Genomic DNA, 115,343 nt, shown 5'->3' with positions numbered 1-115,343 from the left:
AACGCCAACATTAAATTTTACCCAATCCCAGCCACCTCGCTTAACATCCTCACTGCTTCATCAACGCTATCGATACCCTCAATACCTAACCGAAGTGTGTTTTTAACTTCCTTCAAATTAGTACGCCTTGGGTTGGCCTGCACAAAGCCCAGTACATTACGGAAAGCCTCCGTTTCAAAATAGGTAGATTGCTGGTTGGTGATAAAATAGCCCCTCAAAACATTTTTCTTGAGCGAGATCTTTTCAAAACCAATTGCTTTGCCCAGCCATTGCAGCCGCAGGGTGTTAAGCAGCCCGTTAACCTGTTCGGGTATGGGGCCAAAACGGTCATGCAGTTTTTGTTGAAATGCCTGCAATTCCACCTCGTTTTCCAGCTTGGAGAGTTCGGTATACAAGTTATACCGCTCGGAGAGATTGGTTACATATTCATCGGGGATCAGGATCTCCTGGTCGGTATCAATTTGGGTGAAGGAGATGTATGGGCGGGGCTTATCCTCGGGGAATACGCCTTTAAATTCATCGTCTTTAAGTTCCTGTATGGCTTCGTCCAGGATCTTATGGTACATTTCAAAGCCTATCTCTGCAATGAAGCCGCTTTGCTCGGCACCAAGCAGGTTACCGCTGCCGCGGATGTCCAGATCGCGCATGGCAACATTAAAGCCGCTACCCAGATCGCTGAATTCTTCAATAGCGCTCAGGCGCTTGCGGGCTTCACTGGTTAGCGTTGATAGCGGAGGACTCAATAAATAGCAATACGCCTTTTTATTGCTCCTCCCCACACGGCCGCGCATCTGGTGCAGGTCGCTCAGGCCAAACATGTGAGCGTAGTTGATGATGATGGTGTTGGCGTTAGGAATATCCAGGCCCGCCTCAATAATAGTTGTGGCCACCAGTACATCATACTCGTGGTTCACAAATTTAAGCATCACATCTTCCAGGTCATCACCTTCCAATTGGCCGTGAGCTATACCAATACGGGCTTTAGGAACCAGTTTATGGATCATGCCGCCCAGTTGGGGCAAATCGGCAACGCGGTTATGGATAAAGAAGATCTGCCCGCCGCGGTCTATTTCAAACTCAACAGCTTCCTTAATCAACTTATCATTAAATACGTGCAGCTCGGTAACAACCGGCTGACGGTTTGGGGGAGGCGTTGATATGATAGAAAGATCGCGTGCACCCATCAATGAAAAATGCAGGGTACGCGGGATTGGCGTTGCCGTTAAGGTAAGCGTATCCACATTGGCGCGCATCTGTTTCAGCTTCTCTTTGGTTGATACGCCAAACTTCTGCTCCTCGTCAATGATCATCAGGCCAAGGTCTTTGAATTTCACATCCTTGCTCACCAAACGATGCGTGCCTATGATGATATCTACTTTGCCTTCTTTTAGTTTCTCCAGTGTATCCTTGATTTGCCGGGTTGATTTAAAGCGGTTAACATAATCAATGTTGGCAGGGAAACCCTTGAGCCTGTCGGTAAAAGTTTTATAGTGTTGTGCTGCCAGGATAGTTGTTGGTACCAGTATGGCCACCTGTTTGCTGTCGGCAACGGCTTTGAAGGCTGCGCGAACTGCAACTTCGGTTTTACCAAAGCCTACGTCGCCGCAAATGAGGCGGTCCATAGGGTGGGGCGATTCCATGTCTTTTTTGAAATCGGCAGTAGCTTTTTCCTGGTCGGGGGTATCCTCGTACAGGAATGATGCTTCCAGTTCGGTTTGCAGGTAACTATCGGGCGAAAAGGCATTGCCATGCTGGGCTTTACGAAGGGCGTAAAGCTTGATCAGGTCTCGGGCAATGTCTTTAACTTTTTTTTTTGTTGTTTTTTTGAGGCGTTCCCAGGTGTCGGTACCCAGCTTGTTCATTTTGGGAACGGAGCCTTCTTTACCGCTGAATTTGGAGATGCGGTTAAGCGAGTTGATGTTCACATACAACAGGTCGTTATCAGCATAAATCAGGCGGATCATTTCCTGTTGTTTGCCGTTAACGTCAACCTTTTCCAAACCCGCATATTTGCCTATGCCGTGATCAATATGGGTAACATAATCGCCAGGTTTCAGGTCGCGGAGCTCTTTAAGCGTAATGGCCTGCGAACGCTGGTAGCCCTTGCGGGTTTTGTATTTATAGTAACGGTCAAAGATCTGGTGATCGGTATAGCAGGCTATTTTCTGCTCGTGATCAATAAAACCTTCGCGTATGGAGATGCTTACGGGGGTAAATTTTACCGTTTTGTCCAGATCGTCCAAAATGGCATATAAACGCTCAACCTGTTTGGCCGAATCGGTGAAGATGAAATTTTCAATCTTATCGGCCTCGTTGTTTTTAAAATTATGGATGAGCAGCGTAAAGTCTTTATTGAACGATGGCTGCGGGCGCATATCAAAATTGATGGCAGTGGCATCATGATAAAAGAACTGCTTGCCAAACTCCACCACCGGAAAATCATGCAGCTGATCGCCGATCAGTTTTTCGTCGGTAAAGCCAAATTTAGGGTCTATCCAGTCGGGGTTTTGCGCTTTTTCATCTGCAGAAAGAGCTTTCCAAAGGTTTACCGCCTTTTTGTAGCCGGTTTGGATAATATCAAGCGTAAACTGAACATCTTTGATCCATACCTGCGTCCCTGCCTCCACGTATTCAAGCAGGGAGATATTGTTTTCGGTTAAAAATTTGGATTGTACATTGGGTACAATGGTAATGCTTTTAACATGCTCAACCGAAAGCTGGCTCTCGATTTCAAACGTACGGATAGACTCGATAAAATCGCCGAAGAACTCCACCCGGTAAGGGAGCACGTGTGAAAAGGAGAAAATATCAACAATGCCGCCGCGGATAGAGAACTGGCCCGGTTCGTACACAAAATCAACCCGTTCAAAGTCATATTCTATCAAAAATTCGTTGATAAAATCAATACTCAGCTTGTTGCCAACAGCTATCTCAAGGGTGTTTTTTTCAAGCGATGACCGGTCGATCACCTTTTCGGCCAAAGCCTCGGGATAGGTAACAATGAGCTGGCCATATTCCGTACTGTGGTTAAGCTCATTTAAAACCTCGGCACGGGCAAGCACATTGCTGCTGTCGGGCTGGGTAAATTCAAAAGGCTTGCGGTACGATGAGGGGAACAGCAGGGCTTCTTTGCCGGTAAGGTTTTCCAGGTCGGCCTGGAAATAGCCTGCTTCTTCGCGGTCGGGCAGTACAAACACCATGTGTGTATGCTGCAAAAAATACAATGCTACCGCCATGGCCGAATCGCTCGATCCCACCAAACCACGTAGCTGTACCCTTGGATTTTTTGATGCGTTAAGCGCGGTAGCCAACGCTTTTATCCGGTCATCAGCCTTATATCTGTCTAATATATCACGGATGTTCAAATCGCGGCAAAGATAAACAAAAAAGAAAGCCAAAATAAAAAAGCTTCCGGCTAAAAATTAATGCAAACAATATGAGGGCTTATTTACTTTTAAATGATAAATTTATGTATGTAAACGCGCATACCGATTTATAAATCAACCTTAATTATATAATTATGAAGAATGCAGTGTTATCAGGGGGAATCATCGGCATATTAAGTATTCTGTGGATATTTGCCATGCCGCGGTTTGGTGTTATGCCGCAAAAAGATATAGTTGCCCCGGCCGAATACTTTTCATTTATAATACCGGCTATCGGGCTTTTTTTCGGTATCATGAGCTATCGGAAAAACGAATGTAATGGCCAGATGGGCTTTTTGGAAGCCCTTTTTCAAAGCTTTAAAATATTAATTGTAGGCGGCATCATAGCCGTTTTTGGTTCAATACTTTATATTAGCTACGTATCGTCAGCGGGTGCTAACATAAAGGATTTTTCTGAACGGATATTTGGTGCATTAATAGTTGGGGTACTGCTCGCCTTCGCGGTATCATTGTTATTCACCAACAAAGCAAACAAACTTGATTAAGCGTTTTTTTTCAAAATATTTTGAACTTTTGTTCTGGACAGCCGCGATGCTTTCATTGGCGATGACCCCGCCAACAGAAGCATCGCATTTTACCTTGTGCCCGCTTAAGCTGATGGGCATAGGCTGGTGCCCGGGCTGCGGCTTAGGGCATAGTATTATTTATCTTTTTCACGGCGAGATCAGCAATTCGTTCCGCGCTCATTGGCTTGGCATCCCGGCCGTAGCCGTGATCTTTAACCGCATATATGTGCTTACCAGGGCGCGGTTGGTTGAGCGGCAGTTTAAGAGTGCTGTGTAACCTCCCCTAAATTCTCCACGGGTTCTCTAATATCGTCATTGCGAGTAACCATCAGGGAAACCCTGAAAAAAAATGTGATGACGTACAAGCTATACTTTATGGATGTTGCGCGGGGGCGCGTTAGGGATAGTAGCGTAAAGCCCACAGCGCGGGTTGGGTTTGCGGGCAGGCAAGGCGAGGACTTGCATCCGCCAGCTGGCGGACCGGCCCGTTAGCTAACGGGAACGCCCATATCATAAAACGCATCGAAAAAATATCTTAATAATCAGCAATTTACGATCACGTCATTATAAGGTACGAAGCAATCGCGAATGCTACAGGGTAACCTACATGGCCGCTCTGCCTATTGGGGATTGCTTCGTGCCTTATAACGACGGTTGTATAATTTGAACTTCTCACTCCTTTTCACCGCCAAAACCCATCATTTCACCGACTACTTATCTCTGCTAACCTATCTCCCGTAGGCGTTTTACGGCGATGGCTGTACCTTTATATCATAAAACAATCACAAACTTTAAAACTTACTGAAATGAACGCTTATCAAAATCCATATATGTCTTTCGACGGTATCACTCCTGAAGAATATACATTTCTGCAACAGGCTACTGCCTCATTAACAGAAAACCAGTCACGTACTTTTATGTCATTTTATGCCAGCAAAAGGCGTAACCCACAGGATATCATGTTTGCTACGCTTGCAGGTTTCCTTGGCGTATCAGGTGTACAACGTTTCATGACCGATCAGATTGGTATGGGGATCCTTTACTTTTTCACAGCGGGCTTCTGTTTCATCGGTACTATTGTCGATTTGATCAACTACAAAACCATCGCCAACGATTATAACAGGCAAATGGCCTATGAAAGCTTCAACATAGCTAAAATGAGCAACTAAATCCCTTTAAGGGTATAGTTTCACCATATATCAATAAAAAATCCACCTTCTGTTACGGGGTGGATTTTTTCATTTCAAATTTAATTATAAACGTCATGCCGAACTTGTTTCGGCACCCCATCAGAAGGGTATAAAGCCTGCATTGCACACTGCATAGCAAGTGGGGTGCTGAAACAAGTTCAGCATGACCAGCTTTTTGTCTTACTTTATCGACTTCTCTCTTATCGCTTTAAACTCCGAACCATTCTTCCATCCGGGGAATGTAGTTTCATTACTTAGCTTGGTGCCAACTTCATAAAGAATATTGGCTATCTGCGCCATGCCGGTGGCATCCATGGTATCGGTATAATTATCGGCCTGCTGGTGATAGCGGTTATCACCGTAATCTTTTTGTTTGGCCTCGCCATAGGCGCCATCATGTATTACGCTGATGCTGCCGTTATTAATATCAAGGGCCGGCACACCAACTTTGGCAAAGTTAAAATGATCTGACCGGTAGTAACTGCCTGAGCCGGGATGCCTGTCGCCAACGGTGCTGAGGCCTTGTGCTTTGACAATCTCGTCAACATAATCTTCCAAATCGTTCTGGCCTTTGCCGGTTACAGCTATGTCTTTGGTTTCGCCATAGTCCCCGAGGGCATCCATGTTAAGGTCGGCCACGGTTTTGTTAACCGGGTAAATTGGGTGGGTGGCATAATATTCCGAACCGAGTAAACCCTGCTCTTCGGCGGTAACGGCTAAAAACACAATGGAGCGTTTGGGTTTTTCTTTGGCCTTGTTAAATGCTTTAGCTACGCTGATGATGGCAGCCACACCATCGGCATTATCAACGGCACCGTTATAAATGCTATCTCCTTTGGCGTTGGGTTTACCTACGCCAAGATGGTCCCAATGGGCGGTGTATAATACGTATTCACCGGGTTGTGAACTACCTTTAAGTGTTCCTATAACATTGTGCGATGTTGAATATTTTAACTGATTGTTGATAGTCAAAGTAACCGATTGCTTAAGCGGGATTGCCTTAAAATCTTTTTTGCGGGCTAAAGCACGGAAATCGCCGGTTATACCTGCTTCTGCTAACAGCTTTTTACCCATATCTTCGGTAATCCAGCCTTCAACCTTGCAGCGGTTCATGTGTTTGTCCTTTTGCTGCAGGTAAAGCTTGGCGCCTGTATTACTGTTCGAGACAACTTCCCAGCCATAGCTGGCAGGTTCCTTTTGGTGGATGATAAGCACACCGGCAGCACCCTGGCGGGCGGCTTCTTCGTACTTGTAGGTCCACCGGCCGTAGTAGGTCATGGTGTCGCCTTTAAAGAAAGTTGGATCGCCGTTTTTAAAGCCCGGATCGTTCACCAGCACTACAACCGTTTTGCCTTTTACGTCAAGCCCGGCATAATCATTCCAGTGATATTCGGGCGCAACAACGCCGTACCCTGCAAAAACCAGCGGCGAATTTTTAAGCGTTACCGAATCAACTTCGCGGCGGCTGAATGTTACAAAATCAGTAGTGGCATGCAGGCTAAGCGGTATTTTACCGCCTGTGATCTCCATAACAGGAGATGGCGTACTGGTGATTTGCACCATGGGCACATCCTGGAAATAGCTGCCATTGTTGCCCGGCTCGAGCCCGGCCAGTTTAAACTGCTCCGAAATGTATTTGATCGCCTTGTCTTCGCCGGCGGTGAAAGGTTTGCGTCCCATCATGGAATCATTGGCTAAAGCCGAAATGTATTTCTTTATTTCGGCGGCGGTGATAGCCTTTTCGGCCGGCACGCTTTTATTATTCTGGCAGCCTGCAAAAATGGCAAGGCCACCAATGAGCATCAGGTATCGGTGTTTGATTTTCATATTGATAGAAATTTTGCGAAAGAACCGAATTTACGCAAATCCCCGTCAATTATCCAATCATTGAAACGTTGAAGAAATTATCACCACGAATTTTTCTCAATTAATCGAATTGCACGAATTTTTCTTTCTGCGCCACGATTGGGTGAAATTCGAACTAATTGTATTAGATAACCAATATAATTCGTGTATAATTATTGCTTTAACTCCGGCCTGCTTAGCCGGATAACCTGCCATGCTGCTTCTGCGCTTGATAGTGCAACCAAAGCAAATATGGCCGCCGAAAGTGCTTTAGGCGTTGAGCTTAATGCCCCGCCAAGTGCAACGCTGTAAACAATAAATGGCAGCAGTAAAACCAGGCACAGGCCGGTAACGCTGAGCGGGATCCGGAAAGGCCGCTCTTTCATTGGCTCTTTAATGCGGAGTTTTATAAGGGCGATGTACTCTAACGAAAGCCCTGCGCCGTAAACAGTTACATCAATGATAAGCAAATCGGCAAAGGTCCACAATACCATAAAGCTCACTACTATGGAACAGATGATAATGGAAATAAATGGCGTTTTAAAACGCGGGTGAAGCCTGTTCAATCCTTTGGGCAGTAAATTATCTTCAGACATTACCTGCGGTACGCGCGATACGGATAACAATACAGCGGTATAAATGCCCAGGGTACTGGCCATCCCGCCTGCTGCTACCACAACGCCCAGCCACTGGCCGCCAATTAATACGCCTAAGGCAGGGAAGCCGTTTTCGGTTAAGGTATCATGGTTAATGCCTGATTGCTGGGCAACCCAAATGGCAAAAAAGTACACCACCATTACCAGCGCGAAAGCGGTAAAAATAGAAATAAGATAGGAGCGGACGGGTTTTTCAACCTCTTCGGCATAGGTGGTTACATTATCCCAGCCCAGGCAGTTCCACATCACGGTATACAAAGCCATCCCGAATGATGGAAAGCTGAGCCCTTTTAATGATGTTGCGGGGATCTGCATCGCCCCGCTATGGTGATAAATGCCTAATGCTATCATTAATATAATGGGCGCAAGTACAGCAGCGCTTAAAAATACAGATACCTTGCCAACTGGCATAATGCCTAAAATATTTAGCCCTGCCGATGCCCAGATGATCACCAAACAAACCGGGACCTGGAAGTTTAACAGTTCGGGGAAAAAGAAGCCGGCGTATTGCACAAACAGCACGGGATAAATAGCCAGGTCCACAAAGGTATAGAGCCAGGTCCACCAGCCCTCAATAAAACCCCAGTGGGTACCGAGGGCATATTTTACCCATTTGTAATAACCGCCTGTTATAGGCATCATGCTGTTAAGCTCGAGCACGGTAAGTATGGCCGGTACATCCCACATGAGCGGAGTTATGAGCAGGATCAGCAAAGCACCATGATCGCCTGCATAACTCAATAAGGGCTCAAGGCCGTAAGGGCCACCTGATACCGTAAAGAAAATAACAGCGACAAGCTGTATAGGGCGTATTTTTTTTAATGAGGCTGCAGAGGGCATAAGCTATAAAAATATAACTTATGCGTTAATATTTTATTTTTTTGTTGATGTCCTTTGGTCGTGCTGAACTTGTTTCAGTATCCCACGCGCTAAGTAACACGCATGCTAAGCAATCGGCCGCTTGTCCTGTGGGTTCCCGAAACAAGTTCGGGATGACTGTTAGAATGATGCTAAAACAAAAAAGCCAGCTTTGCAGCCGGCCTTCTTTATTTAAAAGCAGTTTTTATAAGCTTAACCATTTCTTCCTTACAACCATTTGCTGTTCGGTTGGGCTGTCAACAGTTACAATATTATATTTTACACGGTTGCTTTTCAGCAGGGTAACCGGGAGGGTGATAGCTTGTCCGTCGCGGGTTACAGTAACCCGGATTTTATCGCCCGGGTTTTTACCGTTGATCAGGGTTGCGGCATCCGTAACCGGTGTACTGTCAATAGCAGTGATCTCGTCATTTACGTTAATGCCATCTATATAAGCCGCAGTACCACGTTGTACGCCGGTCACAATAATCTTTTTGGCAGCAGTTGTGACGGTTGTGATACCTAAAGCCGCGTCGTTTTTATCGGCCAGTTCATCCACTGCCTTATAACCGGCATAGCCTAAGTATTTATTATAGTCGATAGGGGTTAAGCCGTTGATGTAATTGGCATAAAAATCATCCAGCTTTTTACCTGCAAATTTTTCAAAAGCTGCTTTAAACTCAGCATCGGTATAACCACGCTTTTTGATTTTGTAGTACTGGGTGTACATATACTTCATGACATCATCTAACGAATATTTGCCTTTGCTGTCGTTAATGATCTCCAGGTCGAGCATCATACCAATGATAGCACCTTTGTTGTAGTATGAAATAGTAGTATTGTTAGAGTTTTCGTTAGGGCGGTAAGCCTTGATCCAGGCATCAAAGCTTGATTCGGCAACGGTTTGTACATTCTTTCCGGGCAGGTTTTCCAGGATGTTGAACTCGCCTTCCAAAACATCAAAGTAGTTCTGAACCGGGAACAACTGCGTACGCCGAACAATGATACCCTGGTAGTACTCGGTAAAGCCTTCGGCTATCCACAAATTGGTGGTATAGTTTTCATTATCATAATCAAAAGGGCCTAACACTACCGGGCGCAGGCGCTTTACATTCCACAAATGGAAATGCTCATGGGCCACCAGGCCCAAAAAGCTTTGGTAGCCTTTGTCATTAGCATAGCTATCGCGTGATGCTCCTAACACAGTTGAGCTTAAATGCTCCAAACCACCGCCGTTACGCTGGCGGTTGTGTACTATAAATACATAGTGCTTGTTTGGGTTTTCACCAAAAACGGCAGCTTCCTGGTCCACAATTTTATGGATATCGGCTTTCAATTTTTCCTTATCGTAATTGCCCCCGCCGTACATACATATTTCATAATGAACACCAGATGCATCAAAGCCAAAAACCTCCTGGTTGCCCACTTCAATAGGCGAATCGAACAGGATATCAAAATTGGGTGATAAACGGGTAAACGGATCATTATTTACCATTTCCAAACTGGTTGAAACCTTATCCCAGTTTTTATATGGCTTAATGTGAATAACAGCCGGCGAGTGTTGCATATTGGCCGGATAAATGAAGATCCCCGTAGTGGAAAGGAAGCCATGCGATGCATCGATAAAACTGGTGCGTACGGAAAGTTCAAAGGCATAAACCCTGTATTTTACCGTTACCGATGAAATTCCTTTTGTAACAATTTGCCAGGTATTCTTATTGATTTTAGGTGCTGCAACGGGCTTGCCATTAGCTTCAGCAGTTAACGATTCAATGTTTTTTGCGAACTCGCGCACCAGGTATGAGCCCGGTGTCCATACTGGCATTTTAAGCTCAAGTGTGTTTTGCTGAAGGCCGGTAATATGCATTTCAATATCAGCATAATGGGCCTGGGCTTCAGGAAACGAAACATTGTAGGTAATCTGAGCGTTGGCGGCGGCCTCGCTGATGGTAGTACTCATAATAAAAAGCGTTAAAAAAAATAGCGTGCGTAGGTTGGTCAGTTTCATGGCCGCAATTTATAAAATATTATATAATCAGTTATGTATGTGGCATTACAGTGCCTCAAACACCGTTGTAAAATGGTTGATACATGCAACTATTGTTAATATTATGCTATTAGTTTTACATCGATTTTTAAGTAAATGGAACTGATTGAACCTATTTCGCGCAAGCTGATACGCTTAGGTAAACTGTACCTGGCTGTACTGGTAAAGCATACTGTTCACCTGGATGTTACCCGGTACCATTATATACTTTCGCTCATTTACTTCCATGACGGGCAACTTACGCAAAATGCATTGGCGCACCTGCTGGGCAAAGACAAATCGGCCATGGTAAGCATCATTAACCTGCTTACCGAAAAAGGCTTTGTTTACCGCGAAAACAACCCGAACGACAGGCGGCAGCAACTGCTCCGGGTTACCGATAAGGCAAAACTGGCCGTTCCTCAGATCATTAAAACATTTGAAAATATCAACGCAGATATTACCGGAGGCATATCCGAAGCCGATATGAGGGTATTTGAAAGCGTACTTGCCCGCATGCATAAAAATTTAAAACCATTAATATCACCCGAAACAACCCTTCAAGCTAAATCACACACGGATTAAACAAAGTATGAAAACGAAATATATTATTTACACGGCGCTGGCCCTGCTGGTTGCCTATTTAATTTACAACAAATTTTTTAGCGAAGGGGCAAAGAAATCGGCCGCGGCTATGGCTTCGGGCAAGGGCGACAAGAAAAAAGGCGGCGGCCCCGTAGGTGTTAATGTAATGATAGTTAAAGATACCGCCGTAAATAACATTATTGATATTACCGGCACCATTGACGCCAATGAAAAGGTAAGCCTCATCAGCCAGACAGCGGGTAATATTACCGGTATATATTTTAACGAAGGTACTAAAGTAACAAAAGGACAGCTGCTGGTTAAAGTGTACAACCAGGACCTGGAAGCATCGCTGCAGCAAAATCAGTACCAGGTGGCATTGGCAAAACAGCAGGAAAACCGCAACCGCCAGCTGCTTCAAAAAGAAGCTATAAGCCAGGAAGAATACGACACCTCGCTAACTTCATTAAACTCGTTAAAAGCTGCGGCCGATGTGATTAAGGCCCAGATAGCCCGTACCGAGATCCGTGCGCCGTTTTCAGGCACAATCGGTTTAAGGAATGTGAGCCCGGGCAGCTACCTGTCGCCATCATCGCCTATTGCAAACCTGGTTAATATCGATCCGGCCAAAGTAACTTTCGCCGTGCCTGAAAGGTATCTTTCTATACTTGGCCCGGGCAGTAAGATCAGGTTCAGGACCGAAAGCTCGATGGAAAATTTTGTGGGTACCGTGTATGCTATCGATCCGTCAATTGATGCCGGCTCACGCACCATTACGGTACGTGCTAAAGCGCCAAACCCCAAGGGGGTACTTACAGCAGGCAGTTTTGCCAAGATCAATTTAACGCTTGATCAAATCCCTAAAACCATTTTGCTGCCAACACAGGCCGTTATCCCCGACCTTAAAAGCAGTATTGTCTGGATCTATAAAAATGGCATAGCAGTATCAAAGCCGGTTAAAACCGATTTGCGTACAGATACCAAAATCCAGGTAACTGAGGGACTGCAGCCGGGCGACAGCGTGGTGGTATCCGGGCTGATACAAATGAGGCCGAAAGTGCCTTTGAAAATTTTAAAAGTTATTAAATAAACCCGATATGAGCTTATCCTCAGTAAGTATTAAAAGGCCGGTATTGGCAACAGTAATGTCTGTAGTTATTGTTGTGTTCGGTATTATCGGCTACAAATTTTTAGGTGTGCGCGATTTCCCTTCGGTGGATCCGCCCATCATTTCGGTATCCACCAGTTACTCCGGTGCCAATGCCGATGTAATTGAATCGCAGATCACCGAACCGCTTGAAAAATCTATCAACGGTGTACCGGGAATCCGTAATATATCGTCGACCAGTTCGGTTGGGCAAAGCAATATCACGGTTGAGTTTGACCTTGATGCCGATTTGGAAACCGCGGCGAACGACGTGCGCGATAAAGTGGGCCAGGCCCAGCGCCAGTTGCCGCAGGATATTAACGCCCCGCCCGTGGTAACCAAGGCCGACGCCAGCGCTGACCAGATCATTACCCTTACCGTTAGCAGTAATATCCGTAACATCAACCAGCTTGACGATTACGCCGAGAACGTTTTATTGGAAGGCCTGCAAACCATCCCCGGTGTAAGTTCCATTAACGTACAGGGGCAGCGCCAGTATGCTATGCGCCTGTGGATTGATCCGGCCAAACTTTCGGCGCAGGGGCTTACGGCTACTGATATTGGCGCCGCTTTGGCTAAAGAGAACGTGGAGCTGCCGGCGGGTAAAATTGAAGGTAACAATACCGAGGTAACCATCAGGGCACTGGGCAAACTGGCTACAGAGCAGGATTTTAATAACCTGATCCTCCGTGCAGACAGCAACCGGGTTATCCGTCTTAAAGATGTAGGGTATGCTGTGCTTGGCTCGGCAAACGAAGAAACGATATTTAAGGAATCGGGTGTGCCAATGGTTGGTTTGGCTTTAGTGCCGCAGCCGGGCGCCAACTACGTACAGATAGCGAAGGATTTTTATGTACGTTTAGAGCAGATCAAAAAAGACCTGCCGCCCGATATCTCTGTAAAAGTGGCGCTGGATAATACGCGGTTCATTAACCAGTCGATATCTGAAGTGCAGGAAACGCTGATTGTGGCCTTTGTACTGGTGGTAATTATTATCTACCTTTTCTTTCGCGATTGGCTCATCGCTTTCCGGCCGCTCATCGATATCCCGGTATCGCTTATCGGCGCGTTCTTTATCATGTACATCTTCGGGTTTTCCATCAATATATTAACCCTTTTGGGGATAGTACTGGCAACAGGCCTGGTGGTGGATGACGGTATCGTGGTAACGGAAAACATCTATAAAAAGGTAGAGGCGGGCATGGCTATCCGTAAGGCAGCTTTTGAAGGCTCGGCCGAGATCTTTTTCGCGGTGGTATCTACATCGGTTACGCTGGCGGCTGTATTTTTACCCATTGTGTTTTTACAGGGTTTCACCGGCCGTTTATTCCGTGAGTTTGCGGTGGTGGTAGCCGGTGCGGTATTGATATCGGCATTCGTGTCCCTGTCATTAACACCAATGCTTAACGTAAAGCTGATCCGTAAAAACCAAAAGAAATCAAGGTTTTACGAAAAAACAGAGCCCTTCTTCATTAACATGACCACTTCGTATACCGAATCGCTCATTAAGTTTATGAAGCGTAAATGGGTGTCGTTCGTCATCCTCGCGGCATCTGTCGTCATCATCGGCATCCTGGTTAATGTTATACCATCAGAACTTGCACCGCTTGATGACCGCAGTTTGCTTCGTTATAGTGTTACCGGTTCGGAGGGGGCAACTTATGAGTACATGACCAGGTACATGGATAAAGTGTCTAACCTTGTTGAGGATTCGATCCCGGAGGCAAACGTTAACCTTGAAATTGTTTCCCCATCATTTGGCGGCGGCGGTGCTTCAAATACCGGCTTTGGCAGGGTAGGGCTGGTTGCGCCTGATAAACGTGTGCGCACCCAGCAGGAACTTGCCGACTGGCTTAACGGTAAACTACGCAAAATGCCCGATGCCCGCGCCATTGTGGTGCAGGAACAAACCATCAGCGGTGGTGGTTCGGGCTCAAAAACATCGCTACCGGTGCAATACGTTATCCAGAACCAGGATTTTGAAAAGATCCGGAAGGTGTTGCCAACGTTTTTTGCCGAGGTGTCCAAAAGCCCCGTTTTCCAGGGAACAGATGTTAACCTGAAATTTACCAAACCCGAACTGCGTGTAGTTACCGATCGTGAACGTGCCCGCGACCTGGGTGTTTCGGTTGATGATATTGCCCAAACGCTGCAATTATATTACAGTGCCGGCCGTTTGGATTATTTCCTGATAAACGGGAAACAATACCAGGTAATAGCACAGGTTGACCGCGCTAACCGTGATCAGCCGCTTGACCTGCGGTCTATTTACGTGCGCAGCTCAAAAGGGACTTTGGTGCAGCTGGATAACGTGGTTAAAACAACAGAAGGTGCTACACCGCCTGCAATTTATCACTTTAACCGTTACAAATCGGCAACAGTATCTGCTGGCCTGGCGCCGGGTTATACTGTTGGCGATGGTATTAAGGAGATGGACAGGATCTCCAAAGGCTTACTTGATGATACCTTTAGTACAGCGCTGAGCGGCCCGTCACGTGACTATGCCGAAGGCTCGTCGAACATCCTTTTTGCTTTTGGTTTTGCCTTGCTGCTGATCTACCTGGTACTGGCAGCCCAGTTTGAAAGCTTTATGGACCCGTTTATTGTGATGCTTACCGTGCCGCTGGCTATTTCGGGCGCGTTTTTATCGCTGTGGCTGTTTAACCAAACGCTCAATATTTTCAGCGAGATCGGGATCATCACCCTTGTGGGGCTGGTAACCAAGAACGGGATCCTGATTGTGGAATTTGCCAACCAGCGGATGGAACAGGGGGTAGCTAAATATGAGGCTGTTGTTGAAGCTGCCACAGCACGTTTACGGCCTATATTAATGACCAGCTTAGCCGTAGTGCTTGGATCTGTGCCTATTGCGTTTGCGCTGGGCGCAGGTGCAAAAAGCCGTGTTTCATTAGGTATTGTGATTATGGGCGGGATGCTGTTTTCATTAGTATTAACGCTTTATATTATCCCGATGATGTATTTGCTGCTGGCTGCTAAAACCCGTAAAGACCATGACCACGATCCTGAGGACCTGGCTGCCGAAGCTGAAATAGCCGAAGCCGCCCGTCACCCGCACCATCAAGAACCTAAACTGATCGAAAACCTGTAATATAATATGATGATCAAGAAAATAGCCTGCCTGGTTTGTTGTTTTGCAATGGTATCAACCATTGCATTAGCCCAGCAGGATGCGCCCTTACTTACTTTAAAAGATGCGGTTGAAATAGCCCTGAAAAACAACTATAACATCAAGTTGTCGCAAAATAACTCAACCATAGCATCAAACAACGTTACGCTTGGTAATGCCGGCATTTTACCGGTAGTTACCGGCGACTTTAACGACAACAACAGCCGCCAAACTACCAAGCAAACCCGTAATGATGGTACGGTTAACAATATCCGCAATGCCAAAAACTCCAACAATAACTACGGTGTAAACCTTAACTGGACAATTTTTGACGGCTTTGCCATGTTTGCAAATTATGATCAGCTAAAGCAGATGGATAAACTGGGTGTACTGCAATTACAGGATACCGTACAGCGAACAGTTGCCGGTGTTATCGATACCTATTATAATTTGATCAGTCAAAACGAACAGATCAAGGCATTAAAAGGAGCTATTGATATTTCCCGTACGCAGTTGCGCATTGCCAACGATAAGTTTGCTGTAGGAAGGGCCTCGCGATTGGAAGTATTGAATGCCCAGGTAAACCTGAATACGGATACCGGTAACCTGGTAATCCAGTACCAGCAATTTAAGACAACTAAAATACAGCTTAACCAATTGCTGATCCGCGATCTGCAAACCGATTTTTCTGTTGCCGATACTATAATAGTTGATGAAAAACTGGCGCTGGCCGATGTGATCAACAACGCGCAGCTTCAAAACCCGGCAATACTATCGGCACAAATAAACCAGCGCCTGGCCGAGATCAACCTTAAACAGGTGCGCGCTACGCGGTATCCGCAGGTAGGGGTAACATCGGGCTATACGTTTACCAACAGCAAAACGCCGGCAGGTTTTACGCTGTCGCAAAATGTGCATGGTTTTAATTACGGCCTCACTGCAAGCATCAATATATTCAATGGCTTTAACCAAAACAGGCGCGAAAAAAATGCAAAGATCCAGATTGAGAATGCCGGCATTGCTGCCAAACAAACCAAACTGGATATTGAAGGCCAGATCAACAGCCTGTTTGTGGCATATCTTTCGGGCCTTGACCTGGTAAAACTGGAGGAAGCCAACGTAAACCTTAACAAAAAAAACCTGGATATTACGCTTGATAAATATAAGTTAGGTAATATTACCCCGCTTGAGGTAAGGGAAGCACAGCGTAATTATCTTGACGCGCAATCAAAATTCTTTGCCGCGCAATACCAAAGCAAACAAGCCGAGATCATGTTAAAACAAATAACTAACAGCATTAACATCAAATAAAAAATATTTTAATAATAAGTTTAAAAACTTATTTTTGAATCATGACCGCCCCTTTCAAAACCTGCTTGCTTATTGATGATAATTACATTGATAGCTTTATAACGCGCAGGGTTTTGGAGAGCAGCAACTTTGCCGAAAATATCATTGTGCGCCAATCACCGATGGAGGCCATTGAATCATTAAAAAGCGGATCGGTAAACCCCGATGTTATTTTTTTAGATATCAGGATGCCAATGATGAGCGGCTTTGAGTTTTTGCAGGAATTTGCCGGTTTGGATATTGCTAAAAAAAGGATAAAAATATATATGTTATCATCATCACTCGATCCTACCGATATCAGGGAATCGGAAGATAATAAGCATATTACACAGTTTATTCATAAGCCACTTACTGTTAAAGCGCTTGAAGAAATTTGTCAATGATCTTAGTTGCAGATAGCGGATCATCAAAAACCGATTGGCTGCTGACCGTTTCAGACCAGGAAACCCGCTCATTCCTTACCGCGGGATTAAACCCCTATTTTTTAACCGAAAAAGAGATAGCACGGATTGTATTGGAGCAGGCCCCTGAAATGGTGGCGTTTGCTGCCCGGATTTCCGAGATTTACTTTTTTGGTGCAGGGTGCAGCAGCCCCGACCGGCACGAGATCGTATCAAACGCCCTGAGCATACATTTTAATAAAGCTTACATCAGTGTTGACAGCGACCTGCTGGGTTGCGCTTATGCAACCTGCGGCCAGGAAAAGGGAATTTGCTGCGTGATGGGCACGGGCAGTAATATCTCTTTTTTTGACGGCGAAGAAATCTATGACGGGCAGCATGGTCTTGGTTTTGTTTTGGGCGATGAAGGCTCAGGCACCTGGTTTGGAAAAAAGCTGATCACTGATTTTTTATATGGCAATATGCCGTATGATATCAGCCAGAAGTTTGATAAGGCTTACCATCTGAATAAGGAGATCGTGATCAAAAATGTGTATCAAAAGCCTAATGCCAATACCTACCTGGCATCGTTCAGTAAGTTTGTAAGCGAAATAAAAACTACCGAATACGGGCATTCCATGCTGGTTGACGGTTTGGTGGAGTTTATTGAAACCAATATCAAATCATACCCCGAATATCATAAATACAAATGCCACTTTGTTGGCTCCATAGCTTATTCGTTCTCCGAAGAACTTATCTCATTATGCCACCTGCACGGCGTAAAAACCGGCAAGATCATCAAACACCCGATAAATGACCTGATGGCCTTTATCCTGAAAAGGAATGAAATGGCAACAGAAGAGTAGGACTCCTAAGGACTCGCTTTAAAACACTCCTCGTCGTGCCGAATTTATTTCGGCATCTCACCATGCAGATAGTCACAGGATAGGTCTGCCAGAGACAAGGCGAAGACATTGCAGGCGTAAACATCCTATGAGATGCCGAAATAAATTCGGCATGACATAATCTTTTAACTTATCAGCTACATCTGCCTAATGAAAAAGCTGCAATAAATTTAAAGTGGTTCCCTGAATGACCATACCTATGCATTTGTCATCCCAGACTAATAAAAATTAATTATGGAATGATTGTTCCGAAATGGGTTTATATTTGCGGAACGATTATTCCAAAATTAAATTAATCTTCCAGAAAATGAAAAAATTAGAAAACAAAGTAGCAGTAGTAACAGGGGCATCAAAAGGTATTGGTGCAGGTATAGCTAAAAGTCTGGCTTCGGCAGGTGCTGCAGTAGTAGTAAATTATGCATCGGATAAAAACGGTGCGGATAAAGTGGTTGCCGAAATTACAGCCGAAGGTGGCAGAGCTATCGCTGTACAAGGCAGCGTAGCAAAAAAGGCTGACGTTGATCGTCTTTTTGCAGAAACCAAAGAAGCTTTCGGTGGTGTTGATGTTTTGGTGAACAATGCCGGTGTATATCAGTTTACACCGATAGAAGCTGTAACCGAAGAAGAATTCCACCGCCAGTTTGATATCAATGTACTCGGCTTATTACTTGCTACCCAGGGAGCGGTAAATAGCTTTGGTGATAAAGGCGGTAGCATAATCAACATAAGCTCAACCGTAACCCGTATTACTCCTCCGCAAAGTGCTATTTATACAGGCACCAAAGGTGCGGTTGATTCTATTACACAGGTTTTGTCAAGAGAGCTTGGTCCTAAAAAAATCCGTGTAAATGCTATTAACCCGGGGATGGTTGAAACCGAAGGCACACATACAGCAGGTTTTATAGGCAGCGATTTCCAGGCTGAGCTTGAAAAAACTACGCCGCTTGGCCGTATAGGTCAGCCGGATGATATTGCACCTGTTGCGGTATTCCTGGCCTCTGACGATTCACGCTGGTTAACCGGCGAAATTATCTTAGCCAGTGGTGGTGTAAGATAAATAACGCACCTCAGGGTCATTTAGGGTGGCTAAAGAGAATGCAGATTAACAATTAATTAAAAATGAATAGCTTTGCCCATTAAACGGGTAAAGCTTTTCTGTTATGGCACGAAGTAAAGATTTTGATGAAGCCGAAGTATTGAGCAAGGCCGTTTGCATTTTTTGGCATAAGGGTTACAATGGCACGTCCATGCAGGATTTGGTGGACGGCCTGGGCATTAGTCGCTCAAGTTTGTACGATACTTTTGGCGATAAACACGCTTTGTATATTAAAGCCCTGGATAGCTATCAGAAGTTCGGCGGGAACCAGATGTGTGATATTATAAATAATACAGCATCGGCAAAAGAAGCTATAAAGAAACTTTTGGAACTTACCATGCGCGATTTGTTAAATGATGAACAACGAAAAGGTTGTTTCATGGTAAATGCCGAAATTGAACTGGCATCGCATGATTCCGAAGTTAAAAATGTGATATGCCGGAATGAGCAGCAATTTGAGAACGCGGTTCTTCGTGCTATAAAAAAAGGGCAGGACAGTGGTGAGATCCGTAACCCCCAGGATTCCCTTGCGCTGGCCCGGTTCATCATGAACGCGGTAAGAGGCATGCAGGTATCAGCCAAAGCCACAGCCGATAAAGCTTTTTTTGATGATATCATCAAAACCACTCTTTCTGTACTTGATTAACAGCTTATATGTTGACCTCCTAAGCCGTTAACGTTTGTTTTTTCCTCAATCTTACCCCCAGTAAAAACATCATGCCAAGCCCTGCCAATCCACTGCCGGCTTGCGGGATATAATCGCCGTGTTTAACATAAAATGTAAGTTCGCTGTTGAGGTTGATATCTTGTTTGATAGAGGTTTTAACCCACCATTCGGTATGTTTAACCACATCGCCGCGCTGGTTTATAAACCCGGAGATGCCGGTATTAGCCGATTGACAAACCCAGCGGCGGGTTTCAATGGCGCGAAGTTTGGCATAATCTAAATGCTGGTCCTTACCCGAAGTATTTTCCCACCAGCCATCGTTGGTAATAATGGCGATAAACTGCGCTCCTTTTTTAACAGAGCGGGCAATGTACCCTCCCCATATCGATTCATAGCAAATAACAGGATCGACCCCGATACCGCTTTGCGAATAAAGCACCTTGGCATCCTTTTCGGGAGCATAATTGCCGGTTGCGCCGCCTAAATGTTCAAATACGGGTTTCAGGAATGAGAGCGCATCGCCAAAAGGTAATGATTCGGCTCCGGGTACCAAACGTGATTTATGGTAAGTTTGGATGCGGTCGCCATTTTCAATGTTGAGGGCAGTGCTGTAAAAATCAGCAAACTGGTCGCCGCCCCACGGAGAGGGAACAGCCGTTGGTGTTGCCCTGTTGTTATATAGCCTGTATGTTTCGGCGCCTGTAACCAGGTTACCGTTCGGGTACTTCCGTAAAAAAAGCTGGGCTTGCTTAATAAAATCATTTTGGCCTATCTGTTCTTCGTTAATATAAACAGGCGCGGGGATAGCTGTTTCGGGCCAGATAAAAAATTCGGTGTTTGGCTGTGCCACCTGGGTTGAAAGGCGGATCAGGATATCGAGCTGTAAAGCGGCAGGGATGGTGCCATCTTTTTCGTACGGATCTATGTTTGGCTGGGCAATAACGATGTTTGATGGGTTTACTTCTTCAACATAGCTATGGTAAACCAATAGTGAACAGCCAAGAGGGGCTGCTACAACAATTACAATCGCTGTGATCAATACCATTCTCAGGCGTTTGGTTTGAGCTTCACGAAGGCTTGTATAAATTAAAAAAGCCAGGATGTTCACCACCCAGACCCATATGGTACCCCCGTACACGCCGGTATATTCATACCATTGAACCCACTGATGAGCTACGGCAAAGCCGTTACCAAGTGTCATCCAGGGAAAGTATAAGTCCCAGCTTTGGTGCAGGTATTCATAGCCGATCCAGAAACAAACCAACCCAATGAGTGCGATCCAGCGGGGAGCGACCAGTCTCAACCGGTAATATAACCAGAAAGCAGCAGCCATTAACAGCGGCCCAAGCGAATAGGGGATGAGCGTTATGGGAATGGCCACTACCTCGCCCACTATTTTAAGCGCGTTATAAACCCAGTAAACAGATAATGAGTTCCAGATAAAAAAGCCAATGAAAGTTACATTAAATACCCGTCTGCCTTTTTTAGGCTTATCATCATTAATAATGTTTTCAATAGCCAGCAGCATGGGCACAAAGCCGATGAAAAGCAAAAACGTAGTATAAGGGGTAGGCGGCCAGGCTATCCACAAAAGTAAGCCTGATAGTATGGCTAATGGTAGGTTTTTTTTCATGTAGGGTGACAATGTATTATTCAGTTGTCGCTGTATTTATTCAGAACCGTCATTGCGAGGTACGAAGCAATCCCCGATGAGCAGAGTCGCTCTGTAAAGTTTGGGATTGCTTCATGTCTTATAATGACGTTATCTAAGTTGTTGATTGTTAAGTGTAATTTTTTTGATTTGTTTTATAATATGGGCGTTGCCTGCGGCCGGGCTATCCGCTGCAAGTCCTCGCCTTTCCTGCCCGCAAACCCAGCCCGCGCTGTGGGCTTTACGCTTCTATCCCTAACGCGCCTGTGCAACAGCCTTAAAACAGTTTAATTATTTACTTATATTAATTATGTCATTGCGAACACAGCGCGGCAATCGCACGGAAGCACAGCCGCTTTGTATAGCATGCGATTGCTTCGTACCTCGCAATGACATGATTTGTGCTTATAAGTTACTCTTCCTCTTCATCTCTGTCATACTTCCCCTTTGCCGGTTTAGCCGCCGCACCGGCAACACACATTACAAACTCGCCTTTCATGGGGTGCGTTTCAAAGTATTCTTTTACTTCGGTAACTGTACCCCGCACGGTTTCTTCAAACATTTTGGTAAGCTCGCGCGATACCGAGATCTGCCTGTCGGCACCAAAATACGTTGCCATTTCATCCAGCGTTTTTAACAAACGGTGGGGCGACTCATATAGTATGATGGTCCGTTCCTCTTCGGCTAAAAATTTGTACCGGGTTTGGCGACCTTTTTTCAACGGTAAAAAACCCTCGAAACAAAACTTATCGGTAGGAAAACCCGAGTTAACCAGCGCCGGCACAAAAGCGGTGGCGCCGGGCAGGCATTCCACAGCGATATTAAACTTTAAAGCTTCGCGAACAAGAAAAAAACCGGGATCAGATATCGCCGGTGTACCGGCATCCGAAATGAGCGCGATATTTTTCCCTTGCAGCAAAAATTTAATGATCTCGTTACTTGATTGATGCTCGTTGTGCTGATGATGTGCAAATACTTTTTGATGGATCTCGAAGTGTTTCAGCATCGGGGCAGAAGTACGGGTGTCTTCAGCCAGTATCAGGTCCACTTCCTTCAATACGCGGATAGCCCTGAAGGTCATATCCTCCAGATTACCTATCGGGGTGGGGACTAAGTATAGTTTGCCAGTTTGGTTCATGGTTCATAGATCATAGTTCATGGATATTGGTTTGATGGTTTTTAAATTTCATAAATCAGCTATGAACTATGAACCATAAACTATGAACTAATTATATCTTTGCCTAAAAAATAAAATAATGCTGCAAGTTAGTTATATCCGTGATAACCGGGAACAGGTTTTGGAACGTTTGGCTGTAAAAAATTTTAAACAGTCCCAACTGGTTGATGAAATAATTGAGCTGGATGATAAACGCCGCTCCACCCAAACCAGTATGGATAATGTTTCGGCCGAGGCTAATGCAGCTGCAAAACAGATTGGCGAGCTGATGCGCGCCGGTAAAAAAGAGGAAGCCGAAGGCCTTAAGGGCAAAACCGGGGCCTGGAAAGAAGAGATCAAAAAGCTTGGTGACCTGCTTACCATTACCGAAGAGGAACTTTACCAAAAACTGGTACTGCTGCCTAACCTGCCGCACAGCTCGGTACCTAAAGGCCTAACCCCTGAAGATAATGAAGTGGTGTTAGAGAATGGCACCAGGCCCGAGCTGCCTGCCGATGCTCTACCGCACTGGGAACTGGCCGCTAAATACAACCTGATTGATTTTGAACTGGGCGTTAAAATAACCGGCGCCGGTTTCCCTGTATATAAAAACAAAGGCGCCAAGCTGCAACGTGCCCTGATCAATTATTTTATTGACGAAGCCGAGAAAGCAGGCTATAGCGAGGTAAGCGTGCCACTGATGGTAAACGAAGCATCGGGCTTTGGTACATCACAGCTGCCGGATAAAGAGGGACAGATGTACCATGTAGGTATCGATAACCTGTACCTGATCCCTACTGCCGAGGTGCCTATTACCAACCTGTACCGCGAAGTAATATTGAAAGAAGATCAGTTGCCGGTTCGTAACTGCGGGCACACCCCATGTTTCCGCCGCGAGGCTGGTTCATACGGTGCGCACGTACGCGGATTGAACCGTTTGCACCAGTTTGATAAGGTAGAGATTGTAACCATTGCCCATCCGGATAAATCATACGAAATATTGGAGCTGATGAGCAGCCACGTACAGGGCCTTTTACAAAAGTTAGGTTTACCATACCGTGTATTGCGCCTTTGCGGCGGTGACATGGGCTTTGGCTCTGCTTTAACTTATGATATGGAAACCTGGAGCGCCGCACAGCAACGCTGGCTGGAAGTTTCATCTGTATCAAACTTTGAAACTTTCCAGAGCAACAGGCTAAAACTCCGTTTCCGCAATGCCGAGGGCAAAACACAATTGGCCCATACGCTTAACGGCAGCGCGCTGGCCTTGCCGCGTATTGTAGCCACATTGTTGGAGAATAACCAAACTGAAAAAGGGATTAAAGTGCCGGAGGTATTGGTGCCTTATACTAAGTTTGAGTGGATTGATTAGCCCCCCTGCCCCCTAAAGGAGGAGGTTAAAAGCATAACGCCCCGGCACATTCGTTGTATCGGGGCGTTATGCTTTATAAATGTTATTCTTGCGCTTGTGCTCGCCCCTTTAGGGGCTGCTCAATATTTCCTGTAAACATTATAAAGGATATTCAAATCCAACTGTGTCATTACGGGTGTTTCATCCGTTTGCACAAAGTGCCGCTTAAAGGCAACAATGGCTGCCGGGAGGTTGCTGATATCATAGCCGATCAGCTTAAGTGCTGTAGCATAATCAAAATTATCAGGTGGCAGCTCCAGCAGTTCTTCGCGCCAAAAACCAAAGCCTTTTTGTGCTAACAATTTCCAGGGGAACAATGGCCCGGGATCGGGTTTGCGCAATGGTGCTATATCCTGGTGACCGATAAAATTTGCCTGCGGAATGTTGTAGGTTTTCTTTAATTGCGCCAATAAAACCAGCAGGCTTTTTACCTGTACATCATTAAAGGGCTCGTGACCGTTATTGTCAATTTCTATACCGATAGAACAACTGTTCATATCGCTGATGCTGCCCCATTTACTGATGCCGGCATGCCAGGCCCGCAGGTAATCATTAAGCATATGGTAAATTTTGCCGTCTTTGCTCACAACATAATGCGCGCTCACCTGCGGTTTTACCAAAGTGAATGTGGTAAGGGTTTGTTTAACCGAATCCTGCGCTGTGTAATGAATGATGACGTAATTGGGCTTGCGCAGGTTAAAATTCACGGTGCCAACCCATTCCGAAGGGATGGCGCCGCCCGCACTGTCAACCAGCATGGCCGGCTGCTCGCGGCTAATCACCTCTACCAATGAATCGGTTTGGTTGTGGTACACTTTATTGGTGGCAGCGAAGGGTTGTACTTTAGGCGAGCATGCGCTGATGGTGGCTGCAACTGCCATAAATAATAAAATGTATATATTTTTCAAACCTTGATTCTCCTGATTAAGGATTTCTCCCTGATGATTTAAACAAGTATACAAAAAACCTTGATCCATTTGATTTAAAGACTTTCTGATTTTATCAGGTAATCTGCAAATCAAGCGAATCAAGGTTCAGATAGCTTATATAGCCTACAGATTTTATATTTTCAGCAGCGTTATATAGCTGTCGACCGCCTGATTACGCCTAACAGAAGCGCGATAATAGCTATTACCAGCAAAATGTGGATCAGGCTGCCCACTGATGTGAAAAATACACCTATTGCCCATCCTATTATAAGGATGACTGCAATTATATACAGGAGTGAGTTCATAGTACTTTGTTTTAATTAATGATTTTCATAGCTATTAATATAATAGCTGTGATGACTGAAAAGTTTTAACTTTTGTGTTTTTTTAAGGGGGATGCAGCTCATTTACAGTTGTATTTTGTAAAGATTTATTCCCGCTGTATCTTTAGGCACCTTACCTCATAAAAACGATGAAACATTTTTTGCTGTTTATCTTCCTGCTGTCTGGCGGACTTGTTTTTGGCCAGTCGAAACTGCCTGTGATCAAAGCTACATCAAAAAAAGTAGCCATCAATGACGGCGGATTTTTGGATAAAAACGCCTGGTCGCTTTCGCCAAAAACAAGGCCGGATGTTTATACTGCCGATAGGGCCCGGGCAGCAAAGTGGGTCACCTTTTATACCGATATCGATTCGATAAGGGTAAAAATTAAGCCTGGCACGAGGTATAACTTCATTATCCTGCTTAACGGCAAGGATTCATGCTATACGCAAATAGCAAGCGCTATACCGCCAGAGGATAAATTGAAAAACAATATCGTTACGAATGATACCATTCCGTTTACGCTTAGTGCCCATAATGCCATTCATGTAAAGGCTATTATGAATGACGTTGATACCCTGAACCTGCATTTTGACCTTAGCTCCTTTGATTTTCATTTTACAAGGGATGCCATCCTGAAAAAAACGAAGCTGCTGCCAAACCAGGCCGATGTTTTGGCGGGTAAAGCGAAGCCTGATTATAATAACATGAGTAAAGCGCTCAAACTGCAAATAGGGGGCATGATTTGGCGCAACCAGGAAATTCTGCCTACAAATATTACCGCTGATGATATGGATGGCCGCTTTGGCTGGAACCTTTTTGAAGGCAAACAGGTGGAAGTTAATTACGATGAAAAGGTGCTCGTTATCCACACTAAACTACAGAGGTCATTAAAAAAAGGATATGTTAAATCGAAAATTGGGTTTACGCATTCCTTTGCTTACGCGAGCGGGAGCTTTGAAATAGGTGGCAAAAGCTATACCGGTAATTTTTTAATGGATACAGGTTCTGAGCAGGCTGCTATTTTGGATAGTGGCTGGGTAGCCAAAAATAATTTCCCAACGGATTTAAAGCTGATCAAATCGTCAACTATCAGCGATCCGCGCGGGGTAAAATATGAGATGAAAATTGTGGAAGCGCCGCTTTTCAGAATTAACGGTTTTGCGCAGACACATGTGCCGGCCATTATATTAAGCGGCAGAAACCCAATGGGCTTTGAAATAAATTACCTTGGAAATGGCTTGCTAAAACATTTCAACATGATCCTCGATTTCAAGAACGATTATTTGTACCTGAAGCCGAATAAATTATCTACCTGAAATAAAATTTAGCTTCCGGCCGGTACCGCCCAGCTTTGCCCGTCAAAAATAGGGTTCACATCCATGTTGTCATATTGAATATTAAGTTTTTGCTGGCCGCTTGTTGTTGCCTCACGATAAGGAATGGTGATACCCTGCACCGGCCGAAGATCTGACAGCATAGCAAACAGGGTTTTATCGCCTATCTTATAGCCATAAGCCATCAGTTGGTTTTGATTATTTATAGCAAACACGTATTCGTTGCCATTTAACTTGCATTGAACCGTATACATGTCATTATTGGGGATTTTTTGTGTATTGATGATCTGCATTTGATCAAGCGATGACTTGCGTAACCCAATAACCCCGGTGTATAAGGCGGTTTTTATCTCGGCAACGCTATTGGCTGGCAGGTCGGACTTGTTGCCGCTGCTCCATTGCCATCCGTTATTGCCTTCGGTTTGTTGCACCGAAACCGGTTTGCCGTTTTTCCATATTTCAACGCGCACCTTGCTGTTGGGGATATCAATCAGCTCAACAACTTTTAACCCTGAAACGGAGCCTGTTAAACGGGCGGTTTTCAATGCGTTCAGTTTATCGCCGCCATGGGCGGCATTGGCTTTTAAAAGCAGTGTTTTTCCATCCGGCGCGGCGGTATTGCCGGCATTTGTGGGCGAGTTTTCCGACGTTTTTTTAGCCGCAGTTGATGATTTTGTATTGTTAGTGGTGGTATTATCATCATTGTCTACAAAAAATACCCGACCATCAACTACAGCCATGCGGGTTTTACCGCCCATATCACAAAAAAAGCTGTGTAGTTCGGTATGGCCGTCGGTATAGGTGAGCGTAAGTACCCCCTTGTTTATTTTATAGGTGCCGCTGCCGTCCCGGCTGCTTGAACTGCCCCCGCCAACATTTTCGCCGGCTACAACTGAGCCCGAATAGCGCGAATTGCTAAAATGCCCCTTGCCATCAAAATTTAATCCCTGTGTACTTAAAGCGCCTACATAAGTTGTACCATAGGCCGCGCCGCCGCCGCCCATAGCACTGATGAATGAGTAATAGCCCGGAGGTATGATGTTCCCCTGGAGTTTAAACAGTTCATGTGCATAATTGGAAAGGCTTCCATACCTGGTTATGCCATAAACAGACGAGCTTTTAGTATATTTAAGTGTTACCTCTCCTTTGCCTATGGTGTACCTGCCGCTCACGTTGGTTTGCCAGTCGGCACGGTTAAGCGAGGAATTGAAGGTGCCATCAGGTCTGAATAGTATAGCAACGTCAGTTCTGTTCATCCCTCCGCCAAATATCGGACTTGGCGAAAACTCGCATCCGGCATAAACGCCATCTAACTTATCCTGGGCAAAAACATGATCGTGAAAGCAAAATAAAAAGGCGGAAAGTACCAGTAAGAATTGTTTCATAGGGCGTCGGTTTTTGTCGTTAAACCCTATTCGCCGGTTATTGTTTGTGGAAATGTTTTAATTAACAGGTGATTAATATTGGAGTAGAGGATAGCATGATGCGAACGAACGCCGCATATTTGTATTTTGATCGCATTTCCTTTTACCGGACAACAGCTGGCTTATTTCAACACCGCTTACTTGCCCCGGTGCTGAAACAGGCATAACAGAATGGAGATTTTATCTTCCACTAACAATAGCTACCCCACATTCACCGCATCAGGAAACCTCAATATCAGCCCGGGGTCAGGAATATTCCTCTGCCAGATCTCTTTTTCTGAAAACTTACCTACTCCGGGATAATCGCCCTGTTTGCCTTCCATATCAAACATCAGCTGGAAATGTAAATGTGGCGGCCAATGTCCGTTTTCATCGGCATTGCCAAGGGTTGCTATTTGCCGGTTTTTTGATACAGGCATGCCTTTGGCAAGCCCTTCCAGGCTTTTACGGCTTAAATGCCCGTACAGGCTGTAAAGGGTTAAGCCGTCAAGGTTGTGCTGTAAAATGATGGTTGGGCCGTAATCGCCAATGGTATTGTTATCCTGGTAGCTATGTACAATGCCATCGAGCGGGGCGTATACAGGCGTTCCGGCATCGCTCCAGATATCAACCCCTAAATGCAGGCGCCGGGGTTCATCATCCGTATCAAAATGACTGCTGAAGGCATAAATGGTACGGTGCTCCATGTACCCGCCAATACCGTAACGGCAATTGTTGCTACGCAGTTTTTCGTTAACTAAATGACTAAACATCGACGGCCTGTTAATGACCTCTGCCGTCAACTCCTTATTGGCGGCAGTAAGGTCAAAATGGTAAAGGCGGTCATGACCTGCATCAAAATCAACCACTTTGCCAATGGCTTCGGGATGATTGTTAATGTAATTAGCAAACAGCGTGTGCCGGTCCATCAGTGGCTATTAGTTTTCTTCGGTATCGGGCTGGCGTTCTTCTTTGCTGATCTTATCAAAGATCTTGTCCATGCGTTCAACGTATTCGCTGGTATCATCAACAAAAAACTCAAGCTGCGGAATAATCCTTACCTGGTCTTTGATGCGGGCGCCCAGTTTGTACCTGATTTCCGAAGCGTGCGATTTGATGGTATGCAAGGCGGTTTGTACATTAGGATTGCCCAAAAAGCTTAAAAATATACGGGCTATGGCCAAATCGGGCGTTACACGCACCTTGGTTATGGTTACCAGGGTATTAGGCAAATAATTCATGCCTTCGCGCTGAAAAATAGCTGCAAGGTCTTCCTGTATTACTCCGGCAAATTTTTGCTGACGTTTTGATTCCATTGGTTGTTAGTTAACGCCGATAAGGCAGATGAGTGTTTAATGCTTAATGCAAAAGCCTAAGTTATTGTTTTTGGCTTTTATTAACAATGACGGCAGGGTGTTAATTACATACGTCCTGCGGGATCTCTTTGGTTATTTTTACTACCTTTTTTACAACGAGGGTACTGTCATATTCGGATCCGCGGCCAACATCGCCCGATTTTGATTTGATGCCTTCAACCTCAACGTAAACCGGTTCGTAAGGTTTTTCAAAATTGAGCTGCGAATACTGTAATTCAAGCTGGGCCGAACTGTCAACCGCCCAAAACTCCTGGCCGCTGTCGCAATCTTTAAATGATTTAATTTCGGGCCCGGCGCTGTACAGGCCTTTATAAAGCGTAACCCCGTCTTTTTTATGGGCATCATTATTACATGCGTAAACAGCAATAACAACAAGCAGCAAAACAAAAACTTTGATATACCTCATACCCATTTTAACAAATTTACAAATCCTGTTTGATTTCATCCAATCCTTTAATACTTAAACGGGCGCTGATGCCGGCAGCTATTACCGAAATGCCACCAACAGTTAGCAGTACCAAACCAAAATCCTTAACTTTAAGATCGATGGGATACGAGTCCAGCACCGACATTTTGGCCCCCATTTTTATCCAGCCGTAATGCTGCTGCAACAGGCAAAAAATGGCGCCCAGCATTATGCCAATAATACAGCCAATAGCCGTGATCATCATTCCCTCAAAAAAGAAAATCCCCTGGATCATATTTTTATTGGCGCCCAGTCCGCTTAAAATGGCTATGTCCTTGCGTTTATCAATAACCAGCATGGTTAACGAGCCAATGATGTTAAATATTGCGATGATCAGTACAAAGGTAAGGATCATGTAAACCGCCCAGCTTTCGTAATTAAGGGTTTTGTATAGCTCGCTGTTTTGTTCCTTTCGGTTTTTTACGGTAAAGTCCCTGCCTATTTTATCCTGGATGTTTTTTTGCATGGCATCGATATTGGTGCCCCGCTTAAAATTAAGCTGGAGTGAAGAAACATCTACCGGTTGATCAAGCAGGTCGCGGGCAAACCCGATGGGGGTTACAGCTATATCATCAAACTCCTGCTGTATGGCAAATACCCCTGAGGGGTTGATGCTGCGTACAACAAATTCATTTAAGGGATTGGCCGAATTTTCTGCATCGCGCCGGGGTGAATAGATTTGCATGGACGAAAGCTCGTCATGCACATTAATGCCTAAGTTACCCTGTATGGTAGCACCAATTACAGCAAAATTTTGGTTGCCGCTTTTAAGCGTGAACGAGCCGCTGGCTATGGTACTGTCGAGCTGCGGGTTTTTCAAAAAATCGTCACTCACGCCCATTACGGTGCCCAAAAATGGTTTATCGCCATATTTGATCAGGGCTTTTTCCTGCAGCACTTCGGTAAAGGAAAATACGTGGGCATCTTTATGCAGGGAAGTGAAATAAGGCGTATTGGGGTTGAAGGTTTTGCCAAGCTTAGTCTCTATCTTAATTTCGGGCGTAAAGTTGCTGTATAACGAAAGGATAACTTTTTCAAAACCATTGAAAACCGAGAGGATAATGAGCAAAGCCGCACTGCCAATGAGCACCCCCAGCATAGAAATGCCCGAAATGATATTAATAGCATGCATTTTTTTGCCCGAAAACAGGTAACGCTTGGCTATGTAAATGGAGGTGTTCAATTGTGTTTGGGGGTTATACGTTCAGGTTTTGCTTATGCTTGATAAAACGTTGTTAAGGCTTTAACTAAGTTAAAAACGGATTGTTTTGTTTTTCGTAACCGATAGTTGTTTCGGGGCCGTGGCCCGGATAAACAGTAACATCATCAGGCAGGGTGAACAGCTTTGTTTCGATGTTGTTGATCAGCTGGGTAAAGTTACCGCCCGGTAAATCCGTACGACCGATACTTTGCCTGAACAACACATCGCCGCCAATCAGGACCTTGTCTTCCTTATCGTAAAAGCACAAATGCGCAGGCGAATGGCCCGGTGCAAAGATCAGGTGCAGGGTAGTATTGCCGAAGCGGATAGTGCCGGTTTCGGGCAGGTATTCATCGGGCATGGGCGATACATCATAACGAAAGCCCATAGATGGCGCATATGCAACAACAGCAGCCAGTACTTCCGATTCGCCGGCATGAAAGCGCGGTTTAAGGCCATACTGGTCAAATACAAATTTATTGCCCAGCACATGGTCAACATGGCAATGGGTATTGAGCAGCATAACAGGCTTCAGGTTATTGTTTTTGATGAAATTAACAACGGTGTTTTGCTCGGGGGCAGTATACATGCCCGGATCAATGATCACACATTCGCCGGTTTCATCATACAAAATATAAGTATTTTCCTGGTAAGGGTTATTTATAAATGATATAACTTTTGCCATGCGGTAAAAGTACGGAATAAATTGATTGGGTGTTGAAGGATGAAAAATTGGGCAAATTAAGCGAGCGTCATTGTGAGGCAGGAGGTGATTTCCGATTCCAGAGTCGTTATGTACAGTTTGGAATTGCTTTTATCTACCCATGGCATAATTAAAAAAACATCGTCATGTTGAACTTGTTTCAACACCCCACTTGCTAAGCCGCATGCTAAGCAAATCGTCTACCTTTCTTGTGGGGTGCTGAAACAAGTTCAGCATGACCGTAATTTTATTATATCATGGGTAGTATGCAAAATCCGGGGCCTCTAAAGGTGCAATGACGTTTTTTATAATACTTGCTTTAAATAACGTGGAGTACGTAACCTACGCCGCCGTAGCTCCCTCTAATAATTCCACCTCAGCCACCGGGCTAAACAGGTAGATGCGTTTGGTTGCCACTTCGGTACATTTAAACCGCTTACGCAGCTTTTCGTCTTTGCGGAATACCCTACCATCCTTCAGTTTAAATAATGCCTTAAGCGGGATCTTTTCTACCGTTAAAATTGCTTCGGATGCTTTGGGTGGATCGTATTTGCGTAACGAACGGTACAGGTTAAGATCCGAGCAGCTTGAAGCAGCGGGGTTATCTAAATAGTTTACGATGGCTTTTTTTATATCAGCAGGAAAAATCTCCTTTTCAAAAAATGGCTGCATCATTTTTTTGAAATTATTTTTCCACTCGGTTCCGTGGGGTTTGGCTTTTTGCTTATGCTCGTTCCAGGTATGCAGGTGCGCAAACTCGTGTACTGTGGTTACCAAAAATGCATAGGGGTTAAGGTCGTAATTTACCGAGATCCGGTGACCTTTGCCGCCATAGGGTGAGCGGTAATCGCCAAATTTACTGTTGCGGTTGCGCGAAATTTTAAATTCGCATTTGAAGTAGTCGATCCACCGGGCAACAAGCGGGGCTGCTTCTGCCGGTAAATATTTCTCTAAAACTTTTACTTTATCCAATTTTTACCTCAATACAAAAGTAAGGTTTTGTAGTCGATAGTCCATGGACCATAGTCGATAGTTTGTAAAACTTTTGTAATCGATAGACCATAGTCGATAGTTCATAAAAACCCGCTGTTCAAAGTCTCTGACTTTGGACGAATATGTATGAAGTACAAGCATATGGATTCGAAATCGGAGACATCGAACGGCAATACACATATTTCAGGATCATATCATTCATCATAATGATAGGCCCTAAAAATTATATTATTTGATTTAAATAATTCAGTGCCTAAAAAAGTGATTTTTTGAATATTCAATGCCGGTTCTATTTCGCTATAATTCCAATATAAATAGTGGGGTAAATTAATGTGCTTTTTATTATCAAGATAAATGATAATACACTTAATATCATTTTTATAGCCGTAAAACGACGAGCTATATCCTTTTATTTGATTGGTTATGTGCTGGCGTTGCCAAAATAAATAGTCTTTTAAAATAATTTCATTGTCGGCAATGATAATCCCGTAGCGAATAGTTGAAATTATTTGCACAATTTGTGCACAGAAATAACCCAACATAAATAGACCAGCAATAATTATTCCTGTCCCTTCCAGAATGCCTTGTTCCTGTACAATTTGCGGGACACTTAATAAAAATGCCAATAAGAATAAGCAGAAAATCAAGCTTATTATTAACAAGAAAAAATATAGGGGATAGTTGAATTTTGTTTTAAAAGTTGGCATGCACCAATATAAAAAAGCTTTCTTGTATAAGGAATTAAATTTACTTAAGCTTTGCAGTCCAAACAAAGTCAGAAACTATGGGCTGAATATGTATAATAAACCATGAACTAATAAAACTACCTCGCTGTTCAAAGTCTCTGACTTTGGACGAATATGTCTGTAGTTACAAACTACAGACCGCTTGGTTCTTCTTTGGTTTTAGCCTGAAGTAATTATGTAGTTGCAAACTACATGCATATCAAATTCGAAGTCAGAGACTTCGAATAGCAGTGGCAGTAAAAACTTTTGGTTAAAGTATATTGCCATGGTCTATGGACTATCGACCATGGACTAAAAAGACCATAAACTAAAAAGCTACTTAAGCCAATGATAAACAATGAAGCTCGCCGTATAAGCCAGCGCGGTCATATAGGCAAACTGGGCAGCCGGCCATCGCCAGTCTTTGGTTTCGCGATACACTACGGCCACGGTACTGGCGCATTGCATGGCAAAGGCATAAAACATCATGAGCGAGAAGGCCACCGCCAGCGTAAACACCGGCTGACCGGTTTCGGGGTTCTTAGCCTCATGCATTTTTTCCTGAACCGACTGCAGCTTATCGGCATCGCCCTCCACGCTGTAAATGGTGGCCATGGTACCAACAAATACTTCGCGGGCAGCAAAGGAGCTGATCAGGGCTATACCTATCTTCCAATCGAAGCCAAGGGGTTTAATAACGGGTTCAATAACATGGCCAAACACGCCGGCGTATGAGTTTTCCAGTTTTTCGGACGCGATAACTTTGGTGAGGCTATCCGGCGTCATCGTTTTGGTGTATTGGGGCTGGCTATAAGTTTTATCTATTTGCGCAAACCTGTCACCAGGGCCGTATGATTTCATTACCCACAGGATCACGGAAACGGCAATGATCACCTTGCCGGCCTGCAGTACGAAAGTTTTTGAACGGTCATACATGGTAAAGATCACATTTTTCCACCTTGGCATGCGGTACACGGGCAGCTCCATAATAAAGTAGCCGCGTTCGCGGGCTTTCAGGATAAACTTCATTACAAAAGCCACAATTACGGCCGAAAAAATGCTGAGCACATACATAGCGGTAAGCGCCAGGCCCTGCAGGTTAAAAATCCACCAAACATTGCGGTTAGGCACTACCAGGGCAATCAACAGGGTATAAACCGGTAAACGGGCCGAGCAGGCCACCAGGGGGGTAACCATGATGGTGATCATCCTGTCTTTCCAGTTTTCGATGGTGCGGGTACTCATAATAGAAGGTACCGCGCAGGCAAAACCGCCGATAAGCGGTACTACCGATTTGCCGTTAAGCCCTACCTTGCGCATCACTTTATCCATCATAAAGGTAACGCGCGACATGTAGCCGGTATCTTCTAAAATAGAGATCAGCGCAAACAGGATGGCTATTTGCGGTATAAACACCAGTACCCCGCTCAGGCCGGCAAGTACCCCGTCGATGATCAGGCTGCTTAGCGGACCGGCAGGCAATATTTTAGCAGCGCCAGCCTGCAGCCAGATAAACAGGTCTTCGATGAGCGACATCGGGTAGGCCGACCATGAAAAGATAGCCTGGAATATGAACAGTAAGATGGCGAAGAAGATCACAAAACCAAATACTTTGTGGGTGAGGACCTTATCTATCTTGTTGCTTACGGTTTCGTCGTGCGCCGTTTCAGACTTTTTAACCGTATCGTAAAGCAGGTCGTTGATGAAGTTGTAACGGGCGATAGTTTCTGTGGCCTGCGCTTTTTGCGAGTGGAAAGCATGTTCCTGCTCCAACTGTTCAATCCTGTCGCTTTCGGCTGCTGAAAGATAGCTCAGGGTTTCGTGCTGATGGGCAAGCTGCAAAGCCACATAAGGGTTTTCAACCTGCATCTCCCCTTTTATTTGTGCTATAATGCCCGGGGCAATGCTTTCAATATCAATGGTATCCTGCTGCAGCGGAACGTTATTGGAAAAAGCAATGGCACTTTTAAGCTTATCGATACCCGTGTTTTTCCTGGCGGAGATGGGCACCACCGGTACGCCAAGCTTTTTGGCAAAAAGATCAATGTTTATTTTGATGCCCGCTTTGTCCGACACATCTATCATGTTAAGCGCCACTACTACGGGGATCTTCAGATCGGCAATCTGGGTATAAAGCAGCAGGTTGCGTTTTAAGTTGGATGCATCAAGGATCACCACAACCAGGTCGGGCACCATGCCTTTTGATTTATCGGCCAGTACCGAAAACACGATGGATTCGTCTTTACTTTTTGGGTAGATGCTGTAAGTGCCCGGAAGGTCAATTATTTCGGCCGTACGGTCGTCAGGCAGTTGGCAAAAGCCTGTTTTTTTATCAACAGTAACCCCCGGAAAATTCCCGATCTTTTGATTTAACCCGGTTAGTATATTAAACAGAGTTGATTTACCGGTATTTGGATTTCCTACAAGTGCAACTCTTATATCGGCTTTCAATGCTTACAAAACTACTGCAAAATGATGGTGGACGCTTCAAACCTGCGTAAGCTCAGCTGGTAGCCTGACACGCTGATGGCAATAGGATCGCCGAGGGGGGCGATACGCGATATGCGGACCTCTTCGCCGGGTAAACAGCCCATCTCCATCAGTTTTACTGACATTTCAAGATCGGTAAATTCTTTTACAATACCAATTTCGCCTACTTCCAGTTGTGATAGCCTCATCATTTATAATCTAAAACGTAGCAAATGTAAGCTTATTTATATTAAATCCAAATAAGATGTGCGGAGATGTGCAGATTTTAAATATGCAGCTGTGCAAATGACTTTAATGTGAAGTTTGGATGCAATTGTGAGGATTCAGGATGTGCAGATTTCAAATGTGCAGATGACTTTTTGATGCCATTGATTTTGCTTTTTTCTGCTTTTTACTGACACGATGCTGTCAGTGTTCAATTTTTGAAAAACGGGTGTTCAACTTTTTACCTCTAAAAAATGCAATGCTCTGATTATCAGCGATACTTTGTTCATGTTTGATAATCGGCTGATAATTGCTAAAATTAAGATATTGATTATCAGTTGTTTTTGTTTTGAAGATAATCACAAGTGTTTACACCTAAAAAAGTTGAACACCCGCAAAGTGAAGAATAAATTATGTTTGGCCTGATATAGTTTTACAGGCTAAGCCATCATTTGCACATCCGTACATTTTGAATCCGCAGATTTGATTTTTCCAAAATGCGGGCAGCCGCAACCCTTGTGGAAAATGCCGCATGATGAACCTGCTGTTAACAGCAGCGCGCCCAATAAAATTACCAGTTTATTTTTTTTCATTTTTTCCAATTGCCTCAACAGTCAGCATAACACTAAAAACTCCCATACAAGCCCCAAGTACATCGCAAAAAAGATCGTTCCAGTCGCCGGTGCGCCAGGTGAAAACAGATGCCTGCAGCACTTCAATAAACCCTCCGAAAAACACGCTGATAGCCCATATCGCGAATGCCCCTGTATACGTAAGCCGCCCTGGTTTTTGTTGCCTTATAACACCAAAACAAACCAGTACAATAAGGGTGAAAAACAAACCGCAGTGTGTGAGCTTATCAAAGCCTTCAAAAAACATGGGGGCGTTATCAACAGAATCAAGATGTACTGAGCAAATTACTAAAACAAATAAGGCCCACAATATAGCGGGCCAGTGATATTTTAAAAACAGCTTCATCTTATACGCCGATAACCGCTTTATAAGCATCGGCAGATAAAAGTGAGTCAACATCGGCAGCATCAGCTACGGTGATCTTTACCATCCAGCCTTCGCCATAAGGGTCGGTGTTAACCAGTTCGGGCTGGTTGTTTAACGCCGGGTTAACTTCGGTTACGGTACCGGCAATAGGCATAAACAGGTCTGATACAGTTTTTACTGCTTCAACGGTACCAAAAACTTCGTCCTTAGCAACCTCTTTACCTAATGACGTAACATCAACATACACAATGTCACCCAGTTCGCTTTGAGCAAATTCGGTGATGCCTACGGTAGCTACATTGCCTTCAACCTTAATCCACTCGTGGTCTTTGGTGTATTTTAATTCAGCCGGAAAATTCATGTCGTTAAATTTTGTGTGCTCAAAAATAGTGTAAATATGTTTCAATGTGCAAATTTCAAATGTGCAGATCAGCATATTTTTAACACGCCGATGATTTTATCCATTTCATTAGGCTTGCTAAAATCTGCACATCTGTAATTTGCACATCATTACATCAGCGTAATTAAAAGCGTTTGGTATTTGCCACCCAACTATCAAGTGCGCTGAGTTTTGGTTGGTTTTCTTTAAACCATTTAGTGTTTTCATCCTGCCTCACAGTTAGTGATACCACGCGGGCAAACGCTTCCATGTTTTCGCTTTCGCCAAGTTTTTTAAAATAATCGGCGTAGTAATTATTGAAAAATGTACCATTTCCTTTATCGCCGTAAAAGATTGGTGCTGCTTTAAAAATTTGTGTAAGCTGTAATTTAAGCGAATCGGTAGCACTTAGCCCGGTTTTACCCAATGTGGCGTTTAATATAGTCATGGGCAGCATAAGGTTGCCGGAATTGAGGTCGGCCTCTGCAATATTGATATTAACGCTTTTGTCGCCTGTTTTTTTGATGCCATAAGTTAAAATTTCATGTATCCGATTGTAGGCGTAATCAGATCGTTTGGTATTAGGCTCAAGTATTAAAAAGCTACACCAGGCCAGCAACGCGCAGCCGAGCTTTTTTTGGTCGGCCAGGATCATGGCATAAATCCGGTGACTGCTGGCATGTTTTGGCTGAAGTTTGATCGCACTGGCGGCATAAGTTTCCGCTTCGGCTGTTTGTCCGTCGCGAAAAAGGGTAATGGCAATATTAAAGTGCAGGCGCTGGTAGGATGGATCCATTTTAAGGCCTTTGCGGTAGTACTCTATGGCTTTGGCGGTTTGTTTATCATCGTCATAGATACTGCCCAGCATATCATAAGCGCCGGCGGCGTTAGGGTTTAGCGATAAAACCTTTTCAAGGTATGGAATAGCTTCCTTTTCTTTGCCCGAACTGAATAAGGAGTAGCCAATTTCATAATAAGCATCATCATAATCGGGTTTTAGTTTCGCGGCAGCCTTGTATTTTTCGATAGCTTCGTCATATTTACCCTGATTATGTAGGGTAACGCCGGCATCAAGAAGCACCTTGGCTTCGTCTTTTTGTTGCGCGTAAGTTTTTAACGCAAAAAGGTGGGCTATAAAAAATAGCAGCAGAATAGAGTGAAAGGTTTTCATGGTGAAATCTACGAAACGGATCCCGCAAAAAAAAAGCTACGCTAAAATTTTCGGTCGGCGGTTGCTATCCATTCTTCCAGCGCCTTGCGTTTACCGGTATTATCCTGCAGCCATTGGGCAGCCGTGGCTTTGTCGGCACTCAGGCCAATCAGTTTCACAGCAATTGTGAAATGCGGGGATTGAGATAATTTATAAAAAAAGGCAGCATAGTAATTCCAGAAGAAGGTTTGCTTACCATTTTTTTCGCCAAGTTTGCCAACATCGGTAAAAATGCTTTTGAGTTGAGTTTCGAGGTTGCCCCCCGCGGTGGCAACAGAAGCACTTAAAGTTTTGTTCAGCAATAAAGTTTCAGCATCAGGCTTGCCGGCTTTCAGGTCGCCGCCCTTTAATAAACTTTGCAGGTTGGTATAGGCTTCATCGGCACGGGAGCCTTCAGGGTCAAGGAGCAGGAAACTGGACAGGCCCGTTAATGCCGGCACCCTTTTGTTTTGGTGGAATGTCACCAGTCCGTACAAGCGCTGGCTGTTGGCATGTTTAGGATCAAGTTTAATAGCTTCAATAGCGGCCTGTTCGGCATCGGCATATTTTTGCGCGCGAAAATAGGCTATCCCCAGGTTAAAATATAACGGTTGATAGCCGGGCTTTAATTTGATCCCCTCCTTATAAGCATCGATGGCCTGCTGGGGTTGATGGGCGGTATCATAAATGCTACCCATTAGTTCATAAGCAGGGACTGTGAGGTCGCCGCCCGTTTTTATGACATTGTTAAGATAAGGTATCGCTTCCGTCCCCTTGCCCGAAGCATTGAGGCTGAAAGCCAGCTGGTAATTGGCCTGCGCGTTACCTGGCTCGGCTGCAAGCGCCTCTTTGTATTTTTCAATAGCTGCCAAATAATTTTTTTCACTGTTAAGCCTGATGCCTTCCTTTATTGTACTGTTAACATCAACATTTTGAGCATATGCCAATCCTGCGGCGATCATGAAGGCCATAATGAACAAACATTTTTTCAACAAAATCATACTTAAACATACTAATTGTGCTAACAAACAGAAAATTTTAAAACTTTAATCAATACCTGCTGTATAATTTCTAATTTTCGCATTCGTTTAGTGTGAGATAAATTGATTTATGAGATTAGTGTACAAAAGCCTGGTAGTGTTTACTGCCCCCCTGTTACTGTTAGCCTGTTCATCCAAAAATAAAAATAAAGACCAATCGCAGTCGCAGGCTGCCGCCAGGCCGCTTGATACTACAGCCCTGCTGGCCTATAATCCTAAAAATGCCGATAAAAGAATTGACGCTGTGATGCAGGAATTGCACCGTACCCGCGGCTTTAATGGCAATGTGCTGGTGGCAAAAAAAGGCAAAATAGTTTATGAAAAAGCCATAGGCTGGGCCGACTACCTGCACCGCGACAGCCTGAAGATAGGTTCGCAGTTTGAGCTGGCTTCGGTAACTAAAACCATGACATCAACCGGCATCCTCCTGCTGATGGAACGCGGCAAACTGAAACTTGATGACGATGTTAAAAAGTTTTTCCCCGATTTTCCGTATGATGGGGTAACTATCCGGCTGCTGCTTACCCACCGGTCGGGCATGATGAATTACGTATATTTTATTGACGATATATACCGTAAGCAACACCTGAACCAGCGAAAGGGCCTTACCAATGCCGAAGCCATGAAAATGATTGCCGATTATAAGCCAACGCGTTTCAACGAGCCTAATAAACGTTTCCTGTATAACAACTCCAACTTTATGGTGCTGGGGTCCATCATTGAAAAGGTGAGCGGAATGAGCTACGCTCAATTTATGCAAGAAAATGTGTTTAAACCCGCCAGCATGGCGCATACCCATGTTTACTCAAAAGCGGTATATGATAAAATACCTGTTGATGTTGTAGGGCACGACCGCGGCCAGTGGCGTTATTCGGTAGTACAAAACTTTTTGGATGGTCCGGTGGGCGACAAAGGCATTTACAGCACGGTTGGCGACTTGTTCCTGTTTGATCGTGCCCTGCGCGCGGGGTTGTTGTTAAAACCGGCCACGCTTGATTCGGCCTATGTACCGCGTAACCCAATGGTGCACGGGCATTTTAGCTACGGCTACGGCTGGCGTACGTTTACTGCACCGGGCGAGGAGGTGATCTATCATACCGGGTGGTGGCATGGTTTTAGACATATTTACCTGCGGGATATGAAACACGACATTACCATAGTATTGCTTACCAACCTGGCCAACGGCAGTTTATTGAAGCTTGATGACCTGTTTAAAACGGCCGGCATGCCGGTTGTACGCAAAAGCGCATATAACGGTAATGGTGATACCAGTGATGATTAATTTTTTGGTGAGTGGTTTATTTGGTTGATTAAGTGAATGGTTAAATTTTCAACCTAATCAACCACTCACCAAATCAACCACTCACTAACTAAACTAAATACAATGTTTGATAAATTAATGGAAGCCCAGCAAAAGGCTGGCGAAATGAAAAAACGCCTTGATGCCATCAGTGTGTCAGGCACAGCCGAAGGCGGCAAAATAATTGTGAATGCCAATGCGAATAAAGTAATCCAGTCGGTACAGATCGATCCTGATTTTTTAGCAGGTGCCGATAAAGAAGAATTGGAAGAACTCTTGGTTGTTGCGGTGAATAAAGCGCTTGAACAAGCCGAAAACATCAGCCAAAGCGAAATGGCTGCCATGACCCAAAGCATGTTTGGTGGTTTGGGTGGCCTGGGTAATATGTTTGGTAAGTAAGTCTGATTCTTAGATCCTTTTTTAAGGTATCAAAGCGTCATTGCGAGTACCCATCAGGAAAATCCTGAAAAAAAATGTAATGACGTACAAGCTATACTTTAGGAATGTTGCGCGGGGGCGCGTTAGGGATAGCAGCGTAAAGCCCACAGCGCGGGTTGGGTTTGCGGCCGGCAAGGCGAGGACTTGCAGCGGATAGCCCGGCCGCAGGCAACGCCCATATCATAAAACGCATCGAAAAAATATCTTAATAATCAATAATTTACGATCACGTCATTATAAGGCACGAAGCAATCCCCGATTAGCAGAACCGCTCTGTTAAGTTCGCGATTGCTTCGTAACTCGCAATGACGCTTTGCTTTCTATAGGGCTTTTTTACATTTTTGAGGTTTTATAGCACTGTCTGTTCAAACGCCTGTTTGTAACTTTTCTGCCATTAAAATCAAATCGCTGTTGTAACTGTTTACTTTTGATCAGATCATAAAATAACATTCTATGAAAACTACTTATTATGGACAGTCGGCCCTTGAGATTGTAACTGGTGGGAAGAAATTGCTTTTCGACCCTTTTATAAGCCCGAACCCGCTGGCAAAGGATATTGATATTCACAGCCTAAAGCCCGATTATATCCTGGTATCGCACGGGCATGGCGACCATGTGGCCGATCTTTTGGAAATTGCCAAAAGCAGCGGTGCAAAAGTGATTTGTATTGCCGAAATTGCCGGATGGCTCGGTACTAAAGGCATTGAAAATGTACATGGCATGAATATAGGCGGCGGTTTTAACTTTGATTTTGGACGGGTTAAAATGGTAAACGCGGTACATTCGAGCACTTTGCCCGACGGCTCACCAGGCGGCAATCCTGCCGGTTTTTTAATTTATGCAGAGGGAAAGGTTATTTATTTTGCAGGCGATACGGCGCTTACCTATGATATGAAACTGCTTGCAGATGAAAACCTCGACTGGGCATTCCTGCCTATCGGCGATAATTACACCATGGGTGCAGATGACGCCATTAAAGCATCAGCGTTCATCAATTGTAAAAACATCATCGGGGTTCATTATGACTCATTCCCGGTTATCAAAATTGACAAGGATGAGGTGGCTGAGAAATTTATAAAGGCAGGTTTGAATTTGAAGTTACCGGCTATTGGTGAAACTATTGAGTTGTAAAAACACACCTATCGGTCATCCCGAACTTGTTTCGGGAACCCATAAAGCATGTCTGCATGGCAGATCGTAAACTCAGCATGTGGGGTGTTGAAACAAGTTACCCATGACAATTATAAACAACAAAAGGCGCGGGATACCGGGCCTTTTGTTGTTTGATACCGCCGGACTTTAACTTCCGGCTTTCCACTAAAGACTTATTTCCTTTTCATCTTCATGGTGTCTTTTTTCATGATGGTATCTTTTTTCATTTTCTTCGTTTTCTTCTTCTTGGTAGTATCAGTTTGCATAATGCCTTTTGACGGGCGAACCATTGTACCATGAGCGAAAACGCTGCTGAAGGAGATCGCTGCTAAAGCGATCATACATAGTGCCTTTTTCATAGTTGATTATGTTTTAGATGGTTAGTACTATCTATAACAAATTAACTATGGTTTGTTTTTTTTATTTTTTTAATTAAATAACTGTGCCGCTTGGTATTATAGCACGTTTCTTAACTACAACAATACCGTCTTGCACGGTATGGGTGCCGTAATCGCCGTCTTCAAGCTTCTCGCCACAGTTAATGGTTACGTTATCGCCGATGTAAGTATTTTTATCAATGATGGCGTTTTGGATCTGGCAATTATCGCCAATGCCCATAATGGGCGAACCGCTTTCTTTGGATTCGGCGATCTCTTCAAGGGTTTGATAATTGTCGCTGCCCATTACATAACAGTTTTCAATAATGGTATTAACACCAATGCGGGTACGGATCCCTATTATCGAATGTGTGATCTGTTTGGCATTGATAATACAACCATCGGCAACAATAGATTTTTCCATCAGCGTGCCCGATATTTTTGATGGAGGTAGCATGCGTGCACGGGTATAGATCGGGTTTTTATCAAACAGGTTAAACTTGGGGATGTTATCAGTTAAACCAAGGTTAGCCTCAAAAAATGAAGGGATAGTACCAATATCTGTCCAGTAGCCTTCGTATTGATAGCTGGCTACACGGTGACCTTCAATTGATTGCGGGATGATCTCTTTACCAAAGTCGGTACGTTCATTGCCTTCAAGTAACTCATATAATAGCTTGCGGTTAAAAATGTAGATACCCATCGACGCCAGGTATACACGGCCTTCAGCTTCCATCTCCGGACTAACCTCTGATGCCCAGCTTTCGAAATTGCTTTTGGGCTTTTCGATAAACGAGGTGATCATGTTGTTTTCGTCCGTTTTAAGAATTCCGAAGCCCGGAACGTCAGCTGCATCAACAGGGATGGTAGCTATCGAAATTTCGGCATTGGTTTCAATATGATGGTTAATCATATCTTCAAAATCCATCTGGTACAGTTGATCGCCCGAGAGGATGAGCACATACTCAAACTCATGCACTGCCAGGTGGTGTAAACTTTGCCTAACAGCATCGGCTGTACCCTGGAACCAGGCCACGCTCGACGGCGTTTGCTCTGCCGCAAGGATATCAACAAAAGCATCACTAAAGCTACTGAAATGATAGGTGTTTTTGATGTGCTTGTTTAAGGATGCCGAGTTAAACTGCGTTAACACATAAATACGTGTAATACCCGAGTGCAGGCAGTTTGAAATAGGGATATCAACCAAACGGTATTTACCCGCAATTGGTACTGCCGGCTTTGACCGCGTTGCGGTAAGCGGTGATAAGCGGCTGCCCTGGCCGCCACCGAGCACAATGGAGATTACTTTGGATGTCATAAAGTTAGTTTTAAGCTTTCGTATAGTTCAGTGTATTGTTGTGTTGAGCGTGCCCATGAAAAATCAAGGGCCATCATTTGCTTGCGGAGTTGCTGCATTTTGGCGTTATCCTGGTAAAGTTGCTTGGCCCTGAAAACCGAGTGGCAAATATCCTGTACGCTGGCTTGTATAAAACGGATACCATAGCCCCCTTCATCACCAAAATCAATAACAGAGTCTTTCAACCCCCCGGTAGTACGTACAATTGGCATGGTGCCGTACCGCAGCGCGTACAGCTGGTTGAGGCCACAAGGTTCTACCCGCGATGGCATTAGCAGAAAATCGGCTCCGGCGTAAATCAGGTGCGCCAATGACTCATCATAACCTATAAACACATTGCAATGTTCGGGGTATTTATTTTTGAGTTGAAGCAGGGCCAGTTCGTTTTCCTTATCGCCGGTGCCTAATGTTACAAAGTTTACTTCGCCTTCGTTTTCGAGCAGGCTGCGCTCAATGGCAGCAGGTAGCAGGTCGGCACCTTTTTCAACAACGAGGCGACCGATAAAGGTGAATAACGGTTTTTCGGGATCAAGCTCAAAGCGTTTGCAAATGGTTTCTTTATTAGCTCTTTTTCCTTTAGCCAATGTTTTAGCGGAGAATTTGGCAGGGATCATCGGGTCGGTTTGCGGGTTCCAAACCTCGGTGTCGATGCCGTTCATAATGCCATAACCTTTTGCCCGTTCAATGTAAAACAGGTATTCCAAACCGTTCGAGTTATAGGTAAGTTCTTCCAGGTAAGTTGGAGATACCGTTGTATAACGCCAGGCGCACTTAACAGCTGCTGCCAATGGGTTAATACCTCCTGCCCAGTCAAGCAGGCCTGTTTTGGTCAGATCGATCTCTGGTAGTAAGGATAGCCTGTCCCAGCCGAAAGCGCCATGGTACTGGCCGTTGTGTATGGTAAATATCGTTGGCGTATTGGCCAGCCTTGTATACAGTTTGGAATGATAAAGCAGGAATGGGACTAAACCGGCATGGTGGTCATGGCAGTGGATCAGATCGGGTGTTTGTTGCGAATAACTGATCCAATCTAAAAATGACAATTGAAAGGCCATGAACTGGTCGCGCTCATCCGGATAGCTGTAGATGTTTTCCCTGTCGAGCAGCCCGGGGATCTTCACTAAGTAAAGTTCAAAACCGAGCTTGTTTGTTTTTTCTTTCAGGATCTCGAAGAAGAGGCGGCGATTACCGAGTAAGGTTGCAGCGGCAAACACTATTTCAAAGTCGTTTTCCTGGGTAAACTTACGGTCGTAAAAAGGCATAACAACCGCAGCCTGCAAACCTGCAAGATTCTGGTACTTAGGCAATGCGCCAACAACATCGGCAAGCCCGCCAACTTTGGCAACGGGATAGCACTCGGCACTCAAATGGTATATTTTCATTCAGGTTTTATTGGCTCAATTTAAGCAAAGATTACCAAAAGAGAAACCTATGAGAATTAATATAGTTTTGGAAAAATTAGATAAAAAGCACTGAAATTTTATTATCGTTAAGATGTTATAGTTGTAAAAATGATAGGGAAAAGGGGGCGGGGTAAGTATGGATTAGTGTATTATGAAAGGGGAAAAACAGCCTTATAATTGCAAAATGCATCATAAACTATACGATATGTCATTGCGAAGGGCTGCAATCGCATACTATGCAGATCGGACAGGCATTGGCTACGAGATTGCCGCGCTTCGCTCGCAATGACATGGTTTTTGTTTGTTTTTAACTTGCGCTCGTTTGTAACGAGTGCTTAACTTGGTTTGGCGATTGTATCGCCAGGGTTGCGTTTTAAACGCAAACCCATATTAAGCGCTCGTTGCAAACGAGCGCAAGGGTATTTTTATGAAGTTCTCCCCTTCAGGGGGCAGGGGGCTTAATGCGCCTCCAGCCAGTTTAAGCCTGTTCCAATCTCCACCATGATAGGTACCTCAGTTTTGATGGCGGTTTTCATGTTGTGCATAATGATGGGTTTTACGATTTCCACTTCATGATGTGGTACGTCAAACACCAACTCGTCATGTACCTGCATGGTCATGCGGGTATCCAACTTTTGGGCTTTCAGTTCGCGGTGGATGTTGATCATGGCTATTTTGATCATATCGGCTGCCGAACCCTGTATAGGCGCATTGATGGCATTTCGCTCAGCAAAACCACGAACAGTTGCGTTGGCCGAATTGATATCGCGCAAGTAGCGGCGACGGCCCATCAGTGTGCACACATAACCGTTTTCGCGGGCGAAGTTCATGGTGTCGCTCATGTATTGCTTAATACCGGCAAACTGGATAAAGTATTGCTCAATAATTTCGGCGGCTTCCTTACGTGGAATGCCCAGGCTTTGCGATAAACCAAAGGCCGATTGCCCGTAAATAATACCGAAGTTAACTGCTTTTGCATTGCGGCGCTGATCGCTGGTTACTTCATCTAACCCGATGCCGTAAACATTAGCGGCAGTTGCCGTATGGATATCGTGGTTATCGATAAAGGCCTGCATCATGTTGGGATCTTTGCTGATCTCAGCTATGATTCGAAGCTCGATTTGCGAATAATCGGCAGATACGATGGTATGATTGTTATCCCTCGGGATAAAAGCCTTCCTTACTTCGCGGCCGCGCTCGGTACGGATAGGGATGTTTTGCAGGTTGGGGTTAACACTGCTTAGCCTGCCTGTTGCGGCAACGGCCTGGTTGTATGAAGTGTGTACCCGCCCGGTTTTAGGGTTCACCATTTGCGGCAAGGCATCCACATAAGTCGATTTTAATTTTTGCAGCTGGCGGAAATCAAGGATATCGCGCACAATATCACTCTTGGCAGCTAATGAAAGCAATACGTCCTCGCCGGTTTGATATTGGCCGGTTTTGGTTTTTTTGGCTTTAGGATCAAGCATCAGTTTTTCGAACAGCACTTCGCCCAGCTGTTTTGGCGATGCAATGTTGAACTTTACGCCTGCTTTTTCATAAACTGTTTTTTCGTACTGGGCAATATCTGTTTCCAGTGTTTTGCTGAAATCGCGCAGGGTATCATGATCTATTTTTACACCTTCATACTCCATATCGGCAAGCACATATATTAACGGGTGCTCTATTTCATTTACCAGCTTTTCGCCCTCAACTTCTTTTAGCTTCGGCTCAAAAACATCTTTTAGCTGCAGGGTGATATCGGCATCCTCGGCGGCGTATTCTTTTATTTTTTCAAAATCCACGTCGCGCATATTGCCCTGGTTTTTGCCTTTCGGGCCAATAAGCTCGGTTATGGAAACGGGTTTGTAGCCAAGGTAATTTTCCGACAGGATATCCATATTATGGCGGGTATCCGGATCAAGGATGTAATGGGCCAGCATGGTATCAAACAGGGTGCCTTTTACCTCAATGTTGTACCATTTCAGCATCAGGATATCAAACTTAATATTCTGCCCTATTTTGCCGATATTTTCATTTTCAAGCACCGCTTTAAATTCGGTAACAATGCTTTGCGCCCCAGTCTGATCGGCAGGGACAGGTACGTACCAGCCTTCGCCCGGTTTAACGGCGAATGATAGACCTACCAGCTCACAGTGGTTAGGATCCGTACCGGTGGTTTCGGTATCAAAGCAAATGGTTTGCTGCTGTGCTAATATTTTAATGAGTTCGGCGCGTTTTTCAATAGTATCCGCCAGGTGATACTCATGCGGTGTATTGTTAATGTTTTTGGCGGCAAGGGTAAGCTCCTCATGAATATCCTCTACATCAACCGTCATGGTAGTACGACCGGTTGCCGTCGGGTTGCCAAAAAGATCGATCTGGGTTCCGGCCGGTTTCAGTTCAGTAATACTGAAATCATCACCAAATACACGCCTGCCTAAAGTTCGAAACTCCAGTTCGGCAAAAAGCGGCTCCAATAATTCCTTACTTGGAGCGCATACTTCAAGGCCTTCTTCATCCAGCTCAACAGGAACATTTAGTAATATGGTAGCCAGTTTTTTTGACATCAGGCCCTGCTCTTTAAACTGCTCTACGTTTTCGCGCTGTTTCCCTTTAAGCTCGTGGCTGTGCTCAAAGATATTTTCCATCGAGCCATATTGTTTAATAAGGGTTTTGGCCGTTTTTTCGCCAATGCCGGGGATGCCGGGGATACCATCTACCGCATCGCCCCATAGGCCTAAAATATCTATCACCTGGTCAACTCGTTCAATTTCCCATTTCGCCAATATCTCTTTAACGCCTTGTATTTCCATCTCGTTACCCATGCGGGCCGGTTTGTAAATGAAAATATTATCTGATACCAACTGGCCAAAATCCTTATCGGGCGTCATACAATAAACGGTGTACCCCTTTTGCTCGGCTTTTTTTGCAAGGGTGCCGATAATGTCATCGGCCTCATACCCGTCGGACGTAATAACCGGGATGTTAAAACCCAATATGATTTTTATAACATAGGGTAAAGCCTTTGCTAAATCTTCGGGCATGGCTTCGCGGTGAGCTTTGTAACCTTCAAAATCGGTATGCCGTTCGGTTGGCGCTTCGGTATCAAAAACCACGGCCATGTGGGTGGGGGCTTCCTTTTTCAAAACATCCAGCAGCGTGTTGGTAAACCCCATCATTGCCGAGGTGTTTAGCCCGTTTGAGGTAAACCGTGGTGTTTTACTTAAAGCAAAATGAGCCCGGTAAATAAGGGCCATGCCATCCAAAAGAAATAGTTTTTTCATAATATCATTAACACTAATTGCACGAATTTAAGCGAATTGATTCGAATTTTTTGATGCCGGGTATTTATGCAAAGAACACGAATTTTAATGAATTGAATAGCCTTTAATTTTATTAATCAATTCGTGCAATTCGATCACATTCGTAAAAATTCGTGTCTGTTTTATTTGAAACTGCAATCAGGAATATGATCATTTACCATACCGGTAGCCTGCATGTGGGCATAACAAATAGTACTGCCGAAAAACTTAAAACCCCGCTTTTTCATATCCTTGCTGATAGCGTCAGATTCGGGACTGGTAGCCGGTATTTTGTGCGAATGATTTACGATGGGTTTTCCATTGGGCATAAAGCTATACAGGTATTTATCAAACGAACCAAATTCTTTTTGTATGCCGATGAACAGCTTAGCATTGTTGATAGCAGCTAATATTTTAAGCCTGTTGCGGATGATGCCTTCATCATGCATTAAGCGTTCAATATCTTCATCGGTAAAAGCCGCAACTTTTTCCACATCAAAATTTGCAAAAGCCTTACGATAACCTTCGCGACGGCGCAATATGGTGATCCAGCTTAAGCCGGCCTGTGCCGATTCTAATATTAAAAATTCAAACAGGGTATGGTCGTCATGAACCTCTTTGCCCCATTCTTCGTCATGATATTTGATGTATAGTTCATCGGTACCTGCCCAGGAGCAGCGGGTTATTGAGTCGGAAGTCTTAAGTTCTAAGTTTGAAGTCGGCATATTTTTAAAGTTTATAGGGTTATAACATTACGTCATTCCGAGGTACGAAGCAATCCCCGATTGGCAGAGAAGCTATGCAAATCCGCTCTGTATTATTTGGGATTGCTTCATACCTCGCAATGACGTGGAGAAAATGATTGGTTTATTTCACTTCGTTCAACTCATCCCAGTATTCTACCGCCCTGCGGTAATGCGGAATAACAATTGAACCACCTACCAAATTAGCTATCATAAAAATCTCGTTCATTTCATCGTGATTAACGCCGGCTTCGTGGCATTTGCCGAGATGGTATTTGATGCAGTCGTCGCAGCGTAGAACCATGCTGGCTACCAGGCCGAGCATCTCTTTGGTTTTGACGTCCAGTGCGCCTTCGGCATAGCTGGTTGTATCAAGCGCAAAAAAGCGTTTAATATTGGTATTGGCAGTCTCCATGATCCTGTCGTTCATTTTAGAGCGATAGGCGTCAAATTCTTCTACAAGTTTTCCCACGGTATGTTAAATTAATGAGCGGATGAATATTTGAGCTAATAAAGCTAAATTAATTAGCAATCAAAGGTATAAATCTTTATTTTTATCCGGTAACATTACTAACAAAATTTACCCGGATAATTATGGAAAGCCTTTCACCTAACATTTTTGTAAGCAACATCAATCAAACCATTAGTTTTTATGAACTGCTTGGTTTTAAAGTTGCAATGAGTGTACCCGAAACCGGGCCCGATCTTGTTTGGGCCATGATGACTAACGGAAGCGTTACCATGATGTTCCAAACTTTTAGCAGCCTGGCCGATGACCTGCCGGAAATAAGCCGTGTTGATGGCGGCTCCCTGCTGTTATATATCAACCTCAGAAATATCCGTGCCTTTTTTGAGGAAATAAAGGATAAGGTAACCGTACTAAAGGGCATCGAAACTACCTTTTACGGTGCTACCGAATTTTCTATAAAGGATAATAACGGCTATGTGCTTACTTTTGCTGAGCATGAGTAACTAACAAAAAAAATCATTGCGGGGTACGAAGCAATCCCAAACTATACAGGGAGGACCTGCTAATCGGGGATTGCTTCGTGCAATGACGCTTAATTTACAATATGATCAACTTTAAACGTGCCGACCATATCCAGATTTGTATTCCGTTAGAACGACTGGAAGAGGCAAGGATTTTTTACACAGATGTGGTAGGATTGGAACAGATAGAACGGCCTGCCTTTAATTCAAAAGGCTACTGGTTTCAGATATCGGATATCCAGCTTCATTTAAGCACAGAGGATGCTTTGCCCCGCACATCGCGGCATACGGCCTTTGAGGTTACTGATATTGCAGAAGCCCGACGACACCTGGAAAGCTATGGCGTTGAGTTTTGGGAAGAACCTGTTCTTCCAGATCGCACGCGGTTTTCATTTATTGATCCGTTTGGGAACAGGACGGAGTTGCTGCAGTTTACGGAGTCGTAACCTACCAAGTCGCCGACGCTCGGCTCCTGCCGGGTGTCCATTATTGGGGCGGCCTCTGGCCGACGTGTTGGGTTAGGCCAGAGGCCTTGAAATAGTTACCACCCGGCAGAAGCCGAGCGTCGGCTCATTTATCACAACGCCAACTCAATCATAGGATCCCAAAAATGTGATTTGAAATCCTGGATCTGATCGTCAACTACTTTTACACCTTCGCTTTCCAGCATCTCGGCCATGCGGTTGCCGCCAAAATGGGCTTTTGCCGTTAGCAAGCCCTGGCGGTTTACTACCCTGTGTGCAGGTACAGGTGGTTTAACATTTCCTGCTGCCTGCATGGCCCAGCCTACCATACGCGAGGAGCCTTTGGTGCCAAGATAAGCCGCTATGGCGCCATATGATGTTACCCGCCCCGGCGGAATGAGCCGGGCTACCTGGTATACTTTTTCAAAAAAATTAATATCCTCCATTAAGCATTTTCGGTAAATGAAAACTTAAGGTAGTTAATGTTCTTGTTATCCTTTAAATATTTTTTCTCGTAGTAGGTTTTGATAGATAGCACTTCATCGGCGTATTCCGAATTGTAAAGGTCTTCTGTTTTAATGTGCAGGTTTAGCTTCAGTTCATCTATCTTTTCGGCGGTGTAGGCGTGCAGACCGTCGTTGTCAGTTTTGAGGTTAACGCAGCCCCCTGGTTTTAAAATGACAATGTATTTATCCAGAAAACGCGGTGAGGTTAATCGCTTTTTCTCGCGGCTTAATTGCGGTTGTGGATCGGGGAAGGTGATCCAGATCTCATTTACTTCGCCGGGGGCGAAATAATCAAGCAGGTTCTCGATCTGAATGCGCAGGAAAGCAACGTTAGGCACGCCCTCTTCAATAGCGGTTTTGGCGCCGCGCCAGATGCGGTTGCCTTTGTAGTCGATACCAATGAAATTTTTATTGGGGAACATGCGAGCAAGGTTCACGGTGTATTCGCCTTTGCCGCAAGCCAGTTCAAGCACTACCGGGTTATCATTCTTAAAAAACTCAGCGCCCCACCGGCCTTTAAAAGGTTTGCCGGCATCTAATTGCAGTACATTACTAAAGGTTTCAATTTCGGCAAAGCGCCTTAGCTTATCTTTTCCCACTTTACGTTTTTAAATAAAGCGCAAAAATATTGAAATTATTAACACGAATGAATTACTTGTTGCTGAGCAATTAATTCTAATTACACGAATTGGTTTAATGATTTGTATAGATTGATGAAGCGAATTTGTGTAATTTGATAATTCGCAAAAATTCGTGTAGGAATTTTTAACACGAATTGATTTGCATATCGGGCAGCAATTAATCGAATTACACGAATTTTACAGATTTAACCTGATTCTAATTCGTGAAATTCGGCTCAATTCGAAAAATTCGTGCAAAAACTATCATACTACCGACCCACCCACCGGCTTAACATATGGCGCAGGTTTGTATGCGGCATCATCCTTCTTTTTAGTGAATTTGGCGAAAAGCGCCTTGGCTTTATCCCAAATACCACCAACAGTATCCTCATTAACATAGTTTGAAGCCTTTTGTGATACCAGGCCAACCAGTGTTTTTACCAAAAAGTTGGAGTGTTTAAAAAGTGTTTTGTTCAGCGTAAGCGGGATCACGAACCTGGAAATGAGGTTAAGAATATCGGGATGGAAAAAACTGGTGTTTTTTATACCATCGGTATCATTTGAACGCGGGAACAGGGTAAGTGCGGTTGAAAATAGCGCAGACGGGCTGTTGACACGTGCTTTTAGCGCTATCGCTTGTTGATTTTCAAGCGTTTTTAATCTGAATATTTCGGCCTGCAGATCGCTGATGTTGGTGATATGAAGATCCATGGTTTATCTTTTAAATATTTTTTGAATAAAGATGTTGATAAGCGGCCTTTCAAGGTGTCGTTTAAATATCTTGATAAACATGGCTATCAAAAAGTAAAGCACGGCAATACATCCAAAACCCATCCAGTAGGAGTGTAAAATATCGGCAAGAAAAAAGCCTAAGGTAACACTTGCAAAAAGAAAAGCCAGTACCATGCTTATCACGGTTACCAAATCGGCAATGATGCTTGCTAATATGGAGGTTCCGCCCTCAATAGCTTCGTATTTTAAAAGTTTAAACCGGGTTTCGGCATATTCTTTTAACTGGTCAACTATTGGCGGTACTGATGGTTGAGGTTCTTTTTTATCTTCCATAGGTAAGGTTATATATCCCGGATGTTGTTTTTATCCGCATCCGGGATTGGTGTTATACATGCTTATGCGTGCTCCAGGTCGTCCTGGTATTCTTCTTCAGCACCTTTAATTTTCGACTTGATGTTTTCAACAACTTTGTCTTTTAAGCCAACCAGGTTGTCAATTTCGGCCGCCGCAGTATCTTTTATTGACTCTCCCAGGTTTTTTAATGATTCGGTAAGCTTGTCGCGGGTTTCATTGCCTTTATCAGGTGCAAACAAAATACCTAACGCTGCCCCTGCTGCTAAACCGGCAAGCAATGCAACAACTACTTTTGAGTTATCATTCATTGTAATATAATTTAAAGTTGAACATTTGATTAGTTAGTGTAAATATCCTGCCAAATATGTGCATTTGGCACAATTATTTTGATTTAAGTATAAATTAACTTTTATCAGCCAAATAAATTTTACCCTGTGTTCACAAAACTATTCAGGGCTGTACGGTATATTTTATACGCTGTTTATCCGTTCAAGCCTGTCGGCCGCCATACGGTTTGTTTCATAAATTTCCATAAGCAGCAGGAAATACGATAACAGCACCGGGCCAAACACCAGGCCCAGGATCCCGAAAAGTGGCAGGCCGATAAAAACACCGATTATTGAAATAATAGGGTGTGTATTGGCTACGCGCTTGTTGATGATCATGCGCAAAAAATTGTCAATATTGCCAATGAACAATAAACCATAAGCCAGTAATGCTATTCCTTGCCAGTTGTGCCCCTGTGCAAACAATACAATGCTTGCCGGGATACATAGTGTTGGTGCCCCCACCACCGGTAAAAACGAAATAAAGATAGCGATAACCCCCCAGAAAATCGGGTCGGGAATGCCGAATATCCAAAACCCGTTGGCCAGCAATATCCCTTGTGTAAGGGCTATAATTCCCTGGCCTAAAACGTTTGAATAAGTAGAATCGCGCAGGGCATTGGCAAATTTTAATGCATGCTGCTCCCTGAATGGCGCATATTTTAATAACCCGGCCTCAAATTCGCGTATTTGCGTAAACATGAAATACAGGATAAAATACAATACCAGTAAGGTTAATATGATATTGGCAGCACTGCCCAGTATAGATGGGAACAAGCCTGTGGCAAAAGTGCCTAACTTTTGCAATGTCTCTTCGGCAAAATGAGGTTGATTGAGGTTAGCGCCGGCAAATGTGTCAATTTTTAAGATCCACTGATCAATTGGCAGCTCCTTAAGGTTGATGCTTGAAATTTTGCCCACAACCATTATGCTTAGTGTTAAGAAAGGGATCACGATAACAATAAGCGATATGAAAATGATAAGCAAGGCTACTAACGAGTGGTTCCATCCTCTATTTTCGGCAAGGTTGATATAAAGGGGGCGAAAAATGGTAAACAGCACTACCGCGCCAAGAATTGAGCTGAATAAACTGCTGAGCGCATACAGCAAAAAGCAGCCCAGTATAATGATGCTTGCCAGGATAATATTGTTGCGCTGCTTATAATTAAAAACCGACATTTAGGGCTGTTGTATTGATACTTGCTTAAACAAAAAAACGCCAAAAAGTTTTAGCGTTTCAAGTATTATTTGCGCCGCTTTTTAGTTAGTATCGTTAAGCAGTTTATTGATCCGGGTTGAACTTATTGCTATGGTATCCATGTAAAACAAACAATCTGATGTTGGGTTGGGAATTTCATACCGCAACTGCTCAAGTGCCAGGTGAATGTTTGATAATTGATTTTTTATATCGTGCCTTAATTTACGCAAGGCTTCGGCGTCGTTTTTTTCTTCATTAGCCCCCATGTTACTTAAGGTTAATGGCCTTCATTTTATTATACAGGGTTTTACGGTCGATATTAAGGATCTCGGCCGCTTTGGTCTTGTTGAAGTTAACTTCCCTTAATACCCTTATAATTGTTTCATATTCGGCCTCGAGCGCAGCATTTTTAAGATCATGACGGGGTTCTTTCACCTCGGGTACTTCCGCCACATGCGATGTGGTATGATGCTGCGCGTAATGGTTCGATGTTTCGTACGATAATTTATAGGTCGACATTTCAAGCGGTAATGCTTTAAGCGTGATTTCGTTGCCCTCGGCCAATAGTGCTGCACGGCGGATCACGTTTTTTAGCTCGCGGATATTGCCCTGCCAGCGGTAATTCATAAAGCAATCCACAACCTCCTGCGAAAATGATTCAACATTACGCCCAAGTTCCTGGTTGGCTATTTTCAAAAAATGTTCGGCCAGTAAAATGATGTCATGCCCGCGTTCGCGCAGTGGCGGCATGTAAATACTAAACTCGTTAAAACGATGGTAAAGATCTTCACGAAAACGGCCTTTCTGGATCCCTTCCTGCAGGTTTTCGTTAGTGGCAATGATAATGCGCACATCCAGATCGATCTCCCTGGTACTGCCTATCCTTTTAACCTTGCGCTCCTGTACGGTACGAAGTAAAGCCGCCTGGATCTCGTACGAAAGGTTACCCACTTCATCTAAAAATAAAGTACCTCCGTTAGCCATTTCAAAATGGCCTATTTTAGTATATAAAGCGCCGGTAAATGAACCTTTCTCGTGGCCGAAAAACTCGCTTGCTGCAAGCTCTTTGGTTAACGAGCCGCAATCCATGGCTATAAAAGGCTGGTTATGCCGCGGACTGTTCAGGTGGATGCTTTTGGCTACGGACTCTTTTCCTGTACCACTCTCGCCTAAAATAATAACGCTGTAATTGGTTGGCGCCACCAGTTCTATCTGGCGGGCAAGCTCTTTTGATGCGCGACTGGTACCGGTTACAAACTCCGCTGCAAAAACTGTTTTTTTTACGGTGTTAACTTTAGCTTTTTCAGGTAAAATAGCCGCTTGCGGCTCCTCGTCAATTTCAACCAGGGCATGGTGGGTTTCAAGAGCCTTATTAATGGTATTTAATATCTCATCGGGATACAGCGGCTTGGTGATATAATCATAAGCCCCCATTTTAATAAGCTCAACAGCCATTTTAATATCTGAATAACCGGTGATGATGATAACCCCTGTTTTAGGATATTGGATTTTAATATTGCGGAGCATTTCGCGGCCGTCGGTATCTTCGAGCCTGAAATCACAAAGGACAAGTTGATATTCACTATTTTTCAACGCTTCCATCCCCCCGGTACCGCTTGATGCCGTACTAACGTCAAACCCATTCCGCGTCAAAAACTTCGATAGCAATAACGCCACATTAACTTCATCATCAATGATGAGGATCCTTTTCATATTCAGCAATTATTGTGCGGTAAATGTAATATTACGTGTCAAAATACAAACAATGTGCTAATTTATACGATTTATTTAATTATAAAGGTTCATATCAACTAAAAAAACATAATAAAAAAGGGGAGCCCGAATGAGCTCCCCTTTTATGTCAAGGTATTTGTAGGGCCATATATTAAAAGCCGTACGCTACACGTAAACCTATAAAGTTAACTTTGCTTGCATCAACACCGGTAGCATATTTGGTAGTTGCTTCATAGCGGATACCAGCATCAATAAAGCTGCTTGCACTTACCGGGAACTGAACACCAACTTGCGGAGCATAAACAAATGCAGTTGATTTATTGGCGCCAACGTCAGATTTGTTTAACAAAAATGCTGCACCTGCTTCTCCCTGTACGTAGAAATTACTGATAGGGAAGTATTTCAAACCTGCTTTAACCGGGATTAAATGAAAATCAGTAGCGTCAAGGCCTTGTACGCCGCCGATATCTTTTTTACCAAAGATGTTGTTGTAACCTGCGTTAACAGTAACAAATAACTGGTTTGAAAGAACCGGGATATCAGCCTGTACCGAACCGCCTAAATTCCATTTGTGGGTGTCTTTGAAATCGCCAAGTGGAATACCTGCGTCAACACCGATGCTGTAACGGATGCCGCTTTTAGTTGTAGTTGATGTTGTAGAAGGGGTAGTAGGTGTAGATGTTTGTGCTTTTGCACCAAATGCTAAGCCCGCAAATGCAAGGGCTAATGCTGAAACTTTGAATAAATTTTTCATAACTATTGTTGTGTTTTTGATATATGTTGTTTTAAACACACAGCAAATTAACAACACAAATCAGATGCGATTTTTCATCCAAAAGTCACGAGTATTTAATCGGTTGATTGATAGTAATTTATTTTTTGACCCTATTGGTATTTTAGTCAGGATAGTGTAAAATGGACTTGTAAATGCTGTTTTTCTGTCAAAATTAACATTGACTTAACGGGGAGCCGGGAGCCTTAAAATGATGAAATCTGCGTGAAATTGGGCAAAACGGATAAATGGCAGAAAAATAATCCTATGAAATAGCGTTAACATACGACCTGGTGTTAGGGGGCGATTATCATATGCCCCAATGCTTATGGCCGTCCGGCCTCATCTAAATGACAGTTTTTTTAGATAAAATATTCGTTTAAAAAAAACGGCCGCAAGGAAAGCTCCTCACGACCGCTCTTAAAAAACTAATAAACGTTAAGCTTTCTCTGCTTTTGATGCCTGGTTGATACCAGCTTCGGCAATTTGGGTGAGCAGGCTGTCGCAAGTTTTTTCTTCCTGCAGGGTTGAATCAAGCAGCTCGGCAGCATGGTCATAGCCCAGCACACCGGCCAGTGTTTTCAATGTACCATACGATGCAATTTCGTAATGCTCAATTTTTTGAGCGGCCGAAATAATGCCGGCATCCCGGGTAATGCTGCCCTTTTCGGTTTCAGATACAATTTCTTCACCTTCTTTAATCAGGCCGGCCATGGCTTCGCATTTTACAGCTACAGCTTTTTGACCGATTGAAGCGAAAGCATCTTCCAAGCGGATGATCTGGCGTTCGGTTTCGGCCAGGTGGTTTTCGATAGCCGAGCGCAATTCATCGGATGTTGCTGCTTTAGCCATTTTAGGCAATGCTTTTGAAAGGTGTTTTTCGGCCCAGTAAATGTCTTTTAATTCATCAATAAATAATTCGTTTAAGGCCGATTCCTGCACATCATTAGTTTGTTCGGGTGTTTTTACTTTAGTAGTTGCCATGATAGATGTTTTAATATTTTTGTGAGATAAACACTACAAACACAAAGCCAAAATTTATTCTTTTAAAAAGAAAATTAATTATTAGGATAATTTAATCGTGCCTATGCAAAGGATTTTATCTCTTAAAAGTCAGCTTTCCAAACACCTGCAACTATGAGTTCTGAAAACAACACACGTTGACTCTTTTTGAGGAATAATTGAATGGCGGACTTAAAACTTTCACGCCCCCGGCTTACAACTTAACTAAGCTTCTTTCCTGGTTTTTAAACTGGCCATCAATTGGTCGTATAAGTCGTCGCTGCCGGTTTTACGCGGTTTAAGTTTTTTAACTTTGGCGCGTTTCCCTTTTGATTTGGCCTCGATGATCTTAAGCAGCTCATCGTTATACTCATCTTTAAATTTAGATACATCAAAATCTTCGGCGTACTGGTTTATGAGGGTGAGGCCCATATCCAATTCTTTTTTACTTACATCAATCTTATCGGGTAGGTTAAGATCCTCTGTGCCCCGAATCTCTTGCCCAAAACGAATGCGGGTTACCACCAGCACATTTTTAAGCGGATGAACTATGCAAAGGCTTTCGGTGCTTCGTAACACGAAACGGGCCAGCCCGGCTTTTTTTGATTGTGTAAGCGCCTGGATAAGCAAGGCATAGGCTTTATTGTTTTTGGTATCGGGCTCGGTATAGTACGATGTTTCGTAAAACATGGGGTTTACATCGATAATATCTACAAAGCTTTCAATTTCAATTACCTTGCTTTTTTCGGGGGCCGCATCCTCAAAATCCTGTTCGTCCATGATCACGTAATCTTCATCAAGCTTATAGCCTTTTACAATTTTATCATAAGGTACTTCCTTATGGGTATTTTCGTTTACCCGCTGGAAACGGATGCGTGCATGGTCACGGCTATCCAGCATATCAAAATCAAGCGAGCTGGTTTGCACTGCCGAATACAATTTAACAGGGATGCTCACCAATCCAAAACCTATCGAACCTTTCCATATCGATCTCATAGCCAAATAACTTTAATGCGTTGTAGTATAACTATTAAAAGGGTAAAGGGTTTGAGGGATGGGGCGATATATCAAAAGCGTCCAAACAAAAACGCAACTCAATTTATTTGCGGGCATACCGGTGGCTTAGTAATTAATTGTAGCCTTACTGTTACATATTAAACTAAACATACGTTACCTTAGTCATAACATCAAATAATATACACATGAAAAAGCTATTTATCCTTGCCGCACTATTAGCAACTACAATCGGCGCTTTTGCCCAGAATGTTGACCTTAGGCGTAAAATTGAAGTTACAGGCATTGCCGAGCAGGAGGTTACTCCTGATATTATAAACGTGACCATATCACTACAGGAATATATGGACGGCAAAAAGCACATTGCCATTAACGACCTGGAAGACCAACTGGAAAAGGCCGTTAAAGATGCCGGCATTCCATCGTCAGATTTTACGGTTAACAATGTATCGGCCTGGAATAACACTTATCAAAAGAAAAAAGCACCCGACTTTTTGGCCAGCAAACAATACGGCCTGCGCGTACGCGACCTGAACAAGTTTAACCAGATCATGTCGAAAATTGATCCTAAAGGTATTCAGGCTACCAATATTGAAAGTTACGACTATTCAAAAATGGCCGACCTGAAACGCGACCTCAAAATCAAAGCCCTGTTAGCCGCTCGCGATAAAGCAACCTACCTGTTAGCTGCCCTTGGCGAAAAACTGGGCGGCGCCATTAATATTACCGAAAGCGATAACAGCAGCTTTCCGCAGCCAAGGATGTATGCAGCCAATGTAATGACATTCAAAGCATCGGCTGATAGCAATGTTGGCGATTCGGATATCAGTTTCAAAAACATCAAGCTAAGCTTCCAGATCCAGGCGGTGTTTGAGATTGTGAAGTAATATCACATCGCTACGTATCCTCCTAAAGGAGGGATTAAAAAAATGTAAGGGCCCTGTTCAAACAAACAGGCCCTTTTTTTATTATTGTGCTTAGAGGCTCCCCCTTTAGGGAGCCGGACAAGTATGCAATGGTTTGGCAGACGCGAAAGCGATAACGTTAATGATGAACGGGGCGGCGGCGGTGGCCGGTTAGCCATAGGCGGCGGTGTGCTTGGTATTATAGCGGCCGCTATTTATTTTTTTACAGGGGTTGATCCTTCAGCCCTGCTTAACCAGGTGGCAACCAATCAGCCACGGCAGGAGCAAACAGCCAATAATGGTCCCGAGGATGCGGGTAAGCATTTTGTACGTGTAGTTTTGGCAGATACCGAAGATATCTGGACGAAACTTTTTAACGATATGGGCCGCACTTATGAAAAGCCTCAGTTAACAATATTTAACGATTACGTAAAATCGGCCTGTGGCAATGCCAGCTCGGCAAGTGGCCCGTTTTATTGCCCTGGGGATTCGCAGGTGTATATCGATCTTTCCTTTTATGATGAGTTAAAGAACCGTTTTGGAGCGGCCGGTGATTTTGCGCAGGCTTATGTGATAGCGCATGAGGTTGGCCATCATGTACAAAATCTTTTAGGCATTTCGCAAAAAATGGACGAAGCCCGCTCACGATTGAGCGAACGCGCATACAACAAGCTCTCGGTAAAACTGGAGTTACAGGCCGATTTTTATGCCGGCGTTTGGGCGCATTATGAAAAAAGCATGAAAAATGTGCTTGACAAAGGCGACATCGAAGAAGCCCTCAACGCAGCCAACGCCATCGGTGACGATCGCCTGCAGAAGCAAGCCCGGGGCCAGGTTGAACCGGACAGCTTTACCCATGGTACCAGCGCCCAGCGTATGTACTGGTTTAAAAAAGGTTTCGACACCGGGGATATTAACCAGGGGGATACTTTTGGCAACGGGGATTTGGATTGATTCAATAGTTCATTGATGGGAAGGCGTTGAGGTTAGGGGAGAGCTTTTGTGGTTATAACTTACATCGTCCGCTCTTGGCCGCGGAGGCCAGTCACTTTTTCTTGATGAAAAAGTAACCAAAAACCGAGCGGAGCGAGCCCATGAGCATCTACAAAGCAAAACAACTTTGCGAATAAATCAAGACAAAAAAATGCTTCTCCCCACGGGCCATACTCCCCGGCCCGCTTTTTTGTCGGCCCGGCACACTTTTGTTTGGGGATATAATAACTTTTGTCATTTAATTTTCCATCTTTCTCTTGTTTCCTGACTCTTGCCATCTTGTGTCTTTCTCCCTCATTTTCTTGTTTCTTATATCTAATTGTCTTGCTTCTTTCTTTCGTCGGCAGGTAAGCTTCGGGCGAAAAGCCCCACCCAACCCTCCCCGGAAGGGAGGGCTTAAAAAAAATGCAGATCGAAAAAGTCTCCCCTTCCGGGGGAGATTTAGAGGGGGCTTCCTTGTGCGGCAAAGAAGCCTCCCAGTTAGTTAAATACAACAAAAGCCAGTTTAAAACAAATTAACCCCAAAACTCCATCCAACCCAACTGCTCCAGTTACGGCTATCATGGATAAAGGAATGATGCAGGTCACGTGTATAAGCGTAGCCATCAACAGGTGTACGCTGGTCTGAATAAAGAAAGTTTAACGACGGCCCTGCGAAAATGGAAAACTTGCGGCTTACCTTATAAGTAAAATCCAGGTTGAACTTATTAAGCTGATTGGTTTTTAACCAGGTGCCCTGGTACAGGTAGCTTGATCCAATTTCGGTGTTGATTGCCAGATGCTGCCCTAAACCAAACTCGCGCCCAAAGCCTAAGCCAAAAGAATATAATTTACTGTTGCCATCAACCCGAATGCCGCCCTGCCAAATGGTGTACAGGTTATTGTTGCCATTTTTAAAGGCAAGGTTGATGTTTTGCGTTTCGTTGGTGGAGATAGCCAGTTTATGGTAACCGCTGTTAATAATGTTCAGCAACCCGATACTGAAGCCTGATGAAGTATCGGCGATGTTAACTAATGCCAGCTGCACCCCGGTAAGGTGTTTGGCATAGTTAAATAAGCCTGCCACCTGGAGGCCTCCAAATTTTTGCTGTGCGATATTGCCGATCCCGCCCAGTTGCAAAGCATCAGAATTTTTACCTGCGATATTGCCTATCGCCCCTAACTGAATGCCCCTGACTGATCCGCGGGTATGATTGTATAAGGCTGACAACTGTAAACCATTCATGTTTTGTTTTACGCTGTTATGGAGCAGGGCCAGCTGAATGCCCCGCACATTACCTAATACGTTATTGTACAATCCTCCCAGCTGGATGCCGTTTACCGAACCGCCAACTACATTGAAGATGCCAGCTATTTGTACCGCGCCAACATCGCCTTTATCCAAATTGAAAATAATGCCCATTTCAAAGCCATCAACCCCGGCATTGTAACCGCCTACGGCGTTGAGGGAAACTACGTTCACTACCTGTCCGCTGAAATTGCCGTGGGTGCTTACGCCCGGTATGGCCGAAGCCTGGAAGGGGGCCTGGGCTATCAACCCGCCGAGATTGGCCGCCTGGATCTGCTGTTTGGTGGAAAGGAACAGCTTGCCAAGCGAAGTATTTTCTACGCCCGAATAATCATCACTAAGAATGTAACCCAGCAAGCTGCGTTTTTTCTTCAGCGTGGTGTCGGTGCTCCTTACGTTAACATCTGCTAAAAAAGTAACCGTGGTATCTTTATAAAACTCCCTGCTTATGGTTAAGGTGATCGGCTGACCTTCGTTATGCAGGCTTATATCAAAGCGGCCGTCTTTATCGGTCAGTACAGATTGGAGTTGCTCGTGCGAGTATACACTGGCATTGGGTAGGTTACGGCCGGTTTGCTCGTCGGTTACGGTGCCGCTGATGTTGTAGCTGTCGCCTTCTGTAGCGGCTTTGTCAGTAACAATGGTGAGTTGGAGGGGCGCATATCTCAGGATAATAAAATTCTTCGATTCGCGGTACTCAAAGCGGTAGCGGAGCATATGATCAAGGACCTCTTTGATTGTCCAGTTATCGGCATTGATGGTGACCAGGCTGTCGGTTTTTACGATGTTGCTGTTATACGAAAAGTAGAAGTTGCCTTTTTGTTCGATGGTTTTAAGTACGGTGCCTAAGCGCATTTCAGTTACATGGACGGAGATGCTTTTGGAAAGGATAGAATCGGCATGAGCGTTTAAGGCCGTAAGGAGCAGCAGGGTGATGGTATAGTTTAGGCAACGATGTAGTTTATACAACATAAGTATCTAACGTGTATATTAGGTTATGTCATTGGTCATTAATATTCCGTAAAAAATTCGCGTCATGTTGAACTTGTTTCAATACCCATTTGCTAAGCCGCTCGCTAATCAAGTCGCCCACCTGTCCCGTGGGGTGCTGAAACAAGTTCAGCATGACCCGGTCGGGTTGCCACCTCTCCTTTAAAGCCCTGCCCGATTTCCAAATGACGCTTTCTTAATATGACTGCTCTTACTTCAACACAATCCCCTTTTTTCCGCGTTCCACTTTAATCTTGAACGTTTCGGAGATCACCAGCAGTACCTGATCTAACGACTGGTCTTTAAACACCGTGGTGATAGGCAGGTTAGCAATGGCTTTATTGCCGATAACAATATGCGCCCCGTAAATTTCATTCAGCGAGCTTACCAGTTCGTACAGCGGGGTTTCATCGCAAACCAGTTCATGGGTTGCATAATAGTTATACAAACGCCCCTTGATGCTCTCTTTGGCAAGCAGGCCATCCTTTTTAGTTACCAGCACCTTTTCGCCCGGATTGAGGTTTACGTTTTTGGTTTGCTCACTTACGTTAACAATGCCCGTTTCAACAATAACCTGCGTTTTGCCATTGCGGCTCTTTACATTGAATGACGTGCCAACTACCCTAACCGTTACACCGTTCACCCTAATTATAAAAGGTTTTGTTTTATCAGGCGTAACTTTAAAAAACGCTTCGCCCAGCATAGTTACCGGGCGGATTTTGCCCGTAAACTTTTTGGGGTAAATAAGCGTACTGTGGCTGTTCAGCGTAACAACAGATCCATCGGGCAGGGTTTGCGCGCGGGTTTTGGTCTTGCTGTCTATCTTAACAAAAGCAATAGCCTTGTTATCATAATAATGACTTAGGGTTAGCCAGGCCACAGTGCAAACCAACAGCAGTGAAGCCGCTATGCCCACCCACCAGCTGGTTTTCATTTTGCGAAGCTGTGCCGGTTGAGTTGGCGTTGTGACTGTATTGCCGATCCGTTTTTGCAGGCGGAGATAAGCAGCATCCTCATCCAGCGTTTTGGTGGAAGCTATTTGCCGGCTCTCATCCCAGATCAGTTTAAAATTATCATACTCCTGCCTGTTTTCGGGCGAGGCTGCTATCCAGTTCTGTATAGCCTCCACCTCGGCGGGCGTGGCTTCGCCAACCAGGTATTTCACCAGCAAATCATCATCTATAGGCATACCGGTATAGCTCATACAAACCAATTAATTAATAACAATAAAATTATGGGTAAAAACTCGGCCAGTTTTTGGCGCATTACCCGCAGCGCTTTGCCCATCTGGTTTTCGATGGTTTTGATCGAGAGGCCCATCTGATCGGCAATTTGCTGATATTTAAGCTGCTCAAACCTGCTGAGCTGAAAAATGATGCGGCACTGCTCTGGCAGTTCGCTCAGGGCTTTTTCAATATGCTTTTGCAGCTCGGCGGCGAGCAGTTTTTTTGAGGCCGAATCATCGTTACCAACCTGCTCCATTTCGTCGGCATAATACACGCCGAAACTGGTGCGCACCTTCTGGTGCTTTAAATAGTTCAAACTTTCGTTATGTACAGATCGGTACAGGTAGGCCTTAATGCTGCCGTCGGTTTTAAGCTGATCGCGTTTTTCCCAAATGCGGCAAAAAACATTTTGTACTACCTCTTCGGCCATTTCATCATCCTTTAAAAAAGTGTAGGCATAGGCGTGCAGACTTTTAAAATGATCTTTAAAAAGCCGCTCAAAAGCCTTCTGGCTTCCCTGTTTAATTAAACCAATGGCCGTGCTATCGCTATATTCCACTTTCAGGGGGTAGATGTTAGCGCTAAAGATAGCTTGTTTGGCCGTTAAATTCATAGCTCCCAAATGTTAAAAATCAATCAGGCCAGCTGGATCTGGATAGTGTACAGCGAATGGTGGATATCAACCTTGCTGCACACCCCGTTGGTATAGCTATAGAAATTGTAATTACCATCGGGCAGATCAATGCGGTACACGTGCGGGCTCACCTGCTTAACCTGTAAAAACTGCTGAAAGTTATCCGAGTAAACCTGTGCCTGGTCGTTAGGCTCGTGGCAGTAGAGCAGCATGAGGTTGGCGGCAATTTGCTTTTGCTCCACCTTGCCGCATTTGCCCTCGGCGATGGTTTGGTAGCCTGTGGCTACGGCTTTGGTTTGGCGGTTGCACTTTTCCTTGCCATTAACGTTGCGGCATACCTGCGAGCTCATGAGCTTGCCATTGTTAAAAGTGCTCTCCTCCTGAATCTCCACCTTCACGCTGAAAATGAAGCGCATTTTAACCTCAGAGATCATTTTGAGGTACAGTTCATCGCCCTGGCGTTTTTGGTACAGGTTCATGTGGCCAACCACCTTGCCGCTGTGCAGCACGTTGTATTTAACCGTTTGCTCCTGCGCCAGGGCACCCACAGCGAGGCATAACAAAGCCAGCACCATAGCCGCCCACCTTAGCGGACCAGATATATTTAATGTTGGTAAAGTTTTGTTTTGGAGGGCAGGCCGGATATATTTTTTAAATAACCAAATTATTAAAGCGGGTATCATGGGTTGTCATTTTAAAGTGATTGAATAAAGCTTTTAACGCGTTTACTTTATTACAACACTCTAAACTTTTACCCCTATGCCTTTGCATTATTTTGTTTATTTGATTAAATAATACTATATCTATCTGTATTATATAGATTACAAGTATAACGAAAAAAAATGGGTGTCCCAATTTTTTGATTCCCCACGAAAAAATGAAAAAAGCAAGCTGTCCGTTTTTGCGAAAATGAGCGTGTTCCATTTTTTGAGCGTGAAAACGCGGGACGCCTTTTTTATGAAACACGCTGATAGTTAAATAATTAATATTTTAACTGAAACAATGGTAAGGTTTTGATAATCAAATATTAAAACTTTTTAGAGTAAAATAGGTGCTTTAATTGGGGCAGTGCCGGCAGGTGGATTTTTTTGGTGATTTTTGATGCTTTTTAGCGAAAATGCTTTTAGGCGGATGTGGGCTGGTTGGGGTACTGACGATATAGCGCCACCATTTTGGTGAAATTTAAGCGCTATTTTTTAATAATCATTTTCGTGATATCACGAAAATGATTACGGGGCTATAGGGATGGTAAGTTTTTAAGGATATTTATAAACAAATCCAAATCCGTTCCGTTGTCGGCAGCCTCCTCTGTGTATTCTACACTTTCAAACTCATGAAAGGTATGGTCAAGCTCGTTATCCCAGGTGCCGAAGTGAAGGTCGGGTAGTTGCCATTGATCAACGTAAAACCAATAATCGATATAAGTTTGGAGCGAATCAATTGTTCTAATGACGGTAACAGTATACTTTGCGGGTTGTTAAAAACAATACTGTTGAAGTTTTTATAGTTGCCGCCATCGCGATAGAGGTAATTGAATTTAATATTGGGCATGCGGCAAGTTATGCCGGATGATTGGGTTTGTCAATCGGAGATAAGTGAACTTTTAAGGTTATCCAATAGCAAGCTTGCCACTCTCTTTCCAAATATAAGCCGGCATAGGTTCGTTTAATTGCCATTCGATGTTCATAGGTTTTGATCCACTTGATTTTGTAAAGTTGGCTTCTCCTAAAAATACGTACGACATGGTAAATCCAAACTCATTGTCGTTTTGCTCCCTTACGAAAAGTAAGATTTTCTTATCATCATCTTTATGGTTTATATAAGATAATCCTTTAGGCGATTCAGGAGATGTTGCATTTTGTGATTGCCAATGGAAAAGGTATTCGTTTATAGCGTAATCATCATAAAGAGTCGTTGGTGAATATTCCTTATCAGACTTTTTTAGTGTTACAAAAAATGCTTCTGTATTTAATTCCTTATTTAACGCAACGCCTTCTCTATTAGATGATGCTTTGTCAAAACTATGTAGTTGCATAGCGACTAAAATTTGGTCGCGATTATAGCGACTATGTACTTGTAAAGTAAATGGGAAATCTAAAGCTATAGGTTTTTCCACAAAATCGACTCTACTAATTAGAAGATCAATAACCTCCCGAAGTTCAGCAACCATGATTGGATTATTGCTAATTTGTAGTATACTTTTTTCGATAGAATCAAAGCCAGCTTCTGGTCCTGCTTTTTGCCAAACATCGTAATGGAACATTAAAAGCATTTGCTGTTGCTCTGCATTCAAGCTGCTGATAATAAAATTATTATCAATTAACTTTTTAATAAAATGCAAATAACTTATAGAATTGCATTGCAATAGTTTTCTGCTGATAGCTCCAGTTAAAACCGATTCATTAGGCTCGTCAAAGTTACTAATAGCTCCGGCCACTGCACATAGCCTTTTCCATCCAAATTTTTTGTTTTTATAAATTAAAGAAAGGTCAATATTCTGAATCGTAATAAAGTTTTTTAAAGTTAACGGCAAGGCTATTTGCAAATAAAAGCTGCTGATTTTGTTTATTAGTTGTGTTCTATTAAATCCTATTGCAGCTGTTATGTTTTTTAGAATAACTTCTTTTGCTTTCTTTTCGAGTACTATTGAGCAACCTAAAGGTAAATGAGGGAATTCATCTTCTATCTCAGTAATAATTGACGTATGTGTTTTACCAACAAGTGCTCTGAATTTGTGCTCAAAATCGTACTCCGGCCTTGAGTTTCCAACAAAGTCAAGAACGGTCAAGCAATCTTTTTTGTTGGCAAGACGTAAACCTCTACCTAATTGTTGAAGGAAAATAGTAAGACTTTCGGTTGGTCGTAAAAATAATACTGTATCGATTTCCGGAATATCAACCCCCTCATTAAAGATGTCTCTAACAAATAGGTAATTAATTTCTTTCCGTTTAAGTCGAGCTCGCAATTCATCCCGATTGTTGGATGTCTCAGATGTTAAATAGTCAGCCTTTAATCCTGCTAAAGTAAACTTTTCAGCCATATAGCGAGCATGATCTTGACTGACACAAAAGCCAACAGCCATTACATCGTTAATATCTGTTAGATATTTTTCGCAATTGGCTAAAATTTCATTTACTCGCCTATCATCTTCAGTGTAAAGCCTTGTAAGTTCATTTATCTCATATTTACCGTTTTTCCACGATAGTCTTGATAAATCGACACTATCAGAAAGTGCAAAATATTGAAAGGGGGACAGTAACTTTCTATTCAAGGCTTCCGGTAGTCTTATTTCCGCAGCAATTTCATTGCAAAAATCTTTTAGTACCTCCTCTCCATCCCCACGTTCCGGAGTTGCTGTTAAACCTAATAAGATTTGAGGGTTGAATTTTTCAAATATGGAGCGGTAGCTTGATGCGGGAGCATGGTGTACCTCATCGATAATTATAAAATCATAAAAATCGGATAATAAGGTTAAGTCTTGAATTTTATTGTTAAGACTTTGTACAGATGCAAATATGTATTCATAATTAGTAGGCGTAATGCCATCTACCCATAATTCGCCGAAGTTGGGGTCTTTTAAAACATGCTGAAATGTATTTTGAGCTTGTTCAAGAATTTCTTTTCTATGAGCTACAAAAAGCAACCGAGCCCTTGAATTTGAGTTTTTGAATCGTTTATAATCAAAAGCTGAAATCACTGTTTTGCCTGTGCCTGTTGCTGCCACCAATAGGTTTTTAAATCTATTGTGCACAACTCTTTCAGAGTTTAGCTTTTCTAATATTTCTTCCTGGTACGGAAATGGTTTTAAATCAAAGAAGGTTGTAATGGATTGCTTATCGTATGATTTTTGTTGTTTGAGGGCGGTTTCAAGCTTGAGCGCATCTCTACCTGGTATATACGATTCAAAATCTTTATCAACCCAATAGGTTTCAAATGTTTTTTTGAACTTATCAATGATATGACTGATTTCTTTGGAAGTTACTTTTAAGTTCCACTCTAATCCGTTTGTAAGTGCTGATCGTGAAATGTTTGAAGAACCAATATACCCGGTATTGAAACCGGTTTGCCTTAAAAATAAATACGCTTTGGCGTGTAAGCGCTCATGATCTGAGTTATAGGATACTTTTATTTCTGTATTAGGCAACTTGGATAAAAACTCAATTGCTTTCACATCAGTAGCTCCCATATACGATGTGGTTATAATCTTTAGTTTCTTGCCACTGCTGGTAAATTCTTCCAGTTCATCCTTAAATATTCTGATGCCCGAATATTTGATAAAAGATACTAACCAACAAATTTCGTCAGATGAAAGAATTTCCTTTTTGATTTCACTTTCCAACGAAACGCCTACATTGTTACCTGTAAATAGCTCACTCTGGCTTAGCCGAGTATATGGTGTGATTAATTTAACTCTTTCTTCTAACTTGTTATGTGGGTTGTCTAACGTTGAAAATACTGCGTTCAGAATTTTGCCTTCGTCTTCAATTAAATTGCCGGATAAGCTAATATCGGGTAAAGCATTTATTAATAATTGAATTATCTTATTTGACAATTCAATTTGCTTAAGAACTTTGTCATCGCCTTTAATTTCGTTAAGTGCAAACTTTATAGTTTCGGATAAATAAACACTAAGATATCTGGACGCTTCTTCTTTGTCGAGCAGTGTGCTCTTAACGAAGAAGGTATCGTTATTAACGGTCTGTAATTTATTTGATATGAGCTTCGTGATAAGTTGCTCATACAAGCCTAATTCAAGTGTTGACATTTAGGTTTTCATATAATATTTAACAATCGCCACATCCGCCTCCGCCCAATCCAAAGCTAACAATTCATCTTTAGCTAACCATTTGAAATCAAGATGCTCCTTAAGCAACACCTCGCCAGCGGTGATCTTACAAACAAAGGGAATCAGTTGTATAGTAACATTAGGATATTGATGCGTATTACTCGGCAAAGAAGAAACAATTTCAACATCCACATGAAGCTCTTCCTTAATTTCGCGGATGAGGCAGGCTTCGGCGGTTTCGCCGGGTTCAATTTTACCGCCGGGAAACTCCCATTTTAATGACAGGCTCATTGTCGCGCTTCGCTGGGCAGCAAAAACAAGTCCGTCGGTATTAACAATAATGGCGCATGTTACTTTAATCACGTTTCTAAAGATAGGAGTTTGGAAGAAGAAACAAGCCCGTTAGAATCAAGAAACAAGAGAATGAGGAGGAAAGACACAAGACGGCAAGAGTCAGGAACCAAGAAACAAGACAATAAAATGTTTAATAAAGGGCAAAAGCTGTTATAATCTCGAAAACAAAAGTGCGCCGGGCCCGACAAAAAAGCGGGCCTGGGAGTATGGCCTGCGGGTGGAAGCATTTTTTTGTCTTGATGTTTGGTTACTTTGCATCTAAGGTAAAGTAACTGGGCCCCGCCCGGCCAAGAGGGCGACGATGTTTGTTAGTTACAACAAGGTGTTTTCCGATTTACCTCACCTCACTCCATCTCACAAAACCTGAGCTAAAAGATGGCGTTTAGAGTAAGAGAGGTTAAAACACTAAATTATATTCCTCATTTATCCCCGTGATTTTATTTACGGTGCCATAACTTTGGGATATCAAATGAATACATCAAAATATGAAAGCAATAATTTTAAAAAACTTTGGCGGAGTTGAAAACCTTGTGCCGGCCGAAATACCTGTACCAACTATAGCTGCCGATGAAGTGCTGGTAAAACTGAAAGCCATCAGTATAAACCCTGTCGACGTTAAAACCCGCTCGGGAAAAGGTATTTCCGCACTTATTAAGGATGAGTCGCCGATAATATTAGGTTGGGACATTTCGGGAGAGATAACCGAAGTGGGCGCGGATGTTACCGGTTTTAAACCCGGCGACGAAGTTTTTGCCATGATAGATTTCCCCAAAACCGGTAAAGCCTATGCCGAATATGTTAAGGCCAAAGCTAATGAGCTTGCATTGAAACCTGCGGGCATCGGCCATGAGGAAGCTGCCGCAGCTACGCTTGCCGCGCTTACCGCCTGGCAGGCTTTCCACACCAATGCGCCTGTTAAACCCGGCGACCGTGTACTGATCCACGCTGCATCCGGCGGGGTTGGTCATTATGCTGTGCAGATAGCCAAACATTTGGGCGCCTATGTTATTGCCACTTCCTCGGCTGCCAACCGCGATTTTGTGTTGGCCCTGGGTGCCGATGAGCATATCGACTATAAAGCGCAGCCCTTTGAAACCGCTACTCATGATATCGACTTTGTACTTGACACCATTGGCGGCGAATACATTGACCGCTCGTTGCAGGTAATGAAAAAAGGCGGTACCATTATAAGCATCGTTTCGGGCATGAACGAAGCCGTTGCCCCCAAAGCCAACGCCCTGGGCATTAATGGCCACAACACCCGGGTAAAACCCAATGCCGAAAACATGGCCGCCATTGCGGGATTGCTGCAAAAAGGGATCATTAAATCGCACGTATCCAAAGTGTTTCCGTTTGAGCAAATGGCCGATGCGCATTTGCAACTGGAAAGTGGGAGGACTGTTGGTAAAGTGGTGCTGGTGTTTAAATAACCATAGTGGTATTTAACTAACATCGGCCCCGCTCAATTGCCGCGGGAGGGCTGTTACTTTTGTCTTGACACAAAAGTAACCAAAAAGTCAAGTCGGCAGGGAGGCTTCTTTGCCGCACAGGCCTTCGCCCGCTTGCCTTCCCCGGCCTTCGCCCTGCAAAGCGGGCAGAACCACGGGCCGCAATTATTTTGCCCTGCTGCACAGGCCTTCGCTTCTGCAAAAACTTGCTATGCCCCTGCAGCCGCACCACCCACCATTGTTCTGCCCGCTTTCGCCCGAAGCTTGCCTGCCGACGAGGAGAGGATAGAAGCAAGACAGTAAGAGCAAAGAAGCAAGACGGTAAGAGTCAGGAAACAAGACAAAGGCGCTGGGTTTAATAAGGGAAAAAGTTATTATAATCTCCAAAACAAAAGTGCGCCGGGTCGACAAAAAAGCGGGCCTGGGAGTATGGCCTGCGTGAGGAAGCATTTTTTTGTCTTGATGTTTGGTTACTTTGCATCTAAGGTAAAGTAACTGGCCCCCGCCCGGCCAACATAACCGTTAACTTAAGGAAGAAAAAGCGCGGGATTGTGCGATTCCCCTCTTGAGAGGGGCGGAGGGGTGTGTTTCTGTTTTGATAAGCTTGTAGCAGAAACACACCCCTGCCACCACTCGTTCCTCCGCGCCCCCTCTCGAGAGCAGGGCTGTTGCATTCTAATTTATGTTTCGCAAGTTCAAGCGTCCTTCGCTTGAATTATAACCAAAGTAAGCGTCCACGCTTACGTTTATAACATATTACGGGAGCGTGGACGCTCAATTAAGGCAAACGACCAAGCGTAGACGCTTAATCGTGCGTGTTATTAAGAACTGAATAGTAGAATGCAACGGCCCTGCTCTCGAGAGGGGATTTTTAAAACCCTTTGTTCAAACAATTGCTTAGGTTAACGGCTATGGCCCGGCCAAGAGGGCGACGATGTAAGTTAATTACCACAAAAGCCCTTTCAAGTCCCGAAAATTCTCCATAAAAACAAAGCCCCGATCTCAAAAGAGACCGGGGCTTCAATATACAAAATCACTTAAAAAAAACTTATTGAGCCGGGAACGCGCTGCTGAAGTGCGAACCATCAGGGTAGATGCCGGCAATGATAATATTGCCCTGGATCGGTTTTACAATTGCCCTGTCAATATCATCGATACTGGCGATAGGCAATTTGTTAATGCTGGTGATCACTACGCCTTCAGGTATTTCGGCAGCGTCAAATAAACCTCCTTCACGTACCTGGGTTACCAGTACACCGGCGTTAACATGCAGCCTGTTTTTTTCGGCAGGGGTTAAAGCGTGGAAGCTTGCGCCCAGTTTGTTAAACAGCTCTTCGGCCGACTTTGATGCTGCAATGCGGTTTGATGGCGCTACGGCATCGCCTTTAAGCGTTACCGCGAAATCTTTGTCCTTGCCATCGCGCAGTACAGTAACGTTAATCTTATCGCCGGGCTGTAAACGGCCTACGCGTTCCTGCAGATCAGATGATTCATAAACCGGCTGACCTTCAACCTTAACAATGATATCACCTTTGCGCAAACCTGCCTGTTCGGCACCACCGCCCGGTACAAGGTCGTTCACGTACAAGCCATTAGTGGTTGTTACGTCGAGTTTTTGGGCTACGTCGGGGTTAAGCTCGGTGAAAGTTACACCTACAAAACCACGTTTTACAGTACCGAATTTCTTGATATCGTTTAATACTTTTTTAGCCAGGTTAACAGGGATAGCAAATCCATAACCTTCGTACGAGCCGGTGTGAGAAGCGATAGCGGCGTTAATACCGATCAGTTCGCCGCGGGTGTTAACCAGTGCGCCACCGCTGTTACCAGGGTTAATGGCCGCATCAGTTTGGATAAACGACTCGATAGCTTTGTTCAGCTTAGGAGTCGACTGGTTGCGGGTACGGCCAAACGGATTGTCGTCATCATTGTTTTCGCTGCCAATGATACCAATATTACGGCCTTTGGCGCTAATGATCCCTGCTGTAACGGTTGATGTTAGGTTAAAGGGGTTGCCCACAGCTAAAACCCACTCGCCAACTTTAGCGTCATCGCTGTTGCCTAATTTTACAATTGGCAGGTTGGTAGCGCTCACTTTAATGAGGGCAAGATCTGTACTTGGGTCGGTGCCGATAACTTTGGCGCTGAAAGTACGGTGATCATTAGTGGCAACGGTAATTTTATCGGCTTTTTCAACCACGTGGTTGTTGGTTACAATGTAACCATCGGGCGAAATGATAACGCCAGAGCCTGATGCCATTTGCGGCCCCTGAGGGCGCACCCGCTGACCGAACATATCGCCAAACATTTGCTCCAGCTGATCCTGACCGCCGCCGGCTTTGTTAGTGTAAGTAGTGCGGATGTAAACCACCGCCGGGGTTGCTGCCGCTGCTGCCTGGGTAAAATCCAGATCGCCGGTTGATGAAACTGCAGCCATTGGGTTGCTTGTAAAATATACCTTTTGCTTGTCTTCAAAGCTCAGGTTGTCAGAGTACTTGTTTTCGATAACCTTGTATACACCTAAGGCCATCGCACCTCCAACAAAAGCGGTTAATAGTGTTAAACCAATCTTTTTCATTTATTATTTGCCTTTCTTATTATTAAGTTTACTTATTTTACAGATCAAATTTAATACCATATAGACGAGATAATCAATGATTAGTTATCCCGTTTTTTGTTAAAATTTGTTAAATAGATAAACATCGGCTATTTTAATTGTTAGCACGGGTTTTGTTGAAGACTAAGGGGGCTGATATTAACAGGATAATTGTGAAGATACATTTTTATAAATACCAGGGTGCAGGAAATGATTTTATTTTGATTGATAACCGCGATAACCGCGTTGATCATCATAATCCTAAGCTGATTTCTTACCTGTGCGATCGTCGTTTCGGTATCGGGGGCGATGGCTTGATGCTGCTGCAAAACAAGGAAGGGTACGATTTTGAGATGATTTATTACAATGCCGACGGCCAGCCGAGCAGCATGTGCGGCAATGGCGGTCGCTGCATTGTGGCTTTTGCCAAATTTTTAGGCGTTATCAATTCCGAAACTGAATTTTTGGCGGTAGATGGTCCGCATTATGCCAAAATTTCAGATGAAGGCGATTGGGTGAGCCTGCAAATGATCAACGTAAACGAAGTTAATACCGATGCCGACGCTTATGTGCTTAACACCGGCTCGCCGCACTATGTAAAACTGGTTGACGGGCTTGAACAGCGCAACGTTTACCAGGAGGGCCATGCCATCCGCAACAATGCCACCTACCGCAAAAACGGCATTAATGTAAATTTTGTTGAACCGATGGAGGAGGGCTACTTTGTACGCACTTTTGAGCGCGGGGTAGAGGATGAAACCTTTGCCTGCGGTACAGGCGTAACTGCCGTTGCCCTGGCCATGGCGCAGCACAAACAACAAACCGGCCATATCACCACTCCCATAAAAGTATTGGGAGGGAACCTCAATATCCGTTTTGATTATGATGGCAGCGCTTTTACAGAGATCTTTTTAGAAGGGCCTGCTGTGAGGGTTTTTGAGGGTGATGTAGTAATTTAAGAGGAGAGGCAAGACAAGTCAGAAGCAAGAGATCAAGAATCAGGAAGCAAGACATTAAGAATCAGGATGGCAAGAACCATGATATAAGAATTAAAACACGTTATTACCAGCGCAGCGCTGTATACAGAGTGAGCATGCTTGGGTGCGATTGCCGCGCCACGCTCGCAATGATATCTAAGAGAAACGGGCACTCAATGCACCGGCTTTAATAAGCTAAAAAACGTCCCGTCCATTATAACATTGCCAATGGCGTCGAATACGCTTTTCCTGGTGACTTCGTCCTGCATATCCTCAGCATAAAAAATATGGTCAACGCCTAATGTTTTCAGGAAAGGATCAACTTTGGAGTGCCATTTATTTTTATAGCAGCAGATCCTGATGTTTTTGTATGCAATGTTTGCGCTTAAACGGCGGAGGATCTTTTCGATATCTTTAACAAGATAGTCGTAATCAAGTATGAGCAGGTTGGGTTTGATATCGTGTATGCATGGAAAAATAGCCGGAATGGTTGAAATATGTTTAAAAACCTTGTTATTAGGCAATACCTCAAGGCCAACTACATGGGGGGCAACCAACAGTACAACTTTAGACCGTACACGGATCATGATCAATTAATTAGGTGCTTAAAATTAGGTGTTAAATTTCTACTTATCAAGCATTTATTAAATATTTTGGTAAAATTTCTACCCTTTTAATTAAATCTTCATCAGTTAATACCTTTTTGCATTGGTCTTTTTATAATTTTAATATTAAATTAACTTTAGCGATATTTCTTATGCCTCTGTTAACACAGTTGCCCTCCTCCGTTTTTTCCAGCGGATGATTAACAGGTAAACAATTAAGGCGGCAAATATTAAAGGCCACAGGGATACTATTGAAAAGAACATGTTTTGCATGGTATCCCAGCCGGTACTCAGTGAGTTTTTAAACTTATAGCCAAAAGCATTGCCGTTGTTAACCAGGTTGCCCTGCCTGGTGTAAAAACTGATATCCAGCGAACTGTAACTAACCTGGCTGCTTAAATAGTTCAACTGCCCTTGTGCCGAATCAATTTCGGTACGGATAGCGGCAAGCTTATCTTCTATGGCCAGCAGGTCGGTCATTTTGGTGGCTTTAGCTGCCAGCTGCAAATAACGCTGCTCCAACTGTTTGTTATTGTTGATTTGTGCTTTAACGTCGATGAACTGCGTTGTCACATCCCTGATGTGAATGTTTTTGGAGTCGATATGATCTGCACTGGAAGTTAGGCCATTTAAAAAAGCATCAAAGTTTTTAGAGGGTACCCTGATCTTGAGGCTGTATTCCTTTTGATTGGTTTCGCCGCTGTTGGTCTCATTTTCTTCGGCAAGGTAACCGCCTAACTTTTTGAGCGATGAAACGATGTTTTGTCGCGCCGCCTTCGGGCTGCCGGTTTCAAAACGGATATCTCCTTCCTTGATGATCTTTTTGGCGGTGTCGGTAATTGTTGTATTGGAAGAAATGTGATTGTCGTCAACAACTGCCGGCGTTTTAAATGCTTCCATGTCAGATTTTTCTACAGGAGGAGCGGGGGCCAACATTACATTGGCAATCTTTTCTTTTTGTTCTGTGTTACGTTCGCAGGATGTCAGTACAAGTAAAAAACTTACCGACAGTATAAAATAGGTTTTCATAATAAGGTTGTTTAATTGTTTTAGATTAAACGGTTTTTGCCTTATTAAATTATATTAAATAAAAAAATTACAGAATTTAATTTTGTTTAATTGAAAATCTTGGAATTTAATTTTAACTATTTTAGTTTTTCATTGTTTTTATGCCGTTCGGCATCCCGGATGCTTTTCTTTTCCATGTTCTTTTCAAGGGCTTCGGTCAGGTCGATGCCGGTTTGATTGGCCAGGCAAATGAGTACAAAAAGTACGTCGGCCATTTCATCGGCCAGGTTAACTTCTGTATCCGATGTTTTGAATGATTGCTCGCCGTATTGCCTCGCCATGATCCTGGCTACTTCGCCAACCTCTTCCATTAAAATGGCGGTATTGGTAAGCTCATTAAAATACCTGATGCCGGTTGTTTTGATCCAGTTATCTACAAGTTGCTGTGCCTGGCTGATGTCCATAAGGTAGCTTTAATGTGGGTGAGTTGAGTGTGCACGAATTTCACGAATTTTTTTGGATTGACACGAATTGGTATGTGCCACAATTAAAATGAAATACATTGTAAGGATTGACCTCCCGGGCCGACTAAGGAGCAGATAATTAACTAAAAGACCAAACATGAAAATCAAAAATCAAATCAGATCAATCATTTCAGGCGTCCTTATCGCCGCTTTTGCTATTGCCAGCCTTACAGCCAATGTACAGGCCAAAACCTCAACTCCTTTGCATAATGTTATCGCCCTTAGCGATACCGGTAAAATGAAAAAGGATAAAATGAGTAAAGACAAAATGAGCCACGATAAAATGGCTTCAGGCAAAATGAGCCACGATAAAAGGTCGAAAGACAAAATGGGCTCAGATAAAATGTCAAAAAGCAAAATGAAGAAAAGTAAGATGAGCAAGGATACTACAGGTAAAATGTAACCTTATTTTGTTTTGTGATTGTTTAAAAGGAGCTTGTACAGCTCCTTTTTTGCTTTTAATGGATCCGACCTTTTTCATCCTGGTTGCCGGTATCCTGTTTTTCGGCTTTGTTTTGGCTGTTGCCGAAACGGTAGCTGATGCCGAGCAGGGCATACCTGTTAATCTGGAAGTTGGTGTATTTTTGCCTTACCCCGTTCACTACAGTAGTAACTGCCGTTGCGCTGCTCCTGAAAACATCGTTCATCACCAATGAAACATCTATTTTCTTTTTAAAAACGGATGCTTTGAGGCCGAGGTCGAGTTTGTAATAAGCGTCGCTGCGGCCTATATGGTCTATCTCCGGAAACTGGTACCAGAAGTTTACCGCACCGGCAAAGGTTTTACCGGCATTAAAATAAATATTATTGTTGGTAGCGATATAGGCTCCAAACCCGCTGATGTTTTTCACCGAGTTAAGGGCCGATTTGGCATCGGTATGGTAAAAGGTGAGCTGGTTATTATTGTCAAGCCACTTTAGCAATTGTATCGAATAATTTTCGGAAACACCCAGCCTGTAAGTTTTTATAAAATTAAGTGGCGTGGAATAAACCAGGTTGGTATCCGGCCGGGCAATGGTAACGCCGTTAAACCCGTTGTTGGTAACATTTAAAAATATAGCCGACGTAAGCCTGTTTTTGTAGGTATGCGAAAGCTCAAAATTAGTATTGTATTCGGGTTGAAGATAGGGGTTGCCTTCGCCGTAGCTGTAAGCTGTAAACAGGCTCTTGAAAGGGTTAAGGTTCCAGAAGGTTGGGCGGTTCACACGCCTGCCAAAATTTAGCGCAAGGCTATGATCAACACCCGCCTGGTAACTCACTGTTGCCGAAGGGAACAGTTTAGTGTAATTATTAATGGTAGTTTGGTTAAGCGTATGTGAAAAGCCTTTGGTTTCGGTACGTTCAACCCGTAAGCCCGCCTGGTATTTCCATTTGCCATCCTCTCGGCTTATGCTGCCATAAACCGATTGGGTGTTTTCGGTATAAGTAAACTCGTTGCTCAGGTTATCGTCATAACGCAGTGAATCGTTAGCGGCTTTTTTATAGTAAAATGCATTACTGTAATTGTTGATAAAGCTGAGCTTAGCACCAAATGCAAAACGGGCGTATTTGACAGGCACAACAGCATCTGCTTTAAAAGTATAAATATTGATATCCTGCTTGTTGGTATCATGATAACGGTTGCGGCTGGCAGCATTCGGGGAGCCATTAGCGAGGTAGGTATTGCTTTCAAAATCAGACCGGTCGGTACGGTAGTAGTTAAAGTAATCGGCATTAAGCACCAGTTTGGCGCCGGCTGTATCCAGGTTTATAGTACTATGCAGGTTAACTGCATTGCTAATGGCTACAGGATGGTAGGTGGCATAAGTTCTTAATGTTGAATCCACAGCGCCGGTATTGTTGTTGATAATGGGGTTATTCACATGGTCCGACCCGTCATAAGTGTTTTTCCCGCCCTGGTAATTTACGCCGATGGTAACTTTAGGGCTCAGGCGGTAATCGGCACCGGCTATAAAGTTTAAATTATGATAGCGGTAATTGCCGGTATCAGTTTGCAGCCAGGTTTGTTTGGGGTAATAAATATCGGTTTCAAAGCCTTCCAATTCGTGGTCATGATCAATATTTACGCTGGCATAGGCCGATAATTTGGCCGAATTGTAGTTGATATCACCACTGGCATTAAGCCACCAGTAATTGCCGGTGCCATAAACAGTGGCCGGGTTATGCAGCCATTGTTTATCGTTGATCTGCACACTGCCCGAATAACCTTGTTTTTTGCTGTGTTTGAGGGTGATATTGATGAGCCCGGCATTCCCCTCGGCATCATAGCCGGCGCCCGGGTTTTTGATAAGCTCAATACTGGCCAGCTGGCTTGCAGATAACGAACGCAGGTAGCGGAGCAGATCGGTACCGGCCAGTTGTACCAGCCTTTCACTTACCATCACTTTAACGCTGCCCTTGCCCGCAATGCCCAGCTCATTATCACCAACCTTTACGCCCGGTACCCGGCCAATAACAGTAAGTGCGTCAGCCCCCGCTGATGTTGCGCTGGTTGATACATTATAAACCAGCTTATCGCTTTTGTTTTCAACAGTGGCCTTGCCGGCTGTTACAGTCACCTCATTTAGCTGTGTGGTAAGGTCAGTAAGGGTGATGGATAAGGTGGTATCATGCTGCAGGGTTAGTTTAATTTCTGTTTTTTGATAGCCGGTGTATGTGATGGTTAGTCGATAGTCACCTTTATCAACGGTGGTAAAATAAAACATGCCCAACGAATCGGTTTGTACTGCCCTTATTTGTTCGGAGTGCTGCTGCTGAAGGTTAACAACCGCCAGGGTTACCGGGCCTTTTGAAGTATCGGTTATTTTGCCGCTAACTTTTACCTGTGCAAACAGGCCGCTGTAAACTAAGCTGAAAAATAAAAAACTGTAAATGTATTTCAAACCGGGAGATGGACAGGGGTTTATAAAGCCGTAAAATAAACAAAAAACCGCCGCAAAATTACTTGGGGCGGTTTCTTTTTATTTAGAAGTATGTCCCGGTTATTGATAGGGGAGTGATAAAATTTCAATAATTGCTTTTTATGTGCTCCAGTCCGCCGTTTTCTGTAACGTGATATTCAGAATGCAGGAGAGCATCGGCATTGATCTTATTTTCTTTCTTTTTGTTTTTTCGCGGGCCAGATACCGCCAGTATGATGGCGCCCAGGAAAAGGGCTACCTCGATCAAACTCATTAACATGGGGCGATAATTTTATGTTTTTCATGATGCTGATTGATTTTTTTAACAATTGTTTTTTATCCTGAATTTAGTTTGAATGTAAAATAAGAAATTAAACACTCATTTGATTAACCCAGGTGAAAAAGGGTGTGGGTTTTTGTACCGATATTTGAGATGATTACACATTTTTTACACTATGCACGAAAAACAGGAGGTATTGAACGAACTGCTTGGCAAGTTTGCAGAGCTATCGGCAAATGATGTTGCCCTTAGCCTGCCTTACTGGCGCAGCCGTAAAATTGTTAAGAGTGATTTTTTTAATATGCAAAGTGTTGTATGTACCGATCTGGCGCTGATAACCAAAGGCCTGTTCCGGATTTATTACGTGCATCCCGAAACGCAGGAAGAGAAGAATATTTATTTTTTTTCCGAAAGGCAATTTCTGGTATCATTCAGGAGCTTTATTAACCAGTACCCCTGCGCTTATTTTATACAGGCGATGGAAGATGCCGAGATCATATCCATCAATTATACCGATCTCCAGTATCTTTATACAACCCCGACCGGCTGGCCAAGGTTTGGTCGCCTGATTGCCGAACTGTTCTTTAACCACTCGCAAGCCCGTACAGAAGAGTTTTTATTTAATACCGCCGAAGAACGTTACTTAAAAATGGTAGCCCAGCATCCCAACATTGTAAACCGGATTCCAGCCTATCACATTTCGTCCTATTTAGGCATCAAAAACCCATCGCTAACACGAATCAAAAAGCGGCTATCTCAACAAAAGCCGTAAAAACGATACTCTGCTGACAAATGCCCCGTCCGGTTTTCACCTAAGTGAAAATTATTGCCCCGTTTTGTGCCCAATTTTGCTTCATCAAACAAAAACGAAAACAAAATTGAAAGTCATGTCAGTAAATAAAACATTGATCATCGAAACATCAGCAGCAGCTAAAACAGCCCGTGAGCTGCGCAAGCTTTATTTTATAAGGGTAGCATTTTCAGTTACCTGGGTAATATTGGTATCCTTATTAGCCAAAACCTCACCAGTTGCGGCAACAGTATTGCTCGTCATCTATCCGCTATGGGATGTTGTGGGTACATTCCTTGATATTCGAGCTAACCAGGGTAACGGCACATCAGTAACACCACAATATGTTAACGTTGCTATTAGTATCATTACAACCCTGGCAGTAGGTTTTGCTATAACCAAAGGAGTGCCTGCTGCATTAATTGTATTCGGTGCCTGGGCTTTGTTAACAGGGTTAATCCAACTGGTATTAGGCCTAAAAAGACGTAAAGAATTTGGCGGCCAATGGCCAATGATATTGAGTGGCGGCCAGTCCATGATTGCGGGTGTATCATTTATAGCAATGGCTAATTCGCCTAATATGGGGATTGTGAATTTGGCAGGATACTCGGCCTTTGGTGCTTTTTATTACCTGTTGGCGGCTATCAGGTTGGGGAAAAGCGCAAAAGCGATTGCTCAGAATTGATACCAAAATATAGAAAATTGTCATTTCGATAAAGCCGGGGAGGTTGGAGTCGGGGGCGAAAGAGAAATCTTGTGCGCCCTGTAAAGTGGACTTTGCTGGGCGTATAAATTTCTCACTCGTTCCTCGTATCGAAATGACAATTTATTTAGAGTTCTTATTAAACACCCCCTTAAATTTCAAAAATACGATCCCCTCATTCAGCAACTGCGCATCGGCTTTAATCAATTCATCAGCTATGTTAATCTTTATATCCAATTCAACCTGCCGGTGCTGACCAGGATCCATAAACGATAGAAACTTGATATTATCCGCTTTAACAAGCTGCAGGTTTTTACCCAACTGATTTTCTAAAACTTCCTTTACCATTTGCATCATACAAACGCCGGGCACAATGGGCTGGCCGGGAAAATGCCCTTTAAAAATATCATGTGCTGGGTTAAGGGTGATGGTTGTCTTGAATAAACTGCCATCAATTTCAGGCGGGCTGAAAGTAAAAAAAGTATCCTTGAGCATTATCTTTCCAAACGTTTGAGGCCGATGTTAAACTTGAAATTTTTATGGCTGATGCCGATGGTATCGGGGATACCGTCATGAAAATCTTTCATAATGGCCTGCACAACCGGTTTCCTGTCGGATGAGCGCTCTATGCGGATCAACTCTGTTCCTGCTTTATTGGTGACATAGTAATTAGCTCCTTTTTCCTGCGGAAATACATAGTATAGGTAGTCGCCATCCTTGCGCAGATAGCCTGTTTCGGGGTTTTGTTTGCGCATCATTACCAATTCAAAATCTTTTTGCAGGGTAATGATCACCGGGCGTTTATCCATTTGCTTAATAATGTAATATACCTTAAAACCGCCATCGGGCTTAAACTCAAAATCGAAAAATTTAAAACCCATCTCGTTGCTGAATACCATGCGGATGCTTTTATCGGGCAGGGTTTTAATGAGCAGCAGCCCGCTTAAATGGTGACCACCTATTACATCTACCTCGGTTTTGTAAAGCGCCCGCGTAAAATCAGGAGCAAATTTCCTGATCTCACGTACGTTGCCGTCTGCCGGCTTCAGATTTTTATAAACGGATGAACAGCCGGCAAGGATCAGCAGGCAGCTACTTAATAACAAAAAGCGCATCCGGGATATTGGCATTGATCTCTTTATTAGTGAAACGAAGGGTGGTACTATCGCCAGAGCTTTCCAGCATCTGGATGGTGTTTACAGAATAGTCCTTTTTATCAACAGTAATTTCAATGGTTTTGAAAAACTCGCTCAGCTGCTTATTAACCGGGGAAAGGGAAACCAGGTAAGTGCCCTTGTTTTCATAAACGGCAGACTTGAAATCGGCGCTGTTGAGGGCCGTTCCCTGGATGCAATCCACCACAATTTTGTTGATCTGCTTAAATACCTTGTTGGAACGGGTTGATACTTTGTTTTCCTTTTGGCCATCCTTAATGTACACGTTATCCTTGTTCATGATCATGAGGTAGCTGAAAGGCTGGGTGTATTCCATGCGCAGCATATTGGGTTTCCGATACCAGAATTTTCCTTTGGAGCTGATCTTTTCCGATAGCATGCTCAGGCTTTTCTCCTGCGTAAAATCACTTTTAATGCTGTTGGTTTTTTCGGCAACTTCGGCAAACTGCTGTTTAAATTTGGTGAGATCAGTTAGCTGGGTGTAGCCTGCGTGTTGGGCATAGGCATTAAAAGTTAAACAAATAAAAGCTACTAAAATCATTGCCAATTTAAAAAGCAGAGGCCTGCGCGATTCCCCTCTTGAGAGGGGTGGAGGGGTGTGTTTCTGCGTTGATAGGCTAATTGCAGAGACACACCCCTGCCAACGCTCGTTGCTTTCGCGCCCCCTCTCAAGAGGGGAGTTTGAAATGTTAAAAAGCGCGGCCTTGTGCGATTCCCCTCTTGAGAGGGGTGTAGGGGTGTGTTTCTGCATTGATAAGCTAATCGCAGAGGCACATCCCAGCCAACGCATATAGCCCTCGCACCCCCTCTCAAGAGGGGAGCTATTTGTATTTTCTTCTGCAAAAATCAATCTACGCATAAGCCTGTAAATTTAGCATTTTATCCAGCCGCATTATTTGATATCCCCGTGCTTTAACCTGTTCAATAAACGGGGGCAAAGCCGAAATTGTTGCGGCGCTTGTATCATGAAACAGGAAAACAGCACCGGGGTTTAAACGGCCCGCAACTTTGTTTAATAATTTTTGAGGATCATGAATCACCGTATCCATCGAACGTACACTCCAGCCAATGGGTACATAGTCTCCTTTGATAATAGCCTTTTTAAGGTTGGGATTGATAACCCCATAAGGCGGCCTGAACAGGAGCGGGGTTAAACCGGTTGCTTGTTTCATAGCCTGATCCATCAACTTCATATCATCAAGCATTTTTGCAGATGAAAACAGATCGAACCAAAAATGATGGGAAAAACTATGGTTGCCTATGATATGGCCTTGTTCGTGAATCTGCTTCAAAACAGCCTCTTCACCGGCTATCCTGTTGCCTATGCAGAAGAAAGCGGCAGGTACATGATGCTTTTGCAGGATGTTCAGGACCTGCGGCGTATGTTCACTGTTGGGCCCATCATCAAAAGTAATGGCAATGATCTTTTTATTCGTTTTTCCGGAACACATCACTGGTATAAAAAAGTTGGAGCCGATGTAATAACAGCCATAAAACAGGATGAGCAAGTAAACAAAAGCCGGCACCACACAGGCCCGTAAAGGTATTCCATACAGCAGGTGAGCCCCCACCAGTAATACCAGCAGGCAACCAAATAGGATATTGGTATTCCTGAAGTTTAACATGCCGAGAGCAGGATTAACGAGTGATGGGTATTTTGATAATGATTATAAATGAGGATTTTTTTTACAGGTGTACCCGCCTGTTCAAGAGCCGCAGGAACACCCCCCGTTTTAAGGATATTCGCCGCCAGCCACAATGCAAATGCAGATGAGGTGGGGTATTCGCCGCAAAGGTGTTTGTAGCCGATGACAGGCGTTTCGATAAAAACAGCGTGTTGCATCTGCTGATAAACGCTATCGTTTTTTGTATCTCCATTTTTACCGGTAAGCACCAAATCGATATCATCAATACTGATGCTTTGAGAAGATAGAAAATTGCTGATCTGTTGTTGTATTTCGGCTGTATTGCGTGGTTTATAAAAGCCGGAAACCCCATCAATTTTAGCCCAGGCGTTATCTGACGGCTGGTTGCTTAACAAGAAAAACGCAGCGCCTTCACCAGCCATTGTTCCTTTGTCAGGAAAATTAAGCAGTTCAAAAGGTGAGATTGACTGCCTGCGATATAAGCCCATTCGCTTTAAAATGGCATGGCTGTTAATTGTAATTTCATCAATACCACCTACCAATATATTGCGGGCCCCGCCCTCGCGCAAAAGCATCATGGCATCAAGCAGGGCGTTTTCAAATGATGCCCCGCCATTTACAAAGGTGTTGTTATAACTATGACATTGCAGCAGCAGGGCTATCTGCGCGCTGATGGTATTATGGGTGGATTGGATAAAGGCCGTAGGTGCAAGGGCTTCCTCGTTCTGCTGCACCATTTTACTCAGAAATGTATTGGTATCCTCCAGGCAGCCGTAAGCCGTTCCGGTAATGATAGCATCGGGCAAATCGATACCTGCTTGCTGCAGGCAATCCATCCCGCAAGCAACACCCATTTTAATGATGCGGCTCATGCGGCGAATGAGTTTGGGATCGATAAGGGCTTTATAGTCCGGCTCGATGCAGGAGAGCTTGTCGCCTGTGTATTCAACCAATTCCGAAAGGAACGGCTGATTGCCAAATGTGTTTTGCGGCGATATGTTGCTTGCTGCCCTGATATACATCGCCTATAATTTTGAAAATATTAATGATGAGCAATTGCCGCCAAACCCGAAAGAGTTTGAGAGCACATGTCTAAGCCCCGGTTGTTTTGAAAAACTGGTTTCGGGTGCAAAAGACAGCCCTTCCATGGGTGTTTCAAAGCGGAGATTAGGGTATACTAAACCACGTTGTACTGCCAGTGCCGAAAATACCGCTTCAATACCGCCGCTTGCCCCAAGTGTGTGCCCGGTAAAAGCTTTGGTTGAGCTCATTTTAGGAAAACGTGGATGAAACAGCTTATTGATGGCTGCGCTTTCCGAACTATCGTTATTTTGTGTGCCCGTACCATGCAGGTTAATATAGCCAATATCCGAAGGCAGTAAATTGCTTTTTTTCAAGGCTCCTTCCATCGCCAGCAATGAGCCGGTGCCCTCCGGCGATGATGCCGTTTGATGATAAGCATCGTTTGCATTATAATAGCCGCTGAGGGTACAATACAATTCTTTTTTAAGCGACATGGCTATCCGTTCAGATACCAGTACCACATAGCCCGCCCCCTCGCCAAGGTTTAGGCCGCGGCGGTTGGCATCAAAAGGCTGGCAGGGTTGCTGATCCAGGATCATGAGGGTATTAAAACCGTTCAGCGTAAAGCGGGTAAGAGCATCGGTGCCGCCGGCAATAACCACGTCAAGCATATTGTTTTTGATGAGCCTTGCCCCATACATGATAGCATTGGCCGATGAAGAACAAGCCGTACTGATGGTACTTACGTAATGCCTGATGCCAAGTTGATCGGCAACCAAATTGGTAACCGCACCGCACTCGTGGTTAACCACATTGCGCAGGCGGCCCTTGGTATTATCGCTTAAAAATTTCCTGAAAAAACCTTCGGTTTTATCCATGCCGCCAACAGAATTAGCCGAGATAAAGCCGCTTCTTAAACCGGCAAAATTGTTGATCCCGGCATCGGCTAATGCCTCCTGAGCTGCAATTGAACTCAGCATCGCCGTGCGGCTTGTATTGACATTCAACCCGGATAATTCAGCCAGTTCATCATTGTTCAGCTTAACTTCGCCAACAGGAAATTCATCCCGGTGTTCGGTTTCAAGATATTTGATGGCGGCAATGCCTGTTTCGGCCCGCTCAAGCGATAGCAGGTTTTGGGCCGCAGTATTACCTATGGCCGAAATTACCCCCACGCCGGCTATGAAAACAGGCTGTAACATTGCTAAGCGTTCGGGATTTTACTGTTTTCAATAAACTCGGCAATAGTACGCACCGACCGGAAGATTTTGGGGCCCTCTTCTGCATTGGAAAGTTTTACCTTATACTTCTGCTGTAGCAACACGATCAGTTCCAGCGCGTCTATCGAATCAAGTCCTAAACCATCGCCAAAAAGTGGCTGATCATCGCCTATCTCCTCCGGTTTCACATCTTGTAAGTTCAACTGCTCAATGATCTGCTCTTTCAGATCGGCCATTAATTTATCCATTTGTAAGTTTTATAATCAGCCCCCTCTAAATCTCCCCCGGTAGGGGAGACTTTAAAAAGCATTTTTTAAAAAAGCCCTCCCTTCCGGGGAGGGTTTGGGTGGGGTTGTAATTTTATTAATATTTTCTATTGTAAAAGGCATTAAGCCTTCTTTTTTTTCTTTCTCAACCAAAAACAAAACCGCTTTATATTCATCGCCAAGTAGTTCAACCCAACCGCAAATACAAACCTGCAATTGCTGGATATCCAGTAAATTGGAAACGTAGCTGACTATAAAATCAGCATTAAACTGCTCAAAAATAAAAAAAGCGTTCTCTCCTTTAAAATGATGGCGGATACAGATCTCCCCGATAACGATATTGGGCAGTGTATAAACAAATAAGGCCGGGCTTGCCATCTCCTGTACCGAATCATAATACCGCTTATCGGCATCCAGGCTGGAGCTTGCGTTCGATAACACCACGCCGATATCGGTTGGTTGGTATCTGGTAGCATCAAAATCTTTCAATAATACTTCCGCAGCGAGCCATCCCAGTTTGGCCAGGTTATCCATTTTATAAAACTTGGGATATTTTGCACCGATGAGCTGGTAAGCGGATAACAAAAAGCCGGGAACATCAGTATATTCCGCCTCAAACAGTAACGTACCATTATAGTGTACAGCACTGCTGCTGATGGTACAATGGGATGATATGTAATACTGGTTGTTCAATATATATAAATGTATCAAGCTTTCAGCTTTTACCTTCGGCCACAATATCCCTCAACGTGATGGTGCGGGCCAGTTTATGCAATGCTGTTTCGTGGTTTTTTACGTAAGGGTTATCCATATCCCAAACGTAACCGGCCAGTACCGAGCAGATCATGCTTTTGATGCGCGGATCCTGGTTATCGGCAAAAAATATGGTATCCAGTACCCCCTCGTACCATGCCGTAACGTATGAGCGAAAGGTGTTTACGCCCTGCATCATATACTCCATATATTCTTTGTCCCAGTCCACCGGTTCGCCGTTAAGCGTGCGAATCACTAAATGTGCGGCGGTTTGGCTTGATACCGTTGCCAGCGTTACGCCCGATGAAAATATAGGGTCAAGAAATTCGGTGACATTTCCCGTCAGTACGAAGCCATCGCCATAAAATCTACTCGTTGTGGCCGACCATGATTCCAATGTTTTCGGCGCAAATGCAAACTCCACATCGGCAAAGCGTTCGCTGAAATAGGGTTGTGATGCTATCAGTTTGCGTAATATTTCTTCGTCGGTACCTTCAAATTGTTTAAAAAACTCAGGGCTGCCCACAAAGCCCAGCGAGGTAATGCCGTTGGCAAAAGGGATGATCCAGATCCAAACGCCGGGCTGGTGCACCACAATGGTAATGCGGTTGGGCTCATCGGCTATAGCACGTTTTTTATCAACAGTGTGTACAAAAAGCGCTTTACGGGGAACCTGCGTTGATGGCTTGTCGAGATTAAACAATTTAGGGATCACCCGGCCATAACCGCTGCTATCGATGATAAACCTGGCCGCAATTTGCATTTGGTTGCCGTCCTTATCTTCAACCGTGGTAACAGAGTCTGGGCCGTTAAAAACAATGTTGGTAACCGTAGTTTCATAATTAACCGGCACTCCCATTTGCTCAACGGTATCGGCCAAAGTTTTGTCAAAATCGGCGCGGGGAACCTGCCAGGTCCGGTTATAGCCGGGGGTAAACTGATCGGCAAACTGGTAATCACAGATCTTGCCATCTTTCACAAACTTGGCACCCGATTTTTCCTGGAAACCTTTTTCGGTCACGGCATCCACAAAGCCGGCTTCGGTCAGTGCCTCCATACAGCGGGGCAGCAGGCTTTCGCCTATGACAAAGCGGGGGAAAAGCTGTTTCTCTACAATTTTTGCCTTAAAACCTGCCTGGTGTACAATGGAAGCGGCCACCGTTCCCGCCGGACCGGCACCTATTACCAATACATCTACCTGTTCTGTGTTCATTTATAAAAGATCCTGTTGTGATTTGGTTAAAATTATAGCCGCATTACATCCCCCAAAGCCGGAGGCTATTTTGAGGCAATTGTTAAGCGGTTTTGATATCAGCTGGTTACAAACATTTACCGGGTTGGCACCACTTTGTTCCTTAAATCCTTTGGTTGGGATAACGAGGTTTCGCTGTAATGACCGGGCTGAAATAATGGCTTCAATTAAACCCGATGCACCTAAGGTATGCCCGTAAAAGCCTTTGAGGCTGTTAAGCGGCACAAGCTGCAGCCCTGCCAGTGTTATAGCCTTGGCCTCCATATCATCATTATAAATAGTGGCCGTGCCATGGGCAGATATAAAATCAATTTCCGCTGATTTTAGGCCAGCGACATCCATAGCCTTGTTGATAGCGTAATATAATTCTTCGCCGGTACGAGATGGGCCTGAAATATGATTGGCATCATTGCTTATAGCACCTGAAACCAATTCAATAGCTTCTCCCAAAGGTTTTTCTGCTGATAAAATAACCGTAGCCGCGCCCTCGCCCAAATTGATACCGTTTCGGCTTACATCAAAAGGTTTACATAATTCCGGGCTGATGGCCTGGAACGATTGAAAGCCCGAAAGCACGAACCGGGAAATAACATCGGCCCCGGCAATAACAGCATGGTCATACTTGTCCGATTGGATCAACCGCATCCCGGTGATCATGGCCACCAAGCCGGAAATACAGGCATGGGAAACAACTGTTGGCTCATTTACAAAGCCAAAATGTTGGGCGATCTTTTTGGCCGAGGTATGTAACGCTATCCTTTCATCCAGCTTGGGGCCGGGCTGTTCTGTTTCCAGTAAGCTGATATTACCTTTGGTGGTTGAAATAATGAGCGCTGTTTTTTTATCAGATAGATTAACTCCGATATCCTTTAATGTATCGGTTATAGATGCGATAAGCATCTGCTCAAATTTAGTGTAATTGCTATCTACAAACTCATCCTTTTCAAACAGCGAAGCAAAGAACGGCTCGTCAGACATCGCCTTATCATCGTGCCTGCGTACGCCTGATACATCAGTTACCAGTTGCTCAAAGTTTTGGGCAGTGGTAGCGCCAAGAGGCGAACAAATGTTGTCGGCAATGAGGTACACGTTCTTCATGGGCATCGGCTTAAATCAGTCCGTGTTTTTGTTTCCAATCCAGAAAAAACTGCGGATTGGTGAGCTGCAGTTCAAAATTATCCCGGTGCACAAATACCTGTACGGTTGATCCTTTTACAATGAGCTCGCCGGTTTGGGCGTTGAGTAGCCGGTAAGTAAAATTGATCTTGGCCGATTCGGTAGGCGTGTAGATGGTTTCGATGATCACTTTATCTTCATACCGCAAGAAACGTTTATAGTCGCAGTTCACATTAACTATGGGCACAATAAAGCCCGCGTTATATACATCCATATAACCCAGGCCATATTGCCTGCCAAAAGCCTCGCGGCCATCCTCAAAATAGCGGATATAGTTGCCATGCCAAACCACGCCCAGCATATCCACATCGCTGAATTTGACCTCTATCTCAATAGTATTTGTTAACGATTGCTGCAAAACGCTGACGGCTTAGTATTTTTTGAAAAGGTCGAAATCGCTGCCAAAATCGTCCAGGATTACAGGCCATGGGTGCGCCCAGTAATTTCTGAAACCAAATCCACGGCTGTTGCCGGTGCGGAAAACTGTATATAAAACGGTTTTCTTATCCATATCAACAAAAGTTACCCAGGCACCCCCTTGTGCACGCCCTTTATCCATACCTTCAATAATCAGCAACATGCCAATGCCTTTATTGCCTAAAAAATCATAGTTTTTAATCAATGCATCGATGTCTTTTTCGGTGAGCGTTTTGAAATGACCGGGATCGGTATCAAAGAAGTTTTTGGTAAGTGCGCTGTTAACTTTTTCGGTAACGTTCATAGCAAAATGGACAGTATCACGGTGTACCGCCCTCGCCGGGTTATATTTTTTTGGTTCCTTTAAAAAGAAGTTTTCCCATAATGGAATATACTTGCCTACAAACTCGGCATTGATCACTTCTTTTCTGTAAGCTTCTTCCGAGCCAATGAATTTCATTTGCGAAAAATCCATACCCAGCCAGGTGATAGGTGTTTTTTTGTCGAAGACCTCGGCTTTGGTTTGGGCTGACGCCGGTTTTAAAAAGGCGGTTAATAAAACTATCAATAAACTTAGTTTAATTGTGGTTTTTTTCATGGTTGATATTATTGTTGGGGTTGTATAAATATTTTCATTTCGCATTGGGCTATGGTGCTACCCTGGCAGGTGATTTTTCCTTTGATGATGCTTACATCAAACACCTGGTTTTCCATTTTTACTTCGGTTTCTATAGTGTCGCCAACTTTTGGCAGGGCAAATACTTCCAGGTTTTTTACAGCACCTATAAACCCCGCCTGTACAGGTTTGCCCAATTGTTGGGCTATGTATCCGGCCCTCGCGGCGGCTGTTTGGGCAATGTTTTCTACCAGGCCGGCTTCGCTTAAAACACCATCGTTTACCAAAACGTTGCCGGCCTGCACCAGCAAAGTGGTTTGTGTGGTGTCATCGTTTGACGATACCAATTCATCAACCATCACAAAGGGCCACCTTTGTGGGATCAGCGTTAAAATATCCTGGGTTGGTAAAGCCATTATTGCCAAAAGTTATAATAATTATACCACTGTTCGGGGTATGTTTTTACCTTGTTTTCAAAGCTGCTTACAAAATCTGTTATCAGCTGCTGCATGCCTTCTCCTTTGGAAAAGCCCGAATAATCTTTTACCGGACTGGCAAAAAAGTGGTAATGCAGCGCGCTTTCCTTAAGGGCGTAAACAAAGGTTACAGGCACTTTAAATTTTTCGGCCATTACAAAGGGCCCTGCCGGGAATTTTGCATCCTCACCTAAAAACTCCCTTGTTATGGTTTTATTGCCTTCAATAAACCTGTCGGCATGCATGCAAACCAGCTCGTTGTTCTGGAAAGCGGCGTTTATTTTAAATATGTGCGACAGGTCGTTTTTGATCACAATGACGTTTATTTTCCGCTTGCCTGTTACCGATTCCATGTACTGCTTAATCTGCTTGTCCTCTCCATCAAACATCACAATATTAATGCGGGTGTTGATATGGTCAAGCAGTTCGCCGGCTATTTCCCAGCTGCCTATATGTGAACTTAGCAGCAATCCTCCCTGGTTCATGGCGGCTATCTGCCGCAGGTTATCAATCCCGTCAAAATTAAAGGTGAACTTATTGGGGATGCCCGACATGATCACTATTTTATCAATAATGCTTTGCCCAAACAGGTAGTAATTTCGGTAAAGCTTCAGAATGGACCTGATTTTACTAAACCCAAGCCTTTTATGGAAATAATAGTAAGTGCTTTTTGATGATTGCCACGAAAACAGGAAATAGTACAGTGCCACAAACCTCAGCATAAAATAAGCCGGCATAACGCCGCCTATCTTTAAAACACTAACAAAAATGCGGTAGCCAAGGGGATTTCCTTTTGATTTTCCCTGCCAGGCGGGCATTATGCAAGCTCCTTAGGTTGTACGCGTGACAGCACATAATCGTAAAAATCCTGGAAGGTAACGATGCCTGTAAAATCCTCGGGCTTTACCTTGAAGGAAAAATTGCTTTCAATTACTACTACCAGGTCAATATAATCGAGGCTGTCCAGGTCGAGTGTTTCTTTCAGGTTTGCAGCGGGAACCATTTTATCTGCATCTACCTCAAATTCTTCGGCCAGGAAGCTGTTAATTCTTTCAATAATCTCTTCAATTTGCATAGTGGCTGGTTTAAATATATTTTTTAATAATCAGGGACGAGTTAGTGCCGCCAAACCCAAACGAGTTTGACAGGAATACATCTATATTTTTTTCGACGGTTTCGGCAGCGATATTGAGCTTTGCCGAATCCTCATCGGGGTTTTCAAAGTTAATGTTCGGTGCCACAAACGAGTGTTGCATCATGAGCATGGAGTACACAATTTCGCTGGCGCCTGCCATCCAGCACTCATGCCCGGTCATTGATTTGGTTGAACTTACCAGGGGCTTATAATCACCAAAAACCTCATCTATAGCTTTAGCCTCGCTGGCATCGCCGGCAGGAGTAGAGGTTGCATGCGCATTGATATAATCAATTTCGGACGCCTGCATACCTGCATCCTTCAGGGCCATGGTTAACGAACGTACCGGACCATCAACCGTTGGGTTGGAGATATGCGCCCCGTTTGATGAAAAGCCGTAGCCAACAACCTCGCCCAAAATGTTAGCGCCTCTTTTTAATGCCGAATCCAAACTTTCCAGGATCACCGTAGCCGCGCCACCGCTCGGTACAAGCCCGTCGCGGTCTCGATCAAAGGGCTTAGATGCCTTTGCCGGATCGGCCTCTTTTATTGAGAAAGCGGAGAGTGCATCAAAGCTTCCCATAGAATAATGGCTCAGTTCCTGCGCACCGCCGCAAATGATGCAATCCTGCATGCCGCTTTTAATCAAATGGTAACCCATGCCAATAGCATGCGAACCACTGGCGCAAGCAGCACTGATAGTAAAATTAACCCCGCGAAGCTTGAATATAGTAGCCAAATTCATGGTAACGGTTGAGTTCATGGTTTGGAATACCGCTCCCGAACCGATCAGCATGGTGTCCTTTTTCTCGCGGATCACATCGGTAGTTTCAATCACGGCTTTGGCTGTACTGTCGTTACCATATAAAATGCCTACATCTGTTTGGGCAATATAATCGGCATCGATGCCTGCCTGTTCCAGGGCCTGGGCTGTGGCAATATAGGCGTATTCGCCCTGCTCGGGCAGCATGATGCGTGCCCGGCGATCAAGCGTGCCCTTCAGGTTCGGTTTTTCCACCGCTCCGGTTAAGCCCGAGCGGTAGCCAAAATCCTTACGGATGGCATCATAAATAATGCCCGATCTGCCCGCATAAAGTGAGTCTTTAACCTCGTCGAGATTTTTCCCAATACACGAATAGATACCCATCCCTGTTATCACAACCCTATTCATATTTGAGCAAAAACTGATAGTACATAGTCAATAAAATGCAATAAAAATACAAAAAAATAAAACTTACCTGTTTTTGAACCTATCGCTTTCCTTTAATCGTTCAAATAGCGGCCTTTAAAATACCTGTATCTTAATAGCTTATAATTAAGTTTATATTAAGAGTTAATTACGTTTGTGTTTGTTACTTATTTATCTTTTTGCGCGCCGGGAAGTGCGATTCCCCTCTTGAGAGGGGTGTAGGGGTGTGTCTGCTTTTTGCTTATCGCTTGCATAACACACCCCTGCTTTCGCGCATTCCTCCGCGCCCCCTCTCAAGAGCAGGGCTGTTGCATTCTAATTTAATAGTTGTTTTAACCTGTTGATATCGTTGCAAACAAGCCTTTGCGCTTGTGCAAGGTTTGGGTAATCATTTATTCTAAATACATTAATAACTATGTTTCTGAACACAGAAGTATTTTCAGGCGCATTGGATGTTCTAATTCGTGAAGCGTCTTCGTTAAATGTCACGTCCTTTACCCAATGAAGACTGTTTTCTATACTCCAATGGCTTTTAATACCATGGCAGAATGTTTGCGCATTACCGATTAAGCTACTGATGAAAAAGGCGTATTCTTCCCGGATACCTCCTTTTTCTTTTACCCAGCGATGCACTTTAATAAGTTGGCTTACCCCAGCCCATGTGTTACTGATTTCCTCTGTTCCCGGGTACACCCAAACCGTTCTACGTTCTATTCGCCCTTTGTTTTTCAACAACTCAACAAACTTACTACAAACCATTGCCTCGTCCGATGTAATGGTTTCGATCTTTTTGTAAAGGTTCTTTTGATTCTTCTTCACACCTATTATATAATTGTTATCTGTATCAATAATAGCCTCTACCGTTTTTTTTGACAATGTAATGCGTCAAGTGTAAACGTTACCCCCTGTAATCCTAAACTGGAAATAAGCTGCTGAACTACAGAGATTTCACTTTGTTTTGAGTTGTCAACTAAACCATGGCCAACGACTTGATTACTCCTGCTACTATACAGGCTTACCAGGCTTACAAATCGTTGTTTGTCAAGGGAATAATCGCTCATCGTCCCTTTCATTGCCTTACCATCTATATGTAGCCATTCATTTTTAGACAAATCAATATGCTGACTGGCCCATTTATGGAAACTCTCATTTAAGCTGTTAAAGTCTAAATCTTGTATTACACGTCTTATAGTATAAAAGCTTGGAAGGCGGGCTTTATTAGGCTGAAAGAAGGCCAAAAGATCGACTTCATTCCGCTTTATAAAATCACCCATCGAACGATAGCCATGATAACCGCTCATTGTACTCATTAACACAAGCAACAGAATGAAAGTCTGGTCATGTCGCTGGCCTGCCTTTCGCCTTATATCCGGTAACTCTGATAAATACGCTAATATGCTCTTATCCATCCTAACTTTTTTGACCTCAAGTTAACTTATAATATTTAGAATGCAACAGCCCTGCTCTCAAGAGGGGAACTTTTTAGCCCCGGCGGCCAGAGGCCGCTTGATAGTTGCCACCTGGCTGGAGCCGAGCGGCGGCGGTATTTCTTTGCTTTTGGTATATTTTACGAATACAACCCTCCATTTATCGAAAGCACCTCGGCTGTAATATAAGCAGCCTCCGGCGATGCCAAAAACCCTACCGCATGTGCTACCTCCTCCGGTGTACCGAACCTTTTTAAGGGCACCAGCGCTTTCAGTTCCTTTTCATCAAGCCCGGCGGTCATATCGGTAGCTATAAAGCCTGGGGCTACGGCATTAACGGTTATGCCGCGCCTGCCAACTTCCTGGGCCAATGCTTTGGTTGCACCGATCACCCCCGCTTTGGCAGCTGAATAGTTCACCTGCCCCGGCAAGCCTTTCAGGCCCGAAAGCGAAACCACGTTTACTATGCGACCGTATTTTTTAACCAGCATGCTGTTAAGTACCAGCCGGGTAACGTAAAAGAAACCGTTGAGGCTGGTGTTCAGGACACCGTCCCACTGTTCGTCCTTCATCCACATCATCAGGCCATCGTCTTTTACACCAGCGTTGTTTATTAAAACTTCAATGTACTTTTCGGTGTTGGTTTCTATCCAGCCACCTAACTTTTCCTGAATGTCGTTCTTGTTGGCTACATCAAATTGCAACAGTTCGCCGTCACCGCCATCAGCTTTGATCTGTGCGAGGGTGTTGTTAGCCTCATTAATGTTGCCTTTATAATTAATCAGCACATAATAACCCATAGCAGTCATTTTGTAGCAAATGGCCCTGCCAATTCCTCTTGAGCCGCCGGTTACTAATGCACATTTCATATGATGTTTTTGGTGTTAAAAGGTTTAATAAATTCAGGAAATATTTCGGCCGTTTCAAAATGAGCTTTCACTTGCTGCAGGTCCTGGTATTTGGGTTTATCCTCAATAAATTTAGGGAATATAGCCCTTAAATCGGTATATACTTTATTGGTTTGGGTAGACAGTCTGTTGGCGCAATCGAGGTAGTCGACAGCCTGCAGCAGGGCCATGGCCTGGATAGCCAGCACTTCGAAACTGTTGTCGATCACTTTTTTGGTTAATAATGCCGCGTTACAGCCCATACTTACAATATCCTGGTTATCATTATTGTTCGGGATACTGTGTACGTACATCGGATACGAAAGGGTTTGATTTTCGGCTACGGTTGAGGTTGCCGTAAACTGCATGCCCTGCATCCCGAAGTTAAATCCAAGTACGCCCAAATTCAAGAACGGGGAAAATTTTTGGTTAAGCTTGTCATTCAGCAAATAGTTCAGTTGCCTTTCTGATAACATGGACAGCCGGGTAATGGCTATTTTTAGTTTATCCATTTCCAGCGAAACATAATCGCCGTGAAAATTACCGCCATGGAAAATGTTATGGTTTTCATGATCGATAACCGGGTTGTCGTTCACAGAGTTCAGCTCATCCACAACAACACGCTCTGCCTGGGCGATGGTGTCATATATTGGCCCGAGGATCTGTGTTACACAACGGAGCGAATAGTATTCCTGTACCTTATCCTCAAAGATCTCCTGGTCAAGGTTTTCGGGATTGTATAAATGCTCCGAACGGCTCCGAACCATTTGACTATCTTTCAGAATCTCGCGAAGTTGGACAGCGATAGCATTTTGTCCTGTATGACGTTTTACTTTGTTAAGTTCGTAGGAGTAATGGTCGTCAAAAGCTTCAACCACCTCGTTGATCATAGCTGAAAGCATGACCGACCAGCCCAACAGCTTTTTAGCACGGATAATGTTCAGCAAACCGATCCCCGTCATGGCCGAAGTGCCATTGATAATAGCCAGGCCTTCGCGGATGTGGATTAAGAGCGGCTTGATGTTCAGCTGCTCAAAAACAGCAGCAGTTGGCTGTACTTCACCGTTATAGATCACTTCGCCTTCGCCTATTAAAACCAATGCAAGATGTGCTAACTGTACCAAATCGCCGCTGGCGCCTACGCCGCCGTGTTCAAATATGCAGGGGGTAACGTTTTTGTTAATGAGTTCGGCAAGCAGATTTGCCAGTTCGGGGTGTACGCCTGAGTAGGCTTGCATAAAGCTGTTAAGCCGGGCAAGCATCAAAGCCTTTACCACCTGGGGCTGCATTAAATTACCCCCGCCCGAAGCATGACTGCGGATGAGATTATATTGTAGTTGCAGACGGTTTTCATCACTTACCTTATATTGCGCCATAGGGCCGAAGCCCGTATTGATGCCATAAATAAGTTTATTGGATGAAAAGCCACCAAGAAAGCTGAAGTTAGTTTGCACCTTTTGCAGCGCCTGTTCATCAGGAACAACCGCGCTGTTTTTATAGATCACCTGGTAAAAATCGTCCAGCGAAAGGGCTTTCCCTCCAATTTGTAGCATGGGCACAATACGTTTAATTAATAAGGTTTGATTATTCTTTTCCACAAAATCAGGGCGAAAATAAGGTAAATGTTCGGATTTAGGAATGGGTATTAAACGGTTTATGGGCGGGATGTATTGCATTTAGAAATGCCAGCAACAAATATGTCATTGCGAGCGCAGCGCGGCAATCGCACGGAAGTATAACCGCCCTGTATAGCATACGATTGCCACGTCGCCCCGGTGTCCCACCCTTGCCAGCTTCTCGCAATGACATGATTTATAACTCCTCTGGCGCAAGTCTTGTGTGCAGGATGGTGCAGGGGCGGACTTGTGACTCGACAGATTCTGTTTTATTTGGTTATATCGGATGCAAAAATTTAACGTTTAATTTAACCTGAAAGAATAACTTTGTAAAACATTAAACGTAAACCCACAAAACTCATTGATAAAAACCTGGACTGAAGCCGGTACGTGCGATTGATATATGACGGATAACTTACAAATGATACAGGCAAAGTTTAAACAATTACAGGTATGCGTTATTATACCCACTTATAATAACCAGGGCACACTGGCCGCTGTTATTACCGATGTTTTAGCTTATACCGACCAGGTTATAGTTATAAATGACGGCTCGACCGACGGCACACATGCCATCATTCAATCATTCCCGCAAATAAAATCAGTAAGCTATACCCAAAATGTGGGCAAGGGCTGGGCATTGCGCAAAGCTTTTGAATTTGCTGCTGAACAGGGGTATCAACACGCCATCACCATCGACTCGGACGGTCAGCATTTTGCCGCAGACCTGCCTGCTTTTATCGAAAAACTGCAACAGGAGCCAGATTCGCTCATCATCGGTTCGCGCAATATGGAGCAATCGTCCGTGCCGGGTAAAAGCAGTTTTGGGCACAAGTTTTCCAATTTTTGGTTTTGGGTGGAAACGGGGATCAAATGCCCGGATACACAATCGGGCTACAGGTTGTATCCTATCCACCTGCTAAAAAATAGCAAATTCATCACCCGTAAATATGAGTTTGAGATAGAGGTGATCGTTCGTGCGGCGTGGAAAGGTATTAAGATTGATTGGGTGCCGGTTAAAGTTTATTATGCACCGAAGGAAACCCGGATCTCACATTTTAGGCCTTTCCAGGATTTTTCCCGTATCAGCGTACTCAACACCATATTGGTCATCATTACTTTCGCTTATATCAAACCACGTGATTTTTTCCGGACGCTTTTTGATAAAAAAAAAGGGAAGCAGATGGTCAAAAACCTGTTTTTTAATCCCGATCACTCGCCGCAGCTTAAGGCCAAATCTGTAGCATTCGGTGTTTTTATGGGGATTGTGCCTATCTGGGGCTTCCAGCTTTTGGTTGCTATTTCATTAGCCTTCCTGTTCAGGCTCAATAAGGCCATTGTGGTTACGGCAGCGCACATCAGTGTTGCGCCCATGATCCCGGTTATCATTTTTTTGAGTTACAAAACCGGCAGCCTTTGGATGGGCGGTAAAGATGTGGATATCCCCCTGGACAAAATTTCGATTAAGGCCATCGGCGAACATTTGGAACAATATCTTTACGGCAGCATTTCGCTGGCAATTTTTGCAGGTATTATAGCAGGATTGCTCACTTTTGCTTTATTGAAGCTGTTTAAGCGGAGGCCTGTCCCCGCGCTGTAATTCATGGAAAAAATCCTGGTAAGCATCTATAATTATTTCAATGCCCGCAAGCCGCTGTTTTATACGGTGTTTGCGTTAAGCTTTGTGCTTGTCGGTTTTTTTGCTTCGCGGATCAGGTTTGAGGAGGATATCTCCAAAGTACTGCCGAAGGATAAAAAGATAGAAAAGCTTAACTACATTTTCCAAAACTCCAAATTTGTTGATAAGCTGGTGGTGATGGTATCGCTTAAAGATTCCGCACAGCAGCAGCCCGATAGCCTCATTGCCTTTGCCGATAGTTTTACCGAAACCGTTCAGCGGAGACTGCCGGGGTACATCAGCAAAATAAATGCTAAGGTTGATGACGGCCTGGTGATGGAATTGTTTGGCACTATCAATAAAAGCCTGCCCATTTACCTGAACGAACGCGATTATCTGAATATCGATACGCTTATCAGGCCGACCCGGGTAAAAGAAACCCTTGCCCGCGACTTGCGTACGCTGACCTCGCCCGCAGGGTTAGCGCTGAAAAGCATGATCAGCAGCGACCCGGTTGGGATCTCATACCTCGGCCTCAAAAAATTACAGCAGCTACAGTACGACGAAAACTTTGAGCTGTACGATAGCTATGTGATGACCAAAGATCACAAGAACCTGCTGCTGTTCATCACACCAAAATATTCGCCCAATAATACCGGGGAGAATACCGTGCTGCTTAAAGGCCTGGATAATGCCATTGATAGCCTGCAAAACAAAAACTTCAGGATTATTAATTGCAGCTACTTTGGTACAACTGCCGTTTCGGTAGGCAACGCTTTGCAATTACGCAGGGATTCCATGTTTACGCAAGGCATCACAGTTGTTTTCCTGATTGTTTTCCTGGGGTTTTATTTTAAAAAGAAACGGGCTCCGGTAGTGATCCTGGTGCCGGTGCTGTTTGGCGCGCTGTTTTCATTGGCGGTGATTTATTTTGTAAAGGGCAGTATTTCGGTGATTGCGTTGGGTACGGGGTCGGTGGTGCTTGGTATCGCGGTTAATTACTCGTTGCATGTGTTTAACCATTACCGGCATACCCGCAGTATCGAACAGGTGATCCGTGATTTGGCAATGCCGCTTACGGTGGGCAGTTTTACCACCATCGGCGGGTTCTTTTGCCTGGAGTTTGTAGAATCGGAAATGCTGAAAGATCTTGGGCTGTTTGCGGCTTTTAGTTTGATCGGCGCTTCCTTTTGCTCACTGGTGTTCCTGCCGCATTTCATCGCTTCAAAAAAAGAGCAGGATGAGCATATTGCCAAACTATCATGGATAGATAAAATAGCTGCCTACAACCCCGAGTACAACAAGTTCATTATTTCGCCCATTATAATCCTTACGGTTGTGTTCAGTTACACAGCCCGTAACGTAAGTTTTGAAACGGATATGAACCGCATGAATTTCATGACCGATAAGCTCAAGGCATCTGAAGCTAAACTGAATGCCATTAACAAATATGCGCTGCAATCAGTTTATCTCCTGGCCGAAGGCAAAACCCTTGATGAAGCGCTTCGCGTGAATGAAAAGCTGTCTGCACAAATTGAACAACTGAAGGAAAATGGCATCGTCAAAAAATATTCCGGCGTATCATCCCTTATCATTTCGGATTCATTGCAAAAAGCCCGCATAACCCGCTGGAACAACTATTGGACACCTGCAAAAAAACAGCAGTTGATGGCCGTACTGTTGAAAGAAGGGACGGTTTTAGGTTTTAAACCTTCCGCTTTTGATCATTTTCAGGAGCTCATCAGTAAAGATTTTAAACCGGTTGGACAAGCCGAAATGGCCGGCATCCGCAAAAGCCTGCTTGATGATTATATTACCGAGCGTCCGGGGAGGGCAGGGGTGATCACGCTGGTGAAAATATCGCCGCAGGATAAAAACAAGATCTACAACCTGTTTGAAAATACACCCAACGTAACCGTAGTTGACAAGCAATACCTTACAAACCGCTTTGTGGGTATTATCAATAATGATTTTACCAGCATCGCCATCATGTCGTCGTTATTGGTGTTTACTGTGCTGCTGCTTACTTACGGGCGTATCGAACTTACGCTGGTATCATTTATCCCGATGTTTATTTCCTGGATCTGGATCCTGGGTTTGATGGGCCTGCTGGGCATTCAGTTCAATATCGTGAACATCATTATATCGGCACTGATATTTGGTTTGGGCGATGATTATAGCCTGTTCATTATGGACGGCTTGTTGCAGGAATATAAAACGGGTAAAAAGAATTTATCGTCATACAAGTCGTCCATCTTTCTTTCGGCTATTACAACGGTCGTGGGTTTGGGTGTGCTGATCTTTGCCAAACACCCGGCCTTGCGCTCCATTGCCCTCATCTCCATTATCGGGATAGTTTGCGTGGTGGTGATGGCGCAGATTTTAATCCCGTTTCTGTTCAATTTGCTGATCAGGAACAGGGTGCAGAAAAAACGTTTCCCCTGGACATTGAGCGGTTTTGTGATCTCTGTTTTCGCGTTCACTTATTTTGTGAGTGGCTGCCTGCTCTCCAGCCTGATCGGTTTTGTGTTAATTAAGCTTAATCCTTTTAAAGGCGGGAGGAGCAAATACGTTTATCATGCTATCCTGTCGAAGTTTTGCTGGTCGATGATGTACATTATGCCTAACCTGACCAAGCGGGTTGTGAATAAAGATAAGTTTGATAGACCTGCTGTAGTGATCAGCAATCATCAGTCGTTTTTGGATATATTGGTGCTGATCATGCAGCACCCCAAGCTTATTTTGTTTACCAACCACTGGGTTTGGAACTCGCCGGTGTTTGGCGCGGTGGTGCGGATGGCAGGCTATTTCCCGGTGGCTGAGGGGGTAGAGCAGAATATTGATGAACTGGCCGAAAAGGTAAAGCAGGGCTACTCGATGGTGGTCTTCCCCGAAGGCAGCCGCTCGCCCGATGGTAAAATGAAGCGTTTCCATAAAGGCGCGTTCTTTTTGGCCGAACAACTGGGCATGGATATCCTGCCCATTGTGCTGCATGGCACCGGCTACAACATGACCAAAGGCGATTTCCTGCTCAAAAACGGTACCATAACCATTAAATACCTGCCGCGTATTGCCGCTGATGATACTACATTTGGTAAAGGATATGCCGAGCGGACAAAAAACATCAGCCGGTATTTTAAAGAAGAATATCAAAAGCTAAGCGCCGAAATTGAGCAGCCTGCCTATTTTAAAGAACAGCTGTTTTACAACTACCTGTACAAAGGCCCGGTGCTGGAATGGTATATGCGGATTAAAATTCGGCTGGAGAAAAGCTACCAGGTATTTCATGAGCTGTTGCCTAAACAAGGCAAAATGCTCGACCTGGGTTGCGGTTATGGTTTTATGCCCTACATGCTGCATTTTGCTGCACCGGGGCGCGAGTTTACCGGGGTTGATTATGACGAGGAAAAGATAGAGGTTGCCGCCAATTGCTTTAGCAAAACGGCTGACATTAATTTTGTTTATGCCGATGCCCTTGCTTTTGATATGCAGCGGTACGATGCCATTATCATGGCAGATATGCTGCATTATTTACAGCCCGCTGAACAAAAACAATTGATAGAAAAATGCATTAACCGGCTTAATCCTGGTGGTACGCTCATCATCAGGGATGGTAATAAAGATATGGAGGAAAGGCATAAAGGAACGGAGCTTACCGAAACTTTTTCGACCAAATTGCTCGGCTTTAATAAAACGGGGGCAAATGGCCTTTCGTTTCTTTCGGGGCAAATGGTGCGGGATATAGCAGCATCGCATTGTCTTTCGGTAACCGAAATTGACAACACGAAATACACCTCAAATATTATTTTTGTGATCAAAAAGGAAGGACAGCCGGTTTAGATGAACGATAAGTTTGATGTACTGATCATAGGCAGCGGTATGGGCGGTTTAGTTTGTGCCGATATGCTGGGCCGTGAAGGTTACAGGGTTTGTGTTGTTGAAAAAAACAAGCAGCTTGGCGGCTCCCTGCAAACCTATGTGCGCGACAGGGTGATTTTTGATTCGGGGGTGCATTATCTTGGCGGGCTCGACAAAGGGCAAAATCTATATCAGATCTTTAAGTATATCGATATTATCGATAACCTGAAATTGGAAAAGCAAAACCCCGATGCCTTTGATAAGATCATGATCGATAACGACCCGGTTGAATATCCGCAGGCTCAGGGCTATGATAATTTCATTAAACAACTGCTGGTTTATTTCCCGGATGAGGAGCCTGCTTTGCGCACCTATTGCGATAAACTGAAGGAGGTTTGCGATAAGTTTCCGTTATATAATTTGCGTTCATCAGATGATTTTTATGAAAAGGCAGATGTGCTGGAGGTAGATACCGAAGCATTCCTGGCATCCATCACCAATAACAAAAAACTGCAGCAGGTACTGGCAGGCAACAACTCATTATACGCCGGACAGGCGGATAAAACACCGTTGTATGTACATGCGCTCATCCTTAACAGCTACATTGAAAGCTCCTGGAAATGTGTTGACGGCGGCTCGCAGATTGCCAAACTGATAGCCCGCAATATCCGCAACAGGGGCGGCGTTATCATCCGGAATAAAGCCGTGAAAAAACTGGTAGAACAGGATGGTAAAATAACGTACGTTGAACTGCAGCATGGCGAAAAGCTGTATGCCAATCATTTTATTTCCAACATCCACCCGGTAAAAACATTGGAGATGACGGATTCGGCGGTGATTAAAAATGTGTACCGTAACCGGCTGAAAAGCCTGGAAAACTCGGTATCGTCGTTCACCATCAATATTGTATTTAAAAAAGACTCGTTTAAATATTTTAGCCATAACGTTTACAGCTTTAAGGATGGGCAGGTATGGCACATGGCCGATTATACAGCGCAAAACTGGCCGCTGGGTTATGCGGTGTTCATGACGCCATCATCAAAAAATACGGAATATGCTGATGGCATGACCATCCTGGCTTACATGCGTTATGAAGAGGTTAAGCCCTGGGAGGATACGTTCAACACCGTATCTGACGAGGCTTACCGGGGCGAAACTTATGAGCAATTTAAAAAGCGAAAAGCCGAAGTTTTACTGGACGATGTGGAGTTGAAATTTCCGGGGTTAAGGGATGTGATACATTCGTACTATACCGCCACGCCACTCTCGTACCGCGATTATATTGGAAATGATGATGGCTCGCTTTATGGCATAGCCAAGGACTATAAACACCCTTTGAAAACATTCATCTCGCCGCGAACCAAACTGCCTAATTTGTACTTCACGGGGCAAAACCTTAATTTACATGGCATTTTAGGTGCCGCCATGAGCGGGATAGTAACCTGTTGCGCCTTGCTGGGTAATGATGACCTGATAGATAAAATAAGAAATGCGTAACAGGAAATTCAGTTGGAAGCGGTTTGGGAAAAGGTTGCTGTACACAGGCCTTGTGTTTGTTGGATTGCTGCTCGTTGGCTTTATTTACCTGTATTGCGTTGCTATTGATTATCCCCCAAAACCTGCTGACCTGAGCAGCCTGCAATTACAGCGCAAACAACCATCTCCGGGCTTTTATACCATTGGCGATAACTGGTTCAGGAAAAGCAAAAGCGGTTTGTTTGAAATGTATGTGGAGGGCAAACCTTTTGAACGCGGGGTGATCAACGGCAAACTAAGCAAAGAGTTGGTGGTGAACCAGGAGGTTTATTTTACCGATCAGATCAACAAGATCATTCCTTCAAAATCATACCTTTCGTTTTTGAAGTATTTTATAGCCTGGTTTAACCGCGATCTGGCTAAAAATGTAAACGAGGAATATAAAGAGGAGATCTACGGTATCTCTAAATCCGCATCAGACAAATACCAATTTATCGGCTCCAATTATCAGCGCATCTTGAACTACCATGCGGCGCATGATATTGGTCACGCTTTACAGAGTATGGCGTTGGTGGGCTGCACCTCGTTCGGTACCTGGAATGACCGCTCGGCCGATGGTACCATGATCGTTGGCCGTAATTTTGATTTTTATGTAGGCGATAATTTTGCGCGGGATAAAATGGTGGCTTTTTTTAATCCATCCGAAGGGCATAAATTCATGACCATAACCTGGGGCGGCTTTGTGGGCGCAGTATCGGGCATGAACGAGAAAGGCCTGAGCGTTACCATTAATGCTGATAAAACCAATATTCCGTCGGGTTCGGCTACGCCGGTATCTTTAGTGGCCCGCGAGATATTGCAGTATGCCCAAAACATTAACCAGGCTATCGCGATAGCTAAAAAACGCAAAATGTTTGTGTCCGAGTCATTTTTGGTAGCCTCGGCAGAGGATAACAAGGCTGTAGTGATTGAAAAAACACCTGATACGCTGGATGTGTATGATCCTCACCAAAACTTTATTGTTTGTGCCAACCACTTTCAAAGCAAGGGGCTGGCACACTCTAAAGAAAACCTGGTGCAGCTGAGCAACAGTGCTTCGCCCTATCGTTACCAGCGTTTAATGGAACTGCTGAATGCCGAAGGCAAGAACACCGTGCAAAAAACAGTCGACATTTTACGTGACCGCGGAGGCCTGCACGGCGAAGATATCGGCATGGGCAATGAAAAAGCACTTAACCAGTTGATTGCCCACCACTCGGTGGTGTTTGAGCCGCAGAAGCTGCTGGTTTGGGTTTCTACTTCGCCATGGCAGCTGGGCGAGTTTGTGGCTTATGATTTAAAAAAGATCTTCGCCATGAAAGGCATGCAAGCCGATCATGAAATTATGGATACCGCGCTTACCATTAAGCCCGATACGTTTTTGAACACCCGGGCTTATCGTAATTTTATAACCTATCGTACGCTGAAACAAAAAGCTTTTGACGGTGAGGTGATCAACCCCGATAGCGTGGTGGGCAGCAATCCGCAATTTTACCACGCATATGTGATTGCCGGCGATTACTCGTTTAAGCACAGCGATTATAAAAAAGCCCTTGGTTACTACAAAACTGCTTTAACGAAAGTGATTGCCACTGTAAACGAGGAAAACTATATCAAAAAACAGGTTGAAAAATGTACTAAAAAACTAAGCTCATGACAGTTTTAGGTGTAGGTATTGATATGATAGAGGTGGAGCGTGTGCAAAGCAGCATCGCCAAAGAGCAGGGTTTTCGTGAGCTGGTTTTTTCGGCAAAGGAAATAGCTTATTGTGAGAGTAAGACCAACAAGTATCAGCATTATGCCGCACGCTTTGCCGCCAAAGAGGCTTTTTTTAAAGCCCTGGGCACCGGCTGGCTAAAAGATACTGCCTTTAACGAAATAGAAATCACTAATGATGAAAGCGGCAAACCCATTTTAGAACCTATCGGCGAAAGCGCGGTAGTGATTAACCGCAACGGGCCGTTAAAAATTTCCGTATCATTAACCCATTTAAAAACAATGGCATCAGCCGTGGTAATTATTGAAAAGTGACAGTACATCCGCCTAAATCATTAGCATACCAGCCCAAACACGAGGTTGTAAAATACCAGGAGCAAAATCTGCAGGAGCTGCTGGCATACCTCAGCCAAAAATCGCCTTTTTATAAAGACCTGTTTGCACAGCATCATATCGATATCAGCCGGATTAAAACCCTTGATGATCTGCGATTGATCCCGACCACCACCAAAGAAGACCTGCAAAAACGCAACGACGATTTTTTATGTGTGGATAAGGGGAGGATCATTGAATACAGTTCTACCTCCGGCACGCTGGGCAGCCCGGTAACCATCGCCCTAACCGAAAACGATCTTGAGCGGCTGGCTTATAACGAATATAATTCCTTTACCTGTGCCGATGGTTCAGCTGCCGACCTGTACCAGTTGATGCTCACGCTCGACAGGCAGTTTATGGCCGGTATGGCCTATTATTCGGGTATCCGCAAAATAGGGGCGGGCATTATCAGGCTGGGGCCGGGTGTGCCATCACTGCAATGGGAAACCATTTTGCGGTTGAAGCCGACGGCTATAGTTGCTGTGCCTTCTTTTATTCTAAAGCTGATCCAGTTTGCGCAGGAACATCGTATCGATATCAATGCATCGTCGGTAAAAAAGGCGGTTTGTATTGGCGAGAACATCCGTAATACCGATTTCAGCCTGAATATCCTCGGCCAAAAAATAACCGAAGCATGGGATATCAAGCTGTATTCAACCTATGCCTCAACCGAAATGCAAACCGCTTTTACCGAATGCGGCGAGGGCAGGGGAGGCCATCACCAGCCCGGGCTATTGATAGTTGAAGTACTGGATGAGCAGAACAACCCGGTTGCCCCAGGCGAATCGGGCGAGGTTACCATTACAACCCTTGGCGTTGAGGGCATGCCGCTGCTGAGGTATAAAACCGGAGATATCTGCCATTATTTTGATGAGCCTTGTGATTGTGGGCGCACCAGTATCAGGCTGTCATCCATAGTGGGCCGTAAAAAGCAGATGATCAAGTTTAAAGGTACCACACTTTATCCGCCGGCGCTTTTTGATCTGCTGAATGAGATGGAAGAGATCAACGATTTTGTGGCCGAAGTATACTCCAACGAGATTGGGATGGACGAAGTATTGCTGCACTTGCTGCCTGCAAATTATACTGATGAGTGCGACCGAAAGATCCGCGCTAATTTGCAGGCCCGTTTAAGGGTGAGCCCGCACATTACCTATCTTAAAGCTGATGAAATGCAGAAATTACAATTCCCTGAAGCGGTACGCAAGCCGGTTAAATTTATCGACAGGAGAAAATAAGCGATTATGTGTTAAATTTGCGGCATGCATAATGCCGATATCCTGGGCCGGTTAACACAGCAGCTTGAGCTGCCGTTTAGTAACCCGGTACTTGTTTTCTCGCTGATATTATTGATCATACTACTTGCTCCAATCATCATGGGCAAGTTCAAAATTCCGGGTATTGTGGGTTTTATTATGGCTGGCATAGCGGTTGGTCCGCATGGGTTAAACCTGCTCACCAAAAACTCGGCGGTTGAGCTGTTCTCTACCATCGGGCTGCTTTATATTATGTTCATCGCCGGCATCGAGCTTGATCTGAACGAGTTTAAGCAGAAGAAACACAAAAGCTTTGTGTTTGGCTTCTTTACTTTCTGCATTCCCATACTCATCGGTTTTCCTGTTTGTTATTACGTGTTGGGTTATTCGTTAATAACATCGGCTTTAACGGCCAGTATGTTTGCCACGCATACACTGGTGGCCTATCCCATAGTGAGCAAATATGGCATCGCAAAAAATGAGGCCGTAGCGATAAGCGTAGGCGGAACCATATTGACCGATACCGCCGTATTGATTTTGCTGCCCGTAATTATGGGCGCTAAGGATGGCGGGCTGGGTTTCGGCTTTTGGCTGCAGCTGATGATCTCGCTTTCGATATTCGCATTTATCATGTTTGTGCTGATCCCGCCGCTGGCAAACTGGTTTTTTAACCGCTATCGCGACAGTAAAACGCTGCCATATGTGTTTGTGCTTTTTATTGTGTTCCTGTCGGCTTTTCTATCGCAGCTGGCAGGAGTTGAGCCCATTATTGGGGCTTTTGTGGCGGGGCTTGCCTTAAATAAAGCGGTGCAGCAGTCATCAACCTTAATGAGCAGGATTGATTTTGTGGGCAACGCCATATTTATCCCATTCTTCCTGATTAGTGTAGGTATGCTGGTTGATCTGCGTGTGCTGGGCCGCGGGCCGCAGGCTACCATTGTGGCAGTAAGCTTAACGCTTGGTGCTTTGTTAGGTAAATGGCTGGCTGCATTATCCACCCAAAAAATATTTAAATATTCGGGTACGCAGCGTAACCTCATTTTCGGTTTAAGCAGCGCACACGCCGCGGCTACCCTGGCCATTATTTTAGTGGGATACAAGGCGCAGATTATTGATGATAATATTTTGAATGGTACCGTTATCCTGATACTGGTTACGTGCGTGGTGGCTTCATTTGCTACAGAGCGCGCTGCTAAAAAAGTGCTTGAGCCCATTGAAGAGCCGGAAATTTTAAAAGAACACCAAACTACCGGGCACGAACGGTAATGATATGAGAAGAAGGATCCATAAACACATACGTACAGCAAAATACATCGTTTACAAAGAAACCCTCATTGATTTCAGGGAGCATTTCTGGACGTTTATCAGCTCGTTTGCGGGCATAGCGCTTATTGGCTTATTAAATAACAGATATTTTAGCGCCACGGATAACCTGTTCCTGATAGGCTCGTTCGGGGCATCATCGGTTTTGATATATGGTATCATTAACAGTCCGCTGGCACAACCCCGCAACCTTATTGGCGGGCATGTGATTTGCGCGCTGGTTGGCGTTACCATGCACAAGCTGATCCCGCATGAAATATGGCTGGCGGCGGCTCTGTCGGTGTCTGTATCCATCGTATTGATGCAAATAACCAAAACCCTGCACCCGCCGGGCGGAGCAACCGCATTGATAGCCAATATCGGTTCGGAAAAAATTAAGGCGCTTGGTTACCTGTACGTATTAAGCCCGGTATTATCCGGAGCGGTGATCCTGCTGCTGATAGCTGTTTTGTTTAACAACATGACCAATCACAGGCGCTATCCTAACAATAAAAAATGGCTGCACGTTTGGCGACGGTATAGGCGATAGTTTTTGATCCGTTGTTTGCCGGATAAGGAAGCTATGACGCGCAGCCCATAAATGCACACCGGCAATTACTTATAAATTTGTTTTTACGCCCGGCTCTAAAATCCTGAGTTGCCCGCCAATACCGAGCGCGTTAAATGATTGCTGCAGCATTTCGCCCGTTTCGGTATAATGCGACCAGCCCTCAAAATGCACCGGGATAATTGTAGCACCGGGAAAAGCAAAGGCGGTATCAATAGCATCATTAGTGCCCATAGTTACATTGAACGGACCACGGGGTTTGGCTGCCCCGGCAAATATGAATACATATTGAGGTTTAAATTTTTCTGCAACCTCTTTCACTCCATCGTAAAACACGGTATCCCCGGTGATATAGATCTGGAGCCCGGCAATAGTTACAATAAAACCCGTTACATCGCCGGTAAGTTTTTCGCTGCCTGCGGGACCATGCCTTGCCGGTGTGCCGGTTATAACTACTTCATCGTTAAGCGCGATGCTTTCCCATGGGGCCAGGCCAATGGCATTACCACCAAGGCGTTCGGCCCCTATTTGGGTGGTTAATGTTTTATCAACCTGTTTCAGCAACTCCCGGCCGGCGTGGTCAAGATTATCGCCATGTTGATCGTGGCTTAGCAAAACCACATCTATTTTACCGATGTCGGTAGTAGCCGGGCCTTCAGTTTTATGGTAGGCAGGCTTATCATTGATCATAAATTGCTCGCCGGCCGGGTCAAGCGTAGGATCGGTCATGAGCCTTAAGCCGCCGATCTCCAAAATAATTGTTGGCCCTCCCAGGTAGATTACATTAACTTCGCTTTTCATGGGTTCATGATTTTGGTAGTATCTTCAATTATTGATTGCATCAGCGCGGCGGCTTTGGTGTGTTTTAATATTGGCGCTACCTGCCCTCCCCAAAACAAAATCATATCCCATTTTTGCTGCTCAAGCGCGGCTTTTCTTAACGGCGACATAAAAGTTGTTTGCAGGGGAAATGGTAAAAAGCCGGCTTCTTTTCCGGCCAGGTCCTTAGCAACCCTGCTGGTAATACCCCGGCCAAGCCTGCCGGTAAATGCACGGGATAAGGTAGTATATTTTGCCGCATCCGAAAAAAGCATTTGCCTGTGGATAGGAAGCGCACCCGATTCATCACATGCCAAAAACGCTGTACCTATCTGCACGGCATCGGCCCCCAGCGTTAAGGCCCCGGCTACCCCCCGGCCATTAGCAATGCCCCCGGCAGCAATAACGGGTACTTTTACCTTCTCCTTAATCAATTGAAGTAACACAAAAGTACCGGTGGTTGATGCTTCGGCCGGGGCGAGAAATGATGGCCTGTGGCCACCGGCTTCAAAGCCTGAGGCTATGATCAGATCCACTCCGCTTGCCTCTAATGCTGTAGCCTCATCCAGCGTGGTAGCTGCGCCCACGGTTACAATGCCTAACCTGCGGCACTGTTCCATCACATCGGCGGGCAATGTGCCAAACATAAAGCTGAATACTTTTGGGCGCAGGTCAAGGATCACCTGCAACTGGTTTTCGAACCGTAATTTAAAAGGATCAGGCTTAGGCGGCAAAGGGATCCCGGCTTCATCAAAATAGGGTTTAAACAATTGCTTTGCGTGTTCGTACTGCTCATCTGTTGCTGTTCCGCCAGGTGCATCGGTTTCCGAAACCCATATGTTGATATTATACGGTTTATTGGTTGCCGCTTTGATCTGTTTATCTACCGCTGCAATTTCGGGTGCGCTGAGGGTATATGCCCCATAACCGCCCAGCCCGCCTGCATTTGATACCGAGGCGACCAATTCAACCGAGGATAAATTACCGCCAAAAGGCCCCTGCAAAATAGGGTAATCAATGCCCAATAGTTCCGTTGCTTTTGTGTTATACCACATGGTTTTAGTGTTAAGTCGATAGTCTTAAGTACTGAGTCACAAGTCTGATTTTCTTTTTCTACACTTGGAGCTTACGACTTTAGACTAAAGACTATCGGTCAATTTATCGTTGAAACGGCATCAATTTGTATCGCTGATCATTTTATTTACAATGAGCCACTTGCCGTCGAGTTTATGGAACGATAAAAACTCATGATAATTAAAATCGTACATTTTTACCTGTACTTCGGCAACAGCAATTGAATTTACTGCTTTAACAGAAATGATTTTCCCGTCAAATGGTTTGCCCGAATCTTTGGGACTTACCCTGTTTTTTACCCCGTCCAGATAAACATCCAATGTTTTGGCATAAGGCTGTCCTTTTACATCGCCAAAAAGCAGGGTACCGGTATTCATTACCTGGTTTAACAAATCCAAATTACCTTCATAAATCCCTTTGAAGTAGTAATTTTCAAGCGCCTGTTCAATGGCAGCTTTGCTTTGATCGTTAGTTTCCATTTTTATTGATAAATTAAACATTATGCCTGCCGTTAAGCAAGGCATAATGCAATTGCTAAAAGAATTTTACACTCAATTTAAATTATGGCCTGCTGCCATGCCTCCATCAACATTGATAATGGCCCCGCTGATGAAATTGTTTTTGGCAACGGCGTATACCATTTGGGCTACATCTTCCACTTCGCCCACCCGGTTTAGCAGGTGTAACCCAGCGCTTTGGTCGGCATCATCGCCGTGCATTGGGGTACGGATAGTACCGGGCGCAATGGTGTTTATCCGGATATTATCTTTACCAAACTCGCCGGCCAGTTGTATGGTAAGCGCATGTATTGCACCTTTTGATGCCATTTGTGCTGTAATGGGCACTCCTCCAAGGGCATGGTTAACCAAGGGGGTGCCTATATTGATCACCACACCATCATGCTGTTTAAGCATTTGCGGAATAGCGGCCTGGGTGGTGAAGTAAGTACCTTTAAGGTTGGTGTTTAAAAAACGGTCGAGATATGCTTCATCAACCTCAAGAAACGGCCTGGTTTCAAAAATACCGGCGTTGTTGATCAGCACATCCACGCTTCCAAATTTATCAATTGCTGTTTGGGCCAGCTTTTCGCCAGTGGCTTTATCACTTACATTTCCGGCAACCATAGCCAGGTTATCGCCTGCGCCAAGCTCCTGGTAAACAGCTTCCAGCTTATCGGCAGTTGTTGAGTTGATGACTACGTTATCGCCCTTTTCTAAAAAATAACGGGCTATTTCTTTACCGATACCAGATGATGCTCCGGTAACGATTATTGTTTGCTTTTTCATTGTTTTACTTTTATCGGCAGTGATGCCTTTTTCTCTTAGTACTGATACCTGCTCGCCGGCATATCCCCAATCATCCAGCTCAACTTCGCTGATTACTACATGGGTTAAATGCGGGTCTTTGTTCAGGGTATTGGTAATCAAATCGGTTACACCCTTTATCAGGGTTTGTTTCTGCTCGCGGGTAACACCTTCGCGGGTCAGTTCAATTTTTACGTATGGCATGGCTTTGGTTTTTAAGCAAAAGCTGTTTTTAAACAGCTTTTGCGGTTATGTTTACATTCAGGTCAAAATCATTGTAGATAAGCGTATCGCCCAGGTCTTTAAAAAAGTTCCCGGAACGAAACCTCATACCATATTTGGTACGGTCAACCACAACCTTACCGGTGGCGCTTACGGTATCGGCGGCGCGGCTAACTTGTGCGTCAAAACCTACAGCATGGGTAATGCCTTTTATGGTCAGGTCACCGGTAATGCGATAAGTGTCGTTACTGCCTTTGTTGATAGCTGTAAGCACAAATTGGGCTTCAGGATAATTTTCTGAATTAAAGAAGTCGTCGGAAGCAAGGTGGCCTGCAAACTGGGCGTTGGTTGCCGGATCAGTTATGTCAAGAATTTTAATAGAGGTGGTGTCGATATCGAACTTGCCGCCTGTTAATTGACCGTCTGCAAAAGTTAAAGAGCCTTCTTTTATAGCGATGGTACCATTGTGTGCGCCTGTAACTTTACGACCAACCCAGTCGATGTTACTTTTTGCGCTGATGATTTCAAATTTTTGAGTTTCCATTTTGTTATGTCTTTAATGACAATACAAAGTTGGGGACTAATGGCCTGGAAACTGTGTGACCTACATCACAATTGAAACACCGCTTTATTTATGTGATGTACATCACATTTTAGGAATGGTATAAACGGCTCAATGTTTCCCTTGAAACGCCTAAATACGAGGCTATTAGTTGTTTTGGAACCACATTATACAAAGCAGGGTACTGCGCCAGCAGTTCTTCATAACGATGTTTGGCGTCGTTATTCATTAACGATAGCAGCCTTTTTTGGGTGGCCACATAGCCTTTATTGGTACGCCAGCGAAAGAAATGTTCGCCTGCGTGAATTTCACTGCAAAGCTTTTCGCGGTCATTGCCGGTGAGGCAAA

General features: G+C 44.3%; 111 protein-coding genes and 1 pseudogene (1 of these 112 cut by a window edge). 33 read left to right on the top strand and 79 right to left on the bottom strand.

The genetic code is table 11. The annotated features are described in order from the left end of the window. Nucleotides 1–17 precede the first annotated feature (17 nt). Complete coding sequence (mfd, locus tag SNE26_RS22810; protein WP_321560052.1) at nucleotides 18–3,365, bottom strand: transcription-repair coupling factor; 3,348 nt, start codon at nucleotides 3,363–3,365, stop codon at nucleotides 18–20. 155 nt (nucleotides 3,366–3,520) lie between these two features. Between mfd and SNE26_RS22805 the strand changes: the two genes are divergently transcribed. The 3 genes from SNE26_RS22805 to SNE26_RS22795 all read left to right on the top strand — a co-directional run bounded on the left by SNE26_RS22805 (nucleotide 3,521) and on the right by SNE26_RS22795 (nucleotide 5,121). Further along, complete coding sequence (locus SNE26_RS22805; protein WP_321556177.1) at nucleotides 3,521–3,931, top strand: DUF4199 domain-containing protein; 411 nt, start codon at nucleotides 3,521–3,523, stop codon at nucleotides 3,929–3,931. Next, nucleotides 3,924–4,229: a DUF2752 domain-containing protein gene (locus SNE26_RS22800; protein WP_321556176.1), complete on the top strand. Its 306-nt coding sequence runs from the start codon at nucleotides 3,924–3,926 to the stop codon at nucleotides 4,227–4,229. Before SNE26_RS22805 ends, SNE26_RS22800 begins: the two co-directional genes overlap by 8 nt. 529 nt (nucleotides 4,230–4,758) lie before the next feature. Next, nucleotides 4,759–5,121, top strand: a complete 363-nt coding sequence (locus tag SNE26_RS22795; protein WP_321556175.1) for a TM2 domain-containing protein — start codon at nucleotides 4,759–4,761, stop codon at nucleotides 5,119–5,121. A gap of 201 nt (nucleotides 5,122–5,322) precedes the next feature. Here the strand turns inward: SNE26_RS22795 and SNE26_RS22790 are convergent, their stop codons facing one another. The 3 genes from SNE26_RS22790 to SNE26_RS22780 all read right to left on the bottom strand — a co-directional run bounded on the left by SNE26_RS22790 (nucleotide 5,323) and on the right by SNE26_RS22780 (nucleotide 10,461). Next, the gene (locus SNE26_RS22790) at nucleotides 5,323–6,969 is read right to left on the bottom strand and encodes a M28 family metallopeptidase (RefSeq protein WP_321556174.1); all 1,647 of its coding nucleotides are present in this window, start codon (nucleotides 6,967–6,969) and stop codon (nucleotides 5,323–5,325) included. A 191-nt stretch (nucleotides 6,970–7,160) separates the two neighbouring features. Next, nucleotides 7,161–8,483, bottom strand: coding sequence for an APC family permease (locus SNE26_RS22785; protein WP_321556173.1), 1,323 nt, complete (start codon nucleotides 8,481–8,483; stop codon nucleotides 7,161–7,163). A gap of 223 nt (nucleotides 8,484–8,706) precedes the next feature. Beyond that, nucleotides 8,707–10,461 (bottom strand): PDZ domain-containing protein, encoded by a 1,755-nt coding sequence (locus tag SNE26_RS22780; RefSeq protein WP_321556172.1) that lies wholly within the window; start codon nucleotides 10,459–10,461, stop codon nucleotides 8,707–8,709. A 183-nt stretch (nucleotides 10,462–10,644) separates the two neighbouring features. Here SNE26_RS22780 and SNE26_RS22775 point away from each other — a divergent pair, with 183 nt between their 5' ends. From SNE26_RS22775 to SNE26_RS22740, 8 genes are all read left to right on the top strand, one after another. Continuing rightward, nucleotides 10,645–11,112, top strand: coding sequence for a MarR family transcriptional regulator (locus tag SNE26_RS22775; protein ID WP_321556171.1), 468 nt, complete (start codon nucleotides 10,645–10,647; stop codon nucleotides 11,110–11,112). A 7-nt stretch (nucleotides 11,113–11,119) separates the two neighbouring features. Then, nucleotides 11,120–12,202: an efflux RND transporter periplasmic adaptor subunit gene (locus SNE26_RS22770; RefSeq protein WP_321556170.1), complete on the top strand. Its 1,083-nt coding sequence runs from the start codon at nucleotides 11,120–11,122 to the stop codon at nucleotides 12,200–12,202. 7 nt (nucleotides 12,203–12,209) lie between these two features. Further along, a complete protein-coding gene (locus SNE26_RS22765) occupies nucleotides 12,210–15,368 on the top strand; it encodes an efflux RND transporter permease subunit (RefSeq protein WP_321556169.1) in 3,159 nt (1,052 codons plus the stop codon). A 6-nt stretch (nucleotides 15,369–15,374) separates the two neighbouring features. Then, nucleotides 15,375–16,697 carry a TolC family protein gene (locus tag SNE26_RS22760; protein ID WP_321556168.1) on the top strand — a complete coding sequence of 441 codons (1,323 nt, stop codon included), beginning with the start codon at nucleotides 15,375–15,377 and terminating at the stop codon, nucleotides 16,695–16,697. A 41-nt stretch (nucleotides 16,698–16,738) separates the two neighbouring features. Beyond that, nucleotides 16,739–17,119 (top strand): response regulator, encoded by a 381-nt coding sequence (locus SNE26_RS22755; protein ID WP_321556167.1) that lies wholly within the window; start codon nucleotides 16,739–16,741, stop codon nucleotides 17,117–17,119. Next, nucleotides 17,116–17,982 carry an N-acetylglucosamine kinase gene (locus tag SNE26_RS22750; protein WP_321556166.1) on the top strand — a complete coding sequence of 289 codons (867 nt, stop codon included), beginning with the start codon at nucleotides 17,116–17,118 and terminating at the stop codon, nucleotides 17,980–17,982. The genes SNE26_RS22755 and SNE26_RS22750 overlap by 4 nt, the downstream gene beginning before the upstream one ends. Nucleotides 17,983–18,328: 346 nt before the next feature. Then, complete coding sequence (locus tag SNE26_RS22745) at nucleotides 18,329–19,078, top strand: glucose 1-dehydrogenase (RefSeq protein WP_321556165.1); 750 nt, start codon at nucleotides 18,329–18,331, stop codon at nucleotides 19,076–19,078. A gap of 103 nt (nucleotides 19,079–19,181) precedes the next feature. Continuing rightward, nucleotides 19,182–19,763: a TetR/AcrR family transcriptional regulator gene (locus SNE26_RS22740; protein WP_321556164.1), complete on the top strand. Its 582-nt coding sequence runs from the start codon at nucleotides 19,182–19,184 to the stop codon at nucleotides 19,761–19,763. Between the two features lie 19 nt (nucleotides 19,764–19,782). Here SNE26_RS22740 and lnt read toward each other — a convergent pair whose 3' ends face one another. Both lnt and rsmI read right to left on the bottom strand, forming a co-directional pair. Next, a complete protein-coding gene (gene lnt, locus SNE26_RS22735; protein WP_321556163.1) occupies nucleotides 19,783–21,417 on the bottom strand; it encodes an apolipoprotein N-acyltransferase in 1,635 nt (544 codons plus the stop codon). Between the two features lie 430 nt (nucleotides 21,418–21,847). Continuing rightward, nucleotides 21,848–22,573 carry a 16S rRNA (cytidine(1402)-2'-O)-methyltransferase gene (gene rsmI / locus SNE26_RS22730; RefSeq protein ID WP_321556162.1) on the bottom strand — a complete coding sequence of 242 codons (726 nt, stop codon included), beginning with the start codon at nucleotides 22,571–22,573 and terminating at the stop codon, nucleotides 21,848–21,850. A 118-nt stretch (nucleotides 22,574–22,691) separates the two neighbouring features. On the opposite strand from rsmI, the gene serS reads away from it, so the two are divergent. Continuing rightward, entirely contained in the window at nucleotides 22,692–23,963 is a 1,272-nt protein-coding gene (serS, locus tag SNE26_RS22725) for a serine--tRNA ligase (protein WP_321556161.1), read from the top strand. Nucleotides 23,964–24,082: 119 nt separating this feature from the next. Here the strand turns inward: serS and SNE26_RS22720 are convergent, their stop codons facing one another. Beyond that, nucleotides 24,083–24,883 carry an N-acetylmuramoyl-L-alanine amidase gene (locus tag SNE26_RS22720; protein WP_321556160.1) on the bottom strand — a complete coding sequence of 267 codons (801 nt, stop codon included), beginning with the start codon at nucleotides 24,881–24,883 and terminating at the stop codon, nucleotides 24,083–24,085. 197 nt (nucleotides 24,884–25,080) lie between these two features. After that, nucleotides 25,081–25,236: a lmo0937 family membrane protein gene (locus SNE26_RS22715; RefSeq protein WP_321556159.1), complete on the bottom strand. Its 156-nt coding sequence runs from the start codon at nucleotides 25,234–25,236 to the stop codon at nucleotides 25,081–25,083. A gap of 167 nt (nucleotides 25,237–25,403) precedes the next feature. Here SNE26_RS22715 and SNE26_RS22710 point away from each other — a divergent pair, with 167 nt between their 5' ends. Next, the gene (locus tag SNE26_RS22710; protein ID WP_321556158.1) at nucleotides 25,404–26,573 is read left to right on the top strand and encodes a hypothetical protein; all 1,170 of its coding nucleotides are present in this window, start codon (nucleotides 25,404–25,406) and stop codon (nucleotides 26,571–26,573) included. A gap of 8 nt (nucleotides 26,574–26,581) precedes the next feature. Here the strand turns inward: SNE26_RS22710 and SNE26_RS22705 are convergent, their stop codons facing one another. From SNE26_RS22705 to SNE26_RS22635, 15 genes are all read right to left on the bottom strand, one after another. Continuing rightward, entirely contained in the window at nucleotides 26,582–27,976 is a 1,395-nt protein-coding gene (locus tag SNE26_RS22705) for a hypothetical protein (RefSeq protein ID WP_321556157.1), read from the bottom strand. Between the two features lie 239 nt (nucleotides 27,977–28,215). After that, entirely contained in the window at nucleotides 28,216–28,923 is a 708-nt protein-coding gene (locus tag SNE26_RS22700; protein WP_321556156.1) for a peptidoglycan DD-metalloendopeptidase family protein, read from the bottom strand. A gap of 9 nt (nucleotides 28,924–28,932) precedes the next feature. Next, on the bottom strand, nucleotides 28,933–29,310 hold the full coding sequence (rbfA, locus tag SNE26_RS22695) for a 30S ribosome-binding factor RbfA (protein WP_090532309.1): 378 nt from the start codon (nucleotides 29,308–29,310) through the stop codon (nucleotides 28,933–28,935). Nucleotides 29,311–29,410: 100 nt separating this feature from the next. Next, nucleotides 29,411–29,776, bottom strand: coding sequence for a hypothetical protein (locus tag SNE26_RS22690; protein ID WP_090532839.1), 366 nt, complete (start codon nucleotides 29,774–29,776; stop codon nucleotides 29,411–29,413). A 16-nt stretch (nucleotides 29,777–29,792) separates the two neighbouring features. Next, nucleotides 29,793–31,019 (bottom strand): FtsX-like permease family protein, encoded by a 1,227-nt coding sequence (locus SNE26_RS22685; RefSeq protein WP_321556155.1) that lies wholly within the window; start codon nucleotides 31,017–31,019, stop codon nucleotides 29,793–29,795. Between the two features lie 64 nt (nucleotides 31,020–31,083). Continuing rightward, nucleotides 31,084–31,722, bottom strand: a complete 639-nt coding sequence (locus SNE26_RS22680) for an MBL fold metallo-hydrolase (protein ID WP_321556154.1) — start codon at nucleotides 31,720–31,722, stop codon at nucleotides 31,084–31,086. 360 nt (nucleotides 31,723–32,082) lie between these two features. Beyond that, complete coding sequence (locus tag SNE26_RS22675) at nucleotides 32,083–32,712, bottom strand: SprT-like domain-containing protein (protein WP_321556153.1); 630 nt, start codon at nucleotides 32,710–32,712, stop codon at nucleotides 32,083–32,085. A gap of 215 nt (nucleotides 32,713–32,927) precedes the next feature. Continuing rightward, nucleotides 32,928–33,440, bottom strand: a complete 513-nt coding sequence (locus SNE26_RS22670; RefSeq protein ID WP_321556152.1) for a hypothetical protein — start codon at nucleotides 33,438–33,440, stop codon at nucleotides 32,928–32,930. Between the two features lie 354 nt (nucleotides 33,441–33,794). Continuing rightward, nucleotides 33,795–35,909 (bottom strand): ferrous iron transport protein B, encoded by a 2,115-nt coding sequence (feoB, locus tag SNE26_RS22665; protein ID WP_321556151.1) that lies wholly within the window; start codon nucleotides 35,907–35,909, stop codon nucleotides 33,795–33,797. An 11-nt stretch (nucleotides 35,910–35,920) separates the two neighbouring features. Then, nucleotides 35,921–36,136, bottom strand: coding sequence for a FeoA family protein (locus SNE26_RS22660; protein WP_321560051.1), 216 nt, complete (start codon nucleotides 36,134–36,136; stop codon nucleotides 35,921–35,923). A 456-nt stretch (nucleotides 36,137–36,592) separates the two neighbouring features. After that, the gene (locus tag SNE26_RS22655) at nucleotides 36,593–36,745 is read right to left on the bottom strand and encodes a hypothetical protein (protein WP_321556150.1); all 153 of its coding nucleotides are present in this window, start codon (nucleotides 36,743–36,745) and stop codon (nucleotides 36,593–36,595) included. Next, complete coding sequence (locus SNE26_RS22650; RefSeq protein WP_321556149.1) at nucleotides 36,732–37,130, bottom strand: VanZ family protein; 399 nt, start codon at nucleotides 37,128–37,130, stop codon at nucleotides 36,732–36,734. The genes SNE26_RS22655 and SNE26_RS22650 overlap by 14 nt, the downstream gene beginning before the upstream one ends. A gap of 1 nt (nucleotide 37,131) precedes the next feature. Next, nucleotides 37,132–37,512 carry a glycine cleavage system protein GcvH gene (gene gcvH, locus SNE26_RS22645; protein WP_321556148.1) on the bottom strand — a complete coding sequence of 127 codons (381 nt, stop codon included), beginning with the start codon at nucleotides 37,510–37,512 and terminating at the stop codon, nucleotides 37,132–37,134. 163 nt (nucleotides 37,513–37,675) lie between these two features. Next, nucleotides 37,676–38,701, bottom strand: a complete 1,026-nt coding sequence (locus SNE26_RS22640; protein WP_321556147.1) for a tetratricopeptide repeat protein — start codon at nucleotides 38,699–38,701, stop codon at nucleotides 37,676–37,678. Nucleotides 38,702–38,742: 41 nt separating this feature from the next. Further along, nucleotides 38,743–39,690: a tetratricopeptide repeat protein gene (locus SNE26_RS22635; protein WP_321556146.1), complete on the bottom strand. Its 948-nt coding sequence runs from the start codon at nucleotides 39,688–39,690 to the stop codon at nucleotides 38,743–38,745. A 139-nt stretch (nucleotides 39,691–39,829) separates the two neighbouring features. On the opposite strand from SNE26_RS22635, the gene SNE26_RS22630 reads away from it, so the two are divergent. From SNE26_RS22630 to SNE26_RS22620, 3 genes are all read left to right on the top strand, one after another. Then, nucleotides 39,830–41,041: a serine hydrolase domain-containing protein gene (locus SNE26_RS22630; RefSeq protein ID WP_321556145.1), complete on the top strand. Its 1,212-nt coding sequence runs from the start codon at nucleotides 39,830–39,832 to the stop codon at nucleotides 41,039–41,041. 102 nt (nucleotides 41,042–41,143) lie between these two features. Beyond that, the gene (locus tag SNE26_RS22625) at nucleotides 41,144–41,458 is read left to right on the top strand and encodes a YbaB/EbfC family nucleoid-associated protein (RefSeq protein ID WP_321556144.1); all 315 of its coding nucleotides are present in this window, start codon (nucleotides 41,144–41,146) and stop codon (nucleotides 41,456–41,458) included. Nucleotides 41,459–41,950: 492 nt separating this feature from the next. Further along, a complete protein-coding gene (locus tag SNE26_RS22620) occupies nucleotides 41,951–42,628 on the top strand; it encodes a metal-dependent hydrolase (RefSeq protein ID WP_321556143.1) in 678 nt (225 codons plus the stop codon). A gap of 194 nt (nucleotides 42,629–42,822) precedes the next feature. Here the strand turns inward: SNE26_RS22620 and SNE26_RS22615 are convergent, their stop codons facing one another. The 6 genes from SNE26_RS22615 to SNE26_RS22590 all read right to left on the bottom strand — a co-directional run bounded on the left by SNE26_RS22615 (nucleotide 42,823) and on the right by SNE26_RS22590 (nucleotide 50,285). Continuing rightward, nucleotides 42,823–43,008, bottom strand: coding sequence for a hypothetical protein (locus SNE26_RS22615; protein WP_321556142.1), 186 nt, complete (start codon nucleotides 43,006–43,008; stop codon nucleotides 42,823–42,825). A gap of 73 nt (nucleotides 43,009–43,081) precedes the next feature. Beyond that, the gene (locus tag SNE26_RS22610) at nucleotides 43,082–44,344 is read right to left on the bottom strand and encodes a glucose-1-phosphate adenylyltransferase (RefSeq protein WP_321556141.1); all 1,263 of its coding nucleotides are present in this window, start codon (nucleotides 44,342–44,344) and stop codon (nucleotides 43,082–43,084) included. Continuing rightward, complete coding sequence (locus SNE26_RS22605; RefSeq protein ID WP_321556140.1) at nucleotides 44,341–45,765, bottom strand: glycogen/starch synthase; 1,425 nt, start codon at nucleotides 45,763–45,765, stop codon at nucleotides 44,341–44,343. The genes SNE26_RS22610 and SNE26_RS22605 overlap by 4 nt, the downstream gene beginning before the upstream one ends. Nucleotides 45,766–46,244: 479 nt before the next feature. Beyond that, complete coding sequence (gene polA / locus SNE26_RS22600; protein WP_321556139.1) at nucleotides 46,245–49,052, bottom strand: DNA polymerase I; 2,808 nt, start codon at nucleotides 49,050–49,052, stop codon at nucleotides 46,245–46,247. A gap of 161 nt (nucleotides 49,053–49,213) precedes the next feature. After that, nucleotides 49,214–49,795, bottom strand: a complete 582-nt coding sequence (locus tag SNE26_RS22595) for a DNA-3-methyladenine glycosylase I (RefSeq protein WP_321556138.1) — start codon at nucleotides 49,793–49,795, stop codon at nucleotides 49,214–49,216. Between the two features lie 142 nt (nucleotides 49,796–49,937). Beyond that, nucleotides 49,938–50,285, bottom strand: coding sequence for a carboxymuconolactone decarboxylase family protein (locus tag SNE26_RS22590; RefSeq protein WP_090532360.1), 348 nt, complete (start codon nucleotides 50,283–50,285; stop codon nucleotides 49,938–49,940). 122 nt (nucleotides 50,286–50,407) lie between these two features. On the opposite strand from SNE26_RS22590, the gene SNE26_RS22585 reads away from it, so the two are divergent. Together SNE26_RS22585 and SNE26_RS22580 are read left to right on the top strand one after the other, a co-directional pair. Next, nucleotides 50,408–50,785 carry a VOC family protein gene (locus tag SNE26_RS22585; RefSeq protein WP_321556137.1) on the top strand — a complete coding sequence of 126 codons (378 nt, stop codon included), beginning with the start codon at nucleotides 50,408–50,410 and terminating at the stop codon, nucleotides 50,783–50,785. 101 nt (nucleotides 50,786–50,886) lie between these two features. After that, nucleotides 50,887–51,249 (top strand): VOC family protein, encoded by a 363-nt coding sequence (locus tag SNE26_RS22580; RefSeq protein WP_321556136.1) that lies wholly within the window; start codon nucleotides 50,887–50,889, stop codon nucleotides 51,247–51,249. A gap of 131 nt (nucleotides 51,250–51,380) precedes the next feature. Here the strand turns inward: SNE26_RS22580 and SNE26_RS22575 are convergent, their stop codons facing one another. The 11 genes from SNE26_RS22575 to SNE26_RS22525 form a co-directional block, all read right to left on the bottom strand. Further along, a complete protein-coding gene (locus SNE26_RS22575; RefSeq protein WP_321556135.1) occupies nucleotides 51,381–51,713 on the bottom strand; it encodes an MGMT family protein in 333 nt (110 codons plus the stop codon). Beyond that, complete coding sequence (gene trmB, locus SNE26_RS22570) at nucleotides 51,713–52,372, bottom strand: tRNA (guanosine(46)-N7)-methyltransferase TrmB (RefSeq protein WP_321556134.1); 660 nt, start codon at nucleotides 52,370–52,372, stop codon at nucleotides 51,713–51,715. Before trmB ends, SNE26_RS22575 begins: the two co-directional genes overlap by 1 nt. Nucleotides 52,373–52,657: 285 nt before the next feature. Further along, a complete protein-coding gene (locus SNE26_RS22565; RefSeq protein ID WP_321556133.1) occupies nucleotides 52,658–53,104 on the bottom strand; it encodes a hypothetical protein in 447 nt (148 codons plus the stop codon). Between the two features lie 3 nt (nucleotides 53,105–53,107). Beyond that, the gene (locus tag SNE26_RS22560; RefSeq protein WP_321556132.1) at nucleotides 53,108–53,458 is read right to left on the bottom strand and encodes a phage holin family protein; all 351 of its coding nucleotides are present in this window, start codon (nucleotides 53,456–53,458) and stop codon (nucleotides 53,108–53,110) included. Nucleotides 53,459–53,520: 62 nt separating this feature from the next. Next, the gene (locus tag SNE26_RS22555) at nucleotides 53,521–53,787 is read right to left on the bottom strand and encodes a YtxH domain-containing protein (RefSeq protein ID WP_090532345.1); all 267 of its coding nucleotides are present in this window, start codon (nucleotides 53,785–53,787) and stop codon (nucleotides 53,521–53,523) included. 162 nt (nucleotides 53,788–53,949) lie between these two features. Continuing rightward, nucleotides 53,950–54,984: an AI-2E family transporter gene (locus SNE26_RS22550; protein ID WP_321556131.1), complete on the bottom strand. Its 1,035-nt coding sequence runs from the start codon at nucleotides 54,982–54,984 to the stop codon at nucleotides 53,950–53,952. A gap of 81 nt (nucleotides 54,985–55,065) precedes the next feature. Beyond that, nucleotides 55,066–55,269: a hypothetical protein gene (locus tag SNE26_RS22545; protein ID WP_321556130.1), complete on the bottom strand. Its 204-nt coding sequence runs from the start codon at nucleotides 55,267–55,269 to the stop codon at nucleotides 55,066–55,068. 1 nt (nucleotide 55,270) lies between these two features. Next, the gene (locus tag SNE26_RS22540; RefSeq protein WP_321556129.1) at nucleotides 55,271–56,716 is read right to left on the bottom strand and encodes a sigma-54 dependent transcriptional regulator; all 1,446 of its coding nucleotides are present in this window, start codon (nucleotides 56,714–56,716) and stop codon (nucleotides 55,271–55,273) included. A gap of 172 nt (nucleotides 56,717–56,888) precedes the next feature. Next, on the bottom strand, nucleotides 56,889–57,491 hold the full coding sequence (locus SNE26_RS22535; protein ID WP_321556128.1) for a hypothetical protein: 603 nt from the start codon (nucleotides 57,489–57,491) through the stop codon (nucleotides 56,889–56,891). Between the two features lie 456 nt (nucleotides 57,492–57,947). Beyond that, nucleotides 57,948–58,493, bottom strand: coding sequence for a ferritin-like domain-containing protein (locus tag SNE26_RS22530; RefSeq protein ID WP_321556127.1), 546 nt, complete (start codon nucleotides 58,491–58,493; stop codon nucleotides 57,948–57,950). Nucleotides 58,494–58,736: 243 nt separating this feature from the next. Further along, the gene (locus tag SNE26_RS22525) at nucleotides 58,737–59,507 is read right to left on the bottom strand and encodes a Ku protein (RefSeq protein ID WP_321556126.1); all 771 of its coding nucleotides are present in this window, start codon (nucleotides 59,505–59,507) and stop codon (nucleotides 58,737–58,739) included. A 206-nt stretch (nucleotides 59,508–59,713) separates the two neighbouring features. Between SNE26_RS22525 and SNE26_RS22520 the strand changes: the two genes are divergently transcribed. Both SNE26_RS22520 and SNE26_RS22515 read left to right on the top strand, forming a co-directional pair. Further along, nucleotides 59,714–60,412 carry an SIMPL domain-containing protein gene (locus SNE26_RS22520; protein WP_321556125.1) on the top strand — a complete coding sequence of 233 codons (699 nt, stop codon included), beginning with the start codon at nucleotides 59,714–59,716 and terminating at the stop codon, nucleotides 60,410–60,412. 123 nt (nucleotides 60,413–60,535) lie between these two features. After that, nucleotides 60,536–61,384 (top strand): neutral zinc metallopeptidase, encoded by an 849-nt coding sequence (locus tag SNE26_RS22515; RefSeq protein ID WP_321556124.1) that lies wholly within the window; start codon nucleotides 60,536–60,538, stop codon nucleotides 61,382–61,384. Between the two features lie 59 nt (nucleotides 61,385–61,443). On the opposite strand, the gene SNE26_RS22510 is transcribed toward SNE26_RS22515, so the two are convergent. The 8 genes from SNE26_RS22510 to SNE26_RS22475 form a co-directional block, all read right to left on the bottom strand. Beyond that, entirely contained in the window at nucleotides 61,444–61,917 is a 474-nt protein-coding gene (locus SNE26_RS22510) for a hypothetical protein (RefSeq protein ID WP_321556123.1), read from the bottom strand. A gap of 11 nt (nucleotides 61,918–61,928) precedes the next feature. After that, nucleotides 61,929–63,683 carry a carboxypeptidase-like regulatory domain-containing protein gene (locus SNE26_RS22505; protein WP_321556122.1) on the bottom strand — a complete coding sequence of 585 codons (1,755 nt, stop codon included), beginning with the start codon at nucleotides 63,681–63,683 and terminating at the stop codon, nucleotides 61,929–61,931. Between the two features lie 229 nt (nucleotides 63,684–63,912). Beyond that, the gene (locus SNE26_RS22500; RefSeq protein WP_321556121.1) at nucleotides 63,913–64,905 is read right to left on the bottom strand and encodes a FecR domain-containing protein; all 993 of its coding nucleotides are present in this window, start codon (nucleotides 64,903–64,905) and stop codon (nucleotides 63,913–63,915) included. After that, on the bottom strand, nucleotides 64,902–65,540 hold the full coding sequence (locus SNE26_RS22495; protein ID WP_321556120.1) for an RNA polymerase sigma-70 factor: 639 nt from the start codon (nucleotides 65,538–65,540) through the stop codon (nucleotides 64,902–64,904). Before SNE26_RS22495 ends, SNE26_RS22500 begins: the two co-directional genes overlap by 4 nt. Before the next feature lie 23 nt (nucleotides 65,541–65,563). Further along, nucleotides 65,564–66,244 carry a DUF6134 family protein gene (locus tag SNE26_RS22490; protein ID WP_321556119.1) on the bottom strand — a complete coding sequence of 227 codons (681 nt, stop codon included), beginning with the start codon at nucleotides 66,242–66,244 and terminating at the stop codon, nucleotides 65,564–65,566. A 634-nt stretch (nucleotides 66,245–66,878) separates the two neighbouring features. Beyond that, nucleotides 66,879–67,112, bottom strand: a complete 234-nt coding sequence (locus SNE26_RS22485) for a hypothetical protein (protein ID WP_321556118.1) — start codon at nucleotides 67,110–67,112, stop codon at nucleotides 66,879–66,881. A 58-nt stretch (nucleotides 67,113–67,170) separates the two neighbouring features. Further along, complete coding sequence (locus SNE26_RS22480; RefSeq protein ID WP_321556117.1) at nucleotides 67,171–70,326, bottom strand: DUF3427 domain-containing protein; 3,156 nt, start codon at nucleotides 70,324–70,326, stop codon at nucleotides 67,171–67,173. Beyond that, nucleotides 70,327–70,710, bottom strand: a complete 384-nt coding sequence (locus tag SNE26_RS22475; RefSeq protein WP_321556116.1) for a (deoxy)nucleoside triphosphate pyrophosphohydrolase — start codon at nucleotides 70,708–70,710, stop codon at nucleotides 70,327–70,329. 476 nt (nucleotides 70,711–71,186) lie between these two features. Between SNE26_RS22475 and SNE26_RS22470 the strand changes: the two genes are divergently transcribed. Beyond that, on the top strand, nucleotides 71,187–72,131 hold the full coding sequence (locus tag SNE26_RS22470) for an NADP-dependent oxidoreductase (RefSeq protein WP_321556115.1): 945 nt from the start codon (nucleotides 71,187–71,189) through the stop codon (nucleotides 72,129–72,131). Between the two features lie 1,066 nt (nucleotides 72,132–73,197). On the opposite strand, the gene SNE26_RS22465 is transcribed toward SNE26_RS22470, so the two are convergent. Then, nucleotides 73,198–74,727, bottom strand: a complete 1,530-nt coding sequence (locus SNE26_RS22465) for a Do family serine endopeptidase (RefSeq protein ID WP_321556114.1) — start codon at nucleotides 74,725–74,727, stop codon at nucleotides 73,198–73,200. Between the two features lie 191 nt (nucleotides 74,728–74,918). On the opposite strand from SNE26_RS22465, the gene dapF reads away from it, so the two are divergent. Further along, nucleotides 74,919–75,704 (top strand): diaminopimelate epimerase, encoded by a 786-nt coding sequence (dapF, locus tag SNE26_RS22460; RefSeq protein ID WP_321556113.1) that lies wholly within the window; start codon nucleotides 74,919–74,921, stop codon nucleotides 75,702–75,704. Nucleotides 75,705–75,895: 191 nt separating this feature from the next. Here the strand turns inward: dapF and SNE26_RS22455 are convergent, their stop codons facing one another. The 3 genes from SNE26_RS22455 to SNE26_RS22445 form a co-directional block, all read right to left on the bottom strand. Then, nucleotides 75,896–76,309 carry a hypothetical protein gene (locus SNE26_RS22455; protein WP_321556112.1) on the bottom strand — a complete coding sequence of 138 codons (414 nt, stop codon included), beginning with the start codon at nucleotides 76,307–76,309 and terminating at the stop codon, nucleotides 75,896–75,898. Nucleotides 76,310–76,477: 168 nt separating this feature from the next. After that, the gene (locus tag SNE26_RS22450) at nucleotides 76,478–77,356 is read right to left on the bottom strand and encodes a DUF4349 domain-containing protein (protein WP_321556111.1); all 879 of its coding nucleotides are present in this window, start codon (nucleotides 77,354–77,356) and stop codon (nucleotides 76,478–76,480) included. 116 nt (nucleotides 77,357–77,472) lie between these two features. Then, on the bottom strand, nucleotides 77,473–77,799 hold the full coding sequence (locus SNE26_RS22445) for a nucleotide pyrophosphohydrolase (RefSeq protein ID WP_321556110.1): 327 nt from the start codon (nucleotides 77,797–77,799) through the stop codon (nucleotides 77,473–77,475). A 157-nt stretch (nucleotides 77,800–77,956) separates the two neighbouring features. On the opposite strand from SNE26_RS22445, the gene SNE26_RS22440 reads away from it, so the two are divergent. Then, nucleotides 77,957–78,262: a hypothetical protein gene (locus tag SNE26_RS22440; protein ID WP_321556109.1), complete on the top strand. Its 306-nt coding sequence runs from the start codon at nucleotides 77,957–77,959 to the stop codon at nucleotides 78,260–78,262. 55 nt (nucleotides 78,263–78,317) lie between these two features. Here the strand turns inward: SNE26_RS22440 and SNE26_RS22435 are convergent, their stop codons facing one another. Beyond that, the gene (locus tag SNE26_RS22435) at nucleotides 78,318–80,741 is read right to left on the bottom strand and encodes an outer membrane beta-barrel family protein (protein WP_321556108.1); all 2,424 of its coding nucleotides are present in this window, start codon (nucleotides 80,739–80,741) and stop codon (nucleotides 78,318–78,320) included. A gap of 124 nt (nucleotides 80,742–80,865) precedes the next feature. Further along, nucleotides 80,866–81,033 (bottom strand): hypothetical protein, encoded by a 168-nt coding sequence (locus SNE26_RS22430; protein ID WP_321556107.1) that lies wholly within the window; start codon nucleotides 81,031–81,033, stop codon nucleotides 80,866–80,868. Between the two features lie 181 nt (nucleotides 81,034–81,214). Between SNE26_RS22430 and SNE26_RS22425 the strand changes: the two genes are divergently transcribed. Both SNE26_RS22425 and SNE26_RS22420 read left to right on the top strand, forming a co-directional pair. After that, nucleotides 81,215–81,811 (top strand): Crp/Fnr family transcriptional regulator, encoded by a 597-nt coding sequence (locus SNE26_RS22425; protein WP_321556106.1) that lies wholly within the window; start codon nucleotides 81,215–81,217, stop codon nucleotides 81,809–81,811. A gap of 115 nt (nucleotides 81,812–81,926) precedes the next feature. Beyond that, on the top strand, nucleotides 81,927–82,514 hold the full coding sequence (locus SNE26_RS22420) for a DUF308 domain-containing protein (RefSeq protein ID WP_321556105.1): 588 nt from the start codon (nucleotides 81,927–81,929) through the stop codon (nucleotides 82,512–82,514). A 141-nt stretch (nucleotides 82,515–82,655) separates the two neighbouring features. On the opposite strand, the gene SNE26_RS22415 is transcribed toward SNE26_RS22420, so the two are convergent. From SNE26_RS22415 to SNE26_RS22325, 19 genes and pseudogenes are all read right to left on the bottom strand, one after another. Beyond that, entirely contained in the window at nucleotides 82,656–83,027 is a 372-nt protein-coding gene (locus SNE26_RS22415; RefSeq protein WP_321556104.1) for a hypothetical protein, read from the bottom strand. Continuing rightward, nucleotides 83,027–83,662 (bottom strand): hypothetical protein, encoded by a 636-nt coding sequence (locus SNE26_RS22410; protein WP_321556103.1) that lies wholly within the window; start codon nucleotides 83,660–83,662, stop codon nucleotides 83,027–83,029. The genes SNE26_RS22415 and SNE26_RS22410 overlap by 1 nt, the downstream gene beginning before the upstream one ends. After that, on the bottom strand, nucleotides 83,625–84,248 hold the full coding sequence (locus SNE26_RS22405; RefSeq protein WP_321556102.1) for an outer membrane lipoprotein carrier protein LolA: 624 nt from the start codon (nucleotides 84,246–84,248) through the stop codon (nucleotides 83,625–83,627). Before SNE26_RS22405 ends, SNE26_RS22410 begins: the two co-directional genes overlap by 38 nt. Before the next feature lie 310 nt (nucleotides 84,249–84,558). Continuing rightward, entirely contained in the window at nucleotides 84,559–85,332 is a 774-nt protein-coding gene (locus SNE26_RS22400; RefSeq protein WP_321556101.1) for a polysaccharide deacetylase family protein, read from the bottom strand. Further along, nucleotides 85,326–86,375, bottom strand: coding sequence for a beta-ketoacyl synthase chain length factor (locus tag SNE26_RS22395; RefSeq protein ID WP_321556100.1), 1,050 nt, complete (start codon nucleotides 86,373–86,375; stop codon nucleotides 85,326–85,328). Before SNE26_RS22395 ends, SNE26_RS22400 begins: the two co-directional genes overlap by 7 nt. 3 nt (nucleotides 86,376–86,378) lie before the next feature. Continuing rightward, complete coding sequence (locus tag SNE26_RS22390; protein ID WP_321556099.1) at nucleotides 86,379–87,578, bottom strand: beta-ketoacyl-[acyl-carrier-protein] synthase family protein; 1,200 nt, start codon at nucleotides 87,576–87,578, stop codon at nucleotides 86,379–86,381. A gap of 2 nt (nucleotides 87,579–87,580) precedes the next feature. Further along, nucleotides 87,581–87,844, bottom strand: a complete 264-nt coding sequence (locus SNE26_RS22385) for a phosphopantetheine-binding protein (RefSeq protein WP_321556098.1) — start codon at nucleotides 87,842–87,844, stop codon at nucleotides 87,581–87,583. A gap of 51 nt (nucleotides 87,845–87,895) precedes the next feature. After that, nucleotides 87,896–88,555, bottom strand: coding sequence for a hypothetical protein (locus SNE26_RS22380; protein ID WP_321556097.1), 660 nt, complete (start codon nucleotides 88,553–88,555; stop codon nucleotides 87,896–87,898). 22 nt (nucleotides 88,556–88,577) lie between these two features. Continuing rightward, complete coding sequence (locus SNE26_RS22375) at nucleotides 88,578–89,828, bottom strand: NAD(P)/FAD-dependent oxidoreductase (RefSeq protein ID WP_321556096.1); 1,251 nt, start codon at nucleotides 89,826–89,828, stop codon at nucleotides 88,578–88,580. After that, on the bottom strand, nucleotides 89,829–90,965 hold the full coding sequence (locus tag SNE26_RS22370; RefSeq protein WP_321556095.1) for a beta-ketoacyl synthase N-terminal-like domain-containing protein: 1,137 nt from the start codon (nucleotides 90,963–90,965) through the stop codon (nucleotides 89,829–89,831). It lies immediately after the preceding gene. 10 nt (nucleotides 90,966–90,975) lie between these two features. Then, complete coding sequence (locus tag SNE26_RS22365; RefSeq protein WP_321556094.1) at nucleotides 90,976–91,401, bottom strand: acyl-CoA thioesterase; 426 nt, start codon at nucleotides 91,399–91,401, stop codon at nucleotides 90,976–90,978. 12 nt (nucleotides 91,402–91,413) lie between these two features. Beyond that, nucleotides 91,414–92,058: a hypothetical protein gene (locus SNE26_RS22360; protein WP_321556093.1), complete on the bottom strand. Its 645-nt coding sequence runs from the start codon at nucleotides 92,056–92,058 to the stop codon at nucleotides 91,414–91,416. Between the two features lie 8 nt (nucleotides 92,059–92,066). Then, nucleotides 92,067–92,492, bottom strand: coding sequence for a 3-hydroxyacyl-ACP dehydratase (locus SNE26_RS22355; RefSeq protein WP_321556092.1), 426 nt, complete (start codon nucleotides 92,490–92,492; stop codon nucleotides 92,067–92,069). Continuing rightward, entirely contained in the window at nucleotides 92,492–93,370 is an 879-nt protein-coding gene (locus SNE26_RS22350; protein ID WP_321556091.1) for a hypothetical protein, read from the bottom strand. Before SNE26_RS22350 ends, SNE26_RS22355 begins: the two co-directional genes overlap by 1 nt. After that, nucleotides 93,370–93,627 (bottom strand): phosphopantetheine-binding protein, encoded by a 258-nt coding sequence (locus SNE26_RS22345; RefSeq protein WP_321556090.1) that lies wholly within the window; start codon nucleotides 93,625–93,627, stop codon nucleotides 93,370–93,372. The genes SNE26_RS22350 and SNE26_RS22345 overlap by 1 nt, the downstream gene beginning before the upstream one ends. A 10-nt stretch (nucleotides 93,628–93,637) precedes the next feature. Continuing rightward, entirely contained in the window at nucleotides 93,638–94,858 is a 1,221-nt protein-coding gene (locus SNE26_RS22340) for a beta-ketoacyl-[acyl-carrier-protein] synthase family protein (RefSeq protein WP_321556089.1), read from the bottom strand. A gap of 333 nt (nucleotides 94,859–95,191) precedes the next feature. Further along, a pseudogene (locus SNE26_RS22335) lies at nucleotides 95,192–96,285 on the bottom strand (ISAs1 family transposase). A gap of 158 nt (nucleotides 96,286–96,443) precedes the next feature. Beyond that, on the bottom strand, nucleotides 96,444–97,172 hold the full coding sequence (gene fabG / locus SNE26_RS22330; RefSeq protein WP_321556088.1) for a 3-oxoacyl-ACP reductase FabG: 729 nt from the start codon (nucleotides 97,170–97,172) through the stop codon (nucleotides 96,444–96,446). After that, nucleotides 97,169–98,743 carry an aromatic amino acid ammonia-lyase gene (locus SNE26_RS22325; RefSeq protein ID WP_321556087.1) on the bottom strand — a complete coding sequence of 525 codons (1,575 nt, stop codon included), beginning with the start codon at nucleotides 98,741–98,743 and terminating at the stop codon, nucleotides 97,169–97,171. Before SNE26_RS22325 ends, fabG begins: the two co-directional genes overlap by 4 nt. A 466-nt stretch (nucleotides 98,744–99,209) precedes the next feature. Here SNE26_RS22325 and SNE26_RS22320 point away from each other — a divergent pair, with 466 nt between their 5' ends. Genes SNE26_RS22320 through SNE26_RS22285 form a run of 8 tightly spaced genes read left to right on the top strand, consistent with a single transcriptional unit; the run spans nucleotide 99,210 to nucleotide 110,996 of the window. Then, the gene (locus SNE26_RS22320) at nucleotides 99,210–100,406 is read left to right on the top strand and encodes a DUF2062 domain-containing protein (RefSeq protein WP_321556086.1); all 1,197 of its coding nucleotides are present in this window, start codon (nucleotides 99,210–99,212) and stop codon (nucleotides 100,404–100,406) included. 3 nt (nucleotides 100,407–100,409) lie between these two features. Then, complete coding sequence (locus tag SNE26_RS22315) at nucleotides 100,410–104,264, top strand: 1-acyl-sn-glycerol-3-phosphate acyltransferase (protein WP_321556085.1); 3,855 nt, start codon at nucleotides 100,410–100,412, stop codon at nucleotides 104,262–104,264. After that, on the top strand, nucleotides 104,265–105,779 hold the full coding sequence (locus tag SNE26_RS22310) for an NAD(P)/FAD-dependent oxidoreductase (RefSeq protein WP_321556084.1): 1,515 nt from the start codon (nucleotides 104,265–104,267) through the stop codon (nucleotides 105,777–105,779). Next, nucleotides 105,772–107,454, top strand: a complete 1,683-nt coding sequence (locus SNE26_RS22305; RefSeq protein ID WP_321556083.1) for a C45 family peptidase — start codon at nucleotides 105,772–105,774, stop codon at nucleotides 107,452–107,454. The genes SNE26_RS22310 and SNE26_RS22305 overlap by 8 nt, the downstream gene beginning before the upstream one ends. Then, a complete protein-coding gene (acpS, locus tag SNE26_RS22300; protein ID WP_321556082.1) occupies nucleotides 107,451–107,828 on the top strand; it encodes a holo-ACP synthase in 378 nt (125 codons plus the stop codon). Before SNE26_RS22305 ends, acpS begins: the two co-directional genes overlap by 4 nt. Further along, on the top strand, nucleotides 107,825–109,126 hold the full coding sequence (locus SNE26_RS22295) for an AMP-binding protein (RefSeq protein ID WP_321556081.1): 1,302 nt from the start codon (nucleotides 107,825–107,827) through the stop codon (nucleotides 109,124–109,126). The genes acpS and SNE26_RS22295 overlap by 4 nt, the downstream gene beginning before the upstream one ends. Nucleotides 109,127–109,150: 24 nt before the next feature. After that, nucleotides 109,151–110,410, top strand: coding sequence for a cation:proton antiporter (locus SNE26_RS22290; RefSeq protein WP_321556080.1), 1,260 nt, complete (start codon nucleotides 109,151–109,153; stop codon nucleotides 110,408–110,410). A 4-nt stretch (nucleotides 110,411–110,414) separates the two neighbouring features. After that, a complete protein-coding gene (locus SNE26_RS22285) occupies nucleotides 110,415–110,996 on the top strand; it encodes an HPP family protein (RefSeq protein ID WP_321556079.1) in 582 nt (193 codons plus the stop codon). Nucleotides 110,997–111,065: 69 nt separating this feature from the next. Here the strand turns inward: SNE26_RS22285 and SNE26_RS22280 are convergent, their stop codons facing one another. From SNE26_RS22280 to SNE26_RS22255, 6 genes are all read right to left on the bottom strand, one after another. Continuing rightward, complete coding sequence (locus SNE26_RS22280) at nucleotides 111,066–111,815, bottom strand: MBL fold metallo-hydrolase (RefSeq protein ID WP_321556078.1); 750 nt, start codon at nucleotides 111,813–111,815, stop codon at nucleotides 111,066–111,068. Continuing rightward, nucleotides 111,812–112,888: a nitronate monooxygenase gene (locus tag SNE26_RS22275; RefSeq protein WP_321556077.1), complete on the bottom strand. Its 1,077-nt coding sequence runs from the start codon at nucleotides 112,886–112,888 to the stop codon at nucleotides 111,812–111,814. The genes SNE26_RS22280 and SNE26_RS22275 overlap by 4 nt, the downstream gene beginning before the upstream one ends. 120 nt (nucleotides 112,889–113,008) lie before the next feature. Continuing rightward, complete coding sequence (locus SNE26_RS22270) at nucleotides 113,009–113,386, bottom strand: nuclear transport factor 2 family protein (protein ID WP_218134502.1); 378 nt, start codon at nucleotides 113,384–113,386, stop codon at nucleotides 113,009–113,011. Between the two features lie 72 nt (nucleotides 113,387–113,458). Then, nucleotides 113,459–114,415: an SDR family NAD(P)-dependent oxidoreductase gene (locus tag SNE26_RS22265; RefSeq protein WP_321556076.1), complete on the bottom strand. Its 957-nt coding sequence runs from the start codon at nucleotides 114,413–114,415 to the stop codon at nucleotides 113,459–113,461. A 28-nt stretch (nucleotides 114,416–114,443) separates the two neighbouring features. Next, entirely contained in the window at nucleotides 114,444–114,977 is a 534-nt protein-coding gene (locus tag SNE26_RS22260) for a YceI family protein (RefSeq protein ID WP_321556075.1), read from the bottom strand. 109 nt (nucleotides 114,978–115,086) lie between these two features. Beyond that, nucleotides 115,087–115,343: the 3' portion of a Crp/Fnr family transcriptional regulator gene (locus SNE26_RS22255; RefSeq protein WP_321556074.1), read on the bottom strand. It continues 316 nt past the right edge of the window; 257 of the gene's 573 nt are visible here — the last part of the coding sequence; the start codon falls outside the window, past its right edge; it ends in the stop codon at nucleotides 115,087–115,089.

The sequence above is a fragment of the Mucilaginibacter sp. cycad4 genome (genome assembly GCF_034263275.1).
GTDB lineage: Bacteria > Bacteroidota > Bacteroidia > Sphingobacteriales > Sphingobacteriaceae > Mucilaginibacter.
Note: the sequence above shows the minus strand (reverse complement) of the source record. Positions and strands in the feature narration are given on the sequence as shown.

Excerpts from the sequence above, each read along its gene's own strand:
- SNE26_RS22805 (WP_321556177.1), top strand. The coding sequence starts at position 3,521 with ATGAAGAATGCAGTGTTATCAGGGGGAATCATCGGCATATTAAGTATT.
- SNE26_RS22530 (WP_321556127.1), bottom strand. The coding sequence starts at position 58,493 with ATGGCAACTACTAAAGTAAAAACACCCGAACAAACTAATGATGTGCAG.
- SNE26_RS22350 (WP_321556091.1), bottom strand. The coding sequence starts at position 93,370 with ATGCCCGCCTGGCAGGGAAAATCAAAAGGAAATCCCCTTGGCTACCGC.
- polA (WP_321556139.1), bottom strand. The coding sequence starts at position 49,052 with ATGAAAAAACTATTTCTTTTGGATGGCATGGCCCTTATTTACCGGGCT.
- SNE26_RS22515 (WP_321556124.1), top strand. The coding sequence starts at position 60,536 with ATGCAATGGTTTGGCAGACGCGAAAGCGATAACGTTAATGATGAACGG.
- SNE26_RS22585 (WP_321556137.1), top strand. The coding sequence starts at position 50,408 with ATGGAAAGCCTTTCACCTAACATTTTTGTAAGCAACATCAATCAAACC.
- SNE26_RS22635 (WP_321556146.1), bottom strand. The coding sequence starts at position 39,690 with ATGGCCTTCATGATCGCCGCAGGATTGGCATATGCTCAAAATGTTGAT.
- SNE26_RS22770 (WP_321556170.1), top strand. The coding sequence starts at position 11,120 with ATGAAAACGAAATATATTATTTACACGGCGCTGGCCCTGCTGGTTGCC.
- SNE26_RS22775 (WP_321556171.1), top strand. The coding sequence starts at position 10,645 with ATGGAACTGATTGAACCTATTTCGCGCAAGCTGATACGCTTAGGTAAA.
- SNE26_RS22595 (WP_321556138.1), bottom strand. The coding sequence starts at position 49,795 with ATGCCGACTTCAAACTTAGAACTTAAGACTTCCGACTCAATAACCCGC.
- SNE26_RS22795 (WP_321556175.1), top strand. The coding sequence starts at position 4,759 with ATGAACGCTTATCAAAATCCATATATGTCTTTCGACGGTATCACTCCT.
- SNE26_RS22310 (WP_321556084.1), top strand. The coding sequence starts at position 104,265 with ATGAACGATAAGTTTGATGTACTGATCATAGGCAGCGGTATGGGCGGT.
- SNE26_RS22535 (WP_321556128.1), bottom strand. The coding sequence starts at position 57,491 with ATGAAAAATTTATTCAAAGTTTCAGCATTAGCCCTTGCATTTGCGGGC.
- SNE26_RS22750 (WP_321556166.1), top strand. The coding sequence starts at position 17,116 with ATGATCTTAGTTGCAGATAGCGGATCATCAAAAACCGATTGGCTGCTG.
- SNE26_RS22320 (WP_321556086.1), top strand. The coding sequence starts at position 99,210 with ATGACGGATAACTTACAAATGATACAGGCAAAGTTTAAACAATTACAG.
- SNE26_RS22385 (WP_321556098.1), bottom strand. The coding sequence starts at position 87,844 with ATGGATAAATTAATGGCCGATCTGAAAGAGCAGATCATTGAGCAGTTG.
- SNE26_RS22490 (WP_321556119.1), bottom strand. The coding sequence starts at position 66,244 with ATGATACCCGCTTTAATAATTTGGTTATTTAAAAAATATATCCGGCCT.
- SNE26_RS22450 (WP_321556111.1), bottom strand. The coding sequence starts at position 77,356 with ATGAAAACCTATTTTATACTGTCGGTAAGTTTTTTACTTGTACTGACA.
- SNE26_RS22720 (WP_321556160.1), bottom strand. The coding sequence starts at position 24,883 with ATGGCAGTTGCAGCCACCATCAGCGCATGCTCGCCTAAAGTACAACCC.
- SNE26_RS22755 (WP_321556167.1), top strand. The coding sequence starts at position 16,739 with ATGACCGCCCCTTTCAAAACCTGCTTGCTTATTGATGATAATTACATT.
- SNE26_RS22425 (WP_321556106.1), top strand. The coding sequence starts at position 81,215 with ATGCACGAAAAACAGGAGGTATTGAACGAACTGCTTGGCAAGTTTGCA.
- SNE26_RS22660 (WP_321560051.1), bottom strand. The coding sequence starts at position 36,136 with ATGAGGCTATCACAACTGGAAGTAGGCGAAATTGGTATTGTAAAAGAA.
- SNE26_RS22480 (WP_321556117.1), bottom strand. The coding sequence starts at position 70,326 with ATGTCAACACTTGAATTAGGCTTGTATGAGCAACTTATCACGAAGCTC.
- SNE26_RS22410 (WP_321556103.1), bottom strand. The coding sequence starts at position 83,662 with ATGCCAATATCCCGGATGCGCTTTTTGTTATTAAGTAGCTGCCTGCTG.
- SNE26_RS22765 (WP_321556169.1), top strand. The coding sequence starts at position 12,210 with ATGAGCTTATCCTCAGTAAGTATTAAAAGGCCGGTATTGGCAACAGTA.
- SNE26_RS22630 (WP_321556145.1), top strand. The coding sequence starts at position 39,830 with ATGAGATTAGTGTACAAAAGCCTGGTAGTGTTTACTGCCCCCCTGTTA.
- SNE26_RS22690 (WP_090532839.1), bottom strand. The coding sequence starts at position 29,776 with ATGAGGTATATCAAAGTTTTTGTTTTGCTGCTTGTTGTTATTGCTGTT.
- SNE26_RS22370 (WP_321556095.1), bottom strand. The coding sequence starts at position 90,965 with ATGAAGAACGTGTACCTCATTGCCGACAACATTTGTTCGCCTCTTGGC.
- SNE26_RS22405 (WP_321556102.1), bottom strand. The coding sequence starts at position 84,248 with ATGATTTTAGTAGCTTTTATTTGTTTAACTTTTAATGCCTATGCCCAA.
- SNE26_RS22325 (WP_321556087.1), bottom strand. The coding sequence starts at position 98,743 with ATGCTACAAATTGGAGGGAAAGCCCTTTCGCTGGACGATTTTTACCAG.
- SNE26_RS22420 (WP_321556105.1), top strand. The coding sequence starts at position 81,927 with ATGTCAGTAAATAAAACATTGATCATCGAAACATCAGCAGCAGCTAAA.
- SNE26_RS22565 (WP_321556133.1), bottom strand. The coding sequence starts at position 53,104 with ATGGATCTTCATATCACCAACATCAGCGATCTGCAGGCCGAAATATTC.
- SNE26_RS22540 (WP_321556129.1), bottom strand. The coding sequence starts at position 56,716 with ATGAAAAGGATCCTCATCATTGATGATGAAGTTAATGTGGCGTTATTG.
- SNE26_RS22620 (WP_321556143.1), top strand. The coding sequence starts at position 41,951 with ATGAAAACTACTTATTATGGACAGTCGGCCCTTGAGATTGTAACTGGT.
- SNE26_RS22445 (WP_321556110.1), bottom strand. The coding sequence starts at position 77,799 with ATGGACATCAGCCAGGCACAGCAACTTGTAGATAACTGGATCAAAACA.
- SNE26_RS22465 (WP_321556114.1), bottom strand. The coding sequence starts at position 74,727 with ATGAAAAAGATTGGTTTAACACTATTAACCGCTTTTGTTGGAGGTGCG.
- SNE26_RS22580 (WP_321556136.1), top strand. The coding sequence starts at position 50,887 with ATGATCAACTTTAAACGTGCCGACCATATCCAGATTTGTATTCCGTTA.
- SNE26_RS22470 (WP_321556115.1), top strand. The coding sequence starts at position 71,187 with ATGAAAGCAATAATTTTAAAAAACTTTGGCGGAGTTGAAAACCTTGTG.
- SNE26_RS22545 (WP_321556130.1), bottom strand. The coding sequence starts at position 55,269 with ATGGGGGCTAATGAAGAAAAAAACGACGCCGAAGCCTTGCGTAAATTA.
- SNE26_RS22610 (WP_321556141.1), bottom strand. The coding sequence starts at position 44,344 with ATGACATCCAAAGTAATCTCCATTGTGCTCGGTGGCGGCCAGGGCAGC.
- SNE26_RS22670 (WP_321556152.1), bottom strand. The coding sequence starts at position 33,440 with ATGCCAACTTTTAAAACAAAATTCAACTATCCCCTATATTTTTTCTTG.
- SNE26_RS22710 (WP_321556158.1), top strand. The coding sequence starts at position 25,404 with ATGAAACATTTTTTGCTGTTTATCTTCCTGCTGTCTGGCGGACTTGTT.
- SNE26_RS22345 (WP_321556090.1), bottom strand. The coding sequence starts at position 93,627 with ATGCAAATTGAAGAGATTATTGAAAGAATTAACAGCTTCCTGGCCGAA.
- SNE26_RS22455 (WP_321556112.1), bottom strand. The coding sequence starts at position 76,309 with ATGATCCGTGTACGGTCTAAAGTTGTACTGTTGGTTGCCCCCCATGTA.
- rsmI (WP_321556162.1), bottom strand. The coding sequence starts at position 22,573 with ATGAACCAAACTGGCAAACTATACTTAGTCCCCACCCCGATAGGTAAT.
- gcvH (WP_321556148.1), bottom strand. The coding sequence starts at position 37,512 with ATGAATTTTCCGGCTGAATTAAAATACACCAAAGACCACGAGTGGATT.
- SNE26_RS22605 (WP_321556140.1), bottom strand. The coding sequence starts at position 45,765 with ATGAAAATATACCATTTGAGTGCCGAGTGCTATCCCGTTGCCAAAGTT.
- SNE26_RS22555 (WP_090532345.1), bottom strand. The coding sequence starts at position 53,787 with ATGAATGATAACTCAAAAGTAGTTGTTGCATTGCTTGCCGGTTTAGCA.
- SNE26_RS22520 (WP_321556125.1), top strand. The coding sequence starts at position 59,714 with ATGAAAAAGCTATTTATCCTTGCCGCACTATTAGCAACTACAATCGGC.
- SNE26_RS22625 (WP_321556144.1), top strand. The coding sequence starts at position 41,144 with ATGTTTGATAAATTAATGGAAGCCCAGCAAAAGGCTGGCGAAATGAAA.
- SNE26_RS22655 (WP_321556150.1), bottom strand. The coding sequence starts at position 36,745 with ATGAAAAAAAATAAACTGGTAATTTTATTGGGCGCGCTGCTGTTAACA.
- SNE26_RS22495 (WP_321556120.1), bottom strand. The coding sequence starts at position 65,540 with ATGAATTTAACGGCCAAACAAGCTATCTTTAGCGCTAACATCTACCCC.
- SNE26_RS22575 (WP_321556135.1), bottom strand. The coding sequence starts at position 51,713 with ATGGAGGATATTAATTTTTTTGAAAAAGTATACCAGGTAGCCCGGCTC.
- SNE26_RS22500 (WP_321556121.1), bottom strand. The coding sequence starts at position 64,905 with ATGAGCTATACCGGTATGCCTATAGATGATGATTTGCTGGTGAAATAC.
- SNE26_RS22305 (WP_321556083.1), top strand. The coding sequence starts at position 105,772 with ATGCGTAACAGGAAATTCAGTTGGAAGCGGTTTGGGAAAAGGTTGCTG.
- rbfA (WP_090532309.1), bottom strand. The coding sequence starts at position 29,310 with ATGGAATCAAAACGTCAGCAAAAATTTGCCGGAGTAATACAGGAAGAC.
- SNE26_RS22290 (WP_321556080.1), top strand. The coding sequence starts at position 109,151 with ATGCATAATGCCGATATCCTGGGCCGGTTAACACAGCAGCTTGAGCTG.
- SNE26_RS22275 (WP_321556077.1), bottom strand. The coding sequence starts at position 112,888 with ATGTGGTATAACACAAAAGCAACGGAACTATTGGGCATTGATTACCCT.
- SNE26_RS22560 (WP_321556132.1), bottom strand. The coding sequence starts at position 53,458 with ATGGAAGATAAAAAAGAACCTCAACCATCAGTACCGCCAATAGTTGAC.
- SNE26_RS22280 (WP_321556078.1), bottom strand. The coding sequence starts at position 111,815 with ATGAAAAGCGAAGTTAATGTAATCTACCTGGGAGGGCCAACAATTATT.
- SNE26_RS22270 (WP_218134502.1), bottom strand. The coding sequence starts at position 113,386 with ATGGAAACTAACGATCAAAGCAAAGCTGCCATTGAACAGGCGCTTGAA.
- SNE26_RS22615 (WP_321556142.1), bottom strand. The coding sequence starts at position 43,008 with ATGAAAAAGGCACTATGTATGATCGCTTTAGCAGCGATCTCCTTCAGC.
- acpS (WP_321556082.1), top strand. The coding sequence starts at position 107,451 with ATGACAGTTTTAGGTGTAGGTATTGATATGATAGAGGTGGAGCGTGTG.
- SNE26_RS22400 (WP_321556101.1), bottom strand. The coding sequence starts at position 85,332 with ATGTTAAACTTCAGGAATACCAATATCCTATTTGGTTGCCTGCTGGTA.
- SNE26_RS22680 (WP_321556154.1), bottom strand. The coding sequence starts at position 31,722 with ATGGCAAAAGTTATATCATTTATAAATAACCCTTACCAGGAAAATACT.
- SNE26_RS22395 (WP_321556100.1), bottom strand. The coding sequence starts at position 86,375 with ATGTATATCAGGGCAGCAAGCAACATATCGCCGCAAAACACATTTGGC.
- SNE26_RS22700 (WP_321556156.1), bottom strand. The coding sequence starts at position 28,923 with ATGGACCGGCACACGCTGTTTGCTAATTACATTAACAATCATCCCGAA.
- SNE26_RS22430 (WP_321556107.1), bottom strand. The coding sequence starts at position 81,033 with ATGAGTTTGATCGAGGTAGCCCTTTTCCTGGGCGCCATCATACTGGCG.
- SNE26_RS22715 (WP_321556159.1), bottom strand. The coding sequence starts at position 25,236 with ATGAACTCACTCCTGTATATAATTGCAGTCATCCTTATAATAGGATGG.
- SNE26_RS22340 (WP_321556089.1), bottom strand. The coding sequence starts at position 94,858 with ATGAATAGGGTTGTGATAACAGGGATGGGTATCTATTCGTGTATTGGG.
- SNE26_RS22355 (WP_321556092.1), bottom strand. The coding sequence starts at position 92,492 with ATGGCTTTACCAACCCAGGATATTTTAACGCTGATCCCACAAAGGTGG.
- SNE26_RS22760 (WP_321556168.1), top strand. The coding sequence starts at position 15,375 with ATGATGATCAAGAAAATAGCCTGCCTGGTTTGTTGTTTTGCAATGGTA.
- SNE26_RS22315 (WP_321556085.1), top strand. The coding sequence starts at position 100,410 with ATGGAAAAAATCCTGGTAAGCATCTATAATTATTTCAATGCCCGCAAG.
- SNE26_RS22745 (WP_321556165.1), top strand. The coding sequence starts at position 18,329 with ATGAAAAAATTAGAAAACAAAGTAGCAGTAGTAACAGGGGCATCAAAA.
- SNE26_RS22440 (WP_321556109.1), top strand. The coding sequence starts at position 77,957 with ATGAAAATCAAAAATCAAATCAGATCAATCATTTCAGGCGTCCTTATC.
- SNE26_RS22260 (WP_321556075.1), bottom strand. The coding sequence starts at position 114,977 with ATGGAAACTCAAAAATTTGAAATCATCAGCGCAAAAAGTAACATCGAC.
- serS (WP_321556161.1), top strand. The coding sequence starts at position 22,692 with ATGCTGCAAGTTAGTTATATCCGTGATAACCGGGAACAGGTTTTGGAA.
- fabG (WP_321556088.1), bottom strand. The coding sequence starts at position 97,172 with ATGAAATGTGCATTAGTAACCGGCGGCTCAAGAGGAATTGGCAGGGCC.
- SNE26_RS22375 (WP_321556096.1), bottom strand. The coding sequence starts at position 89,828 with ATGAACACAGAACAGGTAGATGTATTGGTAATAGGTGCCGGTCCGGCG.
- SNE26_RS22550 (WP_321556131.1), bottom strand. The coding sequence starts at position 54,984 with ATGTCGGTTTTTAATTATAAGCAGCGCAACAATATTATCCTGGCAAGC.
- SNE26_RS22285 (WP_321556079.1), top strand. The coding sequence starts at position 110,415 with ATGAGAAGAAGGATCCATAAACACATACGTACAGCAAAATACATCGTT.
- SNE26_RS22785 (WP_321556173.1), bottom strand. The coding sequence starts at position 8,483 with ATGCCCTCTGCAGCCTCATTAAAAAAAATACGCCCTATACAGCTTGTC.
- SNE26_RS22780 (WP_321556172.1), bottom strand. The coding sequence starts at position 10,461 with ATGAGTACTACCATCAGCGAGGCCGCCGCCAACGCTCAGATTACCTAC.
- SNE26_RS22740 (WP_321556164.1), top strand. The coding sequence starts at position 19,182 with ATGGCACGAAGTAAAGATTTTGATGAAGCCGAAGTATTGAGCAAGGCC.
- SNE26_RS22390 (WP_321556099.1), bottom strand. The coding sequence starts at position 87,578 with ATGTTACAGCCTGTTTTCATAGCCGGCGTGGGGGTAATTTCGGCCATA.
- SNE26_RS22650 (WP_321556149.1), bottom strand. The coding sequence starts at position 37,130 with ATGAAGCTGTTTTTAAAATATCACTGGCCCGCTATATTGTGGGCCTTA.
- SNE26_RS22790 (WP_321556174.1), bottom strand. The coding sequence starts at position 6,969 with ATGAAAATCAAACACCGATACCTGATGCTCATTGGTGGCCTTGCCATT.
- SNE26_RS22640 (WP_321556147.1), bottom strand. The coding sequence starts at position 38,701 with ATGAAAACCTTTCACTCTATTCTGCTGCTATTTTTTATAGCCCACCTT.
- lnt (WP_321556163.1), bottom strand. The coding sequence starts at position 21,417 with ATGAAAAAAAACCTACCATTAGCCATACTATCAGGCTTACTTTTGTGG.
- SNE26_RS22265 (WP_321556076.1), bottom strand. The coding sequence starts at position 114,415 with ATGCCATACGTAAAAATTGAACTGACCCGCGAAGGTGTTACCCGCGAG.
- SNE26_RS22415 (WP_321556104.1), bottom strand. The coding sequence starts at position 83,027 with ATGCTCAAGGATACTTTTTTTACTTTCAGCCCGCCTGAAATTGATGGC.
- SNE26_RS22485 (WP_321556118.1), bottom strand. The coding sequence starts at position 67,112 with ATGCCCAATATTAAATTCAATTACCTCTATCGCGATGGCGGCAACTAT.
- SNE26_RS22525 (WP_321556126.1), bottom strand. The coding sequence starts at position 59,507 with ATGAGATCGATATGGAAAGGTTCGATAGGTTTTGGATTGGTGAGCATC.
- SNE26_RS22705 (WP_321556157.1), bottom strand. The coding sequence starts at position 27,976 with ATGAAACAATTCTTACTGGTACTTTCCGCCTTTTTATTTTGCTTTCAC.
- SNE26_RS22360 (WP_321556093.1), bottom strand. The coding sequence starts at position 92,058 with ATGAAAAAAACCACAATTAAACTAAGTTTATTGATAGTTTTATTAACC.
- SNE26_RS22505 (WP_321556122.1), bottom strand. The coding sequence starts at position 63,683 with ATGTTGTATAAACTACATCGTTGCCTAAACTATACCATCACCCTGCTG.